The organism is Janthinobacterium sp. UMAB-60, assembly GCF_900095235.1.
GTDB lineage: Bacteria > Pseudomonadota > Gammaproteobacteria > Burkholderiales > Burkholderiaceae_D > Janthinobacterium.
This window is the reverse complement of the sequence record NZ_LT607491.1, coordinates 58718-154018: the sequence shown is the minus strand read 5'-3', so window position 1 is coordinate 154018 and position 95301 is coordinate 58718. Positions and strand designations below refer to the sequence as shown.

The 95301-nt window shown below is 61.3% G+C and carries 86 protein-coding genes, 1 pseudogene and 2 riboswitches; of the genes and pseudogenes, 54 read left to right on the top strand and 33 right to left on the bottom strand.

Features of this window, described 5'->3' with window-relative positions; translation table 11 throughout:
- Nucleotides 1-212 (top strand): hypothetical protein (locus tag K0F86_RS17005; protein ID WP_219135505.1); only part of this gene is annotated, 212 nt, incomplete at its 5' end.
- Between the two features lie 14 nt (nt 213-226).
- The gene (locus tag K0F86_RS17000) at nt 227-1003 is read left to right on the top strand and encodes an SDR family oxidoreductase (RefSeq protein WP_034752351.1); all 777 of its coding nucleotides are present in this window, start codon (nt 227-229) and stop codon (nt 1001-1003) included.
- Here the strand turns inward: K0F86_RS17000 and K0F86_RS16995 are convergent.
- Nucleotides 1000-1566, bottom strand: a complete 567-nt coding sequence (locus K0F86_RS16995; protein ID WP_099759549.1) for a LuxR C-terminal-related transcriptional regulator — start codon at nt 1564-1566, stop codon at nt 1000-1002. The genes K0F86_RS17000 and K0F86_RS16995 overlap by 4 nt on opposite strands.
- Nucleotides 1567-1713: 147 nt before the next feature.
- Between K0F86_RS16995 and K0F86_RS16990 the strand changes: the two genes are divergently transcribed.
- Nucleotides 1714-2415 carry a CoA transferase subunit A gene (locus tag K0F86_RS16990; protein WP_034784215.1) on the top strand — a complete coding sequence of 234 codons (702 nt, stop codon included), beginning with the start codon at nt 1714-1716 and terminating at the stop codon, nt 2413-2415.
- Nucleotides 2416-2435: 20 nt separating this feature from the next.
- Nucleotides 2436-3086 carry a CoA transferase subunit B gene (locus K0F86_RS16985; protein ID WP_071077802.1) on the top strand — a complete coding sequence of 217 codons (651 nt, stop codon included), beginning with the start codon at nt 2436-2438 and terminating at the stop codon, nt 3084-3086.
- Between the two features lie 50 nt (nt 3087-3136).
- Here the strand turns inward: K0F86_RS16985 and K0F86_RS16980 are convergent, their stop codons facing one another.
- Nucleotides 3137-3547: a DoxX family protein gene (locus K0F86_RS16980; protein ID WP_219135504.1), complete on the bottom strand. Its 411-nt coding sequence runs from the start codon at nt 3545-3547 to the stop codon at nt 3137-3139.
- A 236-nt stretch (nt 3548-3783) separates the two neighbouring features.
- Nucleotides 3784-5121: a dicarboxylate/amino acid:cation symporter gene (locus tag K0F86_RS16975; RefSeq protein ID WP_257572201.1), complete on the bottom strand. Its 1338-nt coding sequence runs from the start codon at nt 5119-5121 to the stop codon at nt 3784-3786.
- Nucleotides 5122-5347: 226 nt separating this feature from the next.
- On the opposite strand from K0F86_RS16975, the gene K0F86_RS16970 reads away from it, so the two are divergent.
- From K0F86_RS16970 to K0F86_RS16960, 3 genes are read left to right on the top strand one after another with little or no spacing between them, the layout of a single operon-like run.
- Nucleotides 5348-6229: an alpha/beta fold hydrolase gene (locus K0F86_RS16970; protein ID WP_219135502.1), complete on the top strand. Its 882-nt coding sequence runs from the start codon at nt 5348-5350 to the stop codon at nt 6227-6229.
- A gap of 54 nt (nt 6230-6283) precedes the next feature.
- On the top strand, nt 6284-6634 hold the full coding sequence (locus tag K0F86_RS16965) for a RidA family protein (RefSeq protein ID WP_219135501.1): 351 nt from the start codon (nt 6284-6286) through the stop codon (nt 6632-6634).
- A gap of 32 nt (nt 6635-6666) precedes the next feature.
- The gene (locus K0F86_RS16960; protein ID WP_219135500.1) at nt 6667-8919 is read left to right on the top strand and encodes a bifunctional (p)ppGpp synthetase/guanosine-3',5'-bis(diphosphate) 3'-pyrophosphohydrolase; all 2253 of its coding nucleotides are present in this window, start codon (nt 6667-6669) and stop codon (nt 8917-8919) included.
- A 75-nt stretch (nt 8920-8994) separates the two neighbouring features.
- Here the strand turns inward: K0F86_RS16960 and K0F86_RS16955 are convergent, their stop codons facing one another.
- The 3 genes from K0F86_RS16955 to K0F86_RS16945 all read right to left on the bottom strand — a co-directional run bounded on the left by K0F86_RS16955 (nt 8995) and on the right by K0F86_RS16945 (nt 11608).
- The gene (locus K0F86_RS16955) at nt 8995-9945 is read right to left on the bottom strand and encodes a cation diffusion facilitator family transporter (protein WP_219135499.1); all 951 of its coding nucleotides are present in this window, start codon (nt 9943-9945) and stop codon (nt 8995-8997) included.
- A 116-nt stretch (nt 9946-10061) separates the two neighbouring features.
- Entirely contained in the window at nt 10062-10937 is an 876-nt protein-coding gene (locus K0F86_RS16950; protein WP_219135498.1) for a pirin family protein, read from the bottom strand.
- 71 nt (nt 10938-11008) lie between these two features.
- Entirely contained in the window at nt 11009-11608 is a 600-nt protein-coding gene (locus K0F86_RS16945; protein WP_219135497.1) for an FMN-dependent NADH-azoreductase, read from the bottom strand.
- Between the two features lie 110 nt (nt 11609-11718).
- Between K0F86_RS16945 and K0F86_RS16940 the strand changes: the two genes are divergently transcribed.
- Entirely contained in the window at nt 11719-12624 is a 906-nt protein-coding gene (locus tag K0F86_RS16940) for a LysR family transcriptional regulator (protein WP_219135496.1), read from the top strand.
- Between the two features lie 17 nt (nt 12625-12641).
- On the opposite strand, the gene asd is transcribed toward K0F86_RS16940, so the two are convergent.
- Nucleotides 12642-13490, bottom strand: a complete 849-nt coding sequence (gene asd / locus K0F86_RS16935) for an archaetidylserine decarboxylase (RefSeq protein ID WP_219135495.1) — start codon at nt 13488-13490, stop codon at nt 12642-12644.
- 382 nt (nt 13491-13872) lie between these two features.
- Between asd and K0F86_RS16930 the strand changes: the two genes are divergently transcribed.
- The 6 genes from K0F86_RS16930 to K0F86_RS16905 all read left to right on the top strand — a co-directional run bounded on the left by K0F86_RS16930 (nt 13873) and on the right by K0F86_RS16905 (nt 20985).
- Nucleotides 13873-15960: a TonB-dependent siderophore receptor gene (locus K0F86_RS16930; protein ID WP_257572200.1), complete on the top strand. Its 2088-nt coding sequence runs from the start codon at nt 13873-13875 to the stop codon at nt 15958-15960.
- 117 nt (nt 15961-16077) lie between these two features.
- Complete coding sequence (locus K0F86_RS16925; protein ID WP_219135494.1) at nt 16078-17316, top strand: DEAD/DEAH box helicase; 1239 nt, start codon at nt 16078-16080, stop codon at nt 17314-17316.
- 52 nt (nt 17317-17368) lie between these two features.
- Nucleotides 17369-17986, top strand: coding sequence for an LON peptidase substrate-binding domain-containing protein (locus tag K0F86_RS16920; RefSeq protein ID WP_219135493.1), 618 nt, complete (start codon nt 17369-17371; stop codon nt 17984-17986).
- Between the two features lie 142 nt (nt 17987-18128).
- Complete coding sequence (locus tag K0F86_RS16915; RefSeq protein WP_219135492.1) at nt 18129-18872, top strand: DNA-binding protein; 744 nt, start codon at nt 18129-18131, stop codon at nt 18870-18872.
- 147 nt (nt 18873-19019) lie between these two features.
- Nucleotides 19020-19967 (top strand): cupin-like domain-containing protein, encoded by a 948-nt coding sequence (locus K0F86_RS16910; protein WP_219135491.1) that lies wholly within the window; start codon nt 19020-19022, stop codon nt 19965-19967.
- A gap of 106 nt (nt 19968-20073) precedes the next feature.
- Nucleotides 20074-20985 (top strand): ADP-ribosylglycohydrolase family protein, encoded by a 912-nt coding sequence (locus tag K0F86_RS16905; RefSeq protein ID WP_219135490.1) that lies wholly within the window; start codon nt 20074-20076, stop codon nt 20983-20985.
- Nucleotides 20986-21190: 205 nt separating this feature from the next.
- Here the strand turns inward: K0F86_RS16905 and K0F86_RS16900 are convergent, their stop codons facing one another.
- From K0F86_RS16900 to trpS, 3 genes are all read right to left on the bottom strand, one after another.
- The gene (locus tag K0F86_RS16900) at nt 21191-22444 is read right to left on the bottom strand and encodes a voltage-gated chloride channel family protein (protein ID WP_219135489.1); all 1254 of its coding nucleotides are present in this window, start codon (nt 22442-22444) and stop codon (nt 21191-21193) included.
- Between the two features lie 36 nt (nt 22445-22480).
- Nucleotides 22481-24070 (bottom strand): pyridoxal-dependent decarboxylase, encoded by a 1590-nt coding sequence (locus K0F86_RS16895; RefSeq protein WP_219135488.1) that lies wholly within the window; start codon nt 24068-24070, stop codon nt 22481-22483.
- Nucleotides 24071-24189: 119 nt separating this feature from the next.
- Nucleotides 24190-25266 carry a tryptophan--tRNA ligase gene (gene trpS, locus K0F86_RS16890; RefSeq protein WP_257572199.1) on the bottom strand — a complete coding sequence of 359 codons (1077 nt, stop codon included), beginning with the start codon at nt 25264-25266 and terminating at the stop codon, nt 24190-24192.
- A gap of 296 nt (nt 25267-25562) precedes the next feature.
- On the opposite strand from trpS, the gene K0F86_RS16885 reads away from it, so the two are divergent.
- Nucleotides 25563-27506, top strand: a complete 1944-nt coding sequence (locus tag K0F86_RS16885; RefSeq protein ID WP_219135487.1) for a CocE/NonD family hydrolase — start codon at nt 25563-25565, stop codon at nt 27504-27506.
- Here K0F86_RS16885 and K0F86_RS16880 read toward each other — a convergent pair.
- The 4 genes from K0F86_RS16880 to K0F86_RS16865 all read right to left on the bottom strand — a co-directional run bounded on the left by K0F86_RS16880 (nt 27503) and on the right by K0F86_RS16865 (nt 31343).
- Nucleotides 27503-28360 (bottom strand): DMT family transporter, encoded by an 858-nt coding sequence (locus K0F86_RS16880; RefSeq protein ID WP_219135486.1) that lies wholly within the window; start codon nt 28358-28360, stop codon nt 27503-27505. The two genes, K0F86_RS16885 and K0F86_RS16880, sit on opposite strands and share 4 nt — an antisense overlap.
- Before the next feature lie 10 nt (nt 28361-28370).
- On the bottom strand, nt 28371-29192 hold the full coding sequence (locus K0F86_RS16875; RefSeq protein ID WP_219135485.1) for an ABC transporter substrate-binding protein: 822 nt from the start codon (nt 29190-29192) through the stop codon (nt 28371-28373).
- A 100-nt stretch (nt 29193-29292) separates the two neighbouring features.
- Nucleotides 29293-30573 carry a TCR/Tet family MFS transporter gene (locus K0F86_RS16870; RefSeq protein ID WP_219135484.1) on the bottom strand — a complete coding sequence of 427 codons (1281 nt, stop codon included), beginning with the start codon at nt 30571-30573 and terminating at the stop codon, nt 29293-29295.
- A gap of 119 nt (nt 30574-30692) precedes the next feature.
- Nucleotides 30693-31343, bottom strand: a complete 651-nt coding sequence (locus K0F86_RS16865; RefSeq protein ID WP_219135483.1) for an HD domain-containing protein — start codon at nt 31341-31343, stop codon at nt 30693-30695.
- Nucleotides 31344-31676: 333 nt separating this feature from the next.
- Between K0F86_RS16865 and K0F86_RS16860 the strand changes: the two genes are divergently transcribed.
- The 3 genes from K0F86_RS16860 (at nt 31677) to K0F86_RS16850 (ending at nt 35732) form a co-directional block, all read left to right on the top strand.
- Nucleotides 31677-32168, top strand: coding sequence for a chemotaxis protein CheW (locus K0F86_RS16860; RefSeq protein ID WP_035818113.1), 492 nt, complete (start codon nt 31677-31679; stop codon nt 32166-32168).
- Between the two features lie 216 nt (nt 32169-32384).
- Nucleotides 32385-34013: a methyl-accepting chemotaxis protein gene (locus K0F86_RS16855; protein WP_219135482.1), complete on the top strand. Its 1629-nt coding sequence runs from the start codon at nt 32385-32387 to the stop codon at nt 34011-34013.
- An 81-nt stretch (nt 34014-34094) separates the two neighbouring features.
- On the top strand, nt 34095-35732 hold the full coding sequence (locus K0F86_RS16850; protein WP_219135481.1) for a methyl-accepting chemotaxis protein: 1638 nt from the start codon (nt 34095-34097) through the stop codon (nt 35730-35732).
- On the opposite strand, the gene K0F86_RS16845 is transcribed toward K0F86_RS16850, so the two are convergent.
- From K0F86_RS16845 to mgtA, 3 genes are read right to left on the bottom strand one after another with little or no spacing between them, the layout of a single operon-like run.
- On the bottom strand, nt 35729-36256 hold the full coding sequence (locus tag K0F86_RS16845) for a ribonuclease HI family protein (protein ID WP_219135480.1): 528 nt from the start codon (nt 36254-36256) through the stop codon (nt 35729-35731). The genes K0F86_RS16850 and K0F86_RS16845 overlap by 4 nt on opposite strands.
- A complete protein-coding gene (locus tag K0F86_RS16840) occupies nt 36238-36579 on the bottom strand; it encodes a DUF6677 family protein (RefSeq protein WP_219135479.1) in 342 nt (113 codons plus the stop codon). Before K0F86_RS16840 ends, K0F86_RS16845 begins: the two co-directional genes overlap by 19 nt.
- Before the next feature lie 36 nt (nt 36580-36615).
- Nucleotides 36616-39300, bottom strand: coding sequence for a magnesium-translocating P-type ATPase (gene mgtA / locus K0F86_RS16835; protein WP_219135478.1), 2685 nt, complete (start codon nt 39298-39300; stop codon nt 36616-36618).
- A 519-nt stretch (nt 39301-39819) separates the two neighbouring features.
- On the opposite strand from mgtA, the gene K0F86_RS16830 reads away from it, so the two are divergent.
- The 4 genes from K0F86_RS16830 (at nt 39820) to K0F86_RS16815 (ending at nt 42987) form a co-directional block, all read left to right on the top strand.
- Nucleotides 39820-40167 (top strand): hypothetical protein, encoded by a 348-nt coding sequence (locus K0F86_RS16830; protein ID WP_219135477.1) that lies wholly within the window; start codon nt 39820-39822, stop codon nt 40165-40167.
- Nucleotides 40168-40560: 393 nt separating this feature from the next.
- Nucleotides 40561-40947: a hypothetical protein gene (locus tag K0F86_RS16825; protein WP_219135476.1), complete on the top strand. Its 387-nt coding sequence runs from the start codon at nt 40561-40563 to the stop codon at nt 40945-40947.
- A gap of 514 nt (nt 40948-41461) precedes the next feature.
- Nucleotides 41462-41884 carry a hypothetical protein gene (locus tag K0F86_RS16820; protein ID WP_219135475.1) on the top strand — a complete coding sequence of 141 codons (423 nt, stop codon included), beginning with the start codon at nt 41462-41464 and terminating at the stop codon, nt 41882-41884.
- A 272-nt stretch (nt 41885-42156) separates the two neighbouring features.
- A complete protein-coding gene (locus K0F86_RS16815; protein ID WP_219135474.1) occupies nt 42157-42987 on the top strand; it encodes a hypothetical protein in 831 nt (276 codons plus the stop codon).
- A gap of 220 nt (nt 42988-43207) precedes the next feature.
- Here K0F86_RS16815 and K0F86_RS16810 read toward each other — a convergent pair whose 3' ends face one another.
- The gene (locus K0F86_RS16810; RefSeq protein WP_219135473.1) at nt 43208-43816 is read right to left on the bottom strand and encodes a TetR/AcrR family transcriptional regulator; all 609 of its coding nucleotides are present in this window, start codon (nt 43814-43816) and stop codon (nt 43208-43210) included.
- Nucleotides 43817-43841: 25 nt separating this feature from the next.
- Nucleotides 43842-45059 (bottom strand): Bcr/CflA family efflux MFS transporter, encoded by a 1218-nt coding sequence (locus tag K0F86_RS16805; RefSeq protein WP_219135472.1) that lies wholly within the window; start codon nt 45057-45059, stop codon nt 43842-43844.
- 144 nt (nt 45060-45203) lie between these two features.
- Between K0F86_RS16805 and K0F86_RS16800 the strand changes: the two genes are divergently transcribed.
- Nucleotides 45204-45371 (top strand): hypothetical protein, encoded by a 168-nt coding sequence (locus tag K0F86_RS16800; RefSeq protein WP_219135471.1) that lies wholly within the window; start codon nt 45204-45206, stop codon nt 45369-45371.
- Between the two features lie 175 nt (nt 45372-45546).
- Here K0F86_RS16800 and gcvP read toward each other — a convergent pair whose 3' ends face one another.
- From gcvP to gcvT, 3 genes are all read right to left on the bottom strand, one after another.
- A complete protein-coding gene (gcvP, locus tag K0F86_RS16795; RefSeq protein WP_219135470.1) occupies nt 45547-48447 on the bottom strand; it encodes an aminomethyl-transferring glycine dehydrogenase in 2901 nt (966 codons plus the stop codon).
- A 112-nt stretch (nt 48448-48559) separates the two neighbouring features.
- A complete protein-coding gene (gene gcvH, locus K0F86_RS16790; RefSeq protein WP_219135469.1) occupies nt 48560-48940 on the bottom strand; it encodes a glycine cleavage system protein GcvH in 381 nt (126 codons plus the stop codon).
- Between the two features lie 80 nt (nt 48941-49020).
- Complete coding sequence (gcvT, locus tag K0F86_RS16785; protein ID WP_219135468.1) at nt 49021-50142, bottom strand: glycine cleavage system aminomethyltransferase GcvT; 1122 nt, start codon at nt 50140-50142, stop codon at nt 49021-49023.
- Between the two features lie 75 nt (nt 50143-50217).
- Nucleotides 50218-50323: riboswitch (glycine riboswitch) on the bottom strand.
- A 26-nt stretch (nt 50324-50349) separates the two neighbouring features.
- Nucleotides 50350-50436, bottom strand: a riboswitch (glycine riboswitch).
- A gap of 169 nt (nt 50437-50605) precedes the next feature.
- Between gcvT and K0F86_RS16780 the strand changes: the two genes are divergently transcribed.
- The 7 genes from K0F86_RS16780 to def all read left to right on the top strand — a co-directional run bounded on the left by K0F86_RS16780 (nt 50606) and on the right by def (nt 60635).
- Nucleotides 50606-51178, top strand: a complete 573-nt coding sequence (locus K0F86_RS16780; RefSeq protein WP_257572198.1) for an ATP-dependent Clp protease proteolytic subunit — start codon at nt 50606-50608, stop codon at nt 51176-51178.
- Nucleotides 51179-51346: 168 nt separating this feature from the next.
- Entirely contained in the window at nt 51347-51946 is a 600-nt protein-coding gene (locus tag K0F86_RS16775; RefSeq protein WP_219135466.1) for a phosphatase PAP2 family protein, read from the top strand.
- Nucleotides 51947-52127: 181 nt separating this feature from the next.
- Nucleotides 52128-55655: a chromosome segregation protein SMC gene (gene smc / locus K0F86_RS16770; protein ID WP_219135465.1), complete on the top strand. Its 3528-nt coding sequence runs from the start codon at nt 52128-52130 to the stop codon at nt 55653-55655.
- Complete coding sequence (locus K0F86_RS16765; protein WP_219135464.1) at nt 55652-56818, top strand: cell division protein ZipA C-terminal FtsZ-binding domain-containing protein; 1167 nt, start codon at nt 55652-55654, stop codon at nt 56816-56818. The genes smc and K0F86_RS16765 overlap by 4 nt, the downstream gene beginning before the upstream one ends.
- A gap of 14 nt (nt 56819-56832) precedes the next feature.
- On the top strand, nt 56833-59184 hold the full coding sequence (gene ligA, locus K0F86_RS16760; RefSeq protein WP_219135463.1) for an NAD-dependent DNA ligase LigA: 2352 nt from the start codon (nt 56833-56835) through the stop codon (nt 59182-59184).
- A gap of 24 nt (nt 59185-59208) precedes the next feature.
- Nucleotides 59209-60102, top strand: a complete 894-nt coding sequence (gene galU / locus K0F86_RS16755) for a UTP--glucose-1-phosphate uridylyltransferase GalU (RefSeq protein WP_219135462.1) — start codon at nt 59209-59211, stop codon at nt 60100-60102.
- Nucleotides 60099-60635 carry a peptide deformylase gene (def, locus tag K0F86_RS16750; protein ID WP_219135461.1) on the top strand — a complete coding sequence of 179 codons (537 nt, stop codon included), beginning with the start codon at nt 60099-60101 and terminating at the stop codon, nt 60633-60635. The genes galU and def overlap by 4 nt, the downstream gene beginning before the upstream one ends.
- Before the next feature lie 176 nt (nt 60636-60811).
- On the opposite strand, the gene K0F86_RS16745 is transcribed toward def, so the two are convergent.
- From K0F86_RS16745 to map, 4 genes are all read right to left on the bottom strand, one after another.
- Nucleotides 60812-61576 carry a flagellar brake protein gene (locus K0F86_RS16745; protein WP_219135460.1) on the bottom strand — a complete coding sequence of 255 codons (765 nt, stop codon included), beginning with the start codon at nt 61574-61576 and terminating at the stop codon, nt 60812-60814.
- Nucleotides 61577-61706: 130 nt separating this feature from the next.
- Nucleotides 61707-62456 carry a pseudouridine synthase gene (locus K0F86_RS16740; protein ID WP_219135459.1) on the bottom strand — a complete coding sequence of 250 codons (750 nt, stop codon included), beginning with the start codon at nt 62454-62456 and terminating at the stop codon, nt 61707-61709.
- A gap of 41 nt (nt 62457-62497) precedes the next feature.
- Nucleotides 62498-65065: a [protein-PII] uridylyltransferase gene (locus K0F86_RS16735; RefSeq protein WP_219135458.1), complete on the bottom strand. Its 2568-nt coding sequence runs from the start codon at nt 65063-65065 to the stop codon at nt 62498-62500.
- A 36-nt stretch (nt 65066-65101) separates the two neighbouring features.
- Entirely contained in the window at nt 65102-65914 is an 813-nt protein-coding gene (gene map / locus K0F86_RS16730) for a type I methionyl aminopeptidase (RefSeq protein ID WP_219135457.1), read from the bottom strand.
- 390 nt (nt 65915-66304) lie between these two features.
- Here map and rpsB point away from each other — a divergent pair, with 390 nt between their 5' ends.
- From rpsB to K0F86_RS16645, 17 genes are all read left to right on the top strand, one after another.
- The gene (gene rpsB / locus K0F86_RS16725) at nt 66305-67057 is read left to right on the top strand and encodes a 30S ribosomal protein S2 (RefSeq protein ID WP_219135456.1); all 753 of its coding nucleotides are present in this window, start codon (nt 66305-66307) and stop codon (nt 67055-67057) included.
- A gap of 158 nt (nt 67058-67215) precedes the next feature.
- Nucleotides 67216-68127, top strand: coding sequence for a translation elongation factor Ts (tsf, locus tag K0F86_RS16720; RefSeq protein ID WP_010397617.1), 912 nt, complete (start codon nt 67216-67218; stop codon nt 68125-68127).
- Nucleotides 68128-68274: 147 nt separating this feature from the next.
- Complete coding sequence (gene pyrH / locus K0F86_RS16715) at nt 68275-68991, top strand: UMP kinase (RefSeq protein ID WP_071077758.1); 717 nt, start codon at nt 68275-68277, stop codon at nt 68989-68991.
- Between the two features lie 177 nt (nt 68992-69168).
- Complete coding sequence (frr, locus tag K0F86_RS16710) at nt 69169-69729, top strand: ribosome recycling factor (protein WP_071077757.1); 561 nt, start codon at nt 69169-69171, stop codon at nt 69727-69729.
- A 99-nt stretch (nt 69730-69828) separates the two neighbouring features.
- The gene (gene uppS / locus K0F86_RS16705) at nt 69829-70596 is read left to right on the top strand and encodes a polyprenyl diphosphate synthase (RefSeq protein ID WP_219135455.1); all 768 of its coding nucleotides are present in this window, start codon (nt 69829-69831) and stop codon (nt 70594-70596) included.
- On the top strand, nt 70596-71429 hold the full coding sequence (locus tag K0F86_RS16700; protein WP_219135454.1) for a phosphatidate cytidylyltransferase: 834 nt from the start codon (nt 70596-70598) through the stop codon (nt 71427-71429). Before uppS ends, K0F86_RS16700 begins: the two co-directional genes overlap by 1 nt.
- A gap of 8 nt (nt 71430-71437) precedes the next feature.
- Nucleotides 71438-72622 carry a 1-deoxy-D-xylulose-5-phosphate reductoisomerase gene (gene ispC, locus K0F86_RS16695; RefSeq protein WP_219135453.1) on the top strand — a complete coding sequence of 395 codons (1185 nt, stop codon included), beginning with the start codon at nt 71438-71440 and terminating at the stop codon, nt 72620-72622.
- Complete coding sequence (rseP, locus tag K0F86_RS16690) at nt 72619-73980, top strand: RIP metalloprotease RseP (protein WP_219135452.1); 1362 nt, start codon at nt 72619-72621, stop codon at nt 73978-73980. The genes ispC and rseP overlap by 4 nt, the downstream gene beginning before the upstream one ends.
- A gap of 83 nt (nt 73981-74063) precedes the next feature.
- Nucleotides 74064-76400, top strand: a complete 2337-nt coding sequence (gene bamA, locus K0F86_RS16685) for an outer membrane protein assembly factor BamA (RefSeq protein ID WP_219135451.1) — start codon at nt 74064-74066, stop codon at nt 76398-76400.
- 51 nt (nt 76401-76451) lie between these two features.
- Nucleotides 76452-76970 (top strand): OmpH family outer membrane protein, encoded by a 519-nt coding sequence (locus K0F86_RS16680; protein WP_219135450.1) that lies wholly within the window; start codon nt 76452-76454, stop codon nt 76968-76970.
- Nucleotides 76971-76995: 25 nt separating this feature from the next.
- Entirely contained in the window at nt 76996-78051 is a 1056-nt protein-coding gene (gene lpxD / locus K0F86_RS16675; protein WP_219135449.1) for a UDP-3-O-(3-hydroxymyristoyl)glucosamine N-acyltransferase, read from the top strand.
- Nucleotides 78048-78542 (top strand): 3-hydroxyacyl-ACP dehydratase FabZ, encoded by a 495-nt coding sequence (fabZ, locus tag K0F86_RS16670; RefSeq protein WP_071077748.1) that lies wholly within the window; start codon nt 78048-78050, stop codon nt 78540-78542. The genes lpxD and fabZ overlap by 4 nt, the downstream gene beginning before the upstream one ends.
- Nucleotides 78542-79333 (top strand): acyl-ACP--UDP-N-acetylglucosamine O-acyltransferase, encoded by a 792-nt coding sequence (lpxA, locus tag K0F86_RS16665; protein ID WP_219135448.1) that lies wholly within the window; start codon nt 78542-78544, stop codon nt 79331-79333. Before fabZ ends, lpxA begins: the two co-directional genes overlap by 1 nt.
- Nucleotides 79317-80492 (top strand): lipid-A-disaccharide synthase, encoded by a 1176-nt coding sequence (gene lpxB / locus K0F86_RS16660; protein WP_219135447.1) that lies wholly within the window; start codon nt 79317-79319, stop codon nt 80490-80492. The genes lpxA and lpxB overlap by 17 nt, the downstream gene beginning before the upstream one ends.
- Nucleotides 80493-80535: 43 nt before the next feature.
- Nucleotides 80536-81174 (top strand): ribonuclease HII, encoded by a 639-nt coding sequence (gene rnhB / locus K0F86_RS16655; protein WP_219135446.1) that lies wholly within the window; start codon nt 80536-80538, stop codon nt 81172-81174.
- Nucleotides 81171-81956, top strand: a complete 786-nt coding sequence (locus tag K0F86_RS16650; protein ID WP_219135445.1) for an RNA methyltransferase — start codon at nt 81171-81173, stop codon at nt 81954-81956. The genes rnhB and K0F86_RS16650 overlap by 4 nt, the downstream gene beginning before the upstream one ends.
- Before the next feature lie 11 nt (nt 81957-81967).
- On the top strand, nt 81968-83164 hold the full coding sequence (locus tag K0F86_RS16645; protein WP_219135444.1) for an aminotransferase class V-fold PLP-dependent enzyme: 1197 nt from the start codon (nt 81968-81970) through the stop codon (nt 83162-83164).
- A gap of 36 nt (nt 83165-83200) precedes the next feature.
- Here the strand turns inward: K0F86_RS16645 and K0F86_RS16640 are convergent, their stop codons facing one another.
- From K0F86_RS16640 to K0F86_RS16630, 3 genes are all read right to left on the bottom strand, one after another.
- Complete coding sequence (locus K0F86_RS16640; protein WP_219135443.1) at nt 83201-83752, bottom strand: hypothetical protein; 552 nt, start codon at nt 83750-83752, stop codon at nt 83201-83203.
- Between the two features lie 60 nt (nt 83753-83812).
- Nucleotides 83813-84124, bottom strand: coding sequence for a DUF4136 domain-containing protein (locus K0F86_RS16635; RefSeq protein ID WP_219135442.1), 312 nt, complete (start codon nt 84122-84124; stop codon nt 83813-83815).
- 553 nt (nt 84125-84677) lie between these two features.
- Complete coding sequence (locus K0F86_RS16630) at nt 84678-85526, bottom strand: pyruvate, water dikinase regulatory protein (RefSeq protein ID WP_100872735.1); 849 nt, start codon at nt 85524-85526, stop codon at nt 84678-84680.
- A gap of 152 nt (nt 85527-85678) precedes the next feature.
- Between K0F86_RS16630 and ppsA the strand changes: the two genes are divergently transcribed.
- The 5 genes from ppsA (at nt 85679) to K0F86_RS16605 (ending at nt 91210) form a co-directional block, all read left to right on the top strand.
- Nucleotides 85679-88111, top strand: coding sequence for a phosphoenolpyruvate synthase (gene ppsA, locus K0F86_RS16625; RefSeq protein ID WP_099764156.1), 2433 nt, complete (start codon nt 85679-85681; stop codon nt 88109-88111).
- A 146-nt stretch (nt 88112-88257) separates the two neighbouring features.
- Nucleotides 88258-88755 carry a Dps family protein gene (locus K0F86_RS16620; RefSeq protein WP_219135441.1) on the top strand — a complete coding sequence of 166 codons (498 nt, stop codon included), beginning with the start codon at nt 88258-88260 and terminating at the stop codon, nt 88753-88755.
- 177 nt (nt 88756-88932) lie between these two features.
- Nucleotides 88933-89349, top strand: coding sequence for an NfeD family protein (locus tag K0F86_RS16615; protein ID WP_219135440.1), 417 nt, complete (start codon nt 88933-88935; stop codon nt 89347-89349).
- 15 nt (nt 89350-89364) lie between these two features.
- On the top strand, nt 89365-90309 hold the full coding sequence (locus K0F86_RS16610; RefSeq protein ID WP_219135439.1) for an SPFH domain-containing protein: 945 nt from the start codon (nt 89365-89367) through the stop codon (nt 90307-90309).
- Between the two features lie 592 nt (nt 90310-90901).
- On the top strand, nt 90902-91210 hold the full coding sequence (locus tag K0F86_RS16605) for an H-NS family nucleoid-associated regulatory protein (RefSeq protein WP_071077739.1): 309 nt from the start codon (nt 90902-90904) through the stop codon (nt 91208-91210).
- A 318-nt stretch (nt 91211-91528) separates the two neighbouring features.
- Here K0F86_RS16605 and smpB read toward each other — a convergent pair whose 3' ends face one another.
- The gene (gene smpB, locus K0F86_RS16600) at nt 91529-91978 is read right to left on the bottom strand and encodes an SsrA-binding protein SmpB (RefSeq protein ID WP_034752217.1); all 450 of its coding nucleotides are present in this window, start codon (nt 91976-91978) and stop codon (nt 91529-91531) included.
- Between the two features lie 93 nt (nt 91979-92071).
- Between smpB and K0F86_RS16595 the strand changes: the two genes are divergently transcribed.
- On the top strand, nt 92072-92503 hold the full coding sequence (locus K0F86_RS16595; RefSeq protein WP_071077738.1) for a type II toxin-antitoxin system RatA family toxin: 432 nt from the start codon (nt 92072-92074) through the stop codon (nt 92501-92503).
- A complete protein-coding gene (locus tag K0F86_RS16590) occupies nt 92496-92792 on the top strand; it encodes an RnfH family protein (protein ID WP_219135438.1) in 297 nt (98 codons plus the stop codon). Before K0F86_RS16595 ends, K0F86_RS16590 begins: the two co-directional genes overlap by 8 nt.
- Before the next feature lie 188 nt (nt 92793-92980).
- Here the strand turns inward: K0F86_RS16590 and K0F86_RS16585 are convergent, their stop codons facing one another.
- From K0F86_RS16585 to K0F86_RS16575, 3 genes and pseudogenes are all read right to left on the bottom strand, one after another.
- Nucleotides 92981-94090: an Arm DNA-binding domain-containing protein gene (locus K0F86_RS16585; RefSeq protein ID WP_257572197.1), complete on the bottom strand. Its 1110-nt coding sequence runs from the start codon at nt 94088-94090 to the stop codon at nt 92981-92983.
- A gap of 5 nt (nt 94091-94095) precedes the next feature.
- Nucleotides 94096-94431, bottom strand: a complete 336-nt coding sequence (locus tag K0F86_RS16580; RefSeq protein WP_219135436.1) for a hypothetical protein — start codon at nt 94429-94431, stop codon at nt 94096-94098.
- Nucleotides 94428-95301: pseudogene (locus K0F86_RS16575) on the bottom strand (hypothetical protein); the annotation flags it as partial. The pseudogene K0F86_RS16575 and the gene K0F86_RS16580, both read right to left, overlap by 4 nt.

Below are 95301 nucleotides of genomic sequence, written 5' to 3'. Positions count from 1 at the left end.
GGGTGGGTGAGGAATCTTCGGATAAATTTAAGCACGAGTGTGCTTGTTTTGGCGAGGATTGCAACTTTGGCGCCATTTTGCGTGACATTGCCCCTCGCCGCAATCTAAATCCAGCCATTTTGTGTAATGATGGCGTTTACCTTTGCTCAAGTGTGACGCAGGGTATTTTGCCCCTGTGCCAGTGGCACGGTGTAAAGTGTTGTCTAAAATAAAACAGGAGTAGCTCGTGGGCATAGAAGTCAATTTCGAGGGCAAGATTGCCCTGATTACCGGCGCATCGAGCGGCCTCGGCGCGCGCTTTGCGAAAGTGCTGGCCCAGGCCGGCGCGCAGGTCGTGCTGGCGTCGCGCCGCACCGAACGCCTGAAGGAGTTGCGCGCCGAAATCGAAGCCGATGGCGGTGCCGCGCACGTGGTGTCGCTCGACGTGACCGACTTCGCCAGCATCAAGTCGGCCATCGCGCATGCGGAAACGGAAGCGGGCCCCATCGATATCCTCGTCAACAATTCCGGTGTTTCCACCACGCAACGCCTGGTCGACGTCACGCCCGAAGATTATTCGTTCGTGATGGACACCAACCTGCGCGGATCGTTCTTCGTGGCCCAGCAGACGGCCAAGCGCATGATCGCGCGCGCCAAGGGCGACCCGAAGAAACAGCACCGCATCATCAATATCGCCTCGATGGCGGGCTTGCAGGTGCTGCCGCAGATCGGCGTGTATTGCATGAGCAAGGCGGGCATGGTGCACATGACGCGCGCCATGGCCGTGGAGTGGGGCAAGTATGGCATCAACACCAACGCCATCTGCCCCGGCTATATTTCCACGGAAATCAATGAGGATTACTTTGCCACCGAGCAGGGCAAGAAGCTGATCGAAATGTTGCCGAACAAGCGCCCGGGCAAGCCGGAAGATCTGGATGGGCTGCTGCTGCTGCTGGCGGGCGAGGATTCGCACTTTATTAACGGCGCGATCATTTCAGCAGACGGTGGAATGAGTACCTTCTAACGCTGCAGCTGCAGTCCCACCAGCTTGTGTACCAGCTCGGATGAGGTCGCGGCGGCGAATTTGCGCATCAGCTTGGCGCGGTGCATTTCCACCGTGCGGGGGCTGAGGTCGATCTGGCGGGCGATGACCTTGCTGGTCTTGCCTTCCACCAGCAGGGCGGCGATTTCGCGCTCGCGCGGGGTCAACTGGGCCGTCACGGGGCGTTTCTCGCTGACATCCTCGAACGTCCAGATGCCCGCTCCCAGTGGCTGGCCCGGCAGCATGGCGTGGCCCGTCACGTGGCACCAGAACAATTCTCCATTACTGCGGCGCATGATGCGCTCGTCCGAATAGCGGCCCTTGGTGTTCATGATGGGGATGATGCGGTCACCCGTGCGCAGGAATTCGTCGTGCGTGGGGTAGAGTACTTCGAAGGACTGGTCGTCGAGCTGGGCGCGCGCATAGCCGAACATGGATGCCAGCGCCTCGTTGCAGCTGCGCATGATGCGGTTTTCCGACATGCACATGCCCACGGGCGCGTGCAGGAAGATGCTTTCATAATCGATGGCTGACGCGGCGTTCATCTGATACGTATCACTCTCACAGGGGGATTGCTGGCACGGCGCCGGTAGTTCTACGGTATTGTACTTTCCACTCGCGTATTTTATGCTGAGTCGCTGCCTGAGTCATGGACTCAAGACCAAAGCTTAACAAAAGATAGAGGGACACCCATGAATAAAGTTTATCCTGACGCCGCCTCGGCGCTGGCCGGTATCGTCCAAGATGGCCAGACCATCGCCGTCGGCGGCTTCGGCCTGTGCGGCATTCCCGAAGCCCTGATCGGCGCCTTGCGCGATTCGGGCGTGACGGGCCTGACCGCGATTTCCAACAACGCGGGCGTGGACGGCTTTGGCCTGGGCCAGCTGCTCACCACGCGCCAGATCAAGAAAATGATCGCCTCCTATGTGGGCGAAAACAAGGAATTCGCGCGCCAGTACCTGGCCGGCGAGCTGGAACTGGAGTTCACGCCGCAGGGCACCCTGGCCGAAAAACTGCGCGCCGGTGGCGCCGGCATTCCCGCCTTCTTCACCAAGACGGGCGTGGGCACCATCGTTGCCGACGGCAAGGAACTGCGCGAATTCGACGGCGAACAATACGTGATGGAACGCAGCCTGGTGGCTGACGTATCGTTGGTGAAAGCCTACATGGCCGACCGCGCCGGCAATTTGGTTTACCGCAAAACGGCGCGCAATTTCAATCCGAACGTGGCCATGGCGGGCAAGATCACCATCGTCGAAGTGGAAAAGCTGGTCGAAGTGGGCGAGATCGACCCGGACCAGGTGCACACCCCCAGCATCTTCGTGCACCGCATCGTGGTCAACGCGAACCCGGAAAAACGCATCGAGCAGCGCACCGTGCGCACTGAAGCATAAAAAAGAATACGGAGATAATCATGGCTTGGACGAGAGATGAAATGGCCGCGCGCGCGGCAAAGGAATTGCAGGATGGCTTTTATGTGAATCTGGGCATCGGCTTGCCGACCCTGGTGGCCAACTATGTGCCGGACAATATGGAAGTGTTTTTGCAGTCGGAAAACGGGTTATTGGGCATCGGCCCTTTCCCCACCGACGCGGAAGTCGATGCCGACCTGATCAACGCTGGCAAGCAGACAGTGACGGCCTTGCCCGGCGCCGCCTACTTCAGCTCGGCTGACTCATTCGGCATGATTCGTGGCGGCAAGATCAACCTGGCCATCCTGGGCGCCATGCAGGTGTCGGAAAAGGGCGACCTGGCGAACTGGATGATTCCAGGCAAGATGGTCAAGGGCATGGGCGGCGCGATGGACCTGGTCGCCGGCGTCAAGCGCGTCGTGGTGCTGATGGAGCACGTGGCCACGGCCAAGGACGGCACGACGTCGCATAAATTGCTGAAACAGTGCGACTTGCCGCTGACGGGCGTGGGCGTGGTCGACGTCATCATCAGCGACCTGGGCGTCATCGACGTGACGGAAAACGGCTTGAAGCTGGTGGAACTGGCGCCGGGCGTGACCAAGGAGCAGGTGCAGGCGGCCACGGGCGCTGAGCTGGACGTTTCCGCCGTATAAACGGATTGTGGTCTGGAATAGAAGGGCGGACAGCGATGTCCGCCCTTTTTTTATGCGCCCGCCTTGCCGCGCAAGCCGTCGAGGCTGTAGGCGCCGGCGCCCGCTGCCGCGAAGTACAGGAAGGTGAAGCAGTACATCACGGCCATTTCGCCGCCGTTCAGGATCGGCAGGAAGGCGCTTGGCGCGTGCATCAGAAAATAGGCCACGGCCATCTGGCCCGACAGGATGAAAGCGACGGGACGCGTGAACAGGCCGAGCAGCAACAGGGCGCCGCCCACCAGTTCCAGCACGCCGGCCGCGCCCATCAGGGAAAACAGTTGCAAGCCGTCGAACATGGCCACGTGCGGCACGCCGAACAGCTTGGCCGTGCCGTGCTGGATGTAGAGGAAGCCGAGGATGATGCGCAGCAGGCCCAGCAAGCGTGGGGGCCAGGTGGCGTAAAGGGCGGGCGAGAGGGACATGGCGTACTCCATTCAAAAAGTGGATGGTTCGGTGTCAGGCTTGCATTAACGCAATGTCATTATGCGCGAGCCTGGCGGCGAACAGGTGACAGCACTGTAATAGTTTTCCAGGCATTGATCATCATGATAAATATTGATGCATGATTTACTGTGGGTTGATGATGCGCTAAAACCCGCGCCCAATGAAAAAAGCCCTGCGGATCGCTCCGCAGGGCTTTTCAATGTTGAGTACCGCTTTACTTGACGATATTCACGCTCGGTGCGACGTAGGCGTCGTCGGTCGGGTGGGTGGGATGGGCCAGCTCGCTGTGCAGCTTGTCCATGTCCAGTTCTTTTTCCCATTTCGACACGACGATGGTGGCTACGCCGTTGCCGATGAAGTTGGTCAGCGCGCGGCATTCGCTCATGAAGCGGTCGATGCCCAGGATCAGCGCCATGCCGGCCACGGGAATCGTCGGCACCACGGCCAGGGTGGCCGCCAGGGTGATGAAGCCGGCGCCCGTGATGCCGGATGCGCCTTTCGAGGTCAGCATCGCCACGCCCAGGATGGTCAGTTCCTGCCAGATGGTCAGGTCCGTGTTGGTTGCCTGTGCTACAAACAGGGCAGCCATGGTCATGTAGATATTGGTGCCGTCCAGGTTGAACGAGTAGCCGGTAGGCACGACCAGGCCGACCACCGGTTTGGAGCAACCCAGGCGCTCGAGTTTTTTCATCAGGGCCGGCAGCGCCGATTCCGACGAGCTCGTGCCCAGCACGATCAGCAGTTCTTCCTTGATGTACAGCAAGAAGCGGCCGATGGAGAAGCCCGTGTACTTGGCGATCAGGCCCAGCACGACGAAGATGAACAGGAAGCAGGTCAGGTAGAACGAACCCATCAGTTTAGCCAATGGAATCAGCGAAGCCAGGCCGTATTTGCCGATGGTGAAGGCCATCGCGCCGAACGCGCCGATCGGTGCGACTTTCATGATGATGTTGACCATGCCGAAGATGGCATGCGACAGGTCGTCGATCAGCTTGGTGACCGGACGGCCGCGCTCGCCCAGCAGGGACAGCGCGAAGCCGAACAGGATGGCGATCAGCAGCACTTGCAGGATGTCGCCTTTGGCGAAGGCGTCAACGAAGGTCTTCGGGATGATGTTCATCAGGAAGTCCACCGTCGACAGGCCTTCGGCGTGCGTGTATTGCGCGATCGACTTGGCGTCCAGGTGGGCGGGATCGGCGTTGAAGCCGGCGCCCGGTTTCAGGATATTGGCTACCAGCAAGCCGATGCCCAGCGCGAAGGTGGAGACCACTTCAAAGTACAGCAGCGCCTTGCCGCCTACGCGGCCGATCTTCTTGACGTCCTGCATGCCGGCAATGCCGGAGACCACGGTACAGAAGATCACGGGGGCGATGATCATCTTGATCAGTTTGATAAAGCCGTCACCCAGCGGTTTCATGTCGACGGCGTTCGACGGGTAGAACACCCCCAGCAGCACGCCTGCCACAATGGCGAACAGCACCTGGACATACAGGATTTTATAGAATGGTTTTTTCACGAGTGGTCTCCTCTTGCGGGTTGATGCTGCGATCATCCGCCCATTGCCGGGCCGGCTCAATTGTGGATAACCGCAGATATGCAGTTTCGCTATATCGGGTATTGCGCCATGGCGAACGTGCGAGTGCTGTGCTGCGGCGCAGCATTTCAGCCGCGCGCTTGGAGCATTGCCCGCGCTGCGCTACACTGCCGTAGCGTCGCGCGCGGGACATCCCTTGGCAGGCAGAAAGCGGTGCTCTTTTTATATCGAATAAGGAAATCGCATGATCGAAGCGAGCATCAAATCCGTCCAGTGCATCTCCCCCGCAGGCTTGCATACCATGTCGTACAAGGAGTGGGGCGCGGCGGACAATCCGAACGTGCTCGTCTGCGCCCATGGCGTGACGCGCGTGGCGGACGACTTCGACAACCTGGCGCGCGCCATGGCCAGCGATTACCGCGTGATCTGCCCAGACGTGGTGGGGCGCGGGCGCTCGGGCTGGCTGGCCAATCCGCAGTTTTACCGCGTGCCGCAATATGTGAGCGACATGGTAACCCTGCTGGCGCGCGTGCTGGCCAATGGCGAGCGTCAGACGGTGGACTGGTTCGGCACCTCGATGGGCGGCTTGATCGGCCTGGGCCTGGCATCGTTGCCGGACAGCCCGATCAGCAAGCTGGTGTTGAACGATATCGGCCCGACCCTGGCGCCGGAAGCCTTGCAGCGCATCGGCGACTACATCGGCCAGGACTTGCGTTTTGATACCTTCGAGCAGGGCGCCAGGTTTGTGCGCGACGTGTCCGCCAGCTTCGGCCCGCACACGGACGCGGAATGGCATAAACTGGCGGTGGATGTGTTGCGCCAGGATAAGGATGGTCACTGGCGCCGCCACTATGATATGGGACTGGCCATGCCGTTCCGCTCGGCCACGCCGGAATCGGCGGCCAGCGACGAAGCCATGCTGTGGGCCGCGTATGATGCCGTGCGCTGCCCCACCTTGCTGGTGCGCGGGTCGGAATCCGATTTGCTGTCGCACGCGACGGCGCAGATCATGCTGGGCCGCGGCCCGAAGGCGCAGCTGGTGGAAATCGCCGGCGTGGGCCATGCGCCCACCTTCGTGCACGACGACCAGATCGCCATCGCGCGCAAGTTTTTGCTGGGCAAGTAACCAGGCAACAAGCAACACCGCTGTACAGATTTTGAAACAACCGAAAGAAGAAGCATGGAAATTACACGACTGCACGTAGGCAAACGCCTCTCCGAAGTAGCCATTCACAACAACACCATCTACCTGGCTGGCCAGATCGCCGAAGACACCACGCAAGATATCGTCGGCCAGACGCGCGAAGTGCTCGGTCACGTCGACCGTTTGCTGATGGAAGCGGGCAGCGACAAGACCTGCATCCTGTCGTGCCAGATCTACATCGCCGACATGAAAGACTTCGACGGGATGAATGAAGTATGGGATGACTGGGTGGCGTCAAGCCACACCCCGCCGCGCGCCACCGTTGAGGCGAAGCTGGCCAATCCGGCATGCCTGGTTGAAATCGTCATCATCGCTGCAGAGCGCTAAGTTATCTGGTTTTTCAGTTTATAAGGCATTACATGGTTTCCATCTCGGCCCCGAACAGCGTCACCTCGGAACAACTGGTAGAGGGCTTGAGTGCGCCGGACAGCGCGCGCGTGCTGGACGCGCTCGCGTATGCCACCGAAGCGTATGGCGACAAGCAGACCTTTGCCGGCCGTTCCGCGCTGGAATTCGCCATCGGTGTGGCCAACACACTGGCTTTCCTGCGCAGCGATGCGGAAACGCGCATCGCCGGCTTGATGTTCGAGCTGACCCTGCTGGACCCGGATACGGCGGCCGATATCGAGCCGCGCTTCGGCAAGCAGGTGTGCGACCTGGCGACAGGCGTGCGCCAGCTGATCCGTTTGCGCGCGCTGACCCAGGCGCAGCACGGCAGCGCTGCCGGTCGCGGCAAGAATGCGGCGCAGCAAGCCGTGGCTCAGGTGGAAACCTTGCGCAAGATGCTGCTGGCGATGGCTTCCGACATGCGTGTCGTGCTGGTGCGCCTGGCCGCTTGCGTGACGACCTTGCGCTATTTCGCCGAACTAAAACTGTTCAACGAAATGACGCGCGAATACGGCAAGGAAACGCTGGATTTGTACGCGCCGCTGGCCAACCGCCTCGGTATCTGGCAACTGAAGTGGGAACTGGAAGATTTATCGTTCCGCTTCATCGAACCGGAAGCATATAAACGCATCGCCAAGATGCTGGAAGAAAAGCGCATGATGCGCGAGGGCTTTGTTTCCTCGGCGATTCTGCGCCTGCAGACGGAACTGGCGTCGGCCGGTATCCAGGCGGAAGTATTTGGCCGCCCGAAACACATTTACAGCATCTGGAACAAGATGCGCGGCAAGGAACTTGATTTCACGGCCCTGTACGACGTGCGCGCCTTCCGCGTCATCGTTTCCGACGTGAAAACTTGCTACACGGTGCTGGGCGTGGTCCACAATATCTGGACCCCCATCCCGAAAGAATTCGACGATTACATTTCACGGCCGAAACCGAATGGGTATCAGTCGCTGCACACGGTGGTGACGGCCGAGGACGGCCGCCCGCTGGAAGTGCAAATCCGCACCAATGAAATGCACAGCTTTGCCGAATACGGCGTGGCCGCGCACTGGCGCTACAAGGAAGAGGGCGGCTCGAACTTTGCCGGCCAGAAATACGACGAGAAAATCGCCTGGCTGCGCCAGTTGCTGGCGTGGAAGACGGAAGTGGCCGACGCCGTCGTGGGCCAGGAAGAAATCCAGCGCGAATGGGTGGAAAAGCTCAAATCGGCGACCCTGGACGACCGCATCTTCGTCATGACGCCGCAGGCGCGGGTGCTGGAATTGCCCGTGGGCGCCACGCCCGTCGATTTTGCCTATCACCTGCACACGGATGTGGGCCACCGCTGCCGCGGCGCCAAGGTCGACGGCATCATGGTGCCCCTGAATACGCAATTAAAGAACGGCCAGACCTGTGAAATCATCACGGCCAAGGGCGCGCCGGGCACGGCCGGGCCGTCGCGCGACTGGCTGGGCGCCGGCTACGCCGTCAGCACGCGCACGCGTTCCAAAATTCGTGCCTGGTTCCACGCCATCGACATGCAGGAAACCCTGGCCCATGGCCGCGCGCTGGTGGAGAAATCCTTGCAGCGCGAAGGCAAGACGGCCGTCAATCTGGAAGCGCTGGCGCAAAAGCTGGGCTTTGCGAAAGTCGACGAACTGTTCCTGTCGGTGGGCAAGGATGAATTCAGCCTGCGCCACGTGGAGCAGGCGCTGCACGACAATGGCGAAGTGGTGGTGCCGGAAGACGCCGTGCTGGTGGGTAAAAGCCGCGCCTCCAGCGTGGAGCAGGGCGCCAAGTCCGGCGTGCTGGTGGTGGGCACCGAGGGCTTGATGACGGTGCTGGCCAAGTGCTGCAAGCCGGCGCCGCCGGACAGCATCGTCGGCTTCGTCACGCGCGGCAAAGGCGTGTCGATTCACCGCGCCACCTGCAAGAACTTCGAGGAAATGCGCGCCAAGTCGCCCGAGCGCGTGATTTTTACCGAGTGGGGCAGCACGGGCGGGCACGATACCGTGTATCCGGTCGACGTCTTCATTCTCGCCGGCGACCGCCAGGGCTTGTTGCGCGACATCTCCGAAATCTTTTCGCGAGAGAAAATCAACGTGATCGGCGTCAACACCCAAAGCGCCAAGGGCCAGGCCCGCATGACGTTTACGGCCGAGATCAGCTCGACGGCGCAGCTGTTGAAGGCGCTGAATGTGATTAAGGATGTCAGTGGCGTGTTGGAAGCCCGACGGAGTTAGCTAAATTTAACCCCGAGCGCAGAGGCCGGGGTCGTACCCTCAGGGTACGACCCCGGTATTTGCCGTTGGGTTCAATCAGTGTGTTTTGTCACCCTGATGCAACCCCGCCATCGCCGCCGTCTCCGGCTGCAAAGTAATATGATCGATGCCATGCTTGGCCAACAGCATCTTCTTGATCGCGCGCAAGACCTTCGGCCAATGGTCGAGGTGCTCGATTTCCACGTGGCCGATCAGGGCCGGCTGGCCCGGCGACATGTCCCACACGTGCAGATCGTGCACGGCAATCACGCCGTCCACTTGCTCCACGTCCGTGCCCACGGCGATGTAGTCGATGTGCATGGGTACGCCTTCCATCAGGAAGTGGTAGGACTCTTTCAATACCCCGAAGGTCGATTTCAAAATCAGCAGCGATACCAGCACGGACAGCAGCGGGTCGATCTGCATCCAGCCCGTGAAGTAAATCACGGCGCCCGCGACGATGGCGGCGACCGAGCCGAGCAAATCGCCCATCACGTGCACGAGGGCGGCGCGCGTGTTCACGCTTTGCTTGTCTTTCGACAGGACCCACGCCACCACCACGTTGATCGCCAGGCCGATGAAGGCGACGATGAAGACCATGCCGCCCTTGACGGGTTGCGGAGCGGAAAAGCGCAACACGGCTTCATAGCAGATCCAGCCCACCACGCACAGCATGGCCAGGCCGTTGACGAAGGCGGCCAGTGCCTCGGCGCGGCCAAAGCCGAACGAGTGGCGCGGCGAGGGCGGACGGCGCGCGATGAGCTGCGCCAGCAGGGCCAGGCCCAGCGCGGCCGCGTCCGTGACCATGTGGCCCGCGTCGGAAATCAGCGCCAGTGAATTGGACATGAAGCCGGCCGCCACCTCTATGCCGGCAAACGACAGGGTCAGTCCCAGCGCCCACGCGAGGATGCTCTGGCTGCGCCCCTCGAACGAGTGCGTGTGCTGGGCGTCGCCCTTCAGGTGGGCGTGCAAATGGGTGGCGTCGTGTTCGGTGTGCGTGGGCTGCATGGAATGCTTTGTGGAATGAGGTTGCCGTCAGTGTAATTGAAAAGCAACAACATAGTCGGCACGTAAAAAAACCTGCAGGCTTGATGGCCTGCAGGTTTTTCTTTAAGCAAACATTTTTACTGGGCCGCCGTCTCGCCAAACTTGCCCTCGCGGAAATCCTGCACGGCCTGAAACACTTCCGCCTGGGTATTCATGACAAACGGACCGTACTGCGCGATGGGCTCGTTCAAGGGCTGGCCGGCGACGAGGATTACGCGGCCGCCTGCGGGCGCTTCGATGCGCACGCCGTCGCTGCCCGGCGTGTTGGCGAAGATGGCCATGCGCAGGGCGGGCACGGCCTTGCCGTCCACCTGCACCTCGCCACGGAACGTGTAGATGAAAGCGTTATGGCCAGGCGGCAAGGGCTGCTCGAAGCTGCTGCCTGCTGGCAAGTCGATGTCGAGATACAGCGGTTCCGTCAGCTCGCGCTGCACGGCGCCCGTCACGCCATGGCTCTCGCCGGCGATCACTTGCACGGCCACGCCGTCGTCCGTCGTGTAGCGGGGGATTTCGGCGCTGGTAAAATCGCGGTACCACGGCGTGCGCATCTTGTCGCGCGCAGGCAGGTTCAGCCACAACTGAAAACCTTCCATCACGCCTTCTTCCTGTTCCGGCATTTCCGAGTGGATCACGCCGCTGCCGGCCGTCATCCATTGCACGCCGCCCGAAGTCAGCAAGCCTTCGTGGCCCGCGCTGTCCTTGTGACGCATGCGTCCCGTGATCATGTACGACACCGTTTCAAAACCCCGGTGCGGATGCTCGGGGAAGCCGGCGATATAGTCGTTCGGCTTGTCGCTGGCAAAGTTGTCGAGCATCAAAAACGGGTCGAGACGGCGCTGCAGCTGCTGCGTCAGCACGCGGTTGATCTTCACGCCGGCGCCATCCATGACGGCCTGGCCGGCGATCACGCGCTCGACGGCGCGCGGTTTGTTGACGGTGGTGATGTCGCTCATTGTTTTCTCCTGTTTGGGGTCAGACCCGGCGGAACTCGGCGTCTCCGTCTGACCCCTGCTTGGTACGTGCATTACACCAGGATCGCGTTGATCTCGGCGTCCGCTTGCGCCTGCGCCTTGGCCACGGCTTCCGGGCCCATGCCCATGCCTTCCGAATACACGTATTGCACGTCGGTCAGGCCCAGGAAACCGAACATGGTGTTCAGGTAAGGCACCTGGCTGTCGTTGGCGCTGTCGCGGTGCAAGCCGCCGCGGGACAGGCCCACGTAGACTTTCTTGCCGGTCAACAGGCCCACGGGGCCGTTTTCCGTGTACTTGAAGGTGACGTTGGCGCGGGCAATCGCGTCGAACCAGCTTTTCAGTTGCACGGTGATGCCGAAGTTGTACATCGGTGCGCCGATGACGATGACGTCGGCTGCTTGCACTTGCGCAATCAGCGCGTCGTCCAGGGCGATGCGGGCCGCCTGTTCCGGCGTGCGCTTGTCGGCAGGGGTGAACAGCGCTTGCAGGGTCGGCTCGTCGAGCACGGGGTGCGGTTGGGCGGCCAGGTCGCGGCGCGCCAGGGCGGCGCCGGGGTTGGCGGCTTGCACGCGGGCAACGATGGCGTCAGCCAGACGGGTCGAGGCGGAACCGGTGCTGCGGGCGCTGGAATTGATTTGCAGGATGTTCATCTTGTTTTCTCCGTTGTGAGGTGTCTTGCGATGGATGAACTATAGCAATTCCAAAATTGATGCGGAAGCCGTTAAAATGGATAACATTAATCCACTCATGGAACAAACTCATGGATATCGATCCCGGAGATCTGCTGCTGTTCGCGCGCGTCGTCGAGTGCGGCAGTTTTTCGCGTGCCGCCCAGCGCGTGGATTTGCCCAAGTCGACCCTGTCGCGCCGCATCTCGCTGCTGGAAGCGAAGTTGGGCGAACGGCTGCTGCTGCGCACCACGCGCAAGCTGGCGCTGACGGAGTTTGGCGCCAGCCTGCTCGAACATGCGCGCAAGGTGGTGGACGAAACGGAGGCGGCCGGCGCGCTGGCCCAGCACCGCCAGGCGGGGCCCAGCGGCTTGCTGCGCATTTCCATGCCGGCCGACTTCGGCGACGCGCTGATGCGCCAGGTGCTGGCCGAATTCGTGCGCCGCTATCCGGCCATTTCGCTGGAGCTGGACTTGTCGGCGCGCCGCGTGGACTTATTGGAAGAGAACTTTGACCTGGCCATCCGCATGGGCAACTTGCCCGACGATGCCAGCCTGGCGGCGCGCCGCGTGGCCTTCAGCACGCTGGCGCTGTACGCCTCGCCGCAATACACGAGCGTGCACGGCTTGCCCGAACATCCCGACGATTTATACGGCCATGATCTGCTCAGCTTGCCCCGCGCCGTGCATGGTCTCGTGCATTGGACTTTGATTCGTGGCAAGACGACGTGGGAGCGCGATCTGCCCGTGCGCCTGTTGGCGAATTCTCCGGAATTGCTGGTGCGCATGGCCTGCACGGGCGTAGGCATCGCCGCCAGCACGGACCGTTTCGCCAAGGCGTATGTGGCGACGGGGGAACTGGTGCGCGTGCTGCCGGAGTGGAGTTTTCCGCTGGTCACGGGCTGGGCCGTGTTTCCCGGCCGGCGCTTGATGCCGGCCAAGACGCGCGCATTCCTGGACTTGATGGAGGAAATGTACCGCACGGATGCGCCCGTGTAGGCGCGCGTCCCGCTCGCTTACCTCGGTACGTTACCCATGACTTCGCCCAGCTGCACGGGGCCGGCCGGTTGCCAGTTGGCATTGAATTGCACGGTGTCTTTCGGGAACAGCATCACGACGGTGGAACCGAGCAGGAAGCGGCCCAGCTCTTCGCCCTGTTTCAGCACCACATTGTCGTTCGCATAGCTCCAGTCGCGGATCTCACCGGTGCGGGGCGGGTTGACGACGCCGTGCCAGACGGTGGCCATGCTGCCGACGATGGTGGCGCCGACCAGGGTCATGACGAAGGGGCCGTTGGCCGTGTCGAACACGCAGACGACGCGCTCGTTGCGGGCGAACAAGCCGGGAATGCCGCGCGCCGTCGTCGGGTTGACGGAAAATAGTTCACCGGGAACATAAATCATGCGCGTCAAACGGCCATCGCACGGCATGTGGATGCGGTGGTAGTCGCGCGGGCTCAGGTACAGGTTGGCGAAGCTGCCATGCTCGAACTGGGCCGCCAGGGCCGCATCGCCGCCCACCAGGGCCGTGGTGCTGAAGTTGTGGCCCTTGGCCTGGAAGATCTGGTCCTTGTCGATGCTGCCGAACTGGCTGATGCGGCCATCGACGGGGCAGACGTAGTCGGCCTTGGCCAGCGGACGGGCATCGGGGCGCAGCGCGCGCGTGAAAAAGTCGTTGAAGCTGGCGTAGTGCGTGATGTCCGGGTCCAGCGCCTCATCCATGTTGACGTTGTAGCGGCCGACGAACCAGCGGATCAAACGCGTCGTCATGGCGCCGCCCTTGGCGCCGGCGATGCGTCCGGCAAAGTTGGTCAACGCCCCCTTGGGCAGCAGATATTGAGGCAAAACGGCAAGACGGTCAGACACGATGGGAAGCCTTTGACGGGGTGAGCGGAATAATGGCGAAAACGCATTATAGCGGCGATGTGGCGCGCAATGATAATGCCGTATGCAAGGGTGCGTATCGCAGCCGGCCACCAAATTTAATTTACTATAGGAAATATTTTCAGGAAACTGTGTCACTCGGAAAAAATTACAGCACAATACAGCGGCCTGTTTTTTAGCTTTTAGCCATTTTTATTCAGCCACCTTTTTTAGCCAGGTCATGATGCCGCGCCGTTGCCTTCGCCTAACCGTCCTTTGTTCCGCCGTTTTACTTGCCTGGAATGCCCAGGCCCAGCAATCCGAAACGTCCGCTACCGATAACGCCGCCGTGCCGCTGAAGGCTGAAAAGCCAGCCGCGCCCGCCATGCAGAGCGTCGAAGTCAAGGGCAGCGGCTATGATCCGCGCCGCGACGATACGGCCAGCAAGATGGTCGTGGGCAGCGAGGAAATCCTCAAGTATGGTGACACGAATGTCACCGACGTGCTCAAGCGCTTGCCCGGCATTACCGTGTCCGGCGCGGCCGGACGCTCGGGCGGCGAAATCCGCATGCGCGGCCTGGGCAGCGGCTATACGCAGATTTTGCTCAATGGCGAACGGGCGCCGGCCGGTTTTTCGCTCGACACCCTGTCGCCCGACGTCATCGAGCGCATCGAAATTTTGCATGCGGCCAGTGCCGAGTACAGCACCCAGTCGATCGCCGGCACCATCAACGTGGTGCTGAAAAAGGCTGTGAAAACGGCGCAGCGCGACGTCAAGCTGGGCGTGGGCGGTGGGCGCGATGCCTTTTCCAGCAACGGTAACTTGCAACTGTCGGACAAGGACGGCATTTTCTCGTACTCGCTGGCCGCGTCGTTCTACCGCTACGATTACCACTACGAGAATCCGCAGGACAGGCCGGCGCTGGACCTGGGCTATCTGCCCGATGGCCAGCAAAATCTGCTGCGGCGTATCACCGGCACGGGCGATGGCCGTTCGGAGGGCATCAACCTGTCGCCCCGGCTGAACTGGGCATTCGCGGACGGCGATAACCTGACGGCGCAATTTTTTCTCAATGGCGGACGCAGCGATAACCGCAGCCATGGCCGGACCGACACGCTGCTGGGCTTGCGTCCCGACTACGACACGAATGACGGTACTTCCGGCAACCATTACGTTTTCGGCCGAACGGACCTGACGTGGGTGCGCAAGCTCGACGGTGGCGCCAAGCTGGAACTGGGCCTGCGCGCCAGCGCCACCAGCAATACGGCCGATAGCCATCCGCTCGGCTATATTGATGACGTGGGGCTGGTGCTGGACCGCAACGTACGTGTCAAGGCGACCTACAGCAGCTTGTCGTCCACCGGCAAGTATTCCACGCCCTGGATGCAGGGCCATGCGCTGTCCATGGGCTGGGATGGCACCCTCAGCCGACGCGAGGAAGAGCGCCTCCAGCGTGAACAGGCCTTGCCAGGCGGCCGCCCGCCCGCCGATAGCGATGAGCATTTCGATGCCGATATCAAGCTTCTGGCCTTGTATGCACAGGATGAATGGGATATCACGCCGCGCTGGTCCATGTATGCGGGCGTGCGCTGGGAAGGCATCGACACGCGCAGCGCCGGCGATACCTTTGAGGCCGTGCAGCAGCGCAGCAGCGTGTGGAGCCCGCTGCTGCAAACCCTGTGGAAACTGCCCGACACCAAGGGTGACCAGGTCCGTCTGGCCCTGACGCGCACCTACAAGTCGCCTTCCACGTCGAACCTGATTCCGCGCCGCAGTGTCTCGACTAATAATAGCCAGACCGAGCCTGACCGTGTAGGCAATCCGAACTTGAAGCCGGAGCTGGCGCTGGGCATCGATGCCTCGTACGAACATTACTGGGCCGACAGCGCCTTGCTCAGTGCGCGCGCCTCGGCCCGCCGCATCGATGGCTATACGCGCCAGGGATTGCTGTTCATCGATGATCGCTGGGTGTCCACGCCCATCAATGATGGCCGCGCCAATACGCAGACACTGGAACTGGAAGCGAAGTTCCCCTTGCGCGCCGTGCTGGCCGCGCCCGTGCCCGCGCTCGACGTGCGCGCCAGCATCAGCCGCAACTGGTCGCAGGTGGAGCGGGTGCCGGGACCAGACAACCGGCTCGGCCAGCAAACGCCCCTCAGCGGCAACTTTGGCCTCGACTACAAGACGCCCGATGGCGTCTTGAGCACGGGGGGGAGCTTCAATTTCCGCACGGGTGGTCCCGTGCGCATCACCGAGCGCCAGAGCGCGTACACGTCGCCGCGGCGCGACCTTGACCTGTATGCCGTATGGAAGTTCGATGCGAAGAACCAGCTGCGCGTGGTCGTGTCGAATCTGCTGGCGCAAGATTTCGAAAGCAACACCAGCTACACGGACGGCAGCGGCACCGTCGCCCGCAATGGCATTTCCACCAGTTCGCCGCAGGCGCACGCGACGATGGAAATGAAGTTCTGATGGCGATGTTTTCATGCTGAAAACTGCGGCCGGCATGCCCGCTGGCCTATAATCTCGGCAATCGCGCGCACGGCTGGTCCGTGCGCCACCTTTTCATTTGCCAAGATTGCTTTCCCCATGACGTTTTCCTCCCTCGGCCTGATCGATCCCCTGGTCCGCAAACTCGATGAGCTCGGCTATGCCAAGCCCACGCCCGTGCAGGCGCAAGCGATTCCCTTTGTCCTGGCCGGGCGCGACCTGATGGCCGCCGCCCAGACGGGCACGGGCAAGACGGCCGGCTTTGCCGTGCCCTTGCTGCAGCGCCTGACCCTGGAAGGCGTGGTGGCGCCCCAGTGCGTGCGCGTGCTGGTGCTGGTGCCCACGCGCGAACTGGCCGAGCAAGTCTATGCCAGTTTCCGCAGCTATGGCGGTAACTTGCCGCTGCGCAGCTTTGTCGCCTACGGCGGCGTGCCCATCGAGCCGCAGATCAGCAAGCTGCGCAAGGGCCTCGACGTGCTGGTGGCCACGCCGGGCCGTTTGCTGGACTTGCAGACGCAGGGCGCCGTCAAGTTCGAGCAAGTGCAAACCCTGGTGCTGGACGAGGCGGACCGCATGCTGGACCTGGGCTTCGAGCGCGAGCTTGATATATTGCTGATGACGATGCCCAAGCAGCGCCAGACCCTGCTGTTCTCGGCCACGTTCTCGGACGCCATCCGCGCCATGGCGAAAACCATGCTCAAGGATCCCGTCTCGGTGGAGGTCAGCGCGCGCAACAGTACGGTCAAGGCCGTGAAACAGTCGGTCATCGTGTGCGACAAGAAACGCAAGCCGGAACTGTTCTTGCACTTGCTGAAGAAAAAGCGCTGGGGCCAGGTATTGGTCTTCGTCAAGACGCGCAAGGGCGTCGAGCTGCTGGTGAATACCTTGCTGGAGCAGGGCGTGCGCGCCGACTCGATCCACGGCGACAAGACGCAGCCGAACCGCCTGCGCGCGCTGGCCCGTTTCAAGTCGGCGGAAGTGCAGGTGCTGGTCGCTACCGACGTGGCGGCCCGTGGCCTGGACATCGAGCAATTGCCCGTCGTCGTCAATTTCGACTTGCCGACGGTCGCTGAAGACTATATCCACCGCATCGGCCGCACGGGCCGCGCGGGCGCTTCGGGCGAAGCGATCTCCCTCGTCTGCGCCGACGAGGTGGAATTGCTGTCGGCCGTGGAAGCACTGACGCGGCAAACCCTGAAACGCAACGAGGAACCCGGTTTCGAGGCCGAGCACCGCGTGCCGGGCACGTCCGCCGGCGGCACCATCCAGAAGAAGGCCGTCAAGGTGCTGGCGCCCAAAGCCGCGGAGCGGGCGAAAAAGCGCCGCTTCTACAAATAATCGGGGAGGCAAGCGCGCAGCATGGATATGCCATTCGTGCCATCATGCGCCTATGACCTCGATACCTTTGTTCCCGCTCAATACGGTGCTGTATCCCGATGGCTATCTGCCCCTGCAGATCTTCGAGGTACGCTACCTGGACATGATACGTCAGTGCATCATGGGCGAGCAGCCGTTCGGCGTGGTGCAGCTGCTGGACGGCGCGGAAGTACGCAAGCCGGGCCAGCACGAAACCCTGGCGCCCGTGGGTACCCTGGCGCGCGTCATCGACTGGGCCGCGCCCCTGTCGGGCTTGCTGCAAATTAAATGCATGGGCATGCAGCGCTTTCACATTCTTTCCAGCGAGCAGCTGAAGCACGGCTTGTGGATGGCGCAGGTCGAAACCTTGCCGCCCGATAAGACCATTCCCATTCCCCAGGAGCAGCAGAACGTGGCCGACGCGCTCGGCGCCCTGATCCGCACCTTGCAGGAGCAGAAGATCCCGCCCGAGCAAATGCCCTTGCAGCCGCCTTTCCGCCTCGACGAGTGCGGCTGGGTGGCGAACCGCTGGTGCGAACTGCTGTCTCTGAGCGCCATGCAAAAGCAATTGCTGCTGAGCCAGGATAATCCCGTGCTGCGGCTGGAACTGGTGCAAGATATGCTCACTGAAAATGGTCTGCTCGAAGAGTAAATCAGCTGAAGCCGCATGTTTTCTCACGCTTGCGTTGTGCAATTGCAATCTCTATTGAGAAATACTTTACGCTTTGCCGCCGCTGACATAAGATAGTGCCCCTGGGCAAGATTGCCTTGGGCAACATTCAAGAGTAGACGACATGGCAAAAGTAAGCGCGGAACAGATCAATGCGGCAATGGAAGCGATGGCGGGCGAAGGCCAGGCCATCACGGTGCGCGCCTTGCGCGAACGGCTGGGCAACGGCGCCTGTCTGGGTACCATCAGCAAGCTCTTGCTGCGCCGCAAGGCGGGCGCGCAACGCCAGATCGCTGCCGCCGCCGAACTGTCGCCCGTGCTGCAGCAAGCCATCCTCGATTATGTAGGACAGGAATTAAGCGCCAGCCACAGCGCGCATGAAGCAGAGATGAACGACAGTCAACAGGAATTGATGGACCTGGCCAGCGAGAACGAGCGCCAGCAAGAGTTGCTCGAGCTGCAGGCGGGCGAACTGGAAACCTTGCGCGAGGAACTCGAACGCGAGCGGCAAGTGGCGAACCAGGCTAGAACGGACCTGGCCAAGGCGCAGTTGCGCCTGGAAGGCTTGCCGCGCCTGGAAGAGGCGGCCGAGCAGGCGCGCATGGACCTGGCCAAGGCGCAATTCAAGCTCGAAGGCATCCCGCGCCTGGAAGAGGCTGCCGAAGCGGCGCGCGCGGAACTGATCCAGGCCCAGCTGAAGCTGGAAAGTCTGACCCGCGTGGAAACGGAACTGGCGGCCGCGCGCCTGGAACTGGAAGCGGAACGCGAAGAGCTGGGCGAAACGCGCGCCGAGCTCGATGAAGAGCGCACCTTGCGCATCAAGGCGCAGCAGTTTATCGTCGACCCGATTTTCAAGACGCCGGTCTGAGGACGCCTGGCCTAAGCTGCTGCGCGTCGGTTTGTCAGGCGTCGATGCGTCGCAGGGAATCTGTCATGCGTGCTGAACGGGCCTTGCTGGCTTAAAATGGCGCACTGTCGCGCCATGCCGTGCGGCGCCTGATCGCAAAGAAGGTTTATGTTCGTAGAAAAAGAAGTGCCGCTCGAGCTTGCGGCCACCCCCATCGCGCCGCGCGCCTTGCCGCCCAGGCCGCCAGCAGAATTCAGTTCGCCCGAAGCGGCCCTTGCGCGCAAGCAGGCGCGCGAAGACAAGGATGCGCAGGTGCGCGGCGTCACCTCCATCGACGCCATGCGCGTCGCCATCAAGCGAGCGGCGCGTGATTTGCCCAGCATCACCGAAGTGCCGCGCCTGGCCATGCTGGGCGCCGCCGCCTTTCGCGCGCGCGCAGCGCAGGGCTTACCCTTCCTGATGCGCGGGCTGGTGCAGCGCTGGCCCTTGTCCAGGCTGGCGCCCGACGTCTTGCGCGAGCAGTTCAGCCACGTGCCCGTGCGTGCGCGGGTGGGCGACTACATCAACACGGCGTTCGCGGCCGACCGCGCCATGCAGGATATGTTGATGGGGCAATACCTGGACCTGGTGGCAGAGGGCAAGTACGCGTTGCCGCCTTACCTGGGCAACCTGGAGTTGCGCGAGCTGAACCGCCTGTGCCACTGGCCCACCTATTTTGACAAGATGGGTCCGCCACGCTTCTGGGTGGGGCCGGCCGGCACGGTGACACCGTTGCATTGTGATTACGACGACAATATCTTCGCGCAAGTGTGGGGCCGCAAGCGCATCATGTTATCGCCGCCGCACCACGATGTCTTTCTGTACCCCAGCGAGGCGAACGCCATCCTGTTCGGTTCGCCGTTCGACCCGGAAGCGCCCGATTTCGAGCGCTTCCCCCTGGCGCGCCAGGCGACCATGATCGAATGCCTCGTCGAACCGGGCGACATGCTGTACGTGCCCGCCGGCTGGTACCACCAGGTGCGCGCGCTGACGTTTTCGCTATCCTCGAACCGCTGGGCCAGGGCCATGCCGCTGGCCCTGCATGGCGGGGTGGAGCTGCGGCGTAGCGTGGCGTAATCTGCTGGCGCGATGGCCTTGCCATCGGCGCGCAGACAGTGCGGGCCATTATCGTCCAGCTTGCTATCATGTCTTTTCGTCCGCAACGCCATCGGCATGGAGAGCAATGGTCACGTCCAGCTTGCACAATCGTTATATGGGCGCCATGCTGGCGCTGGCCTGTGGCGATGCCATCGGCACGAGCGTGGAGTTTTCTCCGCGCGGCAGCTTTGCGCCGGTGACGGGCATGGCTGGCGGCGGCCCTTTCGGCCTGCAGCCGGGACAATGGACGGACGATACCTCGATGGCGCTGTGCCTGGCCGAGAGCCTGATACTGAAAGGGGCGTTCGATCCGGCGGACCAGATGGTACGGTATCTGAACTGGTGGCAATGGGGCTACCTGAGTTCCACGGGCACCTGCTTCGATATCGGTGGAACGGTAAGAAGCGCGCTGGCCAGTTTCCAGGAGACGGGCAATCCCTGGAGTGGCTCCACCGCGCCTGACACGGCGGGCAATGGCTCGCTCATGCGCCTGATCCCGGTCGTGCTGTTTGCTTATCCTGATGTCGAAGCGGCCTTAGCCTGTGCTGCCGATAGTTCGCGCACCACCCACGCGGCGCCGGAAGCCGTCGAAAGCTGCCAGTTGTTTGCCGCCTTGCTGTGCGGCGCGCTGGCGGGGACGGCGAAAGACGCGCTGCTGGACAGTATCGCGTTCCGGCCTGCCGAACCGAAGCTGGTGGAGCTGGTCAGCGGCAGTTTCCTTGCCAAAACGGAGCAGCAGATACGCGGCACCGGTTATTGCGTGGAGTCGCTGGAAGCGGCGCTCTGGTGCTTCTTCAATACCGACTCACTGGAAGAGGCCGTGTTACGCGCCGTCAATCTGGGCGAAGATGCCGATACGACCGGCGCCATCGTCGGCCAGCTTGCCGGCGCGTATTATGGCGCCCAGGCGATTCCTGCGCGCTGGCTGGAAATGCTGGCCATGCGCGCCGATATAGAAGAGCTGGCGGGCAAATTGTTCGAGCGCCCCCGTGGCTAGCACCGACCGCATCCCATCAGCAACAGCATCGGCCGTTCGCGCTCTTCCGCCAGGGGGTGGCTGCTGCGCCATGAAGATCGGGTACTCGATGGAAAACACCCGCTTGCCGTCCGGTTGTAAACTCTGGCGGATGGTGGCAAGGCCAGTTGTTCCAGATCAAGCCGGGCGTAGCTGACAGAAACGGCGTCGTCGTAGATGTTCTGTGTCATGTGTCGAGATCTTTGGCAGGATGGCGCTTGGCATGGCCGCTGCGCTGCGCCCGGTAAATGCCAGCGTGGCCGGAAAACAGATAGGCGACGACGCAGGCGATGGCCGCGTACACGCCGATCTCGGCGCCGAACAGTTCCATCGCCATCAGGGTCGAGGCGATGGGCGTGTTGGCCGCGCCCGCAAACACGGCGACGAAGCCGATGGCGGCCAGCAAGGTGACGGGCTGGTGCAGCAGCGGCCCCAGCGCATTGCCCAGGGTCGCGCCGATGAAGAACAGGGGCGTCACTTCGCCGCCCTTGAAGCCCGTGCCCAGCGAGACGATGGTAAACGCCATCTTGCCGAGGAAATCCCAGGCGGGCAGCGGTTCCTTCAGCGCATCGACGATGTTGGGGATGCCCAGGCCGATGTAGCGATCCGTGCCCAGCAGCCACACTGCCAGCGCGACGACGAGGCCGCCTATCAGCGGGCGCAGCGGGGCATAGCTGATCCAGCGTTTCATCAAGGCACTTAAACCGTGCGTGGTTTGCGCAAATATTTTACCGGTCAAGCCGAACAGCACGCCCGCGATCACCATGGCGGATAAAGTCCAGGCGGAAAGGGCGGGGATCAGCGGCACGGCGTAATGCGTATGCTGAATGTTGAATAACTGCCCCCATAGCAAACCCACCTGGTCGGCGATGACGGCGGCAGCCAGGCAGGGCAGCATGGCTTCATAGCGCAGGCGGCCGATGGCCAGCACTTCCAGGCCGAAGAGGGCGCCTGCCAGCGGCGTGCCGAAGACGGAGGCAAAGCCGGCGCTGATGCCGGCCATCAGGATGATGCGGCGGTCTTCGTTGTTCAGGCGAAACATGCGCGTCAGCTGGTCGGCCAGCGCGCCACCCATCTGCACGGCCGTGCCTTCGCGCCCGACCGAGGCGCCGAACAGATGCGAAATGACGGTGCCGCCCAGCACCAGCGGCGCCATGCGCAAGGGGATGATTTTTTTCGGGTCGTGGATTTCATCGATGAGCAGATTCGCGCCACCCTCGACACTGCTGCCGTAGCGCAAGTACAGCCAGCCGACGGCAAAGCCCGCCACGGGTAGCAGCCAGATCAGCCAGGCGTGCGCCAGGCGCGTGCGCGTGGCCCAGTCGAGGGCGTACAGGAAACCGGCCGAGGCCGACCCCGCCAGCACGGCCACGACAAAGGCGAGCAGCAGCCATTTCAACAGATGCTGCAACAGATCGGTGAGGGCGCTCAAGCGGTGCATCGGGCATCCAGTCAGGGCTGATGGGTGGGTGGTTCCTTACAGGCCCAGCTCGGCCACCAGCGCCTGGCCGATGGCGCGCTGCTCGGCCAGGATGGCGCGCAAGTGGTGGGGGCGCGTCTTGACATTCGTCATGACCACGCGCAGCACATTGGTCGGGCCGGGGTAGCGCGTCGATTCCAGTACGGTGCGCGACACAAAGCTGTGGCCTTGCGCCTTTTGCCTATTTTGCAGCTTGGCGTTCAAGGTGTTCAGCTGCTGGTTCAGTTCCGTCGCCGCTTCGATCTGGCCGCCGGTCAGCAAGGCGTCCATGCGCTGGCGCAAGTGCGCGGGCACGTAGCGGTAAGTCAGAATGAAAGTGTCGGAGCGCGTGACCAGTTCGAAATCCCGCTGGTCGGCCAATAAATCCTGCAATTGGCCGGACAGGGTGGCCGCCTGCTGCAGCAGGGTCGTGTAGCCGGACACGCCCAGCACCTTGAACGAGGTCCACAGTTTCAAGGCGTCGAAGCGGCGCGAGCCTTCCAGCGAAGTCTGGCCCAGGTCGCCCGAGTTGTCGCGCAGGATGTAGTTGGCGTTGTGTTTCAGTAAGTTCAGGCTGGCGCTGTCCTTGAACAGCACCATGCTTTGCGCCATCGGCACCCACAGCAGCTTGTGCCCGTCGATGACGACGGAGTCGGCCAAAGCAATCCCGTCGTACAGCGGGCGGTACTGTTCCGCGATCAGCAGGGCGCCGCCCCAGGCCGCGTCCACATGGAACCAGATGCTTTCCCGTGCGGCAATCGCCGCCATGGCGGCCAGCGGGTCGATGGCGCCCGTTTCCGTCGTGCCGGCGATGCCGATCATGGCGACGACCTTGATCTTGCGCTGTTTTAAATCGGCAATCGTCGCTTCCAGCGCGGCGACGTCGATGCGGTTGTCGCGGTCGACGGCCACCAGGTGCAGGGCGTTTTCACCGAGGCCCAGGGTCGCCAGCGCCTTTTTCACGGAATAATGGCTGCGGGCCGAACCGATCACGGCCAGCCCCGCGTAGCCTGATTCTTGCATGGAGGCAAACAAACCGCGCTTGCGCATGCCGGGCAATTGTTTTTCCAGCGCCACGGCCAGCGCCGTCAGGTTGCCCATGGTGCCGCCATTGACGACATTGCCCAGCGCGCCGCTGGTGGCGGCCATCGCCTGCGTGTAGACATGTTCGGCTTGCTGGTACACCTGGCGGTGCAGCCAGCCGAGGATCTGCTTTTCGATCAGGGTCGACACATACGCCGTCTCGATTTTGACCTGGTTCTGGTTCAGGGTGGCCGTAAACGCTTCGGCCAGCACGCTGATCCAGGGCAGGGCCTGCGTCATGTGGCCGATGTATTGCGGGTGGTTCAGCTGGGCCGTATTGGCCAGCACGGTGGTGTCGAGTTCTTGCAGGAAATCGGCCACGGGCATGCCGTGCGCGGGCAGGCAAGTGTCGGACAGTTGCGTCAGCAGTTCAGCATATGGCGTGTGCGGATACGGTTCGGCGCGCTCGGCGGCCAGCCAGCCGCCCAGCATGCGCAGGGCCTGATGCAGGGGCGCGGGCGAGCGTTGCAGCGCATCGATGGAAAAATGCTGTTGCAGCAGCTGTTCGACAGGGGTCTCGGTCATGGCGCTTTGTCTTCTTTACGGATTGCTGATGCCACGGTGACAAAAGAATTGCGCCCAGGCGAAAGCGGGATTTTACCCGACTCCGCCTGGGCGCATCAATTTGCTATTCCTGCCCGTGATCAGAAGTAGTTGAGGCCCAGCGCCGACTTGACTTCATCGGCCGTGCGGGCCGCCACTTCGCGTGCCTTGAAGGTGCCTTCCTTGAGCATCTGGATGACTTGACCCTTGTCCTTGGCGAACTCTTCGCGGCGGGCGCGGATCGGCGCCAGCATTTCCTGCAAGACCAGGTCCAGGCGCTTCTTGACGATGCTGTCGCCCAGGCCGCCGCGCACATAATGGGCTTTCATTTCGGCCAGCGCCGCTTTTTCCGGGTCGAACGCGTCCAGGTAGGTAAATGCGATGTTGCCTTCCAGGTGGCCCGGGTCTTCCACGCGCAGGTGCAGCGGGTCCGTATAGACTTTTTTCACGGCGGCCGTGATTTCGGCCGGGGTGGCGCCCAGGTTGATGGTGTTGCCCAGCGACTTGCTCATCTTCGCCTTGCCGTCGATGCCGGGCAGGCGACCGATGTCCGGCACCAGCGCCTTGCATTCCATCAGCACTTCGCGGTTGTACATGCGGTTGAAGCGGCGCACGATTTCATTCGTTTGCTCGATCATCGGGATCTGGTCTTCGCCCACGGGCACCACGCCCGCCTTGAAGGCCGTGATGTCGGCCGCCTGGCTGGCCGGGTAGGTCAAAAAGCCGGCCGGGATGTCGCGCTCAAAGCCGCGCAGGCGGATTTCTTCCTTGACTGTCGGGTTGCGCTCGAGGCGCGCCACGGTGACGATGTTCAGGTAGTAAAAGGTCAGCTCGGCCAGTTCCGGAATCTGCGACTGGATGAACACCGTGGTCTTGGTCGGGTCGATGCCGACGGCCAGGTAATCGAGCGCCACTTCGACGACGTTGCGGTGCACCTTGTCGATGTCATCCATATTGTCCGTCAGCGCCTGCGCGTCGGCCAGCATGATGAATTGCTTGTAATTATTCTGATAGGAAACGCGGTCGCGCAGGCTGCCCACGTAGTGGCCCAGATGCAAGGGGCCGGTCGGGCGGTCGCCCGTCAGGATCACGGATTGCGAAGCGATGGCGGCGGCGGACAGCGGTGCTGCCGGGGCGTTGTCGGTGTCGGGGGTATCGGGGGTGTTAGGCAAGCTCATCAAGTTTCCTTTTGAGCCGCCTGCATCGGGGATGATCCAGGCTGAGCCTGTTACGCCACCGATCGAGGCGGCGTGGATCAAATTCACATCACTATAGAGTGGCCGCGCGGAAGTGAGCGGGACCACCAATTCAAGCAGGCGTGTTGTGACGGGATAAATTTCATGGCGGTATGGTTGCAGTTCGTGCGCGTTCTGTCAAGTTGCGCCCCGATTTATCTGCCGTGCACCGTGTGTGTGATGTATGTCAATCTTGCTTTCCGGGTACTATTGCCGACATGAATGTTTTGGAGAAGCGTATGCCCGTCGTAGCCCCCATCCGCCTGAGCAGCCTGGCCTTGCTGCTCAGCACCTTGTTCAGCGCCCCCGCGCTGGCGCAAACGCCGCCGATGACGCCCGATATCGGCGCCAGGCTGGTGCTGCCCGATATGAATGATTACGTCAAGCGCGTGGTGATGATCCCCATGCGCGACGGCGTCAAGCTGTACACGGTGATCGTCGTGCCGAAAGACGCCAAACGGGCGCCGATCATGCTCACGCGCACGCCATACAATGCGGCCCGCCGCGCGCAGCGCGCCACCAGCGCCAGCATGCTGGCCACCTTGCCGCAAGGCGACGATACCCTGGTGGAAAACGGCTACATCCGCGTATTCCAGGACGTGCGCGGCAAGCATGGCTCGGAAGGCGATTACGTGATGACGCGCCCCGTGCGCGGCCCGCTCAACCATACCAAAGTCGATAACGTCACCGATGCGTGGGACACCATCGACTGGCTGTCGAAGAATATTCCAGAAAGCAATGGCAAGGTGGGCATGCTCGGTTCCTCGTACGAGGGACATACGGTGCTGATGGCCCTGGTCGACCCGCATCCGGCGCTGAAGGTGGCCATACCCATGAGCGCCATGGTCGACGGCTGGCGCGGCGATGACTGGTTCCATAACGGCGCCTTCCGCATGCCCAGCTTGTCTTACCTGGCGTGGCAGACAAGCGTGCGCGGCAGCGGCGAGGCGCCCGTGCTGGGCGTCTACGACGACTACGACGCGTATCTGCGCATCGGCTCGGCCGGTGATTTCGCGAAGAAATTCGGCATCGATAAACTGACCTACACGAAAAAGCTGTTCGAACACCCGGCCTACGACAGTTACTGGCAGGAACAGGCGCTCGATAAAATCCTCGCCAAGCGCCCGCTGATCGTGCCCACCATGCATGTGGTGGGGCAGTGGGACCAGGAAGACATCTATGGCCCCTACGCCAGCTACACGGCGATGGAGGGGCGCGACAAGGGCAACAACCTCAATTACCTGGCCATCGGCCCGTGGCGCCACAGCGGCGTCAACTATGACGGTTCCAGCCTGGGCGCCCTGAAGTTTGACGGCGATACGGCGCGCCAGTTCCGCGAAAAAGTCATGCAGCCATTCCTCAATCAATACCTGAAAGATGGTGCGCCGGAGGCGAACACGGCGCCCGTGGTGTCGTACCAGACGGGCACCAACCAGTGGCAGCGCTTGTGGCAGTGGCCGCTGGCCTGCGAGACCTGCGACACGAAATTGACGCCGATCTACTTGCAGGATGGCTACAAGCTGGGCTTTGCGGCGCCAGCGGGCGCCGCGGATGCGGCGCAAGGCGCCTTCGACGAATACGTGGCCGATCCCGCCAAGCCCGTGCCTTTCGTGCCCCGTCCCGTGCGCCTGAACGATGGCGATGTGTGGAAGCCATGGCTGGTCAGCGACCAGCGCGGCTATGCGGACCGCACGGACGTGCTCAGCTATGTTTCCGAACCGTTGAAAACGGCCGTGCGCATCGCCGGCGCGCCGATGGTCAACCTGTTCGCTGCCACCAGCGGCACGGATGCCGACTGGGTGGTGAAACTGATCGATGTGTATCCGGACGAAGTGCCGTCGCAGCCGGCCATGGGCGGCTACCAGCTGGGCGTGGCGATGGATATCTTCCGCGGGCGTTACCGCGACAGCCTCGAACACCCGACGGCCATTCCTGCCGGCAAGGTCGAGCGCTACCGTTTCGCCTTGCCGAACGCCAACCACGTCTTCCTGCCCGGCCACCGCATTGCCGTGCAAGTGCAGTCGAGCTGGTTCCCCCTGTACGACCGCAATCCGCAAACCTTCGTGCCGAACATCTTCCTGGCCCAGCCAGGCGATTACAAGAAGGCCACGCAGCGCGTGTACCACGCGGCCGGGGCGGGCAGCGCCATCGAGTTGCCGATTGCACCGCTCGACGCGCGCTAGCCCATGCGCATGAGGATGGCCCCCGCCGCGATCAGGGCGATGGCCAGGTAACGGCGGGGGCTGATTTTCTCGCGCAGGAACAGCGCTGCAATGGCGATGGCGAACAGGATCGATGTTTCGCGCAGGGCCGCGATGGCCGCCACGGGCGCCTGCGTCATGGCCCACAGGGCCAGGCCGTACGAAGCGAGCGTGCCGAAGCCGCCCAGCGCGGCCAGGCGCCATTGCGTTCGCGCATACGCCAGCAGGCCGGCGCGGCGGCGCAGCACCGTCCACAGCAGCAGTCCGGCGCCGTTCAAGACAAAAATCCACATCGTGTAGGCGGCCGGCGCGCCGGACAGGCGCACGCCGATGCCGTCGATCAAGGTATAGCTGGCGATGACGCAGGCGTTGCCCAGCGCAAAGGCGGTGGCGCGTCCCGTGTTTTTTGCGGCTGTGGCCGTGGCCGGCCGGCGCGCCGCAAAATACAGGGCAAGGATGCCCGCGCAGATGCAGGCGACGGCGCCCATCTGCATGGCAGACAGGCGTTCGCCGATCAGCGGCCAGCTGGCCAGCGCCACGAGCAATGGCGCGCTGCCGCGCATCAAGGGGTAGGCATGGCTCATGTCGCCTGCCTTGTAGGCGGCCGCCAGCAGCGAGTAATAGGCGAGCTGCGCCACGGCCGAGGCGACCAGGTAAGGCCAGCTGGCGGGGGCGGGAGCGGTCACGAAGGGCAGTACGGCCAGCGAAATCAGGGCCGCGCCGACGGACACCAGCACGGTCGTGAGGAAAGTATCCTTGCCCGACTTGACGATGGCGTTCCAGCTGGCGTGCAGCAGGGCGGCAAACAAAACGACGGCAACGACCAGACCGGACATGCGAATATCCTTAGCGCGGACGTATGCTGAGCGACAACAGTTCCTGACGGTGATGACGCTGAAAGGCGTCCATCACGGTGCCCGAGCGGCCCGCCTTGTCCAGCAATTCGCGCAAGGTCGCCTGGTCTTCCGCCGTCAAGGACTTGCGCGACAGGTAGACGCCGCTCATGCCCCACGGCAATTCCGGCAGCGCTTCCAGGCGCAAACGGTCGGCCAGGCCGTACACGCGCGCATCGTTTTGCGCCACGCCGGCGAGGATGGTGGGCGCCATGATGGTGGCATCGATGAAGCCGCTTTGCATCAGGCGCGCCACGGACAGCGCATCGACTTCGTAGAACAGGCGTCCCTGGCTGCTCAGCTCCTTCGCCAGCGCCTGGTACGGCGCGCCATAGTCGTAGCCGCGCACCAGCGCCACGCGCAATTCGCGCCGCTCGATGAGTTCCTGCATGGTGTTGATGGGCGTGCGCGCGCCTTGCAGCGAGATCAGCAGGGGGCGGCTGCCCAGCATGGGGATGAACAGGCCATGCTGGTCGCGCCGCGGCGTGCTGCTGGCGGGAATCAGCAAGTCGGCCTTGCCCGCCTCGAACATCGCTTCCAGGCGCGCGCGGGGCACGGCCGTGAAGATGAAATTGCAGCCCAGCTTGGCGCCCATGCTGCGCAGCAAGTCGGGATAGATGCCGCTGATGCTGGCGCCATTGACGACCACGCTGGCGCCGATGGCCGAGACGGGTACCTGGATGTCGCGCGAGCATTGTGCGCCTGCCAGCGACGGCAGCGCCAGCGCCAGCAGGGCTACGGTTCGGCGCCAGGCGCTGGAATAAAAGTCAGTCATACCCATCCTTGCTTGCCATCGAATCGCGGGCGTCGGCAACGTCCGCTTGATTATCCCATTCTCGCCTATCTATTTCTCAAATGCAATATTATCCCGACGACTACTTTGTGGTGGAAACCGCAAGTCTGGCCTGGCGTTGTGCCTTGAAGTAGCGCCAGGCCACCACGATGCCCAGGGTTTGCATGATGGCGCACAGATAGAAGGTGCTGCCGATGCGCCAGTCTTGTGGCGGCAAGTGGCTCACTTCACCGAGGATCATGCTGCCGAGCAAAGGCATGATGATGATACCCAGGCTGCTGATCGATTGCAGGGAGCCCATCAGTTCTCCCTGTTCGCTGGCGGCCGATGCCTTCGAGATGATGCCTTGCAGGGCCGGTCCGGCGGCAAAGGCCAGCAGGTTGCACAGGATCAGCGCATACATCATCCAGCCTTGCGTGGCCAGGCCGTACAGCAAATAGGTGAGGGCGCCCGAGGCCATGCCCAGCAAGGACAAACGCACTTCGCCGTAGCGCTTGATGAGGATGCCCAGCAAGCCGGCCTGCACCACGGCCGCGCACAGGCCCACGCAGAACAGGGCGATGCCGTTCTGGCGCGGCGTCCAGTCGAAGCGGAAGTGCGTGTACAGCACCCAGGTAGTGTTGAGCATCATTTGCGCAAACGTCATCAGGCCGAAGGCCAGCACCAGGCCGCGGATCTCCACGCGGCGCACCAGTTTCAGCAGGGCGGCAAACGGATTGATGCGCGCCCAGGTAAATGGCGCGCGGGGGCCCGGCTGCAGCGATTCGGGCACGCAGAAATAGCCGTAGATGAAATTGGCCGCCGACAGGCCCGCCGCCACGTAGAACGGCAGGTGCAGATTGATCTCGCCCAGCAGGCCGCCCAGCATGGGGCCGCAAATGAAGCCCAGGCCGAAGGCGGCGCCGATCTTGCCGAAGCTCTTGGCGCGGTTGTCGGGTGTGGAAATGTCGGACGCGTAGGCGGACGCGACCGACATGCTGGCCGACGAGACGCCGCCGATGATGCGGCCGATGAACAGGCAGGCCAGGTTCGGCGCCCAGCCCGTGGCGAGGAAATTGATGCCCATGCCTGCCATCGAGTACAGCAGCACGGGACGGCGTCCCACGCGGTCGCTGATGGCGCCCAGCATGGGCATGAAGATGAACTGCAGCAAGCCGAAGACGGCCGCCATGATGCCGTACCAGAACGCCTGCGCTTCCTTGCCGTTGACAAAGTCGCCGATCAGGATGGGCAGCACGGGCACCACCAGACCGATGCCCAGCATGTCGATGAAGACGCAGACGAGGATGAAATTGAGGTTGCCGGCGCTCTTCAGGGCGGGCGATGACGGGGAATGGCTGTCGGGGCTGGTTTTATCGGACATGCATGCTTTCGGCGCGTTGGTAAAGCGCCGGCGCGTTACAGGATGCTGCTGGCGCGCGGCGCGATAGCTGAGGCTTGCATTATAGACAGCATGGGCCATGCTGGCTATCGCCACCAGGCTTATGCGCTCATTCCCCATTCGTCGGCAAAGGCGGCGCGAAAATCCGTCAGCACGGCCAGCCGCTGTTCGGCCAGCGCGCGGCCCGCCGCCGTCTGCATCTTGCCGGGCAGCTTGTCGAGCTTGGTGACGATATGGTCGAGTGCGTAGGCCTTGTCATCGAGTTCACGATGCCGGGCCAGCGGATCCGCGCCATGCGCCAGCGCGCTATCCATGCGCGCCGCCGTATAGAACAGGCGCGCCAGTCCCACGGCGCCCAGCGCGTCGATGCGGTCGGCATCCTGCACGATTTGCGCTTCGATCGTGTGCGGCGGCAGATTGGCGGAAAAACTGTGCGTCTCGATGGCGTGGGCCACGCCCGCCAGTTTTTCTGCCGGGAAATCCAGCTCCGCCAGCCGGCGGCAAGCCAGCGCGGCTGCCTGGCGCGAAGCCAGGTGGCGCTCGGGATGGTTTTTCGGCAGGTTGACCAGGTCGTGCAGATAGCAGGCGGCCATCACCGTGAGCGCGTCGGCCTGCGCATGCTCTTGCAGCAGGACGGCGGCGTTGCGCCAGACGCGCTGCAGGTGGTTGATGTCGTGGGCGCTGTCGTCGCCCAGGCCGGCCGTGGCCAGTGCCAGCAGGCGTGGTTGCCATTGAGAAAGCAAAGAATGCATGGTTCAAGGTCGTAAAAAGCAGGGGCCGCCAGTGTGGCATAAAACGCCGCCGCGTGCGGCGGGCAGCCAGGTACGCCGGCGTACTGTATTTGCCACAGTAATTGCGTTTTGGAAAATATTCAAACCACCGAGTGCTCTTTTTTAGTGCATGTAAAATTTACATGGGGTAACATTGCCGCACGGAAATTAGAGATATAAGCTAATTGCGAGAAAGTATTTGCAAAAAAACATACAAGTGGCAGCCATTCCCTCAGGGATGGATGTTGTCACGTCCAAGGCTTGCGCGCAGCGTGCCTTGGCCTGCGCCCCAGGCGAGTTAACGAAAGGATTATCATGAACACCATTTCCAGCGACACTGGCGCAACCGTTGCCAAGGCTGCCGAATACCTGGCCTTTACCCTGGGCCAGGAAGAGTATGGCATCGACATCCAGAAAGTCAGCGAAATCCGCAGCTATGAAACGCCGACCCGCATCGCCAACGCGCCCGAATTCGTCAAGGGCGTGGTCAACTTGCGCGGCATCATCGTGCCGATCGTCGACATGCGCATCAAGTTCAACCTGGGCACGCCCAGCTATGACCAGTTCACCGTCGTCATCATCCTCAATATCGGCAATCGCGTGGTCGGCATGGTCGTCGATCGCGTCTCCGACGTCACGACCCTGATGCCGGAACAGATCAAGCCGGCGCCGGACATGGGCCGCTCGATCAACACGGAATATGTGATCGGCCTGGGCACCATCGACGAGCGCATGCTGATCCTGGTCGATATCGACCAGTTGATGTCCAGCGCCGACATGGGCTTGATCGAGAAACTGGCGGCGTAATGCCGCAGTGAAGAGAATTCCCCTGCATATTGTCAAAAACTATTGACATTTAGTATTGCATATCGTTTCCGCAGGGAGCACGCTAGCGCACTTTCCTGGCGCACGGTTCAACCGAACCGTGCGCCAGTTTACTTGGCAGGACAGATTTGGCGGCGTCCGCCATGCTGTTCCAGGCGCTGGCTGCAGGGCCTCTCTTCAGGATATTAGGATAGTCACATGAATTTGTTAAGAAACGTCAGCATCGGGGTCCGTCTGGGACTGGGCTTTGCCGTCATTTTGCTGTTTTCCATGGTCATCACCGGCATCAGCGTCTGGCGTCTGGATGATGTGGCCAGCGCCACGCGCACCATGATGGAAGAGCCGCTGGCCAAGGAACGTTATATTTCCGACTGGTATACGCGCATCGACAGCGCCGTGCGGCGCACGATCGCCATCGCCCGCAGCAGCGACACCTCGCTGAGCGGCTATTTCGCCGAAGAGTCGAAAGTGTCGAGCGCAAGCTCGGCTGACCTGCAAAAGAAGATCGCGGCGTTGCTCAAGGACCCGCAAGAACAGGCCATGTTCGCCAGTTTGCTGGAATTGCGCGAAGTGTATGTCGGCTCGCGCGACCAGGTCTACAAGCTCAAGGGCGAGTCCCAGTCCGAGGCCGCCAACGACGTGTTTGAAAAAACCTTCGTGCCCGCCGCGGCCAAGTACCAGAAGATGGTTTACGGCTTGCTGGAGCACCAGCGCGCCACCATCGACGCCACCGCGCGCCAGATTGATGACATCGCCAGCACCAGCCGCAACCTGCTGTTATTGCTGTCGACGCTGGCGCTGGCTTTCGGCGTCGTCTGCGCCTGGCTGTTGACGATGGGCATCGTGCGTCCGCTGCGCACGGCCGTGGACATCGCCCGCAAGGTGGCCGATGGCGACTTGACGGCGCAGATCGACGCCAGCGCCAAGGATGAAACGGGGCAACTGTTGCAGGCGCTGAAGGACATGAACACCAGCCTGCTCAACATCGTGGGCGAAGTGCGCAGCGGCACGGACAGCATCGCGACATCCTCGACGCAGATTGCCGCCGGTAACCAGGACCTGTCTTCCCGCACGGAAGAGCAGGCCGGTTCGCTGGAAGAAACCGCGTCTTCGATGGAAGAGCTGACTTCCACCGTGAAACAGAATGCGGACAATGCGCGCCAGGCGAATCAATTGGCGGCGTCGGCGGCGCAAGTGGCCGTCAAGGGCGGCGAAGTGGTGGCGCAAGTGGTGGGCACCATGCAATCGATCAATGCCTCGTCGAACAAGATCGTCGACATCATTTCCGTCATCGATGGCATCGCCTTCCAGACCAACATTTTGGCCCTGAATGCGGCCGTGGAAGCGGCGCGCGCGGGCGAGCAGGGCCGCGGCTTTGCCGTTGTGGCCTCGGAAGTGCGCAACCTGGCGCAGCGTTCGGCTTCGGCGGCGAAAGAGATCAAGACCCTGATCGGTGCCTCCGTGGAGCAAGTCAACGCGGGCAGCATGCTGGTGGCGCAAGCCGGTTCGACCATGAACGACATCGTCGACAGCGTGCAGCGCGTGAGCGACATCATCACGGAAATCACGGCGGCGAGCAGCGAGCAAAGCGTGGGCATCGACGAGATCAACCGTGCCATCGGCCAGATGGATGCCGTGACGCAACAAAATGCGGCGCTGGTGGAAGAATCGGCTGCCGCCGCTGAATCCATGCAGCATCAGGCGCACAACCTGGCGCAAGTCGTCAGCGTGTTCAAGCTCAATGGCCAGCAGGCCAAGCAGAGTGGCGCGAGCACGCTGAAGCGCCCGGCAGCGCCGCAAACCGCCTTGCGCCTCGGCGCACGCTGAATGCCGCTGCGGCTGCCCCGTGCAGCCGCAGCCTTCAGCTCCCTTTTATATAGTCTGGTTCCGATTTTTTAGGATATTCACATGAATTTGTTAAGAAACGTCAGTATTGGTATGCGTCTCGGCCTGGGTTTTGCCGTTATTTTGCTGTTTTCCCTGGTCATTACCGGCATCAGCGTCTGGCGTTTGCACGACGTGGCCACCGCCACGCGCACCATGATGGAGCAGCCGCTGGCGAAGGAACGCTATATTTCCGACTGGTACAGCAAGATCGACAGCGGCATCCGCCGCACCACGGCCATCGTGCGCAGCGCCGACACCTCGCTGGGACCGTATTTTGCGGAAGAAGCGAAACAGTCGTCCGTCGTCTCGGGCGAGTTGCAAAAGAAGATCGAAGCGCTGATCTCTGGCCCGCAAGAAACGGAACTGTTCCGCCAGGTCAGCGAAATGCGCAAGGTATATCTGGATGCCCGTGAGCAAGTATCGAAGCTGAAGGCGGCCGGCCAGACGGAAGAAGCGGAAAAGGCCTTCCAGGCCGTGTTCGTGCCCGGTTCGACGAAATACCAGAAAGTCATCATGAATATGCTGGAACACCAGCGCGCCAGCATCGACGCCACCGCGCGCGAGATCGATGCCGTGGCCAAGACCAGCCGTAACCTGTTGCTGGCGCTGGCCGCGCTGGCGCTGGCTTTCGGCGTCGTCTGCGCCTGGGTCTTGACGATGGGAATTGTGCGCCCCCTGCGCACGGCCGTGGACATCGCCCGCAAGGTGGCCGATGGCGACTTGACGGCGCAGATCGACGCCAGTGCCAAGGATGAAACGGGGCAACTGTTGCAGGCGCTGAAAGACATGAACACCAGCCTGCTCAATATCGTGGGCGAAGTGCGCAGCGGCACGGACAGCATCGCGACGTCCTCGACGCAGATTGCCGCCGGCAACCAGGACTTGTCTTCCCGTACCGAAGAGCAGGCCGGTTCCTTGGAAGAAACCGCGTCTTCGATGGAAGAGCTGACGTCGACCGTGAAACAGAATGCGGACAATGCGCGCCAGGCGAATCAATTGGCGGCGTCGGCGGCGCAAGTGGCCGTCAAGGGCGGTGAAGTGGTGGCGCAAGTGGTGGGCACGATGCAATCGATCAATGCCTCGTCGAACAAGATTGTCGACATCATTTCCGTCATCGACGGCATCGCCTTCCAGACGAATATTCTGGCCCTGAATGCGGCCGTGGAAGCGGCGCGCGCGGGCGAGCAGGGCCGCGGCTTTGCCGTTGTGGCCTCGGAAGTGCGCAACCTGGCGCAGCGTTCGGCTTCGGCGGCGAAAGAGATCAAGACCCTGATCGGTGCCTCCGTGGAGCAAGTCAACGCGGGCAGCATGCTGGTGGCGCAAGCCGGTTCGACCATGAACGACATCGTCGACAGCGTGCAGCGCGTGAGCGACATCATCACGGAAATCACGGCGGCGAGCAGCGAGCAAAGCGTGGGCATCGACGAGATCAACCGTGCCATCGGCCAGATGGATGCCGTGACGCAACAAAATGCGGCCCTGGTGGAAGAGTCGGCGGCCGCCGCCGAATCCATGCAGCATCAGGCGCACAACCTGGCGCAAGTGGTCAGCGTGTTCAAATTGAATGGCCAGCAGGCCAGTGTCAGCGGTTTGAAGGGGATGAAACGCCCGGCGGCCAAAACACCGCAAGATGCCTTGCGGATCGGCCGCGCCGCTTAATCTTTCTCCACCCAGCCGGCGATCGCCAGCTGCGACAGCCGGTCCGCCTCGCCATTGCGGTGGCGCGGCAGCCAGCACAAGCTTACATCAGTGAATTGTTCCAGCAGGGCCACTACGGTGGCCCTGTGCATTTCCAGTCCCTTGGCGCCCACGGGCGTCGTTCCCAGCACATCATTGATCACCACCTGGCTGTCACCGTACAGCAGCAGTTGCACGGGCGGCGGGCGCACGCTGAGTGCCGCCTGCAGCACGGCCGTCAGGGCCGCATATTCCGCGTCGCTGCTGCTGCCATGGCCGGCCGCCTGGCTCACTTCGATGCGCTCGCCATTCGGCCCCAGCAGCAGGGCGCCTATGCCCAGCTTGCCCGGGTTCGGATGGGCGGAACCGTCGAACCAGCCGCGCCAGGCCTGCGGGCCGCCATGGTCCTGGCGGCTGAGCGCTAGCTGCGCGCGGCGCGCCTGCATCCTTGCTTCCTTGCGTGCTTTGCGCGCTTCTGCTTCCGCCGTCACGGCTTGAGGAACCATGTGTCGATCAGGCTGCCTATCCAGCACGCCACCAGCACGCTCATGGCCAGCGTCATGGCAGGCCCGTCGTTGGCGGACAGCGCATCGACTTTTTCCACGATCAGCTGCACGTCGAGGGGCAGGGCGCCACTGTCGATCTGTGCCATAACCTGGTCCAAGCGTGCCATGATCTGGCGCAATACGATCGCCAGCGCGACCAGGGCCGGCACGAGGAACAGGCAGCCGCGCGCCTTGCGTTGCAAGACAAAATGCCCGCTGCCGGGAAAGACGAGGGCCGACAGCAGCAGGGCGAGATTACGTTTGGAAAGGGAGGAGCCGCTCATGCGTGCCTTTTGTAGGAGAAAGAGCGGCTCATCATACTATTGCCAGCCGAATTTGCGCAGATACACGCGTTTCATGAACGTCGTCAGCACGGTGTAGCAGACGAGGATGCCCAGCAGCCAGGGGAAATAGCCCAACGGCAAGGCTTGCAGCTTGAAGTAGGTCGCCAGGGGTCCCATCGGCAAGAACACGCCCACGGCCATGATGGCGGTGGTGGCCACCAGCAGGGGCACGGACGCGATGCTGTCGATGAAGGGCAGCTTGGGCGTGCGGATCAGGTGCACGATCAGGGTTTGCGTCAGCAAGCCCACGACGAACCAGCCGGACTGGAACAGGGTCTGCTGTTCTGGCGTATTCGCGCCAAACACATGCCACATCAAGATAAAGGTGCTGATGTCGAAGATTGAGCTGATGGGGCCGAAAAACACCATGAAGCGGCCGATGTCGCGCGGGTTCCAGCTCAGGGGCTTCTGGATCAGTTCGGCGTCGACATTGTCGAACGGGATGGCGATCTGCGACACGTCGTACAGCAGGTTTTGCACCAGCAAGTGCAGCGGCAGCATCGGCAAAAACGGCAGAAAGGCACTGGCCACCAGCACGGAAAACACATTGCCGAAGTTCGAGCTGGCCGTCATGCGGATGTATTTGAGCATGTTGCTGAAGGTGCGCCGGCCTTCCAGCACGCCTTCTTCCAGCACCATCAGGCTCTTTTCCAGCAAGATGATGTCGGCCGCTTCCTTGGCGATATCGACGGCCGAATCGACGGAAATGCCGATGTCGGCTGCGCGCAGGGCGGGCGCGTCGTTGATGCCGTCGCCCATGAAGCCGACGATATGGCCATTGCCGCGCAGGGCGCGCACCAGGCGCTCCTTGTGCAGCGGGCTGAGCTTGGCAAACACGGTATTCTCTTCAGCTGCCCTGGCCAGGGTAGCGTCGTCCATCTCGTCCAGTTGAGGGCCTTGCAGCACGCCATGCACGGCCAGGCCCACTTCGCGGCAAATCTTCGCCGTCACCAGGTGGTTGTCACCCGTCAATACTTTCACTGTGACGCCGTGTTCCGCCAGCGCGCGCAGGGCGGGTGCCGTCGATTCCTTCGGCGGATCGAGGAAGGCCACATAGCCGATCAGGGTCAGCGCCGTTTCATCGGCCACGCCGTACACGGTTTTATGCGGTGGCACTTCCTTGACGGCCACTGCCACCACGCGTAAACCTTCCGCGTTCAGGCCATGCGTAGTTTCCAGTACTTTCGCCAGCAGGGCGGCGTCGAGCGGCACGTCGACGCCATTGAGGCGCAGATGGCTGCAGGTGGCGAGAATTTCCTCGACGGCGCCCTTGCAGATCAGCTCATGGTGGTCATTCTTTTCGGAAACAACGACGGACATGCGGCGGCGCACGAAATCGAAGGGGATTTCATCGACTTTCACGTAATCGCGCGCCAGTTGCATTTCCGTTTGCAGTTCCACATGGTCGAGCACGGCGCGGTCCAGCAGGTTTTTCAGGCCCGTCTGATAGTGGCTGTTCAGGTAGGCAAATTGCAGCACTTCATCTGATTGCTGGCCGAACACGTCCGTATGGCGCTCGAGCACGATCTTGTCCTGCGTCAAGGTGCCTGTCTTGTCCGTGCACAGCACATCCATGGCGCCGAAGTTCTGGATGGCATCCAGGCGTTTCACGACGACTTTCTTTTTCGACAGTTTTACGGCGCCCTTGGCCAGGGTGCTGGTGACGATCATGGGCAGCATTTCCGGCGTCAGGCCCACGGCCACGGAAAGGGCAAACAGGAATGCTTCCATCCAGTCGCCCTTGGTCCAGCCGTTGATCAGGAACACCAGCGGCGCCATCACGAGGGCAAAGCGGATCAGCAGCCAGCTGACGCTGTTCACGCCCGCCTCGAACGCCGTCGGCGTGCGCTCGGTGGCCGTCACGCGCGTGGCGATGGTGCCGAAATAGGTGCGGTTGCCCGTTGCCAAGACCAGCGCCGTGGCCGCGCCCGAGATCACATTCGTGCCCATGAACAGCAGATTGGCCAGCTCCATCGGGTCTTTGCCATGGCCATCGGCCAGTTCCGCCATCTTTTCCACGGGCAAGGATTCGCCCGTCATGGCGGCCTGGCTGACGAACAGGTCTTTCGCGGACAGCAAACGGCAGTCGGCGGGGATCATGTCGCCGGCCGACAGCACGATGATGTCGCCCTGCACCAGTTGGCGGATGGGCAGCTCGATCTGCTGGCCATTGCGCAGCACGGTGGCTGTATTGCTGACCATGGCTTTCAGGCGCTCGGCGGCGCGGTTCGAGCGGCCTTCCTGCACGAAGCGCAGCAGGGTCGACAAAATCACCATGGTGCCGATGACGATGGTGGCCTTCGGGTCTTCCGTCAGGTAGGAAACAATCGCCAGCACGGTGAGCAGCAGGTTGAACGGATTCTTGTAGCACAGCCACAGGTGCTGGTACCAGGCCAGCGGCTTTTCATGCTCGACTTCATTCGGACCCGTTTGTGCGCCGATGACTTGCGCCTCGGCATCGCGCAAGCCTTCCAGGCGCGTATGCAGGCGGTTCAGGGCGCTGTCCAGGTCTTCGTGGGCGGCCGCCAGCAGCTGGCGCGCCAGATGGTCGGGCACGGGGCGGGCCGTGCTGTTTTCCAGCGGCATGGCGCGGCGGCGGAAATGGCCGGCCGTATGGCGCTTGCGCAGGAACGATTCGAACAAACGGGTGAAGAGATTCATGCTCTTCCTTTCACGACGAGGTGTTGACGGGCGGCGCAGCCGCAGGCAAGACTTGCGTGCCGCCAAAACACAATAGTGCTGGCGGGCAATCCGGGTCAGTAGCCGGTCGCGATCGGAAAGAGGGGGGAGAGGCGCGCGGCCAGACTGGCCGCGAGAGACACCGCACCTTGCTCAGCAAGGCACGGAGGAAGGAAGTTCCGCGTTGCTTGCTGTTTAGCTGCCGAGGCAATCACCGATACAAGATCGGCTACTGTCACTAGAACAAGTACCCACGTGGGACTCCGTAAATGAATAATGGGGGCATCTTATGCACGTGCCGCAAGGATGTCAACTGAAGAAATCTTAGGTTTCCAAAGTGTAATGTGGGTGTGGACGAATACGAACGTCCGATGCCACGGCCATTGGCGTTGCTGTGACAATGTGTGATTCTTTCTGCTTGGCAATCCGTTATGCTCGGGTACGCTGATGAGCTGGAAATAGCCATGGTGAACACTATGCAGATACAGAAAAAAAATGTCTATGGAATTGATCGTTGGGGCAGTAATAGCCGGACTTGTTGTCATGTTCTTTGTCGGCAAGCACTTTTCAAAAAAACTGCCCAAAGAAACACATTTCGAATGTGCCCGTTGCGGCACGGTTGCACGCCATACCGATCGAACCATCGACGCTTGGCGTAACAACAAAACCACATTCTTCTGCCAGTCCTGTCATATTAAATGGGTACATGCCAGGGCGCCACGAGAGCGTGCGCGCAGCACTTCTCCTGCAGGGTCCAGAACCGGATCCAAATCAGGATGCCTTGGCGTTGTTGTGCTGTTTGCCGTCGTTCCGCTGGCTGGCTTTCTACTGGTGCACGCGTATGCTTGACCCATTTTTGGCGTGGTGTGCCTTGCCAAAAACCTCTCTTCCTTTCCAGCTTCTACGATTTTGCTGCTCAGTATGTCTGGAAACCGGAGGATGACTGTTTTACGGCGAGCACTATTGGCCGCGACGGGCGGCTTTCGGCCTATTGTGTTGAAAAAGTTGAGCGGCAACAATTTCGGGAGGTCCCATACTTCCAAGCAGCCAGTGATCATTCACTAGCGACGGTACTGGCCAGTCTGGGCTGGCAGGATATCTATCTAAGGGTCTGCGTACCTGAGTTTTTCAACACCATAGGGCGTGACCTGCCAACGACGGTAAGCGGCCAGGAGCGGCCGGTCGTGCAAACATGCGAGTTGCAGCGCATTAAAGTCATTCATCAGCTGAGTAGGGTTAGCAATGCAAGAGGAATCAAAAGAAGAAGTTCGCCGGATCTTGCAGGGAGCCTTTGGCAGCCTAAATCTCCATAGTGAGCTTCCATCAAGGGAGTTTTATGCGAGACTAAGCGTTGTTGGGCGTCCTGACGTATGGATACTGATCTACGGTGACTACATGGATTTCTCTTATACGGAAAATTCTTCACCAGTCTCACTCATCACCGAAGTTTTTGCGGCACTTCAGCCTGCACAGATCATCGATTGGTCGCCCGGCCGGCTGGCATGTGTTCAGTACAAGTCAGCTGACGCTAACATGCTATTTCAAGCGATCGATGCATTACTAAAGAAACTTTATGGACTTACCGACTACAAACTCGCTGGCTCCCTAGAAACGTTTGGATGCGCGTAAGTTTGTGGGAAGGATCCATTATTGGATGGTAACAATCGACCAGAAGCAGACCTATTCACGCTTTCGCATATACTGCACTGAACGAAGTGCCCCGGGAGAAGATGATGACTGAGCATAATGCACGACGACTTGCCTTCGCGGGAGCGTCGTTGATCGCAAGTTTGATTTTGTTATGTGCGATGTTGAACTTCACTTTTCCGGGGGAGAGCATCTATAGAAATGGCTTTTGGGTCTGCTTAGGCCTACTTTTTCTTTACGTGCGAGCCGTGCCGAAAAAAATTTGGGTTCCCGATTGATTGGTTCGACTCAACCGCTCTTGCGCTCCCGGCGGCGACAGCATACGGCCAAAAGCGGACTTTGCCATTCAACGCTAACCGCTGCGGCCAATAGAAAATCCACTTATGATGCTTCGTTAAAAATGAAACGACCAACGCTCTTGGGTCTTGCACTCGTGTTTTCCACGTTTCTTTACGGCTGCACCGATGATTACTCCTTGCTAGACAGCAGGGTGGGCATGCACGGTGAACCCCCGCCGGCGTTGCGTTTAGTATATGAACGTCACTTTGCGGTTGCGAATGCCAACTACCTGAAGGCGCTTGGCGAGATTCATTCTTTTCTTTTGGATGCGCGCCTAGCGCCGACTTTCAGAACCCCTTGCTTCACGGACGTTGTGGACATCCACGTATGGGCAGACAAAAATCGAAGTGCTGACGCATTTCCGTGCGTGGCCCTGCAAGCAACCGTAGGAGAGGGAAGCGATGTTGCAGAAACGTACATCCGAACACGCATCGATGGCGTAAAGTTCAATTGGGATCAAAACGTTTGGCAAGTGTCACTTACAGTGCAGTTCTATGGCCGTGACCCTCTCGTTTCCCGCTTCATCGCCGTTACTCAGCCCCAGTTGAAGGCAATGGACTTGCAAAAGACAGTACAGTAATGGCGTGACTAGTCTTGGCGACCGTACGTTATCGATCTTGGCTAGGCATTGATTGTCAGTTGTTGCCTTAGGACGTCCGCTTTGGGGCGGAACCTGGCAACGACGGCAACCGGCCAGAAGCCGCCTTTCATGGGGCAGTAAGCAGTGCCTTCGGAATCGATCCCTCTCCCGATGCCGGAAATTATCGAGCCTGTGAAACCCTCTGACCGTATACGCAGTTGACCTGTATTAGCTCAGACCAAATTTGTCACAAACCGTCAGGAAAAACTCAAATGAAACGCCACCGCATTCTTTCCTTCGACTTCGACTCACGGGTATACGGATTGGAGCCGCAGCAGGAGCAGTGGGACGAGGCGACAAAAGCTCAGCACGAGATGAACCGGCAGACGACCATCAACGGCCTAGCAAGGCAGTACGGCGAACGAAATATTGAGCAAAAGGTGGAGAATTTTGCCGCCCTTAAGGCTAAGCCGATTTCGGTAGCGGCCTTCCATAACAAGTTTCTTGAGCAGATAAGAAACGCCTACGTCGTCGGCAGTTACTATCCTGCACTAACCGGCGCATGCGCATTGGGGGAGCGTTTATTGAACCACATGATTCTGCTGCTTCGAGACTATCATAAAGGAACACCGGAGTACAAAAAAGTGTACCGCAAAGAGTCTTTTGACTACTGGCCGTTGGCCATAGATACGTTAGAGGCTTGGGGGGAATTGCTGCCTGAAGTGGTCGAAAAATTTCGATCCTTAAACGAAAAGCGGAATCGGGCGATACATTTTAATCCAGAGACCGATACAAACGACAAAGAGCTGGCACTTGATGCGGTACATACTATCCAAGAAATTGTCGGAAACCAGTTCTCCGCGTTTGGGCCTCAGCCCTGGTTTTTTTGTGTGCCTGGCGAAATTTACATTAAAAAGGGGTGGGAAGACAAGCCGCTAATTAAACACATTTTTCTTCCTAATGGAGTGAACGTAGGTCCCATGCACAGAGTCGATGCCATCTTCCCTCAAATCGTTATCAGTGATCTAGGTCCGTACGAGGAGCGCGAGATAGCAGACGAAGAGTTCATTGCACTCAGAGAAGGAAGACGCATGCCTGGCTAGAAAATTCCCTCACCGTCGAACGCAAGAGCTCGGCCAGCAGAGTCCGTTCTCGCACGCCAGTTAGGTCCGCTTTGGGGCGAAAGCGGAACTTCGCATGCGAAAAATCGGGCAGCAAGTCGTACCACATTTGAATATGGCAAACCGGTGCTTTTGAAGAGTCGATAGCGGCTTGTATCAGACATGTTTGCCGGTTCACAGTCTGGCTGTAAGCGATACCACATCAGGCCGATTGCGCCGCCATCGCCAGCGAATCGGAGAGGATTTGCCACAATGCCGCGTGTCGCTGCTGCAGCGCGGCGCCGCCTGCGTAGATCAGCTCCACATGCAGGCTGTCGACGATGCCCAGGTAGGCTTGCGCATACAGGTCGATGCGCGCGGCCGGCAACGCTGGCGCCAGGCGACCGAGGCTGGCCACGTAGTGCCGCTGCAACTGCGCCAGCAAGGCTTCATAGCCCGTGCCAACTTCGATGCGCAGGGTGGCGGGCGGCAGATACGCCGTGCGCAGCAGGAAGCGCAAATGGGCCGAGTCCGCATAGCGCTGCGCCATGCGGTCGCAATACAGGGCGCCGGCCAGCTGGCCGCCCGGTGCCGCCAGCGCCGCCTCGTCGGCGAAGCAGGCGTCCATGAAGGCTTGCTCTTCGGCCAGCGCGTCGGCAAACACGTCGAGAAACAGGGCATCCTTGCCGGCGAAGTGGGAATACAGCGAGGCCTTGCGCATGCCCGCGTGCTCGGCGATGTCGCTGAGGGACGAGGCATCGTAGCCGTGTTCGGAAAAGTGCACGACGGCGACGGCACAGATGTTATCGGCCGAGGCCGAGCGTTTCTTCATATGAGGGTAGTGGTTGGGTCAGGCGTCAGTGCGCCCCCGGGCTGATGGCGTGTGCCGGATGGACGCGCGCAGTGGCCAGGGTCAGCCATGATACCAGCAGGCCGGCCACCGTCAAGAACAGCAGCCAGGGCAGCGGCCCCCATTCGGACAGGCTGGCCGCCAGCGGTGTGGCCAGCGACGACAAGGTCATCTGTATGGCACCCAGCAATGCCGCCGTGGAACCGAGCGCACGCTGTTGCGAACCCATGGCCATGGCCATGATCGCCGCTTCCGCGATGCCCAGGCCAAACAGGGACACGAACATGCCGGGCACGACGGCGGCGATGCCGAAGCCCGCCCAGGCGCCCAGCAGGGCCAGCACGGCGCCGCCCAGCATGGCGGCGCTGCCCGCCAGGCAGAGGCGCGCCACGCCGTGCCTTGCCACCAGGCGGCCGCTGGCCATCGCGCCCAGCAGCACGGCCACGCCCGTGGCGCCGAACACCAGGCCGAAATTGCCGGCGGACAAGCCGAAATCGCGTTGGTAGACCAGTGACGCACCGCCGATATAGGCAAACAGGAAAAAGAAAGTGGCGGACAGGGCCAGCGCGGGCAGCAGGAAGGCGCGGTCCAGCGCGATGCGCGCATACGTGCGGTGCAGGCCGCGCGGCGAGACCCGCTTGGCGATGGGTAAAGTTTCCGGTAGGAACAGCGCGCTATTGAGCAGGGTCAAGGCGCCCAGCGCGGCCAGGGCCAGCATCACGGCGCGCCAGCCGTAATGGGCATCGAGCAAGCCGCCCACGGCGGGCGCCAGCACGGGCGCCAGGCCCACGATGGTCATCAACAGGGCGAACAGCTGCGCCGCTTTGACGCCATCGGCCACGTCGCGCACCATGCTCATCACCACGACCAGGGTCAGCGCCGCGCCCAGGCCTTGCAGCGTGCGCGCCAGCAGCAGGGTGGTCAATTGCTCCGCCTGCGACGCCCAGACGGCCGCGACGATGTAGACGGCGATGCCGGCCAGCAGCGGACGGCGCCGGCCCAGCATGTCCGTCAGCGGCCCAAACAGCAGCTGCCCAGCGCCCAGGGCCAGCAGGAAGACGGTCAGGCTCAGCTGTACATTCGCATACGAGGTGTGCAGTTCGCGCGCCATGGCGGGCATCGAGGCCAGATACATGTCGATGCCTGCCGGACCGAGCACGGCCACCAGGGCCAGGGAAGCCGCCAGCCCAAGACTGGCGGCGGGGAGAGTGGTTTGCTGCCGCATTGCGCTTCCTTCATGTGTCAAAAAACACGGCATGGACATTGCCGTCTTTTTTATTGTACACTGGCTACCTACCGATAGGTAGTTAGTTCAATCAATGAAAAGGATGAGAGCGATGAAAGAAGCAACAATGACGGGAGAGTTGACATGACGGAAGTGGGAATCTCGCTCAGCGGCGTGGCCGTCGCGCTGCTGTTTGCCGCCTGGAGCTCGCACCGCAGCCGCTGCGAGCGGCGCGACGTCATGTTGCTGACGATGCTGGGCACCGTGCTGGGGCTGCCGGGCGCCGTCTTGCTGGCGTTGCCGGTTGCGTAGGTCGGATTAGCGGTGTAGCCGCGTAATCCGACAACATTGTTGGCGAGGCCAGTGGTGGCGTCGGATTACGCGCTTGCGCGCTAATCCGACCTACGATAAAAAAAGGCAGGCCGCGTGGCCTGCCTTCTTGTCGTCGCTACGCCCGCTGAAGCGGGAGCCCGGCGCTTACTCTTGCTTACTCTTCCTCGTACGAGCTGATCGGGGCGCAGCCGCAGAACAGGTTGCGGTCGCCGTACACGTTGTCGGCGCGGCCGACCGGTGGCCAGTATTTGCGCTGACGCAAGGAAGCGACGGGGTAGGCCGCGATTTCACGGCTGTACTTGCGTTCCCAGTTGTCCGACATCAATACCTGTGCCGTGTGCGGCGCATGCTTCAACGGGTTGTCGTCGTGGTCGAATTCGCCGCTGGCGACCTTGGCGATTTCACCGCGGATGGCGATCATGGCGTCGATGAAACGGTCGATTTCCACTTTCGATTCGCTTTCCGTCGGTTCGATCATCAGGGTGCCCGGCACGGGGAAGCTCATGGTCGGCGCATGGAAACCGAAGTCCATCAAACGCTTGGCCACGTCTTCGTTGCTGATGCCGGTGGCGTCCGTGATCGGGCGCAGGTCCAGGATGCACTCGTGCGCAACCAAGCCGTCGTGGCCCGAGTACAGCACGGGGTAGTGCGGCGCCAGGCGGCGCGCGATGTAGTTCGCTGCCAGGATCGCCGTCTCGGTCGCTGCCGTCAAGCCTTCCGCGCCCATCATGGCGATGTACATCCACGAAATCGGCAGGATGCTGGCCGAGCCGAACGGCGCGGCGCTGACGGCGCCAATGCCGGCAGCATCGCGCTGGTAACCCGATGAACGCTGGTTCGGCAGGAATTTCGCCAGATGCGCACCGACGCCGATCGGGCCGACGCCTGGTCCGCCACCGCCGTGCGGGATGCAGAAGGTCTTGTGCAGGTTCAGGTGCGAGACGTCGCCGCCGAACGAGCCGGGAGCGGCCACGCCGACCAGCGCGTTCATGTTGGCGCCGTCGATGTAGACCTGGCCGCCGTGCGAGTGGACGATTTCGCACAGTTCCTGGATGCCTTCTTCAAACACGCCGTGGGTGGACGGGTAGGTGACCATCACGCACGCCAGGTTGGCGCTGTGCTTTTCCGCTTTCGCCTTCAGGTCGGCCAGGTCCACGTTGCCGTTGGCGTCGCAGCTGGTGACGACCACCTGCATGCCGACCATGTTGGCCGATGCGGGGTTGGTGCCGTGCGCCGACGATGGAATCAGACAGATGTTGCGGTGGCCTTCGCCGCGCGATTCGTGGTACGCCTTGATCACCAGCAGACCCGCGTATTCGCCCTGCGAGCCGGCGTTCGGCTGCAGCGAGACGGCAGCGTAGCCCGTCAATGCGCACAGCATCTCTTCCAGCTGCGCGATCATTTCGCGGTAGCCCACCGTTTGCGCGTCTGGCGCGAACGGGTGGATGTTCGAGAATTCTGGCCATGTGACGGGAATCATTTCGCTCGTCGCGTTCAGCTTCATGGTGCACGAGCCGAGCGGGATCATGGTGCGGTCCAGCGCCAGGTCCTTGTCGGCCAGGCTGCGCAGGTAGCGCAGCATTTCGTGTTCCGAGTGGTAGCTGTTGAAGACGGGGTGCGTCAGGTAGACGCTCTCGCGTGCCAGGCTGGCCGGCAGCGCGCTGGTGACATTCGCTTCGACGGCGTCCAGGTCCGGCGCGGCAGGCGCGTTGGCCAGGCCGTGCGCGAACACCTTCCACAGCAGCGCGATATCGTCGCGCGTGGTGGTTTCGTCGAGCGACACGCCGACGTGGGTGGCGTCGATCTTGCGCAGGTTGACGCCGTGATGCATGGCCGTCGCGTGCAGTTGCGCCGCATCGGCGACGTTGATCGTCAGGGTGTCGAAGTAGCTCGCGTTGACGACACCATAGCCGAGGGTTTTCAGGTTGGCGGCCAGCACGCCCGTGAAACGGTGCACGCGCTGGGCGATCTGCAGCAGGCCGGCAGGGCCGTGGTAGACGGCGTACATCGAGGCCATCACGGCCAGCAGCACTTGCGCCGTGCAGATGTTCGAGGTCGCTTTTTCGCGGCGGATATGCTGTTCGCGCGTTTGCAGGGCCAAACGGTACGCTTTGTTGCCTTGCGCATCGACGGTCACGCCCACCAGGCGGCCCGACATATTGCGCTTGAATTCATCGCGCGTGGACAGGTAGCCCGCGTGCGGGCCGCCGAAACCGAGCGGCACGCCGAAGCGCTGGCTGTTGCCGACGACGACGTCGGCGCCCCATTCGCCAGGCGGCGTGAGCATGGTCAGGGCCAGCAGGTCGGCCGCGACGATGACCATGGCGCCATTCGCGTGCAGTTTTTCCACGCCGGCGCGGTAGTCGCGCACGACGCCGTTCACGCCAGGGTATTGCAGCAGCACGCCGAAGCAGGCGTCCAGCGACTCGATTTCGGCCGGATCAAACGTGCGCACCTCGATGCCGATCGGCTGGGCGCGCGTCTGTACCACTTCCAGCGTTTGCGGCAGCACGTCATTGGCGACGTACAGCACGTTCGATTTCGATTTGCCCACGCGCTGGATCAGGGTCATCGCTTCGGCGGCGGCCGTGCCTTCGTCCAGCATCGAGGCGTTCGAGATGCCCATGCCGGTGAGGTCCGTAATCACTTGCTGGAAGTTCAAAATCGCTTCCAGGCGGCCTTGCGAAATCTCCGGCTGGTAAGGCGTGTAGGCCGTGTACCAGGCCGGGTTTTCAAAGATGTTGCGCAGCACGACGCCAGGCGTAAACGTGTTGTAATAGCCCTGGCCGATCAGCGATTTGAGCACCTGGTTCTTGCCGGCGATGGCTTTCAGGCGCGACAGCGCTTCCTGTTCCGGCATCGGCTGCGAGTAGGCTCCCAATGGCAGGGCGCCCTTGTTGCGGATATTGGCCGGTACCAGGGCATCGATCAGCGCGGCGCGCGATGGATAGCCGAGGGTCGCCAGCATGGCTTGCTGTTCGGTGGCGGAAGGGCCGATGTGGCGGGCGATGAAGGCATCGCGTGCTTCGAGTTGGGTCAGGCTGGTGCGGGTCATGATATAGAGGCCAAAAAAGACTGAAAAACCGGGAGGCGGCGCGCGGGCGCTGCTGTCATTTATTGCAACCAAAGCAAACGGGCCGCAATGGCGGCCCGTGAGTCAGACGCGATTAGGCGCTGGTGGTGGCGCCATAGGCGGCGGCGTCGAGCAAGCCGTCCATGGCCGACACGTCGGCTGGCTTGATCTTGAACAGCCAGTTGGCGTAGGCGTCGGCGTTGATCGACTCAGGCGAGTTGACCACGTCGTCGTTGACGGCCACGACTTCACCGGCGATCGGCGCGTAGATGTCGCTCGCTGCCTTGACCGATTCCACCACGGCGGCGTCGTCGCCGGCGCCGTAGGTGTTGCCCACGCTTGGCAGTTCGACAAAGACGATGTCGCCCAGGGCGTCCTGCGCGTACTCGGTGATGCCGACGGTGACGGTGCCGTCGCCTTCAAGGCGTACCCATTCGTGGGAGGCGGTGTACTTCAGGTCTGCAGGAATGTTCATGTGTGGCTCCAGATGGTAAGTGTTCGTTATTGATTATGTTTATTCGGTCTTGCGGGCGGTGGCTCTCTATCGCTAATCGCTTACGCAACCAGGATTTTACCGTTACGCACGAAAGGCAGCTTGACGACGGAGGCGGCCAGTTGCTTGCCGCGGATTTCCACGTGCACGCTGTCGCCTACAGCCACGCCGTTGGGTACGCGCGCCAGGGCGATCGCTTCCTGCATGGTGGGGCTGAAGGTGCCGCTGGTGATTTCGCCCGTGGCGTCATTGCCGGCGATGATGACTTTTTGATGGGCGCGCAGCACGCCGCCTTTTTCGCGCAGGATCAGACCGACGAATTGCGCATTCTGGCCCTTGGCCAGCAGGGCGGCCTTGCCGATGAAGTCACGCTCGCTGACCAGGTCGATGGTCCACGCCAGGCCAGCGTCGAGCGGGTTGACGCTTTCGTCCATGTCCTGGCCGTACAAGTTCATGCCCGCTTCCAGGCGCAGGGTGTCGCGCGCACCGAGGCCGGCCGGCTTGACGCCGGCGGCGATCAGGGCGTTCCACAGCGCTTCCACCTGGGTCGCCGAAACGCCGACTTCAAAGCCGTCTTCGCCCGTGTAGCCGGTGCGCGCCAGCATGACTTCGCCGAACGCGGTGTCCTTGACGATGACGACGTTGAACGGCTTGATGGCTTCGGACGCGGCTTGCGTTTCCGGCAGCACTTGCCACACCTTGGCGCGCGCGTTCGGGCCTTGCACGGCCACCAGGGCCATCGGATCGTTGGCATTGCGGCGTTCGGTAATCGTCAGGCCGCTGTTGGTGGCGGTGTTTTGCTGCTGCATCCAGGCCACGTCTTTTTCCGCCGTGCCCGCGTTGACGACGAGGCGGAACCAGTTTTCGTTGAAGAAGTAGACGATCAGGTCATCGATGACGGTGCCTTCGGCATTCAACATGCACGAGTACAGCGCCTTGCCCGACACTTGCAGCTTGTCGACGTTATTGGCCAGCAAGCCGCGCAAAAAGGCGCGCACGTTGGGGCCTTCGATATCGACCACGCACATATGCGACACGTCGAACATGCCGGCATCGCCGCGCACGGCGTTGTGTTCTTCGATTTGCGAGCCGTAGTTGACGGGCATGTCCCAGCCGCCGAAATCGACCATGCGGGCGCCGAGGGCACGGTGGGCGTTGTTGAGTGGGGTCGCTTTGAGCGTCATGGATTCCTCGGGACGAAGGTAAAGGGGGAAGTTAACAGAACACAGAACAGCCAAAAACGGCTTTCCATCGTGATCACTGACCCCCCTGTCCTTTGTACCTGAGAGATTACGGGGGCTTGCCCCGTGCGCCCCTTCGGTGGGCCGCCGGCAATAGCCGCGGCCGCTCTCCAGAGTTGAGCTGTAGTGTCGCCAAAGCAACAGCTTCAGTCCGCCTGATCGGTCCTTTTGCCTGAGAGTTTTTGGGTAGTGCCCCTTCGGCGGCAACGCTGGGTTGCCCTCTCCCGATCAAGTGGAAGGAATATATGCCAGCGGGGTGTTTCTGTCAATCTGTAAAGACGTTGCCAAATTGCCGCAAAACCCCCGATTTGCGGGGCTGGGCAGGGGGCTGGTCCACTGCAAAAGGGCGCCCGGCCGCGCGCGAATGCGCTATGATGAAATTCTGGCTTTCTTGCGGGTGCCTGCCATGAACACTACACAAAGCGAGACGCAAAACAACACCGAGCAGCACGGTTACTTTACCCTCTCGGGCGACGTCAACAGTGACATGGTGCGGCGCGTCTTCAACGCCGTGGCCGACATCACGGAAGACAAGCTCACCACCGCGCACATCCTGATCCAGTCGAACGGCGGCTATGTCAGCGATGGCATTTGCCTGTACAACTTCCTCAGCAAGTTGCCGTTCGACATCATTACCTACAACGCAGGCGCCGTGGCGTCGATCGCCGTCACCTTGTTTCTGTCGGGGCGGCATCGCCATGCCAGCGACACGGCCCGCTTCATGGTGCACAAGTCGCATGCGACCGCCTCGCCCGGTTCGCGGCCCGATGCGCTCAGCATCATCGTCGAGGGCTTGCGCGCCGACGACATGCGTACCGAGCGCATCCTGCGCGGCCAGGTCAACCTGACGGAAGAGCAGTGGCAGGTGCATGCGTATTCCGACCTGCACCTGACGGCCGACCAGGCGCTGGAAGTGGGCATGGTCGAATCGATCCGCGACTTTGCGCCGCCCAGGGGCAAGCGCCTGACGAATATCTGACGCGCGCCCGGCGATGGCCGGCGGGAATTTTGTAATCGAATGTAATTCTTTGCTGCGGCACAGCAAAAGCCGCGCGGAACAGGGCCGAGTCGTGGCATAGTGCACGCTGATCATGAAATAAGCGCAGGCACGATGACTTGGTGGAATGGAATTTCTTTTGCGGCCGACATGTCCGTCATGGGGCCGGCTGGCGTGGCGATTGCCCTGTGGCTGCTCGTCTCGCGGCAGTGGCGCCTGGTGCTCAGCTGGAGCCTGTGGTACGGCGGTGGCCTGGCCCTCGTGGTGCTGTCGAAGCTGGCCTTCATGAGCTGGGGCGTGGGCAGCAGCGCGCTCGATTTTACCGGCTTCAGCGGCCACGCCATGCGCGCCGGCGCCGTGTTTCCTGTGCTGATGTATGTGCTGCTGCAGCGTGCCGAACCGCGCTGGCGCCATGCCGGCGTGCTCGTCGGCGTGGCGTTTGCCGTGCTGGTGGCCATTTCGCGCGTCGTCGTGCATGCGCACAGCGTGTCGGAATCGGTCAGCGGCTGCGTGCTGGGCCTGGCGCTGGCGCTGGGCTTCATGTGGAATGCCCGCGGCGCCGTGAATTTTGCCGTCAGCCATGCGCTGGCGCTGGCCAGCCTGGTGCTGATGGTGGCGCTGAGCTTCAAGGCCGAGCCCATGCCGACCGAGCAGTGGCTGCAAAAACTGGCCATGGTGCTGTCCGGCCATGATCGCGTTTTTTCCCGTGAAGACTGGAAACTGGCGCAAGATGGCCGCCCAGCCCCTTGAGCTCGTGCCGGCCGGCGCTGGATACCGCTGTTTTTTGGCCAGAAAAGCATCAGGAAATGGTATGATGAACCACTTTTTTGCGGTGAGCGGCCAGACTGCCGTCGCAATGGTGCATCTGAACTGAATATGAACCGGGTTCGCCGATCTCAACCGCCAGCATAGGCCAGGAACTCTAAAACACGTGCGTCTCTCTTCCATCAAGTTGTCGGGATTTAAGTCTTTCGTCGATCCCACCAATTTCCAGGTGCCAGGCCAGCTCGTGGGCGTGGTCGGGCCGAATGGCTGCGGCAAGTCGAACATCATCGATGCCGTGCGCTGGGTGCTGGGCGAATCGAAAGCGTCGGAATTGCGCGGCGAATCGATGCAGGACGTCATCTTCAACGGTTCCACCCACCGCAAGCCGGCTGGGCGCGCTTCCGTGGAACTGGTGTTCGACAACAACGATGGCAAGGCCTCCGGCCAGTGGGGCCAGTACGCCGAGATCGCCGTCAAGCGCACCCTGACGCGCGACGGCACGTCCACCTATTACATCAATGGCCAGCCTGTGCGCCGGCGCGACATCCAGGATATTTTCCTTGGTACCGGCCTCGGCCCGCGCGCCTACGCCATCATCGGCCAGGGCATGATTTCGCGCATCATCGAATCGCGCCCCGAAGAATTGCGCGTGTTCCTGGAAGAAGCGGCCGGTGTCTCCAAATACAAGGAACGCCGGCGCGAGACGGAAAACCGCTTGCAGGATACGCGAGAAAACTTGCTGCGCGTGGAAGATATCTTGCGCGAACTCAATGCCAACCTGGAAAAGCTGGAAGCGCAGGCGGCCGTGGCCACGCGTTTCCACGCCTTGCAGGCGGATCAGGAAGAAAAGCAGAAATTGTTGTGGCTGCTGCGCAAGAACGAGGCGCACAACGAGCAGACGCGCTATTTCCGCGAAGTGGAACAGGCGCAGACGGACCTGGAAGAACAGACGGCCAAGCTGCGCAACGTGGAACTGACGCTGGAGCAGATGCGCCAGGCGCATTTTGCCGTGGGCGACCGCTTGCATACGGCGCAAGGCCATCTGTACCAGACGAATGCGGAAATCGGCAGCCTGGAAGCGCAGATCAAGTTCGTCATCGAATCGCGCGCCCGCCTGCAGGCCCAGCTGGCCACCCTGACGGCCCAGCGCGACCAGTGGACCAGCCAGGGTGGCGAATACCAGGAACAGATCGAAGAGGCGGAATTCCACCTCGAAGAGCTGGCTGCCAAGGTGGAACAATCGCAAATGATGGCCGAGCAGAAGGGCGAGCAATTGCCCGAGCTGGACGCCGCCTGGCGCGCCGCGCAGAACAAGAGCACGGAATCGCGCGCGCGCATCATGCAGGCCCAGCAGCAGCTGGAACTGGAATCGGCGCACCAGCGCAACGCCTCGAACATCCTGGCCAGCCTGTTGACGCGCCGCGAGCGCCTGCAGCAGGAAAAGAACAGCCTCAGTTTGCCCGACAGCAGCCACCTTGAAAACCTGAAACTGCAGCTGGAAGAAAAGCAGCAGACGCTGGAAGAACAGGGTTTCTACCTGGAAGAAGCGCTGGAGCAGCAGCCCAAGCTGGAACAGGAGCGTGCCGAGGCGCAGGCGCAAGTCAATGCCGAGACGGCCGCGAATGCCCAGCTGGAAGCGCGTCTTTCTGCTTTGAAACAATTGCAGGAACGGGTGCAAACCCAGGGCAAGGTCCAGCCGTGGCTGAAAAAGCACGAGCTCGACACCTTGCCGCGCCTGTGGCAAAAGCTGCAGATCGAGGCGGGCTGGGAAGCGGCCATGGAATCGATCTTGCGCGAGCGCACATCGGCCTTGCAACTGTCGAATATCGACTGGGCCAAGGCCTTCTTTGCCGACGCGCCGCCAGCCAAGCTGGCCCTGTACGCGCCGTCCACCGTGGCACCGCTGCCGATGCCGGACGTGCCAGGCCTGAAACCGTTTTTGAATTTGTTGAAACTCAACGATCCGGGCTTGCGCGGCTTGCTGCAGGACTGGCTGTACAACGCCTATGCCGTGGAAGACGCGGCCGAGGCGCTGGCCGAACGCGGTAAATTGCCGCCGGGCGGCTATTTCGTCACGCGCGCGGGTCACGTGGTCACGGCGTCCAGCGTGCGCTTCTATGCGGCCGATTCGGAGCAGGAAGGCATGCTGGGGCGTCAGCAGGAAATCGAGAATATCGGCAAACAGTTGCGTGCCCAGCAATTGCTGGCCGAAGAGGCGCGCGCCCGTTCCGTGCGGGCCGATGCGGCCGTGGCAACCTTGACGCGCAACCTGTCCGATTTGCGCTTGCGCATACAGCAACTGACGTCGTCTGTGCATACTTTGCAACTGGACGTCGTCAAATTGTCGGAAGTGGAAGCGCGTTTCAACCAGCGCAGCACGCAGATCGGTGCCGATCTCGCCGAAATCGCCGCGCAGGAAGCGGAGCAAATGCAGACCAAGCTGGAATCGGAAGAGAAATTCGAACAGCTGGACATGGAACTGGGCAACTTGCAGGAAGCGCACGAAGACGGCCATACGGATTTCTTGCAGAAGGAACAGCGCCTGGCCGAGGCGCGCGAAGCCTTGCGCGACCTGGAGCGAAACGCCAAGGATACGGAATACGCGGAAAAAGCCCACCGCGCGAAGATCGAGGAATTGCGCCGCAACATCGCCACGGCCAGTACGCAGGCGCAGCAAGTGACGGCCAGCCTGCAGGCGGGTGAACTGGAACTGGCCAACCTGGAAAGCGGCGCGGCGGCCGACGGCTTGCAGGACTTGCTCGAGCGCCGCACCACGCAGGAGCGGGCGCTGGCGGACGCGCGCCATGAACTGGACCAGATCACGCAGCAGCTGCGCCTGTCCGAAGATGCGCGCACGCAGTCGGAACGCAGCCTGCAGCCGCAGCGCGACAAGATCATGGAAATGCAGCTCAAGGAACAAGCCGCGCGCCTGAACCAGGAGCAATTCGCCCAGCAATTGCTGGAATCGGGGGCCGACGAGGCGGCCTTGACGGAAAAATTGCACCCGGACATGCGTCCCTCGTATTTGCAGGGCGAAGTGACGCGCCTGACCAATGCCATCACGGGCCTGGGTGCCGTCAACCTGGCCGCGCTGGACGAGCTGGCGCAGGCGTCCGAGCGCAAGAATTTCCTCGACGCCCAGAATGCCGACCTGACGGAAGCGATCAATACGCTGCAAGACGCGATCCACAAGATCGACAAGGAAACGCGCGATTTGCTGCAAGACACGTTCGACAAGGTCAACCATCACTTTTCCGAGCTGTTCCCCATCCTGTTCGGCGGGGGGCAAGCCAGGCTGACCATGACGGGCGACGAGATTCTCGATTCCGGTGTACAAGTCATGGCGCAGCCTCCCGGCAAGAAAAATGCCACCATCCACCTGTTATCGGGTGGAGAGAAGGCGCTGACCGCGACCGCATTGGTGTTTTCCATGTTCCGCCTGAATCCGGCGCCGTTCTGCCTGCTCGACGAAGTCGATGCGCCGCTGGACGATTCGAACACGGAACGCTTCTGCCGCATGGTCAAGCGCATGTCCGACCAGACCCAATTCCTTTTCATTTCGCATAACAAGATTGCGATGGAAATGGCCCATCAATTGATCGGTGTGACGATGCAGGAGCAGGGCGTATCGCGCATCGTGGCGGTGGACATGGAGTCCGCCGCAAATTTTGCAACCGAGGCACAAGCAGCATGACAGACTTACAAATTACCTTGTTCGGCGCCGGCGGCGTCTTTATCGTCGGTGTTTTCTCGTACAACAAATGGCAGGAATACAAGGCCAAGAAAAGCGTGGAACGGGCTTTTTCCACCGATCACGACGACGTACTGATGCGCGAGGGCGACGCCCCCGTGGCGAATGTCCAGGAACCCGTGCTGCGCCAGGAACCGCGCTTTGACGCCGCGCCAGCCGCCAAGACCGAGCCGTCGTTCGGCGCGCCGCCAGCGGCGCCCGTATCCGACGCCCCCGTGCATGCGGAACCGTCGCTGGGGGATATCGCTGCCGAGACGGTCGCGGCACCTGCCGCCGAGCCCGTGCAAGAAGTGAGCGCCGCCAGCGAACAGGCGACCAGCCTGGTCGACCCGCTGATCGACTGCCTGCTGCCTTTGTCGCTGGAAGCGCCCGTGCGCGGCGACAAGATCCTGCCCGTGCTGCAAACCCTGCGCCTGGTGGGCAACAAGCCCGTGCACTTCATCGGATTGCACGTGAATGGCGACTGGGAACCGATCACGCATGGCGGTGTCTACACCAGAATGCAGGGCGGCGTGCAGCTGGCCAGCCGCAGCACGGCCCTGAATGAACTCGAATACTCGGAACTGGTCACGCGCTTGCGTGGCGTGGCCGACGAGATCGGTGCCGAGCCGGAAGTGCCCGACATGATGGAAGTGATGGCCGAAGCGCGCACCTTGCACCGCTTCGTCGCCGGCCACGACGCGCAACTGGGCGTCAACCTGCACACGAACGGCGCGCCGTGGGCCATTTCCACCTTGCTGTTTGCGCTGGAAAAGCAGGGCTTCGACGTGCGTCCGGACGGCCGCTTCGTCATGCCCGATGGCGACGGCAGCTATCTGTTCTCGCTGTCGACGAATGTCACCCTGGCCGAGGAAACCACGTCCCGCCTGACCTTGCTGCTGGACGTGCCCTGCGTGGCGCCTGCGCGCGACGGTTTCGGCGCCATGGTCGCTTGCGCCAAGGCACTGGTGGGCCGCCTCGACGCCACCATCGTCGACGATTACAACCAGGCCCTGTCCGATGCGGCGCTGGCCGAGATCGCGGGCCAGGTGCAAGATTTTTACCAGGAAATGGACGCGGCCGACATTCCGGCCGGTTCCACCCGCGCCCTGCGTTTATTTAGCTGAAGAATCCCGCAACAATGACTGATCCGATCAACCAGGACGCCGCAGCGCGGGTCCTGGCACTCACCGCCGAACTCAACCGGCACCTGCACGCCTACCACGTGCTCGACAATCCCACCATTCCCGATGCCGAGTACGACAAGCTGTTTGTCGAACTGCAGGCGCTGGAAGCGGCCCATCCTGAGTTGCTGCAACCGGATTCGCCCACCCTGCGCGTGGGTGCGGCACCGCTACCGCAATTCGAGCAAGTCACGCACACGGTGCCGATGTTGTCGCTGAACAATGGTTTCACCGATGACGATATCGTCAATTTCGACCGCCGCGTGCGCGAAGGCCTGGATCTTGACGTTGCGCAAGTCGACTATGCGGCCGAAGTGAAATTCGACGGCCTGGCCATCAACCTGCGCTATGAAAACGGCCTGTTCATGCAGGCGGCCACGCGCGGCGATGGCGCCACGGGCGAAGACGTGACGGCGAATATCCGCACCATTTCTGGCATCCCGCTGCGCCTGCATGGCGACAAGATACCGGCCGTGCTGGACGTGCGCGGCGAAGTGATGATGTTCAAGGCCGATTTTGCCCGCCTGAATGAACGCCAGCGTGTAGCGGGGCAGAAGGAATTCGCCAATCCCCGCAATGCGGCGGCCGGCAGCCTGCGCCAGCTCGATTCGCGCATCACGGCGCAGCGCAAGCTGCGTTTTTATGCCTACGGCATCGGTGCCCTCGATGGTGCCGCCATGCCCGTGTCGCATTCGGCCTTGCTGGACTGGTATGAAACCTTGGGCATCCCCGTGTCGAAGGAGCGCCGTGTGGTGCAGGGCGCGCAGGGCTTGCTCGATTACTACGCCGATATCGGCGCGCGTCGTCCCGCCTTGCCGTATGAAATCGACGGCGTCGTCTACAAGGTGAATGCGACGCAAGACCAGCAGGAGCTGGGCTTTGTGTCGCGCGCACCGCGCTTTGCCTTGGCACACAAGTTCCCCGCCGAGGAAGCCTTGACCGTGGTGCTGGGCATCGATATCCAGGTGGGCCGCACGGGTGCCATGACGCCCGTGGCGCGCCTGGCGCCCGTGTCCGTCGGCGGCGTGACGGTGACGAATGCCACCTTGCACAATGAGGACGAGGTGTTGCGCAAGGATGTGCGCGTGGGCGATACCGTCATCGTGCGCCGCGCCGGCGACGTGATCCCGGAAGTGCTGTCCGTGGTGCTGGAGAAGCGCCCGGAACCGGCGCCGTTGCCGTTCAAGATGCTGGAGCGCTGTCCTGTCTGCGATTCCCACGTGGTGCGCGAAGAGGGCGAGGCGATTGCCCGCTGCTCGGGCGGCCTGTTCTGTTCGGCCCAGCGCAAGGAAGCGTTCCGTCACTTCGCGGGCCGCCGCATGATGGATATCGAGGGATTGGGGGAACGTTATATCGATACCCTGGTCGAACTGGAATACGTGCATGGGCTGGCCGACCTGTACAGCCTGACCCTGGATAAATTGCTGGAAATGAAAGTGCGCGCCGACGAGCGCGATGGTTCGACGCCAGAAACAGTGCAACAAGGCAAGATTCCCACCAAATGGGCGGAAAACCTGCTTGCTGGCATAGAAGCGAGCAAGCGTCCACCGCTTGAACGTTTCCTGTTTGCGCTGGGCATTCGCCACGTGGGCGAATCGACGGCCAAGACCCTGGCCGAGTGGCTGGGCAGCTTGGCGTATGTGCGCAAAGCGCCGGCGGCCTTGCTGCGCGTGCTGCCCGACATCGGCGGCACCGTGGCCGAGTCCATCGCCGACTTTTTTGCCGAAGAAAAGAACCAGCAGGCACTGCAGGCATTGCTGGACGCTGGCGTCGCGCCGCAGGGTGAACGCGCACCCAGCGCCAAGCTGCGTACGCAGCTGGAGCAAACGACGTTGCTGGCGGCCATCGGTATTCCCAAGCTGACGGAACCGCGCAGCAAGCAGCTGGTGGAGCGGGGCGTGACCCTGGCCAGCCTGGCGGCGCAAGGCGCCAGTTTCCACGCGGGCTTGCCCGCCGCCGTCGCCGAGTCGCTGGCGCAATGGCTGGCCGATGAGAGCAATGTCAAGCTGCTTGCTCAACTGGACGCCCTGCGCAATGAATTACTGTCACAATTGCCTGAAATGGCAGCCGCTGGCGGCAAGCTGGACGGCAAGACTTTCGTCCTGACGGGCACCTTGCCCAATATGAGCCGCGACGAGGCCGCGGAGCTGATCGAGGCGGCCGGTGGCAAGGTCAGCGGTTCCGTGTCGAAGAAGACAGGCTATGTCGTGGCCGGCTCGGACGCTGGCAGCAAGCTGGCCAAGGCGCAGGAACTGGGCGTGGCCATACTCGACGAGGCTGGTTTGCTGGCCTTGCTCGCGCAAGACTAATCATTAAAATATTACAGAAGACCCATGAAAAAAATCAGAAAAGCAGTTTTCCCCGTCGCTGGCCTGGGCAGCCGTTTCTTGCCTGCGACCAAAGCGCAACCGAAGGAAATGTTACCGATCGTCGACAAGCCATTGATCCAGTACGCAGTGGAAGAAGCGGTGGCGGCGGGCATCACGGAAATGATCTTCATCACGGGCCGCAACAAGCGCGCCATCGAAGACCATTTCGATACGGCCTATGAGCTGGAGTCGGAGCTGGAAGCGGCAGGCAAGCGCCTGTTGCTCGACATGGTGCAAAACGTCATTCCCAAGCACATCAATTGCATTTATATACGCCAGTCGGCACCGCTGGGCCTGGGGCATGCCGTGCTGTGTGCCCGTCCCGTGATCGGCGACGAACCGTTTGCCGTCTTGCTGGCCGACGATTTCATGGACGTGGAAGAGGGCGTGCGCCCGGTGCTGGCGCAGATGACCGATGTCTTCCAGTATGAAAATTGCTCGCTGCTGGCGGTGCAGGATGTGCCGCGCGCGGAAACCAGGCAGTACGGTATCGTGTCGGCAAAGAATTATCAGCCTGACCTGGAAGTGGTCTCGGCCATCGTGGAAAAGCCTGCTCCCGAAGAGGCGCCGTCGACCCTGGCCGTGGTGGGCCGCTATGTGCTGACCAGCCGCATCTTCGGTCACCTGGAAAACCTGGGTACGGGTGCCGGCGGCGAAATCCAGTTGACGGACGGCATTGCCGCCCTGATGCGCGAAGAGCGCGTGCTGGCTTACCGCTATCAGGGGCAGCGCTATGACTGCGGTTCCAAGTTGGGTTATCTGAAGGCAACGACGGCGATGGGCATGAAGCATCCGGAAACAGGCGCGGCCTTCCGTACTTACCTGCAACAACTGCAATCGACACTGGAAGCAAAATGACCGTACGCGAGATTCTGAAGATGGGCGATCCGCGCCTGCTGCGCATGGCCGAGCCTGTGCGCGAATTCGATACGCCCGAATTGCACGCCTTGATCGCCGACATGTTCGACACCATGCATGCGGCCAATGGCGCGGGCCTGGCGGCGCCGCAGATCGGCGTCAACCTGCAGCTGGTGATCTACGGCTTCAAACAGAACCTGCGCTACCCTGACGCGCCGCAAGTGCCGGAAACCGTGCTGATCAATCCTGTGCTGACGCCTTTGACGGAGCGCAAGGAAGAGGGCTTTGAGGGTTGCCTGTCCGTGCCAGGTTTGCGCGGCAGCGTGCCGCGCTGGAGCGAGCTGCACTATGAAGGCGTGGACCACTTCGGCCAGCCCATCAGCCGCGATTGCGACGGTTTCCATGCCCGCGTGGTGCAGCATGAAGTGGACCACCTGCACGGTATCTTGTATCCGATGCGTATCGTCGACTTCACGCAGTTCGGTTACACGGAAGTCATGTTCCCGGACCTGGACCCGAACGACGACGATTGATCGGCGCCTGAGAAAACGCCCATGGCGGCGTTGCCTTGCCTCGCCGTACTATTCGTACTGTCTTCGGCAAGGCGCCTTGCCCTGAACGTTTTTCAGGTGCCTCGCGACTTTGAATGCCAAACAAAAAATGGCCGCGCAGCATGAGCTGGGCGGCCATTTTTATACGTGAAGCAAACCTAGCGCACCTTGCGGCTGCTGCCCAGGTTGTCGAGCAAGACTTTCAATTCATCCTGCATGGCATCCGTCAGGTTCAGGAAACGGCAGCCGATCTGCACTTGCTCGCCCAGCAGGAAGGAGCGGAAGGTGCGCGACAGGCGGATTTCCAGGTCGGCGATCATGACCTTGTCCGGCCCCAGTTCCAGCCGTACGCGCGACAGCTTGCGGCCCACATACAGGCCGACCGTATCGCGCGGGTGGGCACGCATGCCGATGCCGCCGGCCGAGAAATCATACAGCTGCAATTCATACGGTCGGCCTTCCAGCACGAAGGCGGCCAGGTAGTACACGCCCAGCGGCGTTTCCAGGCGCGCCGATTCGCGCCGTTCCAGCACCAGGCAATGGCCGGGGAAGTTCGTCAGGTAGACGTTCGGCCGCTCGGGATACGCCTGCCATTCGCCATTGATGGTAAATTGCAGCTTGGCGTTTTGCACCCACGACACAAACGTGGCACCGCCTTCGGGCAGGGTGGTCCCTTCATTGAGTTCCAGCACGAATTGCGGCAAGTCGTCGTCGACGGACAAGATGCGCGCCATGATGACGTCTTCGCCGCTTGTCGGGTAGATGGAAATGGCATCGCCGTTGTCAGCCAGGCTGCACAGGGTTTCGCCGATATCCCACGGATCGCTCATATGGTGCGGCTTGGTACCTGGCTCCATCGGCTCGGCCACATCGGCCAGGCTGGGCGCGCCTTTGCGCAGGGGATTAGGAATGGGATCGTTCACGACGGCGTATCTCTTGTAATTTCTAATGGGGAATAGTGTATAGGTTCAAGGCAATATTTGCTAACTAAATCACAATAATTGCCTTTGTTGCACTATTCTTGTTGCCTGCTGGATATAGATCCCGGTACGTTTAAAACTGCTCGTCCGCGCTCAGGTAACGCCATTGGCCCGTTGGCAAGTCGCCCAGCTTGACCTTGCCGATGCGCACGCGTTTCAATCCCAGCACTTTCAGGCCGACGGCTTCGCACATGCGGCGGATCTGGCGTTTCTTGCCTTCGCGCAGGGTAAAGCTCAGCTGGTCTTCATTTTGCCAGCGCACCTTGGCCGGCAGCAACGGCTTGCCGTCGAGCCACAGGCCGTGGTTGAGCTTTTTCAGCTCGCTGTCGGGCAGGACGTCGCCCTTGGTGTAGCTCACGCGCACCAGGTATTCCTTGTCGATATCGGTATCGTGGCCGATCAGCTGCTTGGCCACGCGCCCATCCTGCGTCAAGACCAGCAAGCCGACGGAATCGATATCCAGGCGGCCAGCCGCCACCAGGCTGCGCAGCTGGGTCGGATGGAACTGTTCCGGGCTGCGGTCTTCCGCCCAGCGGTTCTCGGCCTTGATCAGGGCCACGGCCGGCGTGTAGCCATCTTCGGCCTGGCCGCTGACGTAACCCATCGGTTTATTGATCAGCACGGTCACGCGCTTGGACTGTTCGGCCGCCGCCTGGCGTTCCACGGTGATTTTCTGGCTGGGATAGACCTTGCTGCCCAGCTCGGATACCACCTTGCCGTCGACGCGAACCCAGCCGCGCGCGATCCATTCATCGGCTTCGCGGCGGGAGGACAGGCCCAGTTCGGACATGCGTTTGGACAGGCGTAATAATTCTTCGGTCATGTTGTTTCAGTTTCAGTAAGGGTAGGCGCTGCGCACAAGGTTTACACCTTCAGCGCATCGAGTAAATCGGTTTCCAGCAATATCTGGTTGCGGGCATTGTTGAGCGCGGGGCCGTCGACGAGGAAAACGTCTTCGACCCGCTCGCCCAGGGTCATGATCTTGGCCGTGTGCAGGTTGATGCGGTACTTGGTCAGCACATTGGCGATCGCATACAGCAGGCCCGTGCGGTCGTTGGCGGCCACCGACAGCAGGTAGTACTGGCCCCGTTCGTCGGGCCGCAAGTCCACCGTCGGCTGGAAGGGGAAGGTGCGCGACAGGCGCGACAGCCGTCCCTTGCCCGGCGGCGGCAGTGGCGTCTGCGACTGCAGCAGTTCGCCCAGCTCATGCTCGATCAGGCTGATGATGTCGCGGTAGCTCTTGGCGAAGTTCTGCTCGGTGACGAGGAAGGTGTCGAGCGCGTAGCCATTCCTGGTCGTGTGGATCTTCGCGTCGAGGATGCTGAAATTCTTGCGGTCGAAATAGCTGCAGATGCGCGCGAACAGGTCAGGCTGGTCGGGAATGTACACGGCCACCTGCAAGCCTTCACCGATGGGCGCCAGCCGGCATTTTACCACCGGCAACTTGCTGTCGAGCTTGTCATACAGCGAGCGCGTCTGCCAGGCGATGTCGGAGGCGTCGTGGCGCAGGAAATACGCCACATCGAGCTGCTGCCACAGTTTTAAATGGGCATCGGGCGGCAAGCCGTACAGGCGCAGGGTGGCCAGCGCTTCCTGCTGGCGGTTCTTCAGTTCGCGGTCGGCCGTGTGCGGCTCGCCGCCCAGCACGCGCAGGGTGATCTTGTACAGGTCTTCCAGCAGCTTGCCCTTCCACGCGTTCCACACTTTCGGGCTGGTGCCGCGGATGTCGGCCACCGTCAGCAGGTACAGGCCCGTCAGGTGGCGCTCGTCCTTGACCACTTTCGCGAACGCGGCGATGACGTCGGGATCGGACAGGTCCTGCTTTTGCGCCACTTGCGACATGGTCAGGTGATTTTCCACCAAGAAAGCGACCAGTTCCGTGTCCTCTGCCGACATGCCGTGCTCGTGGCAGAACTGGGTGGCGTCGGCCACGCCCAGCTTCGAATGGTCGCCGCCGCGGCCCTTGGCGATGTCGTGGAACAGGGCCGCCACGTACAGCAGCCACGACTGGGAGAAATCGGCCATCAGCTGGCTGCAGAACGGGTATTCGTGCGCATGTTCGCTCATGGTGAAGCGACGCATATTGCGCACCACCATCAAAATGTGCTGGTCGACCGTGTACACGTGGAACAGGTCGTGCTGCATCTGACCCACGATGCGGCGGAAATTCGGCAGGTAGCGCCCGAGGATGCTCATCTCGTTCATGCGCCGCAGCGCATGGATGATGCCCACGGGTGCTTTCATGATGCGCAGGAACAGGGCGCGGTTGACGGGGTCCTGGCGGAAGGCGGCGTCGATCTTGAAGCGCGCGTGCCACAGGGCCCGCGTGGCGCGCGAGGTCATGCCTTTCAGGGCCGGGCGCTCCGTCATCAGGACGAAAATTTCCAGCATGGCCGACGGGTATCGTTCGAACGTATCGTCGGCGCTGATGTCGATCAGGCTGTTGACTTCATTGAAGCGCTCGTTAATGGGCACGGCCACATCGTCTTGTGGAAACAGCCGTGCCTCGATGTTTTGCAGCAAAATCGTGTTGAGCTGGGTCACCGTCTTGGCGGCCCAGTAATAGCGCTGCATCAGGTATTCGCTGGCGCGGCGCATGTGCGGCCCGCTGCCCGTGGCTTGCAAGCCCAGCGATTCGGCGATCGCCGTCTGCACGTCGAACACCAGGCGGTCTTCGCGCCGTCCCGCATGCAGGTGCAGGCGCACGCGGATATCCTTGAAGGCGCGCTCCTTTTCCATCAGCTGGCGCGCTTCCGTCAGGGTGATCAGGCCGCCCGTGGCCAGCGTGCGCCAGGAATTGGCCAGGCCGGCCGCCTTGGCCACCCACAAAATCACCTGCAGGTCGCGCAGGCCGCCCGGGCTTTCCTTGCAATTCGGTTCCAGGCTGAAGGCCGTGTCTTCGTATTTGGCATGGCGCTGGCGCATTTCCGCCGTTTTCGCCTGGAAAAACGCCTGCGGGTCCATGGCCGCCTCGTAGCGCTGCTGCAGTTGCGCGAACAGGTCCGCGTTGCCGCACACGAGGCGCGCTTCGAGCAGGCTGGTTTGCACGGTGATGTCGGCTTTCGATTCGACCATGCATTCCTCGACCGTGCGGATGCTGTGGCCGATTTCCAGGCCCAGATCCCACAGCAGTTGCACCAGTTCCTCGAGCTTTTCCTGCGTCGCCGCCTCGGGCGCCTGCTGCAGCAGGATCAGCAGGTCGACGTCGGAATAGGGAAACAGTTCGCCGCGGCCGTAGCCGCCCACGCCCACCAGGGCCGTACCGGGTGGCAAGCCCGCCTCCTGCCAGGCGCGCGCCAGCACGCCATCGACGCTGTGGCGCAGGCTGCGCAGCAGTTTTTCAGGCTTGCCGTCGGCCTGGAAGGCCGCAATGACGACCTGGCGGTCGGCTTTCAGTTGCTGTTTCAGCTGTTCCCGAATCTGCTTTTTCATCTGGGCCCTGGGGTGGCGGTGCGTGGGATGGAAGAATCAGGCTTTGTTCAGGATCAGGGCGGGCGGTGGCGGCATGCCGGGCGAGACGGTCAGCACTTCATAGCCCGTTTCCGTCACCAGCACCGTGTGTTCCCATTGCGCCGACAGGCTGCGGTCCTTGGTTTTGATGGTCCAGCCATCGTTCATTTCGCGGATCTCGCGGCGGCCCGAGTTGATCATCGGTTCCACGGTGAAGATCATGCCCGCTTCCAGGCGTTCCAGGGTGCCTGGTTTGCCGTAATGCAACACTTGCGGTTCTTCATGGAAGACCTTGCCGATGCCGTGGCCGCAGAATTCGCGCACCACGCTGTAGCCGGCTTTTTCCGCATGTTGCTGGATGGCGTGGCCGATATCGCCCAGGTGGGCGCCCGGCTTGATCTGGTCGATTCCCAGCCACATGCATTCATAGGTGATTTCCGACAGGCGCTTGGCCAGGATGGTGGGCGTGCCGACGAGGAACATGCGGCTGTTGTCGCCGTGGTAGCCATCCTTGATGACGGTGATGTCGAGGTTGACGGTATCGCCGCTCTTCAAGACCTTGTCACCGGGAATGCCATGACAGATGACGTCGTTGACGGAGGTGCAGATGGCCTTCGGGTAAGGCGTGTAGCCTGGCGGGCAGTAGTTCAGCGGGGCAGGGATGGTGCCTTGCACGTTGACCATGTATTCGTGGCACAGGCGGTCCAGTTCGCCGGTCGTGACGCCGACCTTGACGAAGGGCGTGATGTAATCGAGTACTTCGGCGCCGAGCTTGCCGGCAACGCGCATGCCTTCGATGTCGGCGGCGCTATTAATTCGGATGGTGGCCATGGTGTGATTCGCAATCTGCAAGATGTTCGGGTGAAAAGCACAGACGAATCTCAGCGTATGAGGAAACGTCTGCAAATATGTCGAAATTATAAACGAGGCGCCCCGCATCCGCCGCCTCCATCCTCTGGCTGGCAGGCGATTTTTGCGGGAAAGGCCATGGTGGATACGCCTTGCACCAGTGTGGTGCAACGCTGGCCGTCGTTGCGCGCGCGATTTGCGCCGTGGACTTGATGGAATGGGCATTTCGGTGTAGAATCCCGGGTTGCTTGAATTCTCTTTTGGGCAATGCAGTAAAACAGTGTCTTTAATTTATATAAACACGCGAATCCGGTCGACAAGGGTGCCTGTATGGTGACTGATCGGATTCCAGACCCAACCCTGGAGTTAATAATGTCCGTAACAATGCGCGAAATGCTGGAAGCCGGTGTCCACTTTGGTCACCAAACCCGTTTTTGGAATCCAAAAATGGCACCGTTCATCTTCGGCCATCGCAACAAGATCCACATCATCAACCTGGAAAAAACCATGGCGATGTACCAGGACGCAATGAAGCACGTGCGTCAACTGGCTGCAAACCGTGGCACCATCCTGATGGTTGGCACCAAGCGTCAAGCGCGCGAAATCATCGCTGCTGAAGCACAACGCGCTGGCGTGCCTTTCGTTGATCAACGTTGGTTGGGCGGCATGCTGACCAACTTCAAAACGATCAAAACCTCGATCAAGCGTCTGAAAGACATGGAAGTCATGGTTGAAGATGGTTCGATCGAGAAGCTGTCGAAAAAAGAAGCGCTGATGTTCTCCCGCGAAATGATCAAGCTGCAAAAATCGATCGGCGGCATCAAGGACATGGGCGGCATTCCTGACGCAATCTTCGTCGTCGACGTCGGCTACCACAAAGGTGCGATCACCGAAGCGGCTAAACTGGGTATCCCGGTCATCGGCATTGTCGATACCAACCACTCCCCAGAAGGCGTGAACTTCGTGATCCCAGGTAACGATGACTCCTCGAAAGCCATCATGTTGTACGCTCGCGGTGTTGCTGATGCAATCATCGAAGGCCGTGCAGCTGCCGGTAACGAAGTTGTTGAAATGGTTAAAGCAGCCGCTGGCGACGAATTCGTCGAAGTAAACGAACAGGCTTAATGGCCAGGCTATCGCAAGATAGCCGTTTGTAAGCACAGCAGTAAGGGAAAAGGGGTGGCAGCAGCTCCCCCTTTTTTTTAACAAAAAAACGATAGAGACCGCTGGCGAGGCATATCTGCCCGGCCGCGACTATCGACTCACCGAATCAGGAGAAACACATGGCAGCGATTACAGCAGCGATGGTAGGCGAATTGCGCGGCAAAACCGACGCACCAATGATGGAATGCAAAAAAGCACTGACCGAAGCCGAAGGCGACATGGCACGTGCGGAAGAGATCCTGCGCGTCAAACTGGGCGGCAAGGCATCGAAAGCATCGGCACGCATCACCGCTGAAGGCGTCGTGGCAACCTACATCGCCAATGGCGTAGGCGCCCTGGTCGAAGTGAACTCGGAAACCGACTTCGTTGCGAAAAACGACGATTTCCTGGCACTGGCCAACAACGCTGCCCGTCTGGTAGCGGAACACAACCCGGCTGACGTCGCTGCCCTGCTGGCCCTGCCACTCGATGGCAAGACCCTGGACGAAGTGCGCGCTGCCCTGATCGGCAAAATCGGCGAAAACATGACCATCCGCCGCTTCCAGCGTTTCGAAACCAGCAACAAGCTGGCGTCGTACCTGCACGGTGCGCGCATTGGCGTGATCGTCGAATTCGACGGCGCCGACGAGCAAGTAGGCAAAGACGTGGCCATGCACATCGCTGCCATGAAGCCAGTGTCGCTGTCGTCGAACGAAGTTCCTGCGGAATTGATCGAAAAAGAGCGTTCGGTTGCCCAACTGAAAGCCGAAGAAGACGCAGTCAAAGCGGCCGCCGAAGGCAAGCCAGCGCAATCGCCGGAAATCCTGGCCAAGCGCCTGGAAGGTTCCGTACAGAAGTTCCTGAAAGAAGTATCGCTGCTGAACCAGGCTTTCGTGAAAAACGACAAGCTGTCGGTTGAGCAAATGCTGAAGGCGGCTAACACCAGCGTCAAAGGTTTTGCCATGTACGTGGTAGGCGAAGGCATCGAGAAGAAGCAAGACGACTTCGCAGCAGAAGTCGCAGCACAGATGGCTGCCTCCCAGGGAGCGTAAGTAAAGCGGGCCGAGAGGCCCGTTTTTTTGGCCCGCCCGCACCTGTCGTGCCGGGCGGCGACATGGGCAGCCCCGCGCGCCTATCCGGCGCTGCAAGGCGCTGCGCCATGTCATACTCGAATAACCTCATTTATGGAGCCCCAGCTCATGTCAAAACCAGCCTACAAGCGCGTCCTCCTCAAGTTGTCCGGCGAAGCCCTGATGGGCGATGATCCCTACGGCATCAACCGCGCCACGATCGAGCGCATGGTGGCCGATGTGGCCGAGGTGGCGAAATTGGGTGTGGAACTGGCAATCGTGATTGGCGGCGGCAATATCTTCCGTGGCGTCGCGCCTGGCGCGCAAGGCATGGACCGTGCCACCGCCGACTACATGGGCATGCTTGCCACCGTGATGAATGCACTGGCCCTGGCCGATGCCATGCGCCACGTCGGCATCGTCGCGCGCGTCATGTCGGCGATCGGCATCGAGCAAGTCGTCGAGCCGTACGTCCGCCCGAAAGCCCTGCAATACCTGGAAGAAGGCAAAGTGGTGGTCTTCGCCGCCGGTACCGGCAATCCGTTCTTCACCACCGACACGGCAGCCGCCCTGCGCGGTTCCGAGATCAGTGCCGAGATCGTCCTGAAGGCCACCAAGGTCGACGGCGTCTACACGGCCGATCCGAAGAAGGATCCGAACGCCACCCTGTTCCACACGATTACGTTCGACGACGCCATCGCCAAGCACCTGCAAGTGATGGATGCCACCGCATTCGCCCTGTGCCGCGACCAGAAACTGCCGATCAAGGTGTTTTCGATCACCAAGCCAGGCGCGCTGATGCGCGTCATCATGGGCGAAGATGAAGGCACGCTGGTTCACGTATAGAAATAAGGACACCGAGAAACCGTCCATGGCTGCGTTGCAGCGCCTCGCCGTACATTAAGTACTGTCTTCGGCGCTGCGCCTTGCCCTGAACGGTTTTCGGCACTCCCGACTGCGCGAACATTTACACTGCAGTGAATAATTGTAATACCCATTTATTATCAAGATATAGGAGGGCGTATGTCCTTAGCTGACGTTAAAAAGAACACCCAGGAACGCATGACGAAGTCGCTGGAAACACTGCGGGCCGACCTGGCCAAAGTGCGTACCGGCCGCGCCCATACGGGTATCCTGGACCACGTGATGGTCGATTACTACGGTTCGCCGACGGCGCTGACCCAGGTGGCCAACGTGACCCTGATCGACGCGCGCACCATCGGTGTGCAGCCGTACGAAAAGAAAATGGCTTCGACCGTTGAAAAAGCCATCCGCGACGCCGACCTGGGCTTGAACCCATCGGCGCAGGGCGACATGATCCGCGTCCCGACGCCGCCGCTGACGGAAGAGCGTCGCAAGGAAATGGTCAAGCTGGTCAAGACCGAAGCGGAAGACGCGAAGATTGCCGTGCGTAACATTCGCCGCGATGCGAACGAGTCGCTGAAGAAACTGGTCAAGGAAAAAGCCTGCTCCGAGGACGATGAGCGTCGCTCGTCGGAAGAAGTGCAGAAACTGACGGACAAGTTTATTGCCGACATCGACAAGATGGTGGTCGATAAAGAAAAAGAAGTGCTGACGGTCTAGTTTTCAGTCCTTTTGACGCTGCCCGGGAAAGCATGGCTTTTCCGGGCAGTGCTATTTGGCGCATAATAGTTATCTTTTATTTTTGGTATTCGTGTTTTCATGATCTATTCGAGTTCGACAACGGCAGTACCTGAGGTTGGCACTGTGCCGCGCCATGTGGCAATCATTATGGATGGCAATGGCCGCTGGGCAACCAAACGCTTCCTGCCGCGCGTGGCTGGCCACGTCAAGGGCGCTGACGCCGTGCGCGGTGTCGTCGAGACCTGCCTCGAGCGGGGCGTCGAATATCTGACCCTGTTTGCCTTCAGTTCGGAAAACTGGCGCCGCCCGGAAGAAGAGGTGTCGATGCTGATGCGCCTGTTCGTCACCATGCTGGAACGCGAAGTGGTCAAGATGCATGCCAACGACATCCGCCTGAAAGTGGTGGGCGACCTGTCGCGTTTCAACGAGCAGCTGCAAACCCTGATCGCCAATGCGGAACGCAAGACGGCGCACAACACGCGCCTGACCGTGACAATCTGCGCCAATTACGGCGGGCGCTGGGACATCATGCAGGCAGTCAACAAAATGACGGCCGAGGCCGCCGCCAACGGCCAGCCTGCCGGGCAGGCTTACACGGAAGAGCAACTGGCGCCGCACTTGGCCATGGCCTATGCGCCCGAGCCTGACCTGTTCATCCGCACGGGCGGCGAGCAGCGCATTTCCAATTTCCTGCTGTGGCAACTGGCGTACACTGAGCTGTTTTTCACCGAGACTTTCTGGCCCGACTTCAATGACGAGTGCCTCGACGCGGCAATCGCGTCTTACCAGCAGCGCGAACGGCGCTTTGGCCGTACCAGCGCGCAATTAACTGAAAAGACAAACTGATGCTGAAAACACGGATAATCACCGCCCTGGTCCTCTTGGCGGTCTTGCTGCCGGTTCTGTATCTGAATTATTTCCCCGCCTTCGCCGTGATCGCCACGGCGTTCTTCGGCGCTGCCGTATGGGAAAGCTTCCGCATTTTCAAAAATCGCCAGGCGCTCTTGATTGCCGCCGTCTGGACTGCCGCCTTCGCGTATACGTTTTTTGTCGGTAACGGCATGGCGCAGCTCAATTTCTGGTTCGCCCTGTGCGTGGCCATCTGGCTGATCCGCTTCGTGCCCTCGCTGGCGACCGGCTTGCCACCTACCGAAGGCCTGGGCAATACCTTGCTCAGCCTGGTGTACCCGGTGACCATCGTCGGCTGCTTCGTCGCCATCATCGCCTTGTTCCTGCATAGCCCCTTGTACTTGCTGTCCGTGATGGCCCTCGTGTGGATCGCCGATATCGGCGCCTACTTCTCGGGCAAGGCGTTCGGCAAGCGCAAGCTGGCACCCAGCATTTCCCCAGGTAAATCCTGGGAAGGCGCGATCGGCGGCGGCATCGCCGTGCTGCTGATCTCCGCCATCACCATCGTCGCCGCGCCATCGCTGCCAGTCTTGCAAGACACCTTCGCCGTGCAGCTGCAACTGCGCCGCGGCTGGCTGGTGGCCTTGCTGGTGCTGTTGCTGATCGTCGCCGCCAGCATCGTCGGCGACCTGTTCGAATCCCAATTGAAGCGCCGCGCCGGCATCAAGGACAGCAGCAACCTGCTGCCTGGCCATGGCGGCGTACTCGACCGTATCGACGCGCTGATCCCGGTCCTGCCATTTGCCGCCCTCGTGGCCAGCTGGCTTTAAGGAAACTCATGCAATACATCACCATTCTTGGCGCGACCGGCTCGGTCGGCGTGTCCACCCTGGACGTGCTCGCGCGTCATCCCGAGCAATACAGCGTGTATGCGCTGAGCGCCCACAGCCGCGTGGCCGAACTGGCCGCCCAGTGTCTGCAATTCCGTCCGCAGCGCGCCGTCGTCGGCACGGCCGACGCCGCCCTTGAACTGACGCGCTTGCTGCGCGGGCAGGGCATCGCTACGCAAGTCGAGTACGGCGTGGAAGCCCTGTGCGCCATCGCCAGCGCGCCGCAAGTAACGGGCGTGATGGCGGCCATCGTCGGCGCGGCCGGCCTGGCGCCCACCTTGGCGGCGGCACGCGCCGGCAAGAAAGTATTGCTGGCCAATAAAGAAGCGCTGGTCATGTCGGGCCAGCTGTTCATCGATGCCGTGCACGATAACGGCGCCGTGCTGCTGCCCATCGACAGCGAACATAACGCCATCTTCCAATGCATGCCGCACGCGCATGGCCGCGCGCCAGGCGCCGCTGGCGTGGCGAAAATCGTGCTGACGGCTTCCGGCGGCCCCTTCCTCACGCGCGACGTCGAGACGCTCGACACGGTCACGCCGGACCAGGCATGCAAGCATCCGACCTGGGCCATGGGACGCAAGATTTCCGTCGATTCGGCCACCATGATGAACAAGGGCCTGGAAGTGATCGAAGCGCACTGGCTGTTCGGCGCGCCGGCCGAGCAGATCGAGGTGCTGATCCACCCGCAAAGCGTGATCCATTCGATGGTTTCGTACATCGACGGTTCCGTGCTGGCCCAGCTGGGCAATCCGGACATGCGCACGCCGATCGCGCATGCGCTGGCGTATCCGCGGCGCATCGCTTCCGGCGTGGCGCAGCTGGATCTGGCGCAAGTGGCCACCTTGCAGTTCGAACGTCCCGATTTCCGCCGTTTCCCTTGCCTGGCGCTGGCGTTCGACGCCTTGCGCGCGGGCGGCACGGCGCCGGCCCTGCTCAATGCAGCCAATGAAGTGGCCGTGCAAGCGTTTCTTGACGAGCAGATCGGCTTCCGCCAGATCGACAGAGTCATCTCCCACGTGATCGAGACGGTGCCGCATGGTGCCGCCTCGAGCATCGAGGCCGTGATGGAGCAGGACCGCCTGGCCAGAGCGGCCGCGCACGCGTATATCGCCCAGAGGCTGGCCGCATGACGCTGATTACCACCTTGCTGGCCTTTATCGTCGCGCTCGGTTCACTGATTACCCTGCACGAGCTGGGCCACTACCTGGTGGCGCGCTGGTGCGGCGTGAAAGTGCTGCGCTTCTCGATCGGCATGGGGAAAGTGGTGTATTCGCGCAAGTTTGGCAAGGACCAGACGGAATGGGCGATTTCCGCGCTGCCGTTGGGCGGCTATGTGAGCATGCTCGACAGCCGCGCGCAAGACCTCAGTGACTTGCCGGAAAGCGAATTGCGCCGCGAATTCACGCGCCAGAGCGTGTGGCGCCGCATCGCCATCGTGGCCGCCGGTCCGCTGGCCAATTTCCTCGTCGCCATCGTGCTGTACGCGGGCCTGTTCATGCATGGCATCGAAGAGCCGTCGAGCAAGCTCGGTCCCGTGGCCGAGCAGACGGCCGCCTACGCGGCCGGCTTGCGCAGCGGCGATACGGTTGAAACGGTGAATGGCAAGGCCGTGGCCAGCTGGTCCGAGCTGCGCTGGGAACTGATCCAGGCCACCCTCGACAAGCAGCCGGCGCGCATCGAAGTGCGCCGTCCCGACCGTGGCCAGCAGGAAGCGACCTTGCCGACGGCCAGCCTGACGGAGACGGACCTGGAAGGCGACGTGCTGGGCAAACTGGGCCTGACCCTGGCCCGTTCCGCGCCGACCCTGATGGAAATCATGCCCGGCGGCGCCGCCGCGCGCGCCGGCCTGCAGAAAAACGACCAGATCCTGGCCATCGACGAGCAGCCCGTGCACGACGTGGCGGCCGTCATCGCCACCCTGAGCCAGGCGCCTGGCCGGACCTTGCAATTGCAACTCTTGCGCCAGGGCCAGGACCTGACCTTGCCCATTACGCCGGAGGCCGTGCCGGGTGCGGGGACAGCGGGAGCTGTAACAGTTGGTAAGATCCAGGCAAAGCTGGGGCAGGTGCCGGATATGATTACCGTGGCATCCGGACCGTTCTCTGCCGTGGGCAAGGCGTCCACCAAGGTCTGGGACACGAGTGTCATGAGCCTGAAAATGCTGGGTAAAATGATTACCGGCCAGGTCTCGCTGAAGAATGTGACGGGACCCATTACCATCGCCGATTACGCGGGCCAGACGGCGCGCACCGGCCTGGTAAGCTACCTGAGCTTCATCGCCTTCATCAGTATCAGTCTGGGCGTGATGAATTTGCTACCCATTCCTGTTCTGGATGGCGGGCATTTGCTGTATTATTCGCTGGAAGTTTTGACCGGACGCCCCTTGCCGGAGCGCGTAGGCGAGATTGCCCAGCGCCTGGGGATCGGTTTGTTGCTGACCTTGATGGTGCTTGCCGTCTTTAATGACGTATTGCGATTGCTGAATTAGGGCGGTGGTTGATGCCATTGCGTGAGTCGCACAAGCAATCTTTTGTGTATGTTGTCCATTGATTTACCCATTGAATAACCCCAATGAAATTACATTCTGCTCGTTTTGCCTTGCCTTCCTTTCGTCGCAGCCTGATCGGCGCCGCCGTCATGGCCTTCTGTGCCGGCCATGCGCTGGCCGTCCAGCCATTCACTGTCAAGGACATCCGGGTCGAAGGGATCCAGCGTACTGAAGCGGGTACTGTTTTCAGCTACCTGCCGGTGCGCGTCGGCGAAACGTTCTCCGACGAGAAGAGTATCGCCGCCATCAAAGCCCTGTACGCGACGGGTTTTTTCAAGGACGTGCGCCTGGAAGTCGATGGCGACGTGCTGGTGGTGCTGGTCGAGGAGCGCCCGGCCATCGCTGCCGTGGAATTCACGGGCACCAAGGAATTTGAAAAAGATGTACTGGTCAAGGCCTTGAAGGAAATCGGCGTCGGCGAAGCCAAGATTTTCGACAAGGCTTCGGTCGACCGCGCGGAGCAGGAGCTCAAGCGCCAGTATCTGTCGCATGGCCTGTACGGCGTGAAGATCACCACCACCGTCACGCCGATCGAGCGCAACCGCGTCAACGTGGTGTTCGCCGTCGACGAGGGCGACGTGGCACGCATCAAGCAGATCAACATCGTCGGCAACAAGGCCTTCACGGACAAGGAACTGCGCGAACAACTGGCCCTGAATACGGGCGGCTGGTTCAGCTGGTATACCAAGGCCGACCAGTATTCGAAGACCAAGCTGACGGGCGACATCGAAGCGCTGAAGTCCTACTACCTGGACCGCGGCTATATCGAGATGCAGGTCGATTCCACGCAAGTGTCGATCACGCCCGATAAAAAAGACATTTACCTGACGATCAATATCACCGAAGGTGAAAAGTACAAGATCGCCGGCACCAAGTTCGAAGGCGAGATGTTCGGCCGCGAAGAAGAGCTGAAGGCGCTGAACCTGATGCGCGAAGGCGAGATCTACTCGGGCGCGCGCCTGACGGCCACGAACAAGCGCATCCAGGACCGCCTGGCCACGTTCGGCTATGCCTTTGCCAACGTCAACGCCAATCCGGAAATCAACCGTGACAAGCATGAAGTAGGTTTTACTTTCTTCATCGATCCGGGCAAGCGCGTGTACGTGCGCCACATGAATATCGCCGGCAACACCACTACGCGCGATGAAGTCATCCGCCGCGAATTCCGCCAGTTCGAATCGTCCTGGTACGACAGCAACAAGATCAAGCTGTCGCGCGACCGTGTCGACCGCCTCGGCTACTTCAAGGACGTGACCATCGACACGCCGGAAGCGCAGGGCTCGACCGACCAGGTCGACGTCAACGTGACGGTGGTGGAAAAACCAACGGGTAACTTCCTGATCGGTGGTGCCTTCTCGCAATCGGAGAAGTTCACCCTGTCGGCATCGATTTCGCAGGCCAACTTCGCCGGTAGCGGCAACACGGTCGGCATTGAACTCAATACCAGCCATTACAGCCGCACGATTGCGTTCTCGCAAACCAATCCGTACTTTACGGACGATGGCATTTCGCGCAGCTTTGAAGTTTACCTGCGGACGACGGAACCGCCGGCGCTGAACATCGGCAGCTACAAGATCAAGCAAACCGGTGGCCGCGTCAGTTTCGGCGTGCCGTTCTCGGAAGTCGACACCATCTTCTTCGGCATCGGCGCCGAGCGCTCGCGCATCGAAACCGACATCACCAGCCCGATCCGCTTCAAGCAGTACGTGATCGACAATGGCGGCCCGTCGGACGGTATCGGTTCGGCCACGACCAATTCCATCCCGCTGACGGCGGCATGGCAGCGCGACAGCCGCGACAGCGCCCTGACGCCATCGATCGGCCGCTACCAGCGTGTCAACCTGGAGGCTGACCTGATCGGCGACCAGAAATACTTCCGTGCCATCTATGAGCACCAGTATTTCCGTCCGCTGTTCAGCAAGGTCACCCTGGCGCTGAAGGGTGAACTCGATTACGGCCACGGCATCGGCAAGCACGTGTACCCGGTGTTCAAGAACTTCTACGGCGGCGGCATCGGTTCCGTGCGCGGCTACCTGAGTTCCTCGCTGGGCGCGGTCGAACCGAGCACCAACGATGCACTGGGCGGCGCTTCGCGCCTGATCGGTAACGCCGAACTGCAGATGCCATTCCCCGGTTCGGGCAATGACCGCAGCCTGCGCTGGTTCGGTTTTCTTGACGGCGGCCAGGTCTACCAGGAAGGCGAAAAAATGCGGATCTCGCAATTGCGCTATTCTGCTGGCTTGGGCATCAGCTGGATTTCACCGGTGGGCCCGCTCAAGCTGAGCTATGCCAAGCCGCTGAACGCCAAGCCGACGGACCGCCTGGAACGCTTCCAGTTCCAGATGGGCACCGGTTTCTGACCGGCCATCTGAACCGGGGCGACAGCTTTTACCTTTTGACCATGGAGTATCATGAACACCGCATCCGCTACCCTGCCCAAGTCCCTTGCCGTGATCGCATTGTGCTGGAGTTCGCTGTTGCCGGTGCAGGCGCAGGCTCAGGAGTCGAAAATCGCCTGGATCAGCAGCGAACGTATTTATAACGAATCGAAGCTGGCCAAAGCGGCCAGCGCCAAGCTGGCCGAAGAGTTCCGCTCGCGCGAAAAAGCCGTGCAGGAACTGGGCAGCCGCTTCAAGGTGGCCAACGAAGCCCTGGAAAAGGACATGCCCACCCTGAGCGAAGCCGAGCGCGCCAAGCGCCAGCGCGAGTTTTTCGAGCTGGACAAGGAGCTGCAACGCCGCCAGCGCGAATTTCGCGAAGACCTGAGCCAGCGCACGAACGAAGAGCGCAGCGCCATCGCGGAAAAAGCCAACACCATCATCCAGCAGATGGCGCATATCGAAGGATATGACATCGTGCTGCAGGAAGCCCTGTGGGCCAGCCCGCGCATCGACATCACCGACAAGGTCTTGAAGGCGCTGGACAAGTAACAGTAACAAAATAAGGGTTATCAAGATGGGCACTCGACTAGGAGACTTGGTCGAACGCTTCGGTGGTCAATTGGCGGGCGATCCCAACCTGGAAGTCACAGGGATCGCGCCGCTGGCCGACGCCGGCGCTTCGCACATCAGCTTTCTCAGCAATAGCAAATTCCGCGCGCAGGCCGCCCAGAGCGGCGCTGCGGCGCTGATACTCACGCCGGCCGACGACGCGCTGATCGGCGTTGAATACACCGGCGCGCGCATCGTCACACCGAATCCCTATGTGTATTTCGCGCGCGCGGCGCAGTATTTCGCCGCCCTGCACGAGATCAAGGCGCCGATCGGCATCCATCCGGCCGCCTTTGTCGATGCCAGCGCGCAGGTCGATGCCAGCGCCTCCGTCGGCGTGCACGCGGTGATCGAGGCGGGCGCCGTGATCGGTGCCGGCTGCGTCATCGGTCCCGGCTGCGTGGTGGGGCGCGATGCCGTCATTGGCGCGGGCACGCAATTGCTCGCCAACGTGACCTTCCATGCGCGTTGCGTGATCGGCCAGCGCGGCATCATCCATTCCGGCGCCGTGATCGGCACCGACGGATTCGGCTTCGCCAACGAAGGCGGCGTCTACATCAAGATTCCGCAGACGGGCAGGGTGGTGATCGGTGACGATGTCGATATCGGCGCCAATACCACCATCGACCGCGGCGCACTGGCCGACACCATCATCGAAGATGGCGTCAAGCTCGACAACCAGATCCAGATCGGCCACAACTGCCATATCGGCGCGCATACGGCCATGGCCGGCTGCGTCGGCGTGGCCGGCAGCGCCGTCATCGGCAAGTACTGCACCTTTGGCGGCGCCGCCATGGTGCTCGGCCATTTGACGATCGCCGACCGCGTCCATGTCGGCTCGGGCAGCATGGTCTCGCGCTCGATCGCGGAAGCGGGCCAGTACACGGGGTTTTATCCGCTGGCCAAGAATGCCGACTGGGAAAAGAGCGCCGCCATCGTGCGCAACCTGTCAAGCATGCGCGAGAAGATACGCACGCTTGAAAAAACAATTAAAACACTGACCACGCAAGACGAAAAATGACTACTGAAAAAAAGACCCTCGACATCCTCGCCATCAAATCGCTGCTGCCGCACCGCTATCCGCTGCTGCTGGTTGACCGCGTGCTGGACTGGGAAGCGAACAAAACCATCACCGCCATCAAGAACGTGACGGTCAATGAAGAGTTCTTCCAGGGCCATTTCCCGCACAAGCCGGTCATGCCCGGCGTGCTGATGATCGAAGCGCTGGCGCAAACGGCGGCCTTGCTGTCGTTTCTGTCGATGGGCGTGAAACCGGATGAGAACTCGGTGGTGTACTTTGTCGGCATCGACAATGCGCGTTTCAAGCGTCCTGTCGAACCGGGCGACCAGCTGAAGATGGACGTGGAAATCCTGCGCGTCTCGCGCGGCATCTGGAAATACAAGGCGGTCGGCTCGGTCGACGGCAAAGTGGCGCTGGAAGCGGAATTGATGTGCACCATCCGTAGCGCGCAGGATGCGAGCCAGTCTGCGAGCCAACCAGCGGGGCAGTGATGGCGGCGATCCACTCCACGGCAGTCATCGATCCGAAGGCTGAGCTCGACAGCTCGGTCGAAGTGGGTCCGTACACCATCATCGGTCCGCACGTGCGCATCGGTGCCGGCACCAAAGTTGGCCCGCACGTGGTCATCGACGGCCACACGACGATCGGCAGCGACAACCACCTGTTCCAGTTTTCTTCCATCGGCGCGCAGCCGCAGGATAAAAAATGGGCGGGCGAGGCGACGCGCCTGGACATCGGCGACCGCAACACCATCCGCGAATTCTGCACCTTCAACACGGGCACCGTGCAAGGTGGCGGCGTGACGCGCCTGGGCAATGACAACTGGATCTCGGCGTATGTGCACCTGGCGCACGACTGCCTGGTGGGCAACAACACGATTTTCTCGAACAACGCCCAGCTGGCGGGCCACGTGGAGATCGGCGACTGGGTCATCATGAGCGGTTTCGCCAATGTGCACCAGTTCTGCAAGATCGGCGCGCACGCCTTTGTCGGCATGAGCACCAGCCTGACGCAGGACGTGCCGCCGTTCGTGCTCCTGAACGGCAATCCGGCGCAGGCGCATGGCGTCAATATCGAGGGCTTGAAGCGCCGCGGCTTTACGCGCGAGCAGATCAACGGCATCCGCACCGCGTATAAACTCATCTACCGCGCGGGACTGACCCTGGAAGAATCCAAGGCGGCCCTGTTCGAAGAAGAGCAGGCCTCGTCGCCCGAGGTGGCGCAGCACATTCGCGCCATGCGCGAATTCCTTGGCGTGGCCTCGCGTGGCATCGTCCGCTGACCAGGCCAGCGGCCTGTCGGTCGCCATCGTCGCCGGCGAGGTGTCGGGCGACCTGCTGGCCAGCCGGCTGCTGTCCGGCCTGGTGCCGCAGCTGCCCGGCGCGCGCTTCCACGGCATCGGCGGCGAGCACATGGCCAGGCAGGGTTTTGTGTCCGACTGGCCGCTCGACAAGCTGACCGTGCGCGGCCTGTTCGAGATCATTCCCCGCTACCGCGAAATCAAGGGCATCCAGAACGCGCTGCGCGACCAGCTGCTGGCGGAGCGTCCCGCCGTTTTCATCGGCGCCGACTATCCCGGTTTCAACCTGGGGCTGGAGCAGCAGCTCAAGGAAGGCGGCATCCCCACCGTGCACTACATCGGGCCGCAGATCTGGGCCTGGCGCGGTGGCCGCATCAAGAAAATCATCAAGGCCGTCTCGCACATGCTGGTGATCTTCCCGTTCGAGGAAGAAATCTACCGCAAGGCGGGCGTGCCCGTCACCTATGTCGGCCATCCGCTGGCCGAGATGATTCCGTTGCAGCCCGACGAAGCGGCCGCGCGCCGCACCCTCGGCTTGCCGCAAGACGCGAATGTCGTGACCCTGATGCCGGGCAGCCGCATGGGTGAACTCAAATACAATGCGGTGGCCTTTGTCGGCGCCTGCAAGCTGCTGCTTGCGCGCGACCGCTCCCTGCGTTTCGTCGCGCCCATGGCCGGCGAGAAGCAGCGCCAGTACTTCCTGCAACTGGTACGTGAAGCTGGCCTGCAGGACGTCGAGATATTGCTCACCGACGGCGGCTCGCATACGGCCATCTGCGCCGCCGATGCGGTGCTGGTGGCGTCCGGTACGGCCTCGCTGGAAGTGGCGCTGTACAAGAAGCCCATGGTCATCGCCTACAAGATGATGCGCGCCTCGTGGGAAATCATGCGCCACATGGGCTACCAGCCGTGGATTGGGCTGCCCAACATCCTGGCGCGCGACTACCTGGTGCCCGAGCTGCTGCAAAACGCGGCCAGCCCGGAAGCGCTGGCCGAGGCCATGTGGCAGCAGCTCAGCGACGTGCCGGGCCGTTTGCGCCTGGTGCAGCGCTTCACGGACATGCACCACAGCCTGCTGCGCGACAGCGCGCGCGAGAGCGCCAACGCCGTCATGCAAGTCATCGCCGCCAACCGCAAGTAACTCCAATCACCGCTCCAAGCGCATTACCAACCAAAGATTCAACGTGAAAAATATCTATCCCGGCCTGTTTGACGACTTGCCATTCTCGCTCGATGAAATCATCTGCGGCGTCGACGAGGCAGGCCGCGGTCCGCTGGCCGGCCCCGTCTTCGCCGCCGCCGTGATCCTCGACCCGAGCCAGCCTATCGACGGCTTGCGCGACTCGAAAAAACTCAGCGAAGCCAAGCGCGACCTGCTGGCGCCGCAAATCAAGGCCAAGGCCCTGGCCTGGGCCATCGCCGAAGCGTCGGAAGAGGAAATCGACCGCCTGAATATTCTGCAGGCATCGATGCTGGCCATGCGCCGCGCCGTCGAGGCGTTGAGTACCGTGCCGACCCTGGCCCTGATCGACGGCAACCGCTGCCCCGTGATGCCGATCCGCGGCATGGCCATCATCGGTGGCGACGACAAGGTCGATTCGATTTCGGCCGCCTCGATCCTGGCCAAGACGGCGCGCGACGCGGCCCTGGTGCACCTGCACGCGGCCTATCCCGAGTACTGCTTCGACCAGCACAAGGGCTATGGCACCAAGCTGCACCTGGAGCGCCTGCACCTGCACGGCGCCTCGCCCGTGCACCGCCGCTCGTTCGCGCCCGTGCGCAATGTGATCGCCCTGTTTGGCGCGCAAGAGGTGGTGGCATGAAGACGATTACCTCGCGCGACAACGCGCAATACAAGGAGCTGTTGAAACTGGCGGGCAGTTCGCAGGCGCGCCGCAAGTCCGGCCGCACTCTGCTCGACGGCGTGCATCTGTGCCAGTCGTATCTGCAGCTGCGCGGCATGCCGGAGCAGTGCATCGTCAGCGAAGGCGCCTTGCGCAATCCGGAAGTGATGGAGATCGTCGGCCAGCTGGAAAGCCAGCGCGCGCACGTACTGGGCTTGCCCGATGCGCTGTACCACGCGGTGAGCCAGGTCGAACACGGCGTGGGCGTGATGTTCCTCATCGAGACGCCGGAACGGGCCGTCACGCAGCCCCTGAGCGTATCGGCCGTGCTGCTCGATAACCTGCAAGACCCGGGCAATGTCGGCTCCATCCTGCGCAGCGCGGCGGCAGCCGGCATCACGCAGGTGTACTGCAGCGCCGGCACGGCCTTCTGCTGGTCGCCGAAGGTGCTGCGCGCGGCGATGGGCGCGCACTTCGTGCTCGACATCTTTGAAAACGTCGATCTGGCGGCACTGGTCGCCGACGCGAAGGTGGCGACACTCGCCACCAGCGGCTACGCCACGAAGCAGCTGTACGACGTCGACCTGCGCCAGCCCGTCGCCTGGCTGTTCGGCCATGAAGGGCAGGGCGTGGCCGACGACCTGCTGTCGATGGCGACGCACCAGGTGGTCATTCCGCACCTGGGGCAGATCGAATCGCTGAACGTGGCCGCCTGCGCCGCCGTCTGCTTCTTCGAGCAGCTGCGCCAGGGCCAGGCCTGAACAGGGTCGCGATGTCTTTTCCTGTGCTCGCCGACGGTGCCGCACGTGACGAAGCCTGGTGGCGCCAGGTGGCCGCGTTTTATCCCGCGCCGCCGGACGCCATCGTCAATCTGGAACACGGCTATTTCGGCGCCATGGCGTCGCCCGTGCAAGCCGCCTTCGAGCAGGCCGTGCGCTACACCAATGAACAGCTGAGTCCATTCGTGCGCGGCGAATTCACGCGCACGCATGTGGACATTCTGCGCCAGCGCCTCGCCGCGCTGATCCATGCCGAACCGCACGAGATCCTGCTGACGCGCAGCGGCACCGAGTCCATGCAGGTGCTGATCACGCAGTACCAGGGCCTGGCGCCCGGCGATACCGTGCTGTGGAGTAATCTCGATTATCCGGCCACGCGCACGGCCATGCGCTGGCTGGCGCAGGGCCGTGGCGTCACCAGCACGCAAGTCACATTGCGCTTGCCCATCGGCGATGACGAGATCATCGCCTGTTACGCGCAAGCCATGCGCCAGGCCGTCAGGCCGAAACTGCTGTTGCTGTCGCAGGTGACGCCGGCCAATGGCCAGCAGTTGCCGCTGCGCGCCTTGATTGCGCTGGCGCGCGAACACGGCATCGATATCGTGCTCGACAGCGCCCATGCCTTGGGGCAGGTGGCGCTCGATGTGCGCGCGATGGATGTCGATTTTGCCGGTTTTAATTTACATAAATGGCTGGGTGCTCCGCCGGGGCTGGGCTTTGTGTATATCCGCGCCGCGCAGCTGCACAAGATCGAGCCGCATTTTGGCGACGACGATTATCCATTGGACGATATCCGCTGTCGTCTGCACATGGGCATGCCGCCGATCAGCGCCATCCTGGCCGCACCCGCCGCGCTCGACTTTCATGAGCGCCTGGGTGGCACGCCAGCCAAGAACGAACGCCTGGCCTGGCTGCGCAATTACTGGGTCGAACGGGTGGCGCAGCTGCCCGGCGTGCGAATCTTGTCGCCACTGGATGCGGTGCGCGGCACGGCGCTGGTGGCGTTCGCCATCGACGGCATGGACGCGCGCGCGCTGCAGCAGGCCTTGCTGCAGCGCTTTGGCATCTTCACGGTGGAACGCAATATCGGCGACACCGATATCGTACGCGCCACGGTGGCCGTCACCACCACCACTGCAGAGCTGGACCGGCTGGTGGCGGCGCTGGAGGTGCTGGGCAACGAGGCATAGCGGCAGGTCCGCCAGGAAAGCCGGCTGTGCGGTGACTTACAGTTTCAGCTCAGCGATTTTGCGCAGGCCCTGCTCGACATTGTTACGTGCCGCACCTTCCGTCGCCAGGCGCAGGCGTGTGGTTCCTGCGAAGGCGTCGGTGGCGCTGGCCGTGTATTCCGACTTGATGGCTTCCTGCCATACCTTGCCGCTGTCGCTGGCGCGTATCAGTGTCCAGCCCATTTCCAGGCCTACAGTAAAGGAAAAGCCGAAATTGGGCTGGACGACGTTGACGATGTTGACGGTCAGCAGGTAGTCGCCGCCCTTGCCGGGCACCACGCGCGAAAAGGTCTTGGTCTGGTTGATCGCTTCGGTGACCGCTTTCGCCAGTTCCGCGTTGTCGATCTGCGATTTACCCAGGGTGTCGGTGCCGCTGCCGCCGAGCGCCGCCACTGACACCGATTGTGGGTGTTGCTGGCTTACTTTCAGTGTCACCGGCACCATTGCCTGATAGGTGACGGGTGATGCGCAACCGCCCAGTGCCAGCAGAGTGGCAACGACAGGGATGGCGAGCAGGCGCGCTGCATGGAATGGCAGAATTTTTTTCATGATATGGGTCGTGGATGAGTGAACACGGCGCGGTTTGCCGCAGGCAGCAAACCGCAGGATTTACTGCGGCGAGGCGGAAAAAATATTGTTCAGCACTTCATCGACCATTTCGTCGGGCGACTTGCGCGCCATCGAGGTATGGAAGGAATTGCCAGTGGCAAGCGGGAAGCCGGTTTTCGGATCGCGCAAGTTGACGCTCAGTTCCACCATGTACATGGTGATATCCCACACCCACTTGTCGGCGTACGTGACGGCGACATCGGCGTTGTACGGTCCCGCCAATACAGGACCGTTGGTCACCACATAGCCGCGCTTTTCCAGATTAGCCTTGATGATCTTGTCGATATGGCGCCCGTCTTGCGGCAACTTCACCACGTAGACGCTTTTGATGCTGTTCAGATCGGTTCCCGGACTGAGCGAGCTGGTGGCTTTATTGATAGCGCAGCCGGTCAGTGACAGGGCCGCCAATATAGTGCAGCTTGACGCAAAAACGGAAAGGGTATTACGTTTAAACATACTATGATGGCCTTGGTGGTAACGCGATCGAGCAAAAATAATGTCCGCGCGGTGGAGAACTCTTATTTGCTTTTAAGAAATAAAATAATAATGCATTTATGATAAATAAGAAAGTGTAAAGATTGAGTTTTCAGCCAGCTGCGACCTGGCCTGCTATCGGCCACGCCGGATCACCGCAGTTTGGTCAGGGACATCGAAAGGGAGTTTTTGATCACTGGCCAGTCGGGGATGACTGCAGCAGAGAGTAAGGTCGTGGAAAGCGCGAAAGATATTTTAAGAGCAAGCCACTGGCAAGACCTCGGCCAGCGGCAGTGCCACTTCAACATGCGATAGCCTGGGCCCCTCACGTTTTATTGCAGATACCTTGCTTTCGACGTGATGCCTGCGCTACGCGGCGGACCTTTCTGTGTCAATACTCGCGGCGGTTCGGCTTGATTTCTTGCAGGATCGTCGTGGAGATCTCTTCGATCGACTTGGTGGTCGAGGAGAGCCAGCGGATACCTTCGCGTTTCATCATTTTTTCCGCCTCGTTGACCTCGTAACGGCAATTTTCGATGGCCGCATACTTGCTTCCGGCGCGTCTTTCGTTGCGTATTTCCGACAAACGTTCGGGCGTAATGCTTAATCCAAAAATTTTATTCTTAAATTCCAGCAGGGCCGATGGCAGCTTGTCGCGCTCGAAATCGTCGGGAATCAGCGGATAATTGGCTGCCTTGATGCCGTATTGCATGGCCAGGTACAGGCTGGTCGGGGTCTTGCCAGAGCGCGAAACACCCACCAGAATGACATCGGCCGAGGACAGGTTCTTGTGCGACTGGCCATCGTCGTGCGCCAGCGAATAGTTGATCGCCTCGATGCGATTTTTGTATTCTTCGCTGTCGACGATATTGTGCGAGCGCCCGATGGTATGGGTCGACATCACGCCCAGCTCCTGCTCCAGCGGGGCGACAAAGGTCTGGATCAGGTCCATGTGCATGCCGCTGGACTTGCGGATCACGGCCGACAGGTCGTTCTTCACCAGGGTGGAGAAAATGATCGGGCGCTGGCCATCGGTGACGAAGGCTTCGTTGATCTTGCGCGCCGCCTCGTAGGCCTTGTCCATGGTATCGATGAAGGGCAGGCGGATCTGGCGGAAACGCAGATCGAACTGCGTCAGCACCGAGTGGCCGAAGGTCTCGGCGGTGATGCCGGTGCCGTCGGAAACGAAGAAGACGGTGCGCGCCGCGGAGGGCAGGGGGGGGCGTGGATCTTGTGTCATGGGTTTTCGGATCAAGATTGTGCGTCGTCAATTTGCGCCGCACAAGGTAAAATGGCTGCAACGGTATGATTGTGCTGCACGACGCCAAGAATAACAAGAAGACTGTCCGTGCACCGCGCGTAAAGATTTCTATCATCAGTAAGGGTGTCATTATGACCAACGCAGTATCGCAACAGCAGGAAGACAAGGACGCGGTGTATGTTGCCTCGTTCGAGCATTTGCGCATGACGGATGTCGAATCCGTCGGCGGCAAGAACGCCTCCCTGGGCGAAATGATCAGCCAGCTGGCGGAAGCCGGCGTGCGCGTGCCCGGTGGCTTTGCCACCACGGCGCAGGCATTCCGCGATTTCCTGTCGTATAGCGCCAACGGCGGCTTGCCGCTGGCCGAACGCATCGCCCAGCGCCTCGAAGGGCTGAACATCGATGACGTGCGCTCGCTGGCGCAAGCCGGCGCCGAGATCCGTCAATGGATCGTCGAAACGCCGTTCCAGCCACGCCTGGCCGCTGAAATCGACCAGTTCTACGCCAAGCTGGTGGCCGATTCCGACACAGAAATGTCGTTTGCCGTGCGTTCCTCGGCCACGGCGGAAGACTTGCCGGACGCGTCTTTTGCTGGTCAGCAAGAAACCTTCCTGAACGTGGTCGGCATCGACAACGTGCTCGACGCCATGAAACAGGTGTTCGCCTCGCTGTACAACGACCGTGCCATCTCGTACCGCGTGCACAAGGGCTTTACGCACGCGGAAGTGGCCTTGTCGGCCGGCGTGCAGCGCATGGTGCGTTCCGACTTGGGCGCGGCCGGCGTGATGTTCACCATCGACACGGAATCGGGCTTCAAGGACGTGGTCTTCGTCACCTCCAGCTATGGCCTGGGCGAGACCGTGGTGCAGGGCGCCGTCAATCCCGACGAATTCTATGTGCACAAGCCGATGCTGGAAAAAGGCAAGTCGCCTGTGATCCGCCGCAATATCGGCTCCAAGCTGCTGAAAATGGAATTCACGAACGAAGCGAAAGCCGGCCGTTCCGTGAAGACCGTCGACGTGCCCGTCGAAATGCGCAACCGCTATTCGCTGAACGACAGCGAAGTGGTGGAACTGGCAAAGTACGCCGTCATCATCGAGAACCACTACGGCCGTCCGATGGACATCGAGTGGGGCAAGGATGGCCGCGACGGCAAGCTGTACATCCTGCAAGCGCGTCCTGAAACCGTCAAGTCGCAGCAAAAGGCGACGGACGTGCAGGAACGCTTCAAGCTGAAAAGCACGGGCACCGTGCTGACGTCCGGCCGCGCCATCGGCCAGAAGATCGGCGCCGGCCCCGTGCGCGTGATCCACGATCCGGCCGACATGGAGCGCGTGCAGCCAGGCGACGTCCTCGTTGCCGACATGACGGACCCGAACTGGGAGCCGGTCATGAAGCGCGCTGCGGCCATCGTCACCAACCGTGGCGGTCGTACTTGCCACGCAGCAATTATTGCGCGTGAACTCGGTGTGCCTGCTGTCGTCGGCTGCGGCAACGCCACCGACGTGCTGAAAGACGGCACCTTTGTCACCGTGGTGTGCTCCGAAGGCGACGAAGGCAAGATCTACGATGGCTTGCTGGAAACGGAAGTGTCGGAAGTGTCGCGTGGCGAATTGCCGAAGCTGGACACCAAGATCATGCTCAACGTGGGCAATCCGCAGCTGGCGTTCGACTTCCAGTCCGTGCCGAATGCGGGCGTGGGCCTGGCGCGCCTGGAATTCATCATCAATAACAATATCGGTGTGCACCCGCGCGCGATCCTGGAATACCCGAACATCGACGCCGACCTGAAAAAGGCCGTGGAATCGGTGGCGCGTGGCCACGCTTCGCCGAAAGCGTTTTACATCGACAAGCTGGCCGAAGGCATCGCCACCATCGCTGCCGCATTCTGGCCGAAAAAAGTCATCGTGCGCCTGTCCGACTTCAAGTCGAACGAGTACAAGAAGCTGATCGGCGGTTCGCGCTACGAGCCGGACGAGGAAAACCCGATGCTGGGCTTCCGCGGCGCGGCGCGCTACCTGTCGGCCGATTTCTCCGAAGCGTTCAACATGGAATGCGAAGCGATGAAGCGCGTGCGCAATGACATGGGCCTGACGAACGTGGAAATCATGGTGCCATTCGTGCGCACCCTGGGCCAGGCCGAGAAAGTCATCGACCTGCTGGCGAAAAATGGCTTGAAGCGCGGCGAGAACGACTTGCGCGTCATCATGATGTGCGAAGTGCCATCGAACGCGATTCTGGCCGACCAGTTCCTCGACCATTTCGACGGCTTCTCGATCGGTTCGAACGACCTGACCCAACTGACCCTGGGCCTGGACCGCGATTCCGGCATGGAATTGCTGGCCGCCGACTTTGATGAACGCGATCCAGCCGTGAAAGCCCTGCTGTCGCTGGCCATCAAGGCTTGCCTGGCGCGTGGCAAGTACATCGGCATCTGCGGCCAGGGTCCTTCGGATCACCCTGACTTCGCCGTCTGGCTGATGGAGCAGGGCATCGAATCGATGTCCCTGAATCCGGACTCGGTGATCGACACCTGGCAGAAGCTCGCCGCGCTGAAAGCGTAAGCGTCTTTATTGCCCTCTGAAAACCCGCTGCCGCTCACCTGGCAGCGGGTTTTTTTACGCCTGCCATGCGGCGCACGGCAGTATTCGATGGGCTTGCGCCAGATCAGCTAAAATGATTCCACCAATACATTGAAACGGGAGTTCTCATGGCAAGCAAGAAACCGAGCAAAGTTGCAAAGATCGACATCGGCATTTCCGAGGCGGACCGCGCGAAGATCGCGGAAGGCCTGTCCGGCCTGCTGGCCGACAGCTATACCCTGTACCTGATGACACATAATTTCCACTGGAACGTCAAGGGGCCGATGTTCAACACCCTGCACCTGATGTTCATGACGCAATATACGGAGCAATGGGGCGCGCTGGATCTGATCGCCGAGCGCATCCGCGCCCTCGGCTATCCGGCGCCGGGCACCTACAAGGAATTCGTCAAGCTGGCCTCGATCAAGGAAATCGACGGCGTGCCGCCGGCGCTGGACATGGTCAGCCACCTGGTATCGGCACAGGAAGCGACCGCGCGCACGGCGCGCCGCTTGTTCCCGCTGCTGGAAAAAGCCAATGACCAGCCGACGGCCGACCTGATCACGCAACGCCTCGATGTGCATGAAAAGACGGCATGGATGTTGCGCAGCCTGCTGGAAGAGTAATTGCCAGGCCGGCGGCGCTAATTCGCCCCCGGCTATTGACGCCATCAGGAATTGCGTTAGACTGCTTGTATATAGGTGTTTGGCAAGAAGAATATCAGGCTGTACTGCGCATTAAACCCCGTCGCTTATATAGGCTGCGGGGTTTTTTATTTTCGGGTTCACAAGGATGGAGGCATCATGGCTGAATGGGTAGGCTGGTTTGTGGCGGCTGGCGCGGTATTGATCCTGGAACTGTTTACGGGCACGTTTTATTTGCTGATGATCGCCATCGGCATCAGTGCCGGAGGATTGGTGGCGCTGGCGGGCGGCAATGGCGGCTGGCAAGCCGTGGCGGCGGCTATTGTCGGCGTGGCGGCCACGCTGTTATTGCGGCGCAGCCGTTTTGGCAAGGCGGCGCGGCGCGATGCGGCGCAGGATCCGAATGTGAACCTCGATATCGGCCAAAGCGTGGCGGTCGCGCATTGGGTCGATGGCGCGGCGCGCGTGATGTACCGCGGCGCCTTGTGGGATGTGGAACTGATTCCCGGCAGCGATACGCAGGCAGGTCATTACACCATCCGTGCCGTGCGTGGCAGCCGTTTGATTGTTGGATAACCTGGAGAGTAGATTATGGAAGTAAGCATCGGAAGCATGTCGCTGATCTTGTTATTGCTGGCATTGGTATTTGTCTTCAAGACGGTCAATGTGGTGCCGCAGCAGCATGCCTGGGTGGTGGAGCGCCTGGGCAAGTTCCACGCGGTATTGGGCCCTGGCCTGAATATCGTCGTGCCTTTTGTCGACCGTATCGCCTACAAGCACGTGCTCAAGGAAATTCCGCTCGACGTGCCGCCGCAGGTATGCATTACGCGTGACAATACGCAATTGCAGGTCGATGGCATTCTGTATTTTCAGATTACCGATGCCATGCGTGCTTCGTACGGCTCGTCGAATTATATTGCCGCCATTACGCAACTGGCGCAAACGACCTTGCGTTCGGTGATCGGTAAAATGGAACTCGACAAGACATTTGAAGAACGCGACCATATCAATACCGCCATCGTGAATGCCATTGATGAATCGGCGGCGAATTGGGGGGTCAAGGTATTGCGTTATGAAATCAAGGATTTGACGCCGCCCAAGGAGATTCTGCATGCGATGCAGGCGCAGATTACGGCCGAGCGCGAAAAGCGCGCACTGATTGCCGCTTCGGAAGGGCGCAAGCAGGAGCAGATCAATATCGCCAGCGGTGAGCGCGAAGCGAATATTGCCCGCTCGGAAGGCGAAAAGCAGGCGTCGATCAACCGCGCCGAAGGCCAGGCTACGGCCATCGTCGCGCTGGCGCAAGCCAGTGCCGAGGCGCTGCGCCAGGTGGGCGCCGCCATCCGCGAGCCGGGTGGTGAAGATGCCGTCAATCTGAAAGTGGCCGAACAGTATGTGGGCGCGTTCGCGCAATTGGCGAAAACGAATAACTCGATTATCGTGCCGGCCAATCTGGGCGATATAAGCGGGTTGATCGCCACGGCGATGCAGGTGGTGAAAACGCAGAAGCCGAAAGGCAGCGTGACTATCCCCTGATTACCTGGCTGGGTGAATAGCAAGCTAGTAGCAAGGTTTCATCAATACTGCCCGCTGTATAGCGGGCAGTTTGCATTTATGGGCTGGGAATATGTGGCGGCGGCAGGCCGGAGTATCGGCGGCTGAATGAATTACATTGAATTTTTTTCTTCATGCTATGCTATGCGCACTTTGATGATTATGTGCTGTCATGCGGCGCTTATTTCTTTGATTGGCGTAACATCTGCCGCGCAGGATCCCGGATAGCGTTTGCAGGCGATGTACGATTGGCGATAGTATTGAACCCATGTATATTTTGAATTGCAATTGCTATAAATTGCAATGAAACAGAAAGTACCGCAAAATAAATACAGCCGATGGCGCTGTATTGAATCGCAGCCGCACAAAGCAGGGGTATCGCGCGGGCCATTCATGGCCGATGTGCGCTCCCATGATTGAAGACTTGCATCATTTGAAAGCCCGGAAAGCAGGTTTTTTTGGTAAAAGAATTGTAAAAAACAATCAAATTTCAAGAAAAATCACCTCAGTCGCGTTACAATTGGATAGAATCTAACTGTTCAGTTATATTTTTCAACTCACACAAGGAAATATCATGGATCTGTCGAACTTATCCCTGTCCGAACTGCGCACCTTGCAGGACGACATCAAGAAGCAAATGAAGAAGCGCGAACAGGATGATCTGTCCAAAGCACGCGAGCAAATCCTGGCGATTGCCCAGAGCGTCGGCGTTTCCGTAAAAGATCTGGTTGGTACAGGGATTCGCGCTAAAACGGGTACGGTCGCTGTGCGCTATCGCAATCCGGATGATGCGACGCAGCAATGGACTGGCCGTGGCCGTCAACCGAAATGGGTCAAAGAGTGGACCGATTCGGGTAAGTCGCGCGATCTGCTGAAGGTGTAATCCTGAAGGTTTAAAAACCGTTCATTCGGATGCTTGTCCTGTGGAGTGGTACAGGTGTAGTACAAGGCAGCATGCAAGCATCCGGAACTTTGTTGATTCTCTCTCGTTGGCCAGCTCGGTCAAGCTGATTTACCTCGGCTTATCTCCATGGTATTTTTATCAATGCCAGTCTTTTTTCCCGCCTTATCTCATTCCCTCCCTGTTTTAATCCTGCCACGCCGCGCTTTTTTTTCGTTTGCCGCAGATAGTGGCAAAATAAAACCCGGCATATAGCCGGGCTTGAGGGTGTCGGCGCAGCACGCTGCGCGTGGTGCCGGATCAGCGGCGGTGCGACTTCATCGCCGCCTGCACTTCACGCGCGCCGTCGCGGTCGCGCTCGGCTGCCCGCTTGTCGTGCTGCTTCTTGCCCTTGGCCAGGCCGATTTCGCATTTTACGCGGCCGCCCTTGTAATGCAGGTTGAGCGGCACCAGCGTATAGCCGGAGCGTTCCACCTTGCCGATCAGTTTATCCATTTCCGTACGGTGCAGCAGCAGCTTGCGCGTGCGTACGGCTTCCGGGTGGATATGGGTGGAGGCGGTCGGCAGGGCGCTGATATGCGCGCCGAACAGGAAGAGCTCATCGCCGCGGACGACGACGTAGGCTTCCTTGATTTGTACGCGGGCGTCGCGGATGGCTTTGACTTCCCAGCCTTCCAGCACGATGCCGGCTTCGTAGCGATCCTCGATAAAGTAGTCGTGGAAGGCTTTTCTGTTGTCTGCTATGGTCATGAGATGGTAAATGTGCGCGGGTCGGTTAAACTACTGTCTCGCGCAAGCGCGATCAAATCAAATGTATCCAACATCATAGCAAATGGTTCTTCAATGGCAGTAGTACATAAATCAGTTTTTCTCGGCTATAGCGCCGAACAAATGTTCGCGCTGGTGGCGGCGGTGGAGGATTATCCCAAATTCCTGCCCTGGTGCGGTGCGGTCGAGGTTCGCGAACGGGGCGAGAACACGGTTGTCGCCAGCGTGGGCATACATTACCACGGCGTGCGCCAAAGCTTCACCACGTCCAACGAGAACGTGCCGCCAACCTCCATCAAGATGAAGCTGGTGGACGGTCCTTTCAAGACCCTCGATGGCGTGTGGACCTTCAAGGCCCTGCGTGAAGATGCCTGCAAAATCGAACTGGACCTGCACTACGAGTTTTCCAGCCGCGTGCTCGAACAGATCATCGGCCCCGTCTTCGGCATGATCGCCAACAGCATGGTCGATTCCTTCTGCAAGCGCGCGGAGACCGTCTATGGCTGAGGCCGCCATCGAGGTGCAAGTTTGCTACGCCTTGCCGGATAGCAGCTTCCTGCGTTCCCTGAGCGTGCCTGCAGGCACCACCATCGAGCAGGCGGTGGCGCAGAGCGGCTTGCTGCAGGCTGTCCCTGGCATCGACCTGGCCATCAATATGGTGGGTATCCATGGCAAGAGAAAGCCGCTCGATGCCGTATTGCACCAGCATGACCGGGTGGAAGTGTATCGCCCCTTGCAGGCCGACCCGAAAGAGGCGCGCCGACGGCGTGCCAGCGGCAAGCCTGCGAAGGGTTGAGCGGGCAGGGCGGCGGCGTGACCGCTGCCTGGCGAGCTTCATTTTTTGCTATTCCCAAATATCTTTTCTATGCTGCAAGGACGGAGGGCACTTTTTTCTGTATAACTTGCTTTTAACCACCACAAGCAAGCATCCATGCGGGTTCCAGTCGTTTTGCCGTTTGAATGGGCGAAACGTGGGCGAAAATACTAAGCTGCCCCTGCCTTTAGCCCATCAGTCATTTTGCAATACTGATCAGGCAACACGCCACCTTCCTGCTCAACCCAGCGGCCATACGTTCGGGTGATCATGGTCGTATCGGTATGCCCCATTTGCTTTGCCACGTACATTGCGTTGGCGCCCGTCGATAGCAACGTCGACGCGAATGTGTGCCTCGTTTGATACGGATTTCGGTAGCGAACCTGAGCCTTCTTGATCATTGCCGCCCAGAAGAGGCTCAGGCGCTGCGTGTTGTCCCAGCCCTGGCCGGTGGCCGGATCAAGGAACACCAGGCCACCAGCAAGGAAGCTATGTTGTTTCTGTGCAACCAGCGCCGCGACAGCGCCGCGCCGCAGGTCGACCAAGCGGCGCCCGGCGCGCGTCTTCAGCTCCTCTCGCGACTCGCCCATCACGCGCGAGCGCTCAACCTTCGCCTTGAATCCGGCCCAATCGATCGATTCCCAGCGCAGCGCGATGTATTCACTCGGGCGCATGCCTGTGTAGAAGGCAAACTGAAAGACATTGCGGGCCTGGCCTTGGGCAGCATCGAGGATGGCCGCAATCTCCTGAGCGGAAAAAGGATCAACTTCGTATTCAGCCTTGTAGGCATCGCGGTCCAACGTTTTTTGCAATTTCACCCGGTCGAGCGGGTTGCTATCAATCAGGTCGTCGTTTATCGCCAGTTCCAGCGCGCCGCGCAGCGGAATGAGAATTTGTCGGACAGAGGTTGCTTTCAGCGAAAGATCGACGATCCACGTGCGCAGCGCGGCCGGCGTAAGCTCGGTGAGCAGGGTATCGCCCCATTGCCCCATCAGTATTTTGTTGAGCACGCGCTTGTAGCTTTTCAACGTGCTGGGCGCGAGGATGCGCTCGTAGATCTCGAATTGCTGTTTAAGCAGGTCGCCAACGGTTACATCCTTGCCCCGAGGTTGCAAGCCGAACTTCTTCAACTGCGTCGATTCGGGGAAATACTTGGCATAGCTGAAATTGCCCAGCGCAATGGCGTTCAGGATCTCGCCGCGCAGGCGCTCGGCGTACTTGATGTTTGCCTTGCTGTGTGCGAGCTTCAACGTTTCCCGGCACTCAGTTCCTCGGTACATGAACTTTATGCGGATCGATTCGCTTTGGACGCCGGACCGGAGTTCGACGCCTGGCGGGCTGGACTTGTTTGTTCCCATTTTGCTACCCATTCTTCTACTGCCGGCAAGTTGATCCACAGCCGACCATCCACAATTTTGCATTGATTGCCATCGAGCCACTTGCCCGCCTTGCGACGGGCCTGCACGGAATCGACGGAATCTCCTGATATTTCGACGTAGCGCTCCAGCTTCACCCAGGCCAGAGGCTGGCGCTCTGCCTCTGCCTTGGCAGCCGCTGCGCGCGCATTTCGCTCTATGGTTTCGACCAGCTTGGCCACCATGTCGTGCTCGCTCATGTTCATGGCGTGCTCCCGGCCGGCAAGTCGCCGGCATGCCCGCTACCACCGCAAGCGGGGCAGTCCAGTTCGCCGCTGCCTGGTTCGGCGCCGCTGTTCAAGAAGACCAGGCCGCCCGGCGTTCCCGCAATGCTCTGGCCGGCGGCGCGCGCTGCCGCGATGGCTTGCTGCGCCTCGGGCGAGAGCGGGGCGCGGCGACGCACGAGCCGGGCTTCCAGCTGCGCAATGCGAGCATCGCGCTCCCGCACCTGGTTCTTGAATGCCGGCGCCTCGCAATCGCGCGCGCATGGCGCCGGGTGCCTCCCGTCGGCTTGAAGTGCCTGGCGGTCGGCCTGCTTGTTGGTGCGGGCGGCAAGAAGGCGGTCGTATGCGCGCTCCAGCTCGATATCGAGCTCGGCCTGCAGCTCCTTCACGCGGGCTTCGGCTTGCTCCACCTTGCTGGACCACAGTTCACCCAATGTCTGGCTTTCGGTCAGGGCCGCTGCCCGCCATTCGTTGACCTGCTTCAAATCGGCTTCGGCTTTCTCGGCGCGCTGCTGCCATGCATGGACGCAAGTGCATTGGCCACGCCACTCGCCGTCCAGCCCATGCACGTCGCCAGTTCCGCCGCAGGCGCTGCACAAGGCGCGCATTTCGGCGCAGGTGCCTTTGGCATCGCCCTGCGCTGCTCGGGCGGCGGGCGCTGCGGCGATCATGGCCCGAAATACTGCATTGCCAGTCCAGATTTTATTGATGGCTGTGGTGTCGATACGTACCGCCTGCGCGCCAGCGGTTTGCATCGCGTCATTTGGCTCGACCGGCACCAACTTCCAACCATCCGGTACGGCGGTGGGCTGCGCCGACGGGGCAGCCATGCCCGGAACGGCCAGGCCATCG

Coding starts and splice junctions, on each gene's coding strand:
- K0F86_RS16810 (WP_219135473.1), bottom strand. CDS start 43,816: ATGAAGAAACGCTCGGCCTCGGCCGATAACATCTGTGCCGTCGCCGTC.
- K0F86_RS16620 (WP_219135441.1), top strand. CDS start 88,258: ATGGCAAGCAAGAAACCGAGCAAAGTTGCAAAGATCGACATCGGCATT.
- K0F86_RS16940 (WP_219135496.1), top strand. CDS start 11,719: ATGGATATCGATCCCGGAGATCTGCTGCTGTTCGCGCGCGTCGTCGAG.
- tsf (WP_010397617.1), top strand. CDS start 67,216: ATGGCAGCGATTACAGCAGCGATGGTAGGCGAATTGCGCGGCAAAACC.
- K0F86_RS16615 (WP_219135440.1), top strand. CDS start 88,933: ATGGCTGAATGGGTAGGCTGGTTTGTGGCGGCTGGCGCGGTATTGATC.
- lpxD (WP_219135449.1), top strand. CDS start 76,996: ATGGGCACTCGACTAGGAGACTTGGTCGAACGCTTCGGTGGTCAATTG.
- smpB (WP_034752217.1), bottom strand. CDS start 91,978: ATGACCATAGCAGACAACAGAAAAGCCTTCCACGACTACTTTATCGAG.
- K0F86_RS16830 (WP_219135477.1), top strand. CDS start 39,820: ATGGAATTGATCGTTGGGGCAGTAATAGCCGGACTTGTTGTCATGTTC.
- def (WP_219135461.1), top strand. CDS start 60,099: ATGACCGTACGCGAGATTCTGAAGATGGGCGATCCGCGCCTGCTGCGC.
- gcvT (WP_219135468.1), bottom strand. CDS start 50,142: ATGACGCTCAAAGCGACCCCACTCAACAACGCCCACCGTGCCCTCGGC.
- K0F86_RS16765 (WP_219135464.1), top strand. CDS start 55,652: ATGACAGACTTACAAATTACCTTGTTCGGCGCCGGCGGCGTCTTTATC.
- rpsB (WP_219135456.1), top strand. CDS start 66,305: ATGTCCGTAACAATGCGCGAAATGCTGGAAGCCGGTGTCCACTTTGGT.
- K0F86_RS16640 (WP_219135443.1), bottom strand. CDS start 83,752: ATGAAAAAAATTCTGCCATTCCATGCAGCGCGCCTGCTCGCCATCCCT.
- K0F86_RS16985 (WP_071077802.1), top strand. CDS start 2,436: ATGGCTTGGACGAGAGATGAAATGGCCGCGCGCGCGGCAAAGGAATTG.
- K0F86_RS16630 (WP_100872735.1), bottom strand. CDS start 85,526: ATGACACAAGATCCACGCCCCCCCCTGCCCTCCGCGGCGCGCACCGTC.
- K0F86_RS16970 (WP_219135502.1), top strand. CDS start 5,348: ATGATCGAAGCGAGCATCAAATCCGTCCAGTGCATCTCCCCCGCAGGC.
- K0F86_RS16860 (WP_035818113.1), top strand. CDS start 31,677: ATGAACACCATTTCCAGCGACACTGGCGCAACCGTTGCCAAGGCTGCC.
- K0F86_RS16825 (WP_219135476.1), top strand. CDS start 40,561: ATGCAAGAGGAATCAAAAGAAGAAGTTCGCCGGATCTTGCAGGGAGCC.
- map (WP_219135457.1), bottom strand. CDS start 65,914: ATGGCCACCATCCGAATTAATAGCGCCGCCGACATCGAAGGCATGCGC.
- K0F86_RS16885 (WP_219135487.1), top strand. CDS start 25,563: ATGCCCGTCGTAGCCCCCATCCGCCTGAGCAGCCTGGCCTTGCTGCTC.
- K0F86_RS16855 (WP_219135482.1), top strand. CDS start 32,385: ATGAATTTGTTAAGAAACGTCAGCATCGGGGTCCGTCTGGGACTGGGC.
- K0F86_RS16815 (WP_219135474.1), top strand. CDS start 42,157: ATGAAACGCCACCGCATTCTTTCCTTCGACTTCGACTCACGGGTATAC.
- bamA (WP_219135451.1), top strand. CDS start 74,064: ATGAAATTACATTCTGCTCGTTTTGCCTTGCCTTCCTTTCGTCGCAGC.
- K0F86_RS16650 (WP_219135445.1), top strand. CDS start 81,171: ATGAAGACGATTACCTCGCGCGACAACGCGCAATACAAGGAGCTGTTG.
- K0F86_RS16595 (WP_071077738.1), top strand. CDS start 92,072: ATGGCAGTAGTACATAAATCAGTTTTTCTCGGCTATAGCGCCGAACAA.
- K0F86_RS16845 (WP_219135480.1), bottom strand. CDS start 36,256: ATGGTTCCTCAAGCCGTGACGGCGGAAGCAGAAGCGCGCAAAGCACGC.
- ligA (WP_219135463.1), top strand. CDS start 56,833: ATGACTGATCCGATCAACCAGGACGCCGCAGCGCGGGTCCTGGCACTC.
- K0F86_RS16920 (WP_219135493.1), top strand. CDS start 17,369: ATGACCTCGATACCTTTGTTCCCGCTCAATACGGTGCTGTATCCCGAT.
- K0F86_RS16740 (WP_219135459.1), bottom strand. CDS start 62,456: ATGACCGAAGAATTATTACGCCTGTCCAAACGCATGTCCGAACTGGGC.
- K0F86_RS16900 (WP_219135489.1), bottom strand. CDS start 22,444: ATGCACCGCTTGAGCGCCCTCACCGATCTGTTGCAGCATCTGTTGAAA.
- K0F86_RS16870 (WP_219135484.1), bottom strand. CDS start 30,573: ATGTCCGATAAAACCAGCCCCGACAGCCATTCCCCGTCATCGCCCGCC.
- K0F86_RS16820 (WP_219135475.1), top strand. CDS start 41,462: ATGCACGGTGAACCCCCGCCGGCGTTGCGTTTAGTATATGAACGTCAC.
- trpS (WP_257572199.1), bottom strand. CDS start 25,266: ATGAGCTTGCCTAACACCCCCGATACCCCCGACACCGACAACGCCCCG.
- K0F86_RS16605 (WP_071077739.1), top strand. CDS start 90,902: ATGGATCTGTCGAACTTATCCCTGTCCGAACTGCGCACCTTGCAGGAC.
- gcvH (WP_219135469.1), bottom strand. CDS start 48,940: ATGAACATTCCTGCAGACCTGAAGTACACCGCCTCCCACGAATGGGTA.
- frr (WP_071077757.1), top strand. CDS start 69,169: ATGTCCTTAGCTGACGTTAAAAAGAACACCCAGGAACGCATGACGAAG.
- K0F86_RS16850 (WP_219135481.1), top strand. CDS start 34,095: ATGAATTTGTTAAGAAACGTCAGTATTGGTATGCGTCTCGGCCTGGGT.
- K0F86_RS16950 (WP_219135498.1), bottom strand. CDS start 10,937: ATGAGCGACATCACCACCGTCAACAAACCGCGCGCCGTCGAGCGCGTG.
- K0F86_RS16905 (WP_219135490.1), top strand. CDS start 20,074: ATGGTCACGTCCAGCTTGCACAATCGTTATATGGGCGCCATGCTGGCG.
- K0F86_RS16910 (WP_219135491.1), top strand. CDS start 19,020: ATGTTCGTAGAAAAAGAAGTGCCGCTCGAGCTTGCGGCCACCCCCATC.
- K0F86_RS16880 (WP_219135486.1), bottom strand. CDS start 28,360: ATGTCCGGTCTGGTCGTTGCCGTCGTTTTGTTTGCCGCCCTGCTGCAC.
- K0F86_RS16915 (WP_219135492.1), top strand. CDS start 18,129: ATGGCAAAAGTAAGCGCGGAACAGATCAATGCGGCAATGGAAGCGATG.
- pyrH (WP_071077758.1), top strand. CDS start 68,275: ATGTCAAAACCAGCCTACAAGCGCGTCCTCCTCAAGTTGTCCGGCGAA.
- K0F86_RS16585 (WP_257572197.1), bottom strand. CDS start 94,090: ATGTACCGAGGAACTGAGTGCCGGGAAACGTTGAAGCTCGCACACAGC.
- K0F86_RS16960 (WP_219135500.1), top strand. CDS start 6,667: ATGGTTTCCATCTCGGCCCCGAACAGCGTCACCTCGGAACAACTGGTA.
- K0F86_RS16925 (WP_219135494.1), top strand. CDS start 16,078: ATGACGTTTTCCTCCCTCGGCCTGATCGATCCCCTGGTCCGCAAACTC.
- uppS (WP_219135455.1), top strand. CDS start 69,829: ATGATCTATTCGAGTTCGACAACGGCAGTACCTGAGGTTGGCACTGTG.
- K0F86_RS16975 (WP_257572201.1), bottom strand. CDS start 5,121: ATGATCGCAGCATCAACCCGCAAGAGGAGACCACTCGTGAAAAAACCA.
- ispC (WP_219135453.1), top strand. CDS start 71,438: ATGCAATACATCACCATTCTTGGCGCGACCGGCTCGGTCGGCGTGTCC.
- K0F86_RS16700 (WP_219135454.1), top strand. CDS start 70,596: ATGCTGAAAACACGGATAATCACCGCCCTGGTCCTCTTGGCGGTCTTG.
- K0F86_RS16680 (WP_219135450.1), top strand. CDS start 76,452: ATGAACACCGCATCCGCTACCCTGCCCAAGTCCCTTGCCGTGATCGCA.
- K0F86_RS16805 (WP_219135472.1), bottom strand. CDS start 45,059: ATGCGGCAGCAAACCACTCTCCCCGCCGCCAGTCTTGGGCTGGCGGCT.
- K0F86_RS16875 (WP_219135485.1), bottom strand. CDS start 29,192: ATGACTGACTTTTATTCCAGCGCCTGGCGCCGAACCGTAGCCCTGCTG.
- K0F86_RS16645 (WP_219135444.1), top strand. CDS start 81,968: ATGTCTTTTCCTGTGCTCGCCGACGGTGCCGCACGTGACGAAGCCTGG.
- ppsA (WP_099764156.1), top strand. CDS start 85,679: ATGACCAACGCAGTATCGCAACAGCAGGAAGACAAGGACGCGGTGTAT.
- K0F86_RS16895 (WP_219135488.1), bottom strand. CDS start 24,070: ATGACCGAGACCCCTGTCGAACAGCTGCTGCAACAGCATTTTTCCATC.
- K0F86_RS16735 (WP_219135458.1), bottom strand. CDS start 65,065: ATGAAAAAGCAGATTCGGGAACAGCTGAAACAGCAACTGAAAGCCGAC.
- K0F86_RS16955 (WP_219135499.1), bottom strand. CDS start 9,945: ATGCAGCCCACGCACACCGAACACGACGCCACCCATTTGCACGCCCAC.
- gcvP (WP_219135470.1), bottom strand. CDS start 48,447: ATGACCCGCACCAGCCTGACCCAACTCGAAGCACGCGATGCCTTCATC.
- K0F86_RS16580 (WP_219135436.1), bottom strand. CDS start 94,431: ATGAACATGAGCGAGCACGACATGGTGGCCAAGCTGGTCGAAACCATA.
- K0F86_RS16865 (WP_219135483.1), bottom strand. CDS start 31,343: ATGCATTCTTTGCTTTCTCAATGGCAACCACGCCTGCTGGCACTGGCC.
- K0F86_RS16945 (WP_219135497.1), bottom strand. CDS start 11,608: ATGAACATCCTGCAAATCAATTCCAGCGCCCGCAGCACCGGTTCCGCC.
- K0F86_RS16840 (WP_219135479.1), bottom strand. CDS start 36,579: ATGAGCGGCTCCTCCCTTTCCAAACGTAATCTCGCCCTGCTGCTGTCG.
- K0F86_RS16980 (WP_219135504.1), bottom strand. CDS start 3,547: ATGTCCCTCTCGCCCGCCCTTTACGCCACCTGGCCCCCACGCTTGCTG.
- K0F86_RS16965 (WP_219135501.1), top strand. CDS start 6,284: ATGGAAATTACACGACTGCACGTAGGCAAACGCCTCTCCGAAGTAGCC.
- rseP (WP_219135452.1), top strand. CDS start 72,619: ATGACGCTGATTACCACCTTGCTGGCCTTTATCGTCGCGCTCGGTTCA.
- K0F86_RS16930 (WP_257572200.1), top strand. CDS start 13,873: ATGCAGAGCGTCGAAGTCAAGGGCAGCGGCTATGATCCGCGCCGCGAC.
- K0F86_RS16610 (WP_219135439.1), top strand. CDS start 89,365: ATGGAAGTAAGCATCGGAAGCATGTCGCTGATCTTGTTATTGCTGGCA.
- mgtA (WP_219135478.1), bottom strand. CDS start 39,300: ATGAATCTCTTCACCCGTTTGTTCGAATCGTTCCTGCGCAAGCGCCAT.
- K0F86_RS16995 (WP_099759549.1), bottom strand. CDS start 1,566: ATGAACGCCGCGTCAGCCATCGATTATGAAAGCATCTTCCTGCACGCG.
- galU (WP_219135462.1), top strand. CDS start 59,209: ATGAAAAAAATCAGAAAAGCAGTTTTCCCCGTCGCTGGCCTGGGCAGC.
- K0F86_RS16780 (WP_257572198.1), top strand. CDS start 50,606: ATGAACACTACACAAAGCGAGACGCAAAACAACACCGAGCAGCACGGT.
- K0F86_RS16775 (WP_219135466.1), top strand. CDS start 51,347: ATGTCCGTCATGGGGCCGGCTGGCGTGGCGATTGCCCTGTGGCTGCTC.
- fabZ (WP_071077748.1), top strand. CDS start 78,048: ATGACTACTGAAAAAAAGACCCTCGACATCCTCGCCATCAAATCGCTG.
- lpxA (WP_219135448.1), top strand. CDS start 78,542: ATGGCGGCGATCCACTCCACGGCAGTCATCGATCCGAAGGCTGAGCTC.
- K0F86_RS16990 (WP_034784215.1), top strand. CDS start 1,714: ATGAATAAAGTTTATCCTGACGCCGCCTCGGCGCTGGCCGGTATCGTC.
- K0F86_RS16590 (WP_219135438.1), top strand. CDS start 92,496: ATGGCTGAGGCCGCCATCGAGGTGCAAGTTTGCTACGCCTTGCCGGAT.
- K0F86_RS16800 (WP_219135471.1), top strand. CDS start 45,204: ATGACGGAAGTGGGAATCTCGCTCAGCGGCGTGGCCGTCGCGCTGCTG.